Consider the following 114,013-nt stretch of genomic DNA (forward strand, 5'->3'; position numbering starts at 1 on the left):
GGCATCCACGCCCTGTTCCTCAACATCGAGAAGGGCGCGTTCAAGCACACCGCGCTGCGCCAGGCCATCAACCTGGTCATCGACCGCCAGGCCATCCACGTGCAGGGCCACGCCAGCCTCTACCCCCTCGTGGACAGCCCGACGGGCATCCCGCGGCCGGCCGGTGACGCGTTCATCTCCGACAAGTACAAGGGCCAGTCGCAGGCCGTCGACGTCGAGAAGGCCAAGACGGTCCTCGCCGAGGGCGGCTTCACCCTCGACGGTGAGACCTTGAAGGACCCCGACGGAAACCCGGTGACCTTCAAGCTCGTGGATCCAGCCGGCTGGTCGGACTACCTCGCCGACCTGCAGATCATCGCCGACAGCGTCAAGCAGCTCGGCATCGAGGCGACCGTCGAGACGATGACGGTCGACGCGTGGACAGACGCCCTGGCCGTGGGCGACTTCGACGCCAGCCTGCACTGGACCAACACCGGCAACACCCCCTACGACATCTACGACTGCATCATGAACGGCGCCCACCTGGAGCCGCTCGGCAAGAACGCGTCGTGGAACTTCGGGCGCTACCGCAACGAGGACGCCACCAAGGCCCTCAACGACTACGCCAACGCCGCCGACGACGCCACCCGCAAGGCCGCGATGGACCTCCTCCAGGACCTCATGGTCGAGCAGGTCCCCGCGATCCCGCTGGTCGCCGGCCCCATCGGCGCCGAGTACTCCACCAAGTACTGGGAGGGCTGGCCCACCGCCGAGGACCCCTACGCCATGCCGCAGCCGACGCAGGCGAGCGCGTCGATGATCGTCATGAAGCTGACCCCCGCGTCGTGACGCACGGCCCGGCCGGGCGGCGTCCTCCCACCCGGCCGGGCCACCCCTCCGGTACCCACCACACCCCTTCCGGACAGGTAGACATGGCTCAGCGAGAAGGTCCGGCGACCGAAGCCGCGACACCCCCCACCGATGACCCGATCATGCTCGAAGCCCGGGCACTGACCAAGCACTTCCCGGTCCGCGGTCTGCGCGGACGCGGACGCGCGGTTCGCGCCGTCGAGGCGGTCGACCTGACACTCCGGCGAGGCCATGTGGTCGCCCTCGTCGGCGAGTCCGGTTCGGGCAAGTCGACCGTCGCGCGACTGCTGGCGCAGCTCTACCCGGCGACGGCCGGAAAGATCCTCCTGCGGGGCGAGCCGATCAAGGTCCGCTTCGGACGCAGGTTCCGCGCCTACTGCCGCCAGGTCCAGATGATCTTCCAGGACCCCTTCGCCTCGCTCAACCCGATCCACACGGTCCGCTACGTGCTGACCCGGTCGCTGCGGATCCACCACAAGGGGCTGTCGAAGCAGGACCTCGAAGCGCGCCTGTCCGGCCTGTTGGAGCAGGTTCACCTGCGGCCGGCGGAGCGCTACCTGGAGAAGTTCCCGCACGAGCTCTCCGGCGGTCAGCGCCAGCGCGTGGCCATCGCCCGCGCCCTCGGGGCCCGCCCGGCGGTGCTGCTGGCCGACGAGCCGGTCTCCATGCTCGACGTGTCCATCCGCCTGGGCGTCCTCAACCTCCTCAAGGAACTCAAGGAGGAGCTCGACCTCGCCATCCTCTACATCACCCACGACATCGCCTCGGCGCGCTACTTCGCCGACCAGACCGTGGTCATGTACGCCGGGCAGGTCGTGGAGAGCGGCGACAGCGAGTCGGTCACCCAGAACCCCGCGCACCCGTACACGCAGCTGCTGGTCAGCTCCGCGCCCGACCCCGACAAGCTCGCCGGGGCCGACGAGCGCCCCGCCCGCGGTGAGCCGCCGAGCCTGATCAACCCGCCGTCGGGCTGCCGCTTCCACCCGCGCTGCCCCTTCGCGATGGAGCGCTGCAAGGTCGAGTCGCCGCCCGCGCTTCCCGCCGGTGACGGCCGGATCGCCGCGTGCTGGCTGTACGCCGAGGACGCCGAGAAGAGCGAGGTGGCCGCGTGACCTTCCTCCTGCGCCGCTTCGTGTTCTACATCGTGACCGCTTGGGCGGCGATCACCCTGAACTTCTTCATCCCGCGCATGCTCCCCGGCAACCCGGTCCAGTCGCTGATCAACCGCTACCAGGGCCAGCTGAGCACCGACGCCACCCAGGCCCTGTACGCCATGTTCGGTCTCGACAAGGAGACCACCGTCTGGCAGCAGTACCTCGACTACTGGGGGAACCTCTTCCAGGGCGACTTCGGGCTCTCGTTCACCTTCTTCCCGACCCCGGTCGGCGAGGTCATCGCCCAGAGCATCCCGTGGACGCTGATCCTGGTCGGGGTGTCGACCCTCATCAGCTTCGTACTCGGCACGCTCGCCGGCGTGTACATCGGCTGGCGGCGCGGTCGCTGGACCGACAGCCTCCTGCCGATCGGCAGCTTCTTCTCGGCCATCCCGTACTTCTGGCTCGGGCTGATCGCCATCGCCGTCTTCGCCGTCGCCTGGCCGGTCTTCCCCGCCTCCGGCGGCTACGACGGGGCGTTCGTACCGTCGTGGGACGCCGACTTCGTCTGGTCGGCCGTCTACCACGGGCTCCTGCCCGCCATCACCATCATCGTCAGCTCGATCGCCGGCTGGATGCTCGGCATGCGCAACATGACCGTCACCGTCTCCTCCGAGGACTACGTGACCGTCGCGCACGCCAAGGGACTCAAGGAACGGACGGTGATGTTCGGCTACGCCGCCCGCAACGCGATCCTGCCCAACATCTCCGGTTTCGCGCTGTCGCTCGGATTCATCGTCGGCGGCACGCTCGTCACGGAGATCGTGTTCTCCTACCCCGGCATCGGCTACATCCTCTACCAGGGCGTGAGCTCGAAGGACTACCCGCTCATGCAGGGCGTCTTCCTGATCATCACGATGTCGGTGCTGGTCGCCAACATGTTCGCCGACCTCGCCTACGCGCTCCTCGACCCGCGTACCCGACAGGAGGGCTGAGCCGTGACAACCACCCCAACCGTTGACCTGCCGGTCGAGACCGGCGAGCACGGGATCGTCCCCAAGAAGGGCCGCGGCGGCCGCGGCGCCTGGATGATCTTCCGCAACCGCAAGGCCACCGTCGGCCTGTGCATCCTCGGATTCTTCGTCGTACTCGCCGCCATCGGCGAGTACATCGCCCCCTACGACCCGAACAAGATCTCCAAGTCGCTGATGGAGGGGCCGACCGCCGCGCACTGGCTCGGCACGACCAACACCGGCCAGGACATCATGTCGCAGCTGATCGTCGGCACTCGCGGCGTCCTCGTGGTCGGCCTGCTGGCCGCCGCGGTCGCCACGGCCATCTCGGTCCTGATCGGCGTCACGGCGGGCTTCGTCGGCGGTATCGGCGACGAGTTCCTGTCCCTGCTGGCCAACGTGTTCCTGGTGATCCCGGCCCTGCCGCTCATCATCATCATCGCCAGCCAGCTCCCCGAGGCGGGCGGCACCACCGTCGCGCTGGTCATCGCCTTCACCGGCTGGGCCTGGGGGTCGCGGATCCTGCGGGCGCAGACACTGTCCCTGCGGCGCCGTGACTTCGTCGAGGCCGCGCGCGCCAACGGCGAGTCGCTGTGGCGGATCGTGTGCTTCGAGATCCTTCCCAACCTCACCGCGATCATCGCCTCGGGCTTCATCGGCACCGTCATCTTCGCCGTACTGTCCCAGATCACCCTCGCCTTCATCGGCGTGACGAGCGTGTCCACCTGGAACTGGGGCACGATCCTGTTCTGGGCCCAGAGCAACCAGGCCCTGGCGCAGGGCGCGTGGTGGTGGTTCGTGCCGGCCGGCCTGTGCATCGCCGCCCTCGGCACGGCGCTGACCCTCATCAACTTCGGCATCGACGAGTTCGTCAACCCGCGCCTGCGGACCACCGGCGGCACTGCCAAGGCGCTGCGCTCCAAGCGCATCCAGGCGCGTGTCGGCTTCACCCCCGTCTACCGGGCCCCCGCCGAGAAGCGAGGAGAGGAATGATGTCGCGAGCAGCCAGCAAGGTGGACACGGCGGTGACCTCCACCGGGCACCGCGCCGCCGTCGGCGAACCGGTCTTGGAGATCAAGAACCTGTCGGTCGACTACGGCTACGACGACCACGCCGTGCACGCCCTGCGCGACGTCAGCCTGACCCTCGGGGTGGGCGAGGTTCTCGGCCTCGCCGGTGAGAGCGGCTGCGGCAAGTCGACCCTCGCCTACGCCGCGACCCGGCTGCTCCCGCCACCCGGCGTGATCACCGGCGGCGACGTGATCTTCCACAGCAGCCGCGACGACCGTCGCCTCGACCTGTTCCGGATGTCCGACGACCAGCTGCGCGCCTCCCGCTGGGACGACATGGCCATCGTCTTCCAGGGCGCGATGAACTCCCTCAACCCGGTCTACCGGGTCGGCAAGCAGCTCATCGACGTGATGGTCGCCCACCGTCCCGACCGTTCCCGCGCCGCCCACCGGGCCCGCGCGAAGGAGCTGCTGGAGATGGTCGGCATCTCGCCCGACCGGATCAACTCCTACCCGCACCAGCTGTCCGGCGGCATGCGGCAGCGCGTGATGATCGCTATGGCGCTGGCCCTCGAACCGCAGGTCGTCATCATGGACGAGCCGACGACGGCCCTCGACGTGGTCATGCAGCGCCAGATCGTCGAGCAGCTGGTGAAACTGCGCACCGATCTGGGCTTCTCGGTCATCTTCATCACGCACGACGTGTCGCTGCTGATCGAGCTCGCCGACCGGATCGCCATCATGTACGCCGGGCAGATCATCGAGGACGCCACCGCCGACGACCTCTACCGCCGGCCCCGCCACCCCTACACGCACGGGCTGCTCAACTCGTTCCCGCCGCTGCACGGCCCGCGCCGGGAGCTGTCGGGCATCCCCGGCTCGCCGCCGGACCTGACGGCGCTGCCCTCGGGCTGCCCGTTCCATCCGCGCTGCCCGCACGCGTTCGACCCCTGCGACACCAAGCGGCCCCGGCTACAGGGCACCGGTCTGCCGGGGGAGGGCCACCGCCAGGTGTCCTGCTTCCTCCACGACGGCTACGACGCCGCTGTTCCAGGCCATCTGGCGGTGCCGCCGAAGGTCGAGGAGAAGAGCCTGTGAGGGACCTTACTGACCTGTCAGTAAGTTGTCGGCGGGTCAGTAGTCTGTCGGCATGACAGACGTCGGCGAATCCGTGTCGAACCCACCCCCGATCGGTAAGGTCAGCATGCGGCAGAGACGCTCGGTCCAGCGGCGCCTGGACATTCTGCGGGCCGCCATGGGGATTTTCGGCCGGCGCGGGTACCAGCGCGGATCGCTCATCGAGATCGCCGAAGTGGTCGGGATAACCCACGCGGGCATCCTGCACCACTTCGGCTCCAAGGACGAGCTGCTCATCGAGGTGCTGCGCTACCGCGACCAGGCCGACTTCGAGGAACTCGACGTCGACCACCTTCCCGAAGGACTCGACCTCTTCGCCCACCTGGTCCGCACCGCCCGCCTCAACGCCACCCGCCCCGGGATCGTGCAGTCCTACGCGGTCCTGTCGGCCGAGTCGGTCACCGACGACCACCCCGCGCAGGAGTGGTTCCGCGCCCGCTTCGCCGGGTTGCGGGTGATACTGGCCGACGCGCTGCGCGACGTCTGCGCCGAGCACGTCGTGCCCGCCGAGGAGGACATCGGCGCCGCCGCCTCGGTGATCATCGGGCTCATGGACGGCCTGCAGATCCAGTGGCTGCTCGACCAGGAGGCCGTCGACCTCGCCTACACCACCGCCCTGGGCATCAACGCGGTCCTCGCGTCGCTGACCGGGGGAGCGGTGGCGAAGGTCGAGTGAGTCCTAACCGAAGCGCTTCGGTTCGCCGACCCACCCGGCGACGAGTGCCAGGCCCGTCGGCCGGTGCACCGCCACATAGCCGAAAGGCCGCGTGAAGGCCGCCGAGACCACCTTCCGCTCGCCATTGTCGGGCGGGAGGAACGCGCCGGCCATGCGCATGCCCACGGCGGTCACGGCGGCGGCCTCGAAGCCCTTGGCACTGAACACCGCCATCGCCGACTGCGCCGCGTCGCTGATCTCCAGGCGGTCGGCGCTGACGCCGGGGAAGTGGTCGCCGCGGGTTGCGGCGGTGGCGAGGCCGAAGACCTCGGCGTGGCGCAGCAGGTCGTGCGCAGCGTTGACGGCGAAACCCACCGTCGTCACGCGCAGCAGGGGAGCCGGGTCGGCCTCATGGGAGCGTTCGATGCTCACCGTGACGCCGGGGCCCGACTCGGCGGGCAGGGCACCTGTTCGCCCGTCGGCGGCCCGCACGGCGGTGGCGAGGACCTCGGCGGGGCCGGCGTCGGGCTCGCCGAGCGCCAGGTGCACGTCCACGTCCTCGCGACCGGCGACGGTCAGCAGCGTGACGCCCTCGGCCGACCTCAGCGCGGACAGGTCCGATGAGGTCCGGTTGAGGCCCAGCCAGGGCCGGTCGGTGCGCCACGGGCCTTCCTGCGGCATCAGCGGCGCGTCTTTGAACGGCTCGGCCCAATCGGTCCGCACGGCCAGGGCGGTGGCCAGCACGAGCATCGTCTCGGGGGTGAGTTCCACCGGCATCTCGCCGATGAGGCCGAGGGTGCGCTCCTCGGCCCACGTGTCCAGCGTGCGCTTGTCGGCGGCCAGATCCCCGCTCAGCGAACCGGACCACGCGTCGGGCAGCCGATCGGTCCATGTCGGGTCGAGCGTCACCAACGGCGAGGCCCAGAACCCGGTCGAGAAGCGCAGGGCCGCCGAGGCCGAGAGCGCCCGCGCGTAGCCGCCGACGGCGTCCATCGCCTCGGCCGGCTCGATCCCCGTCGCCTCCGCCAGTTCCTCGCGCGCCTTGCCCGCCGCACCCGCGGCGAGCGCGGCCATCAGCGGCCAGGCGCCCGCGCCGGACAGCACCGGCACGGGCTCACCGACGGCGCGAAGCCAGCGGAGCGTCAGGTCGTTGGCCTCGCGGACACCGGCCACGCGGGTGACCGCGTGGCCGGGTGGAGTCGATGCGGCATCCATGGCCCGAATCTAGCGGTCGGCGGCCAGCCGGTCGAGCACCTCGGCCAAGGCGGCCGGCTCCGACAGCATCGGCCAGTGGCCCGTGGCGAGGTCTCGCCGCAGCCAGGAGTCGTCGATCAGCGAGTTCAGCCACGGGTTTCCCGCGTCGAGCATCCCGCTGAAGTCGGCGCAGGCGACGAGGACCTTCCGCGGAGCCCCGGAAGGCGCACCGGGCAGGCTGAGCCGCTGCTCGTAGGTGCCGAAGGGGTGCGGGGTCGCCAGCTCGCCGAGGAGCTTCCAGTGCTCCGGCGTCAGCCCTTCCACCGAACCGTTCTCGGCGAGAGCCTCCTGGCCCGGGAACGGCAGACCCCAGCCGTTGCCCGCCGCGACGAGAGCGCGCAGCCCTTCGACCGCCTCGGGAGGCAGCAGGTCGAACATGCCCTGCCCGTCGCCCATCGGCGCGCTGTCGACGTAGACGATGTGCGACAGGCGCTCGCCGATGCGGTGGGCGACGGCACCGACGACGATGCCGGCGTAGCTGTGCCCGACGAGGATCACGTCGTGAAGGTCGCGGTCTTCGATGAATCCCGTGACGTCGCCGATGTGGGTCTCCAGGTCGACCTCGGTGCTTCCGAGCTCCGCCCGCTCGGCGAGCCCGGTCAGCGTCAGCGCGTGCACCTCGTGGCCGCGCGCCCGCAGCGCCTCGGCGGTCTCGCGCCACGCCCACGCGCCGAGCCAGGCACCGGGGACGAGAATGTAGGTCGACATCGCTTGCTCCTTCGTTTCGGCTGTACCCAGAGCTTAAGTCGAAATGCGGGCGGTATCCGCCCGCATTAAACTGTGAAGGGTGTCATACCCCAGCACCCGGATCCTGGCGCTGCTCGAACTTCTCCAGACCTATCCGGGCCTCACCGGCGCCGAACTCGCCGACCGCCTCGGGGTGGACCCGCGGACCCTGCGCCGCTACACCGAGCGGCTGATCGAGCTGGGCATCCCGGTCACCGCCACCCGCGGCAGGCACGGCGGCTACCGCCTCATGCCCGGCTACAAGCTGCCGCCGCTGATGTTCACCGACGCCGAGGCCGTCGCGGTCACCCTCGGGCTGCTCGCCGCCCGCCACATCGGGCTGTCCACCGTCGAGAGCGCCGCCGACCTCGCCCTGGCCAAGCTCCGCAGAGTCCTGCCCGACGCCGTCCGCGACCAGGCCGGAGCGCTGGAGGCGAGCCTCGGCTTCACCCTGCGCGCGACCGGCTCGGTCTCGGCCGCGCCCAGCACACCCGTCCTGCTCACCTTGAGCGAGGCCGTCGCCGCCCGCCGGCGAGTCGCCTTGACCTACACCTCCTGGAGGGGCGAGGACAGCCGGCGTGAACTCGACCCCTACGGCATCGTGTTCCACTCGGGCCGCTGGTACGTCACCGGCCACGACCATCGCAGCGGCGAGCGCCGCACCTTCCGCCTCGACCGGATCGCCACCGCGCGCCTCGGCGAGGCCGAATTCGACGCACCGGGCGATTTCGACCCGGTCGCGCAGATCATCGGCTCCCTGGCGGCCGTGCCGTACCGGTGGGAGTGCGAGGTCGTCCTGGAGACGACCCTCGACGAGGCGCGCGCGGCCCTGCCCCGGGCAATCGGTGAATTCTCCTCGACGGGCGCGGGAGTCCTTCTGCGCGTCCGCGCCGAAGACCTGGGCGGCATGGCCCGCATGCTGGCCGGTCTCGGCTGGGCCTTCACCGTCCGCCGGCCCGCCGAGCTGCGGGCGGCCGTTCGCGAACTCGCCGACCGCTTGTCCGGTTACGCCGGAACGGATTGAACCGGGTACGCCGACAGGGTCGTGCGAGTAGCACCGACACGGTACGGTCGACGGCACGGCACGAGGAGTGACGATGACCCGCTCGACCGCACGACGGCTCTGGGGTGCTCCGGACCCCGAGTGGTACGTGGCCCGGATCTGTTTCAAGACCGGACCCCCGTCGATCTCGCGCACCCAGACCCCGTCGGCCACCTCACCCACTCTCGCCGCCGACCAGGCGGCGCCGGACCGGGCGCGTCCAATCCGCCCGCACCGAATCCCACGCCGAAACGCCGGTGGAGACAGCCGCCGTTTCCGGCGAACCCCCTGTTCGAAGACCGCGGTGTTCCGCGGCGCCGTCGCGCGCCCGGACCGACGCGGCTCCTCGTGCTGCCCGGGGGCCGTGGGCGACAGGTCCCGGTCACGCGCCGCCCCTGCCCATCGCCAACCCGGAGGTGAGTCGTGACAACGGATCTGCGCGCCCGAACCGCACTCGAACTCCTGCGCGCACGCAGGCGCAGCATCGCCCTCACCGAGGCCGTCGACGACGGCGACCTCGTACGCCAGCACTCCCCGCTGATGTCGCCGCTGGTCTGGGACCTGGCGCACATCGGCAACCAGGAGGAGCTGTGGCTCGTCCGCGACGTCGGCGGCCGCGAGCCGGTTCGCGTCGACATCGACAAGTTCTACGACGCCTTCCGCCACGCCCGCGCCGACCGGCCCGCCCTCCCGCTGCTCGGGCCGGGAGAGGCCCGCTCCTATGTCGGCACGGTCCGCGACAAGGTCCTCGACATCCTCGACACCGTCCCGCTGGAGGGGCGGCGCCTGGTCCGCCAGGGCTTCGCCTTCGGGATGATCGTCCAGCACGAGCAGCAGCACGACGAGACGATGCTCGCCACCCACCAGCTCCGCGCCGGTGAACCGGTCCTCGCCGCGCCACCGCCACCGCCCGCCGCGGTCGACGTCTACGGCGAGGTGCTGATCCCCGGCGGCCCCTTCACCATGGGCACCTCGACCGAGCGCTGGGCGCTCGACAACGAACGGCCCGCGCACATCGTCGACGTCCCCGCCTTCTTCATCGATGCCGGCCCGGTCACCAACGCCCGCTACGCCGAGTTCGTCGACGACGGCGGCTACCTCGACCGGCGCTGGTGGAGCGAACGCGGCTGGCGCCACCGTGCCGAGAGCGACCTGCGCGGCCCGATGCACTGGCACGGCGACGGGACCCGAACCCATTTCGGACACCGCGGCCCGATCGAGCCCGACGCGCCCGTCGTCCACGTCTGCTTCCACGAAGCCGAGGCCTACGCGCGCTGGGCCGGCCGCCGCCTGCCCACCGAGGCCGAATGGGAGAAGGCAGCACGGCACGACCCCGTCGCCGGACGGTCGCGCCGCTACCCCTGGGGCGACGCCGATCCGGGCGAATGGCACGCCAACCTCGGCCAGCGCCACCTGCGTCCCGCGCCGGTCGGCGCCTACCCGGACGGTGCCTCCCCACTGGGCGTGCACCAGCTCATCGGAGACGTCTGGGAGTGGACCTCGACCGACTTCCACGGTTACCCGGGCTTCGTCTCCTTCCCTTACCGGGAGTACTCCGAGGTCTTCTTCGGCGGCGACTACAAGGTCTTGCGCGGCGGATCCTTCGGCACCGACGCCGCCGCCTGCCGCGGCACCTTCCGCAACTGGGACCTGCCCGTCCGCCGGCAGATCTTCAGCGGCTTCCGGCTCGCCCGCGACCCGCGACCCGGCGAGGCCGGCTGATGTGCCGGCACCTCGCCTATCTCGGGCCGCGCGTGCCCCTGTCGGCGCTGCTCATCGAGCCCGAGTTCTCGCTGCTCACCCAGAGCTGGGCGCCGCGCGACATGCGCGGCGGAGGCACGGTCAACGCCGACGGCTTCGGGATCGGCTGGTACGCGGGCGGTCGCGCCGTCCGCTACCGGCGCGACTGCCCGATGTGGACCGACTCCTCGCTGACCGCCCTGTCCCGGGCCACCGTCGCCGGTGCGCTGCTCGCCGCCGTGCGCTCGGGCACCGTCGGGATGCCGGTCGTGGAGACCGCCTGCGCGCCTTTCGGGGACGACACCTGGCTGTTCAGCCACAACGGCGTGGTCGCAGGCTGGCCCGACAGCCTCGCGGGGCCGGCCTCGCGACTTCCGCCGGTCGACCTGTTCACCGTCGACGCCCCCACCGACTCGGCGCTCCTGTGGGTCCTGCTGCGCCACAAACTGCGCGCCGGACGCGCGCCCGACCGGGCGCTGGCCGAACTGGTCGCCGAGGTCACCGAAGCCGCGCCCGGCTCCCGGCTCAACTTCCTGCTCACCGACGGCCGCGGCGTGTGGGCGACCACCGTCGGGCACTCGCTGTCGCTCAAGCACCGCGGAGGCGTCGTACTGCTCGCCTCCGAACCGCACGACCGCTGCACCGACTGGACACCGGTGCCCGACCTGCACCTGGTGTCCGCCGACATGTCCATGTACACAGTGGAGGCTCTCGCATGACCGCCGACGTACGCATCGACGTGCACCTGACCGTCGAAGACCTGGCCGAGCAGCTGCGCTCCGACGTCCATACGGGACTCTCGCAGCGGCCGCGCCGACTCCCCCCGAAATGGTTCTACGACGCGCGCGGAAGTGAACTCTTCGACCGCATCACCCGCCTTCCTGAGTACTACCCGACCCGAACCGAGCGCCGTATCCTCGCGGCGGGAGCCCAGGACGTCGCGGCCATCAGCGACGCCAAGACGCTGGTGGAACTCGGTTCGGGCTCCTCGGAGAAGACCCGCCTGCTCCTCGACGCGATGCGCGCCCACGGCACACTCGCGCGCTTCGTGCCCCTCGACGTCTCCGAAGCCGCTCTGCGCGAGGCCAGTGCCCAGATCGGCACGGCCTATCCCGGTCTTGAGGTGCACGGCCTCGTCGCCGACTTCACCCGCCACCTCGACCGGGTGCCCAACGGCGCGGGCCGTCTCTTCGCCTTCCTCGGCGGCACGATCGGCAACCTCGAACCCGAGGAGCGCGCCCGCTTCTTCGGCGAGCTGCGAGCGGTGCTGCACCCCGGTGAACGACTCCTCATCGGCGCCGACCTGGTCAAGGACCCCGGCACCCTGGTCGCCGCCTACGACGACGCCGCGGGCGTCACCGCGGAGTTCAACCGCAACGTCCTGCGCGTGCTCAACAACCGGCTCGGCGCCGACTTCGACCCCGGCTCCTTCGACCACGTGGCCCGCTGGGATCCCGACAACTCGTGGATCGAGATGCTGCTGCGCTCGACGCGTGCCCAGACCGTCACGATCCCCGAACTGGAGATGACCGTCGAGTTCGAGGACGGGGAGGAACTGCGCACCGAGATCTCGGCGAAGTTCACCGCCGAGCGCCTCGGCGCCGAACTCGCCGAGGCCGGCTTCACCCGCGAGCACCGCTGGACCGATCCGGCCGGCGCCTTCGCGCTGCTCCTCGCGGTGGCGGACTAGCCCGGCGCGCCGGCCGGCGGGAGCCCACCGGCCGGCGTCCGTCGCGAACGCACGCGAGGTGGGCGGCCCGGCCGAAAGCGCGCGCCATCACTCCACCGTGGACGGTGCGGTAATGTACGCCGATCCCGGCCATGCCCATGAGTGCGGGACCCGCCCACGTGCCCGAGGACCCTCCCATGGCAGAAGACCGCACCGCGTTCCATTCCCCCGTCGCCGACTTCACCGTTCCCATCGCCCACGACGTCCCATCACTGGCCGACCCCGGGCAGCGCTTCATCGCCCGCCTGATCGACAACGCCGTCGGGATCGGACTCTTCCTCGTCTTCCTCGTGCCCGGCTTCCTCATCGCCGACGGCACCGAGAAAGGCAGCCCCGCCCGCACGATGACGCTGATCGCCTCGGTCCTGCTCGCCGTTCTGTCGCCGTTGGTCTACGAGATCGTCCTGACGGCCCTGTGGGGTGCCACCTTCGGCAAGAGGGCGATGAACCTGCGCGTCGTCCGCGTCTCCGACGCCCGCCGCGCCGGCTGGACCGCCTCGACCTTCCGCGCGCTGATCAACGCCGTGTTCACCGCGATCCCGTGCGTGGGCTACCTCGATCCGCTGTGGTGCCTGTGGGACAAGCCCAACCGGCAGACCCTGCACGACAAGTCCGTGCGCACCATCGTCATCCGCGTCGACAACCCGCCCTACCGGGAGCCCGCGAGCCTCGACGGTCCGGCCGTGGTCGACTGGCGGCGGCCGTGACCGGGGACGGCCCGGTGGTGGGCTGGACACCGCCCGACCGCCCCGGCGACCTGCCGCCGTACTTTCCGCAACCGGGGCGAGGCGACTACCCGGCCCAGCACACCGTGCCGCCCGGCGCCTTCCCGCACCGCTACCTCGGCCACCCGCCGCCGCGTTCAGGCCCGGCGCTCGCCGAGATCTGGCAGCGGATTCTCGCCTACGTCATCGATCAGGCCGTCTTCAGCACCGTCGGCAGTGTCGTGCTGCTCCCCGTGTGGCTGCTCGGGTTCGCGAGCATCGGACTCCCGGCTCCGCGCCCGGGCGAGCGCCCGCGTCCCGGGGAGACCGTCCGCCCCGGCGAGCTCGCGGACTTCCCGGTGGAGTTCGTGGTCCTCTACGGCGTCTCGGTGGTCGTCATCCTGCTGCTCCTGCTGACCTACCAGTCGGTGTGCGTCGCGAAGTGGGGCGCCACGATCGGCAAGAAGGCCATGAAGCTGCGCGTCGTCCGCGCCGCCGACGGCGGCCGGGTCAGTTGGGGACAGGCGATCGGGCGGGCCGCCTCGACCGCCGGGCTCGCCCTCATTCCGTGCGCGGGCTGGCTCAACCAGGCCTGGTGCCTGTGGGACAGGCCCAACCGTCAGGCCCTCCACGACAAACTCGCGAGCACCGTCGTCGTGCGCGTCGACCACGCGCCGTTCGGTCCCCGTGCGGAGTTCACCGGCTGACACCGGCAGAAACTCCTCCGCGTCCCCTTTCTCTCGCGGGACCGGACTACCTTCGAGGACAGGGAAGGTAAACGCGCGTCGTCGGGGGACAGGCACTGTGACGCGCGGCCACGACGCTGACCGCACCGCGCCCTGCTCCGCGCGGAGATCCGGAACCGTCCTGCCGGCCGACGTCGCCGCATCCGGCGTGGCCCCGGGACGTTCGAGAACCCACGACGATCCCGCCCGCTCGTCGACGTGCCCACCTGCTCGCCCAACAGGAGTCCGACGTGAACACCGTCAATCCGGGCTGGACGCCGCCCGACCACCCTCGTCCGAGCCCCGCCCCGTCCCACCACGCCACAGCCCCTTGGGGGCCGGCCGTGAAGACGCCACCGGCTGCGCCCTACTACCTCGCCCACCTTCCCCACCCCAACGCGTTCCCGCCGGTGCGAGGAGGCGTCCCGCTCGCCGACGTCGGACAGCGGATCGCGGCCTTCATCATCGACCAGCTCGTCCTCGGCCCGGTGTTCTTCGTCCTCTGGCTCCCGGTCCAGGGGATCATCGGCGCCCGCTTCGGTATGGAGTACACCCAGGCCGGGGATCCGGTCCGGGCCACCGACCCGCAGGCGCAGGCCGCCGTCCTCGGGATCTACACCGTGATGCTCCTGACCCTGATGATCCTGACCGCCGTCTACCAGACGGTGTGTGTGGCGCAGTGGGGTGCCACGGTGGGCAAGAAGGCCATGAAGCTGCGCGTGATCCGCGCCGCCGACGGCGGCGCGGTCGGCTGGTCGCAGGCCACGGGCCGGGCCTCGATGGCCTTCGCCTTCGGGATGTTCCCCTGCCTGGGTTACCTCGACGGAGGCTGGGCGATGTGGGACAGACCGAACCGGCAGGCCCTTCACGACAAGGCGGCGGGCACGATCGTGGTGCGGACCGACCACGTCTACTACGGCGCGCGAGCGGTCTTCAGGGGCTGAGCGGTCCCGCGTCGAGCTCGGCGAGGAGGCGTTTGGGCGCCACGCACCGAAACGCCTCCTTCACGATCTCGCCGACCTCCTGCCAGTCGACACCCTCGACGTCGAGGTACACGCCGAGCCAGCCGCGGTGCCCGACGTAGGGCGGCACGTAGAACCGCACCGGATCGCCCGCGACCAGGGCCGCGGCCTCACCGGGAGGCGCGGCGCACCAGAAGCCGAGCCGGTCGTCGTGGTGGTTGTCCGAGGTGGTCACGAACAGCTTCTTGTCGCGCACGAACCAGCTCGGCTCGCCGTGGCTGAGCCGCTCGGTCACCTCGGGCAGGGCCAGGCACAGCACGCGCAACCGCGCGACCGCTTCGGTTTCCATGCCGACATTGTCGCCCCGAACACCGACACGAATGCCTTGTACGCGCGATTGACGGTCAGCGGATGAGGCCCCGCCTGCGCGCCTCGGCCGCGGCCGCGGTCCGGCTGTCCACCCCGAGCTTGGTGTAGACCTGCACGAGATGCGACTTCACCGTCGCCTCGGTGATGAACAGTTCGCGTGCGATGGCCCGGTTGCCCCGGCCCTCGGCGACCATCTGGAGCACCTCGGTCTCCCGGGGCGTCAGGTTCCCGGCCGGTCTGCCGACCCGCGACACCAGCCGCGTCGCGACCGAGGGCGCCAGGACGGTCTCGCCGCGCGCGGCGGTGCGGATCGCGGCGCGCAGGTCGGCGGGTTCGGCGTCCTTGAGGAGGTACCCGGTCGCGCCGGCCTCGATGGCGCGCAGAATGTCGGCCTCGCTGTCATACGTGGTGAGGATAAGGACACGCGGCGGCCGGGGGAGCGCTCGCAGACGCCTGGTGGCCTCGGCGCCGTCGATGCCGGTCCCCAGCTGGAGGTCCATCAGCACGACGTCCGGTCCGGTCTCGGTGGCGATGTCCACCGCGGCCTCACCGGTGCCGGCGTCGCCGACGACCTCGATCCCGTCGTCGGCGTCGAAGGCCGCGCGCAGCCCGCCCCGCACGACGGGGTGGTCGTCGACGATGAGGACGGTGATCACGGGCCCTCCCACGGCACGGTGGCGTTGACGGCCGTGCCGGCGCCCGGTTCCGACTCCACGTGCAGGCGTCCGCCGACCTCGGCGAGGCGGTCGCGCATCGCGCCCAGCCCCATGCCCGTGCCGGTCGCCGGGTCCGGGGAGGGGCGGGCGGCATCGAAGCCCTTCCCGTCGTCGACTACGTCGACGGCCACCGCAGTGGGCTGGAAGGTCAGGGTCACCGCGACGCGCGTGGCATCGGCGTGTGCCCGGACATTGGCGACGGCCCCCTGCACCGTGCGCAGCAGCGCCACCGCCACGGGAGTCGGCAGCAGGCCGGGCTCACCGTCGACGACGAGACTCGCGTCGAGGCCGAGGGCGCTCGTCTCGGCGACCAGTCTTCGCAGCGCGTCGGGCAGCGAACCGCCGTCGAGTTCGGCCGGAGCGAGCGCGCGCACCAGCCGCCGGGTGTCTTCGAGCGCGTCCCCCGCAGCGGTCAGGGCCGCGTCGACCTGCCTGCGCGCGGGTTCGGGCGCGTCCCGGTAGGCATCGCGGGCCGACCGCAGCACCAGGACGATGCTCGCCAGGCTCTGCGCGACGGTGTCGTGGATCTCGCGGGCCAGGCGCTCGCGCTCGGCCAGGGTCCCGGCCCTGCGTTCGCTGACGGCGAGCCGGTCCCGGGCCGCGGTGAGCTCGGCGAGGAGCCGGTCGCGGGTCTCGTTCTGTCGCCGCAGGTCCCGGTAGACGACGGTGATGACCACCGCGACGGCCGCGCCGATCACCGGTCCGAGGGCGGCGGCGACGCCGAACCCGCCACGGCCGACGGCGACGAGCAGAATCGCCGCGGCCGTCAGCGCCACCACGCACCACAGCGCGTACCGCATCGGCAGCATCTGGAGGCACAGCAGGAACAGCGGGAAGACGACCCAGACGAAGTCGGCCGAGAGCAGTGACAGGCCGGCCCAGCCCGCAGCCAGGCCGAGCAGCCACCACGCCGCCAGCCTCCGGTCGGACGAGCGCCGCGACACCGCCGCCCCGGCGACGTACCAGGCGGCCACCGCCGCCGCGCCGAGCAGGACCGGAAGGGCCGGGCGCCCCTCGGCGACCGACCGCACCGCGCCGACCAGCAGGAGCGCGGCGAAGAGCACGTGCTGAGCCCGCCTCAGAAGCGCGAAGGCCACCGGCCGCGCCGTAGTCGCACTGGTCATGACCAGTCGACCCTAACCGCGCTTCGGGCCGCCGGCCTCCAACTTTCGACGGGTACCGGATCCAGCACCGCCACCGATGCGAGCGGGACGTTTCCGGCGAAGGCTTGGGTGGTGTTCATCGCCTGGAGAGACCTCCGCTTCGCCAAGGGCCGCTTCGCGCTGCTCGGCGGCGTCATCGCGCTCATGACGCTCATGGTCGTGCTGCTGACCGGACTGACCGCGGGGCTCGGCGCGGCGAGCGTCTCGGCGGTCACCGCCCTGCCCGCCGACCACCTCGCCTTCCAGCGCCCGGCCGAGGGGCAGGACATCGCCTTCGCCACCAGCGCGCTGCCCGCCACGGCCGTCGCCGAACTCGCCGGCCGGCCGGGCGTGGAGTCCGCGCACGGACTGGGCGTCTCCACCGGCCGGCTCGACATCGGCGGAGGCACCGCCGCCGTCACACTCATCGGCACCGACCCCTCGCTGTACCCCGAACGGGAGGACGGCACCTCGCCCGGCCCGGGCGAGGCCGCGGTCACCGCCGACCTCGCCGAGGCGCACGACCTCGCGCCCGGCGCGAGGCTCTCACTCGGCGGCCGGAACATCACCGTCACCGAGATCGTCGCCGAGACCTCCTTCAACCACCTTCCCGTCGTCTACCTGCCCCTGCCGACCTGGCAGGAGACCACCCGCACCGACGGCGTCACCGCGGTCGCCCTGACCGGCGACCCCGGCTCGACCCCGCAGACGCTCACCGTCACCCGCGAGGACGCCTACGCCGCCGTCGGCGGCTACTCCTCCGAACAGGGCTCGCTCACCCTCATGCGCGGCCTCCTCCTCGGCGTGTCGGTGCTGATCGTCGGCGCCTTCTTCACCGTGTGGACGATGCAGCGCTCGCAGGACCTCGCCGTCGTCCGCGCCATCGGCGGCAGTCGCGGCTACCTACTGCGCGACGCCCTCGGCCAGGCCCTCGCGGTCCTCGTCATCGGCTCGGCCACCGGTGGCGCTGCGGCCGCAGGACTCGGCGCGCTCGCCTCGCGAGCCGTGCCCTTCGTCCTCGACGCGCAGACCGTCGGCGTCCCGGTCGCGGCGATGGTCGCCGTCGGCCTCCTCGGCGCCGCCGCGTGCGTCCGCCGCACCACCACCGTCGATCCCCTCACCGCGCTCGGAGCAGCCCGATGACCCTGACCATGACCGGCGTCCGCCTCACCTACCCGGACGGAGACCGCCGCCTCACAGCCCTCGACGACGTCGACATGACCGTCGGGCCCGGTGAACTGGTGGCCGTCACCGGCCCCTCCGGGTCGGGCAAGTCGAGCCTCCTCGCGGTCGCCGGCACCCTCGTCACGGCAGAGGCGGGAACCGTCACCGTCGACGGCGTCGACGTGTCGTCCCTCGGCCAGAAGGGCCGTGACCGGCTCCGCCGTGAACGCGTCGGCTTCGTCTTCCAGCAGGCGAACCTGCTGGCCTCCCTCACCGCGCTCGACCAGCTGCTCCTCGTCGCGCACGTCACCGGCGCGAACCGGGAGACCGCGCGGACACGCGCGTGCGAGCTCCTCGACTATGTGGGCCTGTCGGCCAAGAGCGGCAAACGCCCGCACGAACTCTCCGGCGGAGAGCGGCAGCGGATCGCCGTCGCACGCGCCCTCATGGGCAGCCCGGCCGTCCTCCTCGTCGACGAACCGACCTCGGCCCTCGACGCCGAACGCGGCCACGCCGTCGTGGCCCTCCTGCGCGACATCACCCGCGAACGGCGCACCGCCACGGTCCTCGTCACCCACGACCTGCGCCACCTCGACCTCGCCGACCGGGCCCTGGCCATGCGCGACGGCAGGCTCGAACAGTTCGCGGCGACCACTGCCCGCTAACCCGTCGCCGCCGAGCCGACCCGGGGGATAGCCTTCGCAAGCGAACCCGGATGTAAGGCTTAGGAGGCGATCGGCTCATGACGAATCCACTCGCGGAACTGGCCCGCGACTACTTCGACGCGGACTGCGCCGCCGAACCCGTCTACGCCACCGCCAACGGGATCACCGGCTACGAGGCCGAGGTGCCCGACCCCGGCCGCGCAGCCGCCCGTGAGCACCGGGACACACTCGGACGCCTCGCCGCCCGCCTGGACGCGATCGACGCCGCCGGCCTCACCGGCGAGGACCGCATCACCCACGCCATGCTCGCCCGCACCATCCGCGACCGGCGCGACGCGCTCGACGACGGCATCACCGAGGTCGGCGTCACGGCGACCACATCCGGTGTCTTCGCCGAGATGATCGCCATCCTTCCCATCGCCAACGTCGCCGACGAGGCACGTGCGCAGGCCTACCTCACCCGCCTGTCCCGGCTCGGCGGCTTCTTCGACGGCCTCGGCCGCCGCTACCTCGACGCCAAGGCCGACGGCCGCTTCCCGACCGCCCTCGGCGTCCGCCAGACCATCGCCCAGCTGGACGGATACCTCACCAACCCGCTGGGCCGCGACCCGCTGCTCGGCATCGAAGCGGCCGGCGCCGCCGATCCCGCCGCCTGGAAGTCCCGCGCAGCGGAACTCGTCGAGAACGTCGTCCGCCCCGCCGTCGCGCGTTACCGCACCACGCTCGCCGAGGAACTCCTCCCCGTCGGGCGCTCCTCCGACAAGGTCGGCGTCGGCAACGTCCCCGGCGGTGAGACCGCCTACCGCAACGCCGCCCGCGCCCACACCACCACCGAACTCACCCCCGAGGAGATGCACGAGACCGGCCTCGCGCTCGTCGCCGGGCTGCGCGAGGAGTTCGCCGAACGCGGCGGCCGCGCCCTCGGCGTCGGCGACACCGCCGAGGTCATCCGTCGCCTGCGCGAGGACCCCGCGCTGCGCTTCGAGACCTCCGCCCAGATCGTCGACTCGGTGACCGGCGCGCTCCGTGCCGCCGAGGAAGCCCTCCCCGGCTGGTTCCGCCACTACGACATCGCCCCCTGCGTCGTCGGCGAGATGGACCCCGTCGAGGCCGCCGACTCCGTCCTCGGCTACTACCTCGCCCCCGCCGCCGACGGAAGCCGGCCCGGCGCCCACGTCGTCAACACCCACCGCCCCGACCTGCGCACCCGCTTCGAGTACGAGGTGCTCGCCTTCCACGAGTCCGTCCCCGGCCACCACCTCCAGTTCGCGCTCGCCCAAGCCCTGCGCGGCATTCCCGACTTCCGCCGCTTCGCCTACGTCACCGCCCACTCCGAGGGCTGGGGCCTCTACAGCGAGCGGCTCAGCGAGGAGATGGGCCTCTACACCAGCGAACTGTCCCGCCTGGGCATGGTGTCCTTCGACGCCTGGCGCGCCTGCCGCCTCGTCGTCGACACCGGGATGCACCACTACGGCTGGTCGCGGATGCGGGCCGTCGAGTACATGCGCGACAACACCGCCCTGTCGGAGAGCAACATCGCCAACGAGGTCGACCGCTACATCGCCTGGCCCGGACAGGCGCTCGCCTACATGGTCGGACGCCTGAGCATCGATCGCGCCAGGGCCCGGGCGCGGGCCGCCCTCGGCACGGCCTTCGACGTCCGCGAGTTCCACCACCGGGTCCTCGCGCACGGATCGATCCCGCTCGACATCCTCGACGACGTCATCGACCGCTGGACGAGCGGAGCGCGGTGACGCCGGACTCGCAGTCCCAGAAGCCGGTGAGCGCCGCGTAGGGGGCGCACGTCGCGGCCAGTTCGGCGTCCGTGCCGAAATAGGCGCAGTCCCCGTCGAGGAGCAGCACGGCCCCCGCCCGCCGCGCCGAACTGATCCGGTGGGCGATGACCACGAGGGAACCCGGCCGCTCGGCGAACGCGGCCTCGGCCCGTTCCTCGGCGGCCGGGTCGAGCAGGCAGGTCGCCTCGTCGAGCACCACGATCCCTGCGGGGGAGGCGTGCACGCGTGCCAGCGCGACCAGCTGCCGCTCCCCGCCGGACAGCTCGACCCCGCCCGAACCGACCACGGTGGACAGCCCACCGACCCGGTCGACGAGTTCGCCCAGCCCGACGGCCCGCGCCGAACGCAGCAGCGCGGCCTCGTCGGCACCCGGCGCCAGATAGCCGATGTTCTCCGCGAGCGTCCCGGTGAAGACATAGGCCTCCTGCGGGATCAGCGCGACCGTCCGGCGCAGCGCGGTGGCCGAAATCCCGGCGATGTCGGCGCCCCCGAGCAGCACCCGGCCACTTCGAGGCCTGCGCAGACCGCACAGCAGGTCGGCGAGCGTCGACTTGCCGATTCCGCTGGCGCCGACGATGGCGAGATGGCCCCCCGCCGCAAGATCCAGCTCCAGTCCCGCCACGACCGGTGCCGAGCGCTCGCCGTAGGCGAAGGTCAGATCGTGGACGGACAGGTCGAGCGGGCCGAGCGGTGACGCGGACGCCTCGGCGGCGGGCTTGGATCCGAGGGTCTCGCCGAGCCGGTTGAGGTTGACGTACAGGTCGAGGCCCCAGCCGCCCAGCAGGCCGATGACACCGCGCAGGGCGGGTTCGAGACTGACCGACAGGTAGGTGACCGCGCCGACGACCTCGCCCGGTGACAGCCGCCCGTCGCGCAGGAGCCACGGCGCGGCGGCGAGCACCGCGACCAACGGCAGCTGCCCGCCGAGGAAGACCAGCAGATGGCGGGTGGCGAAGACGCGCGCGAGTCCTCGCGTCACGCGCGCCTCCTCGTCGATCTTCACGCCGACCTCGGCGGCCGCGCGCCCGGCCGCGCCGCACGCGATCACGTCACGCGCGCCGTGCAGGACCGCGCCGGCCTCGGCGGCGACGTCCTCACCGGCGAGCAGCACGCCCCGGTGCCGCCGGGCGAGACCGGGCAGCACCAGGACGAAGAGCCCCAGCGCCAGCAGGACCGAGACCGCACTGATCGCGGCGACGAGGGGCGCGAGCAGGGCCAGCCCGGCGAGCGCGGCGAGGACCGTGAAGAGGATCTGCCGGACCGTCCGGAGCAGGGCGAAGAGCAGATTGCGGACCGACTGGACCTGTCCGGTGAGCCGCGCGACGGCCGAGGCGTCGTTTTCGCCGTCCTCGGCCGCCGAGGTCACCGCGCCCGACACCGCGGCCGAGAGCAGCGCGTCCCTCACCGGTTCGACGATCTCGGTCAGGTAGGGGAACAGCTTCCGGGTGGCCGCGACGCCGACGAGGGAGGCGGCCAGGAGCAGCGCGAGTTGGCCGAGCCCGGCCCACAGCCGGCCGGCGACGAAGGCGTCGGTCGCGGCGGCGATCAGCAGGCCGGACGCCAGCGCGGGCGTCGCCTCGACCACCGACCACGCCGCGAGCCGCAGCAGTGGTGATCGGCGCTCGCGCAAGGAGCTGAGGAGCACAGCGGTGCCGGGCTTCACGAGTCCGCCTCTCCGCCGAAGACGGCCCGGTAGCCGGGTTCTTCGGTCCACAGCCGACGGTGCGGCCCCAAGGCCCGCACGCGACCGCCGTCGAGCCACGCGACCAGGTCGGCCCGCGCGGCGGTCGAGGCCCGGTGGGCGACGACCAGCCGGGTCCGTCCCGCCAGGCGCGCCGTCAGCGCCTCGGCGACCTGCGCCTCGGTCACGGTGTCGAGGCCCGAGGTGGCGTCATCGAGGACGAGTACCTTGCCGTCCGCGGCCAGCGCGCGGGCCAGGCCGAGTCGCTGCGTCTCCCCTCCGGAGAGCGGGGCCGCCGACATCGGCGTGTCGTAGCCGTCCGGGAGGCGCTGGACGAACTCGTCGGCCGACGCCGTCCTCGCCGCGTCCCGGACCCGTTCGCCGCCTCCGCCGTAGGCGACGGCCTCGGCAACGGTCGCGCCGAGCAGGACCGGCCGGTCGAAGGCGTAGGCGAAGTCCCGGCGCAGTCGCTCGGCGGGTATGCGGGTGAGGGGGACTCCATCGAGGCGCACCTCGCCTTCGTCGGGCGTCAGGAGGCCGCCGGCGAGAAGCGCGAGGCTGCTCTTGCCCGAGCCGGAGCGCCCGACGACGGCCACACAGGAACCGGCCTCGACTTGCAGGTCGAGGCCGTCGAGCACGATCCGCTCGTCGTGCCTGAGCCCGACACCGTGGAAGGAGAGGGAACCGGGACCCGCCGGCGGCTCGCGGCCGGTGAAGGCGGCGGCCACGGGTTCGTCGAGGAGGGCGGTGACCCGTTCGGTGTTGGCGTCGGCCTCGGCGAGGGTCACGAGGTTGTCGACCTGGTCGAGGAAGCCGAGCGCGATGGACAGGTACATCGCCGCGGCGAGGAAGTCGCCGGGTGTCAGCCGTCCGGCGGCCACACCGGCACCGGCCACGGCGAGCACGCCGACCCGGAAGACGGTGATGACCGTGTCGATCTTCCACGCGATCGCGCGCTGCGTGTCCCAGGTGCGCACACCGGCCGCGCGCAGGTCCGGGAGCGGCTGGAGGACCCGGTCGATCTCGCGTCCGGCGGTCCCGCTCGCCCGGATCGTGCGCGATCCGCCGAGGGCGTCGGCGAGTCTCCCCGAGATCGCTCCGAGCAGGTCGAGGTAGCGGGCGTAGCGGTCGGTGACGTCCCTGGTGAGCCTGCGCAGCAGGTAGGTCGAGGGCAGCGCGCCGAGCAGGAAGACCGCGCCGAGGCGCCAGTCGATCAGCCACAGCGCGACCAGACCTCCGAGGGTGGTCAGCGCGGACAGGGCCATGTAGGCCAGAGCGGGCACGGCGTGCCCGGCGGCGCTGGTGTTCCCGGCGAGCCTGGCCACCAGATCGCCGGGCGGATACCGCCGCAGACCGCCGATGCCCAGGGCGAGGACGTGGCGCGTGAACCGGTGGCGCAACCGAGCGGTGACGCCGGTGCTCGCGGCGGTGTCCGCCAGGCCGCCGGCGGCCTCGCACGCCACCCGTAGCACCAGCAGTCCGGCGAGGAGCGCGAGCGCCCGGGGCGCTGTGCGGCCGTCGAGCACCCCGTCGACGACGTCGGCGAGTAGCAGGGGCATGAGCAGGGAGGCGCCCTGCGCGACGAGTTCGAAGGCGAAGGAACCCGCCGTGGCAAGCGGCGCGAGGACCGCCAGGCGCGGCAGCCGGAAGCGGTCGCGCGCCGGTGCCCCGGTCTCGTCCATCACGGGGCTCCGTTCAGCAGGAAGGCGACGAGCTCGGTGGTCAGGGCCGCTCCGCCGGGCCCGTTGAGCGGGTCGTGGCCGCCTTCGGCCGATTCGCGATAGTGGACCTCGTCCGGGCGCAGCCGCCCGGCGGTCCGCAGTCGCTCGACGAGTCGCCGGGAATGGGCGACGGGGATCACGTCGTCGCGGGCGCCGTGGATGCAGAACACCGGCGCGGCGATGTGGGCGGCGAGCCGGTCGAGGTCGCGCGGGCCGAGGTCGTCGGTCGGCTCCGCGCGCCCCCGGAGGCGGTCGATCATCGACCGGACGGCGCTGGAGGCGTCGGCGTAGAGGCGCTCCGCCGAAAGGAACGGCGCGACCGCGGCGCAGCGCGACCAACCGTCCGGCTCGGCTGCGGCGGCGAGAAGCGCGAGAAAGGCCCCGTAGCTCGTTCCGAACAGCGCCGGCGGCGCGCCGCCGCGATCGGCGGCGAGTGTCCGCCGCAGGTAGAGCACGTCGGCGAGGTCGGGACCGCCCCAGGAGCCGTCGATCGCGCGGCGGTGGGCGGTGCCGTAACCGACACTGCCGCGCTGATTCGGCGCGACGACGGCGATTCCGGCCGCCGAGCACGCGCGCAGCACGGGGTCCCAGGCGAACTCCCAGGCCGCCTCCGGGCCGCCGTGCAGGGCCAGGACCACGACTCCGGCGGAGCGACGGTCGCCGTAGCAGACTGCCTCGATCGATCCGGCCGGTCCGTCGAAGCACTCCAGCCTCGCCTCCGCAGCCGCACCGCCGGGCAGCGCAGGCGCAAGAGCGTGCCCTTGCTCGTTGATCGTGGCCAGGACCGCGGGAGAGGCCGGGGTCGTGTACACCAGGTGCAGGCCGCGCCTTCCCCATCCCGCGGCACGGATCACCCCCGGTGGCAGCTCGACGTCGGCGACCTCGTCGGAACCGACCTCGCCGACCAGCAGCCGCGATGTCGCACCCTCGGTGAGGCGAAACGCCAGCATGGTCCCGGTCGGATCGAAGGCCAGTGGCCGCAGCGAGCCCGTGCTTCCTTCCAGTGCGGGTGGACAGCGCAGCCGGGAGCCGTCCGGGTCGAGCCAGCCGACGACGGTTCCGTGCGGTCCCCGCGCGGTGCCCAGGACCTTCCCGAACGGCGAGACCGCCAGCGGCGCCACGCTCAGGTCCGTCCGCGCCGTCATTCCCGAAGCGGTGTCGACACGCAGGACCCGCCGTTCACCTCCCGCGATGACCGTGGCCGTGAGCGTCCGTCCGGAGGCGTCCCACCACACTGGGCCGGTCACCCTGCCCTCGAAGCAGGACACGGCCCGCCGGGCGAGGCTGATCGACTCGACGGCGTAAAGGGTCGTGCGCTCACCGCCGTGGCACAGCAGCAGCCAGGCCAGCACCGACGGGTCCCGGCTGACCAGTCCTCGCAGCGCCTCGCCGGGCGGCGCGCCGACGGGCTGCTCCCCATAGGAGGAGAGGACGCCGAGGCGACGGCCGGTCGGCCCACTGTGGATCCCCAGGACCCGGCCGTCGGCGCACGGCACCAACTGCGTTCCCTCCAGTGGGAGCTCATCGCTCGGCAGGATCCGCGACACCGGCCGCGGCCCGGTCAGCGACCACGCCTCGACCAGCGGACGCGGCGAGCCGTCGGCCACCAGGCAGGCGCCGCGCTCACCGTCGGCGGAGAACTGGAAGCTCAGCCGACGGGGGATCACGCCCGCGACGGGGGCTCTGGGCGCGGATCGGGCGGGCATCCCGGCCTCCTCACGGGCTCACGGGTTCATCGGGCACGGCGTAACATCCACAGATGGACCACGTGCCGACGGACTGTCTTCGGCCGTGGAGCCCTGTTCGGAGCACCTGGTTCGTGCTCCGAACAGGGCCTCGCGATCACTTGCTGGGCTTGAAGGTCACCTGGCAGGTGTGACCGCAGGTGTAGCTGCAGGGGTACAGACCGACCTCGGTCTCCTCGTCATGCAGCACCTGGAGAGCTTCCACGTCCGTCTCGGGCGTGATGTTCGTCAGGTCGAATTCCATCGTGTTCACCTCCTCCGTTTCGTGCGTAGGGTCTTTCGTTCACCTGTCTCCGGTGAACGCTTCGGGCAGCCACAAACGGCGTCCGCCGTTTCGCAGCCGCGTCAGGTAGGCCAGCACGCCGGCCAGTCCGGTGCCGAAGTCGGCGCTGACGCCGACGCCGGACTCGTCGGGCACGACCACGCGCCCGGAGCGCAGGACGGACCGCGTCGCCAGCGAGTCGGCGATCTCGCCGGCCCAGTCCCGATACCGCTCGTCGCCGGTCACGGCGGCCAGGTCGAGGAGGAACTCTCCGTCGCCGGCGAGCCCGTGGCACTGGCAGGTGCCGGCGTGCCGCCGGGCGCGCCGGACGGTTCCGGCGGCGGCCTCGGCGAGGGCGAGCGAGTGCGGATCCTCGGTGGTCAGCCACAACTGGGCCAGGAAGGTGCCGACGCCCGAGGCGCCCGCGCACCAGTTGTTCTTGATCGGGCCTCCGGCGACGTCGGGCCAGCGGGCCGCGCCGTCGTCGATCCGCGCGAGCTTGGCCAGGCCCCGCCCGGCCTCGGCGGCCAGTTCGCCGAAGTCCTCGCGGCCGGTCGCCCGGTGCGCGGCGAGGAGGAAGGCCCCGATCCCGGCGGTGCCGTGCGCGAAGCCGTAGTGAGCCGACCCCGCGAAGACCGACGGGGAGGATTTCGGCACCGGCCAGATGAGCAGTCCGCCGTCGTGCACCGCCCGCTCGGCGAGCAACTCGGCGGCCTCGACGGCCCTGCGGCCGAACTCCTCGTCGCCGGTGGCGGCGGCGAAGTGCAGCCAGGTCAGCCCGGCACCGGCCAGGCCGTGGCACACGTCGGGATTGTCGACGGCGGTGGGCAGCCGGCGGGCCAGAGCCACGGCCGACTCGACGAGCGGCGCCATGCCGAGGTCGAGCCCGGTGTCCAGCAGTGCCCAGGCGGTCCCGGCGCGTCCGAAGTGGATTCCGGGCAGCACCGGGCCTTCCGGCGCGACGCGCGCGTCGATCCAGGCGGCGATGTCGCGGATCGACTCGCGCAGCACCGCGTCGCGCGGCCGCACCAGCCGCAGGGCGGCGAGGACTCCGGCGGCGCCGTGCTGGACGTTGAGCGGGTCGGTTCGCGCGGCGAAGGCATCCTGCGGCCACAGGCGATCGGGGTTGTCGAGGTCCATCGTGGCCCAGGTGCCCGACGAGGCCGTCGACGGCGAGCTCGCCGCAGGGCACGCGGCGCCTCGGTGCCGGCGCCGGTGAGGCGTCGTCGAGGGCGGAGATCGCGGCCCGCACGGCCTCGATTCCCGGGCGGCGGGCCGGGTCGGGGTCCATCAGCGCGATGATCGTGGGCGCCAGCGAGGCGGCGGCGGTGTTGCCCTCGCCGAGCCGGGTGAGCCAGGCGGCGATCCTCCCGGGCGCCTTGCGGACCGGTGGTTCGTCGGCGGCCAGCTGCGGGTCGATGCCGGTCACCAGGTGGAAAAGGGTCGCCCCGAGGGCGAACAGGTCGGCGGTCGAGTCGGGAGCGGGTGCCAGCCAGGCGGCCTCGACCTGCTCGGGAGCGCCGTAAGCGGGCGTGTAGGCGCGTACGACCGGCTCGCCCGGTACGGCGACCAGTTCGAGGTCGATGATCCGCACCCGCATCCGGCCGTCGACCATCACGTTGCCGGGACTGAGGTCGCGCAGCACGAAGCCGGCACCGTGGACGCGTTCCACCACGTCGCACAGTCCGCGTGCGATCCGCGCGACGGAGGCCGGCGGCGGGCCCCAGTCGGACTCGTCCGCCCGCACATTGCGGGCGACCCACAGCCGCAGGTTCTGCCCCGCGATGGCCTTCTCGACCAGGAAGAGGTCGCCCTGCTGGGTGAAGGTCTCCACGAAGCCGGGAGTCAGGCCCGATCCGTTGAAGCGCAGCAGGAGGTCGGCCTCGTGGCGCAGCACGGTGCGGGCGTCGGCTCCGGAGAGGTCGGCGCCGCTGTGGCGGCGGGCCTGCTTGACGATGACGGCGACGCCGTCGCTTTGGTCGGTGGCCCGGTAGACCCCGCCGGTGAAGGAGTGCCGCACGGCGCCGGTCACCAGGTAGCGGTCGTTGAGCAGGACCGGGCCGCCGGTGCCCGCCGCGCGCGGCTCACGGGTCACCGTCAGCGGGTCGGGCGGGGCCCAGTCGGGCGCCTTGAACCACGCTTCGCGCCGGTCGAGGACCAGCGTTCCATCGGGGGCCCGCAGCATCGACTCGAAGGTGCCGTCGGCCGACAGGGCCTCGACGCCGGTGAACACACCGAAGCGGTAGTGGACGAGGCTTCCCGGCCGCACCGGCCGGTCGGAGAGGATCCCCGGGCCGGGCAGGCCCCTGGTCGCCTCGTCGAGTTCGGCGGTCAGTTCGCGCCAGGCCTCGCCTTCGTGGGGCGGGTAGGCGGTGATGAACTTCCCGCCGCCGCCGCGCGGGGCATGCGCGGCGCCGAGTTCGCGCACGGCGTCGAGGTCGGCGGCGAACTTGAACGGACAGCGACGGCGGGCGAGGATGTCGGCCGCGCGTGCCAGGACGACGGGCGCGGACAGGGGAGTCGCCGAGATGTGCAGCTTCCAGCCCTGCACGGGACCGCCGCCGGCGAAGGGCTCGGCGAGATACCAGTCCCCGTTGGGCTTGACCTGCCAGTCGACGAGTCCGTGGCGGGCGAGGGCGGAGCGTGCGCAGTCGGCGAGCAGACCGTTCCCGGGTGGTGAGACGGCACCCATGGCCCGGCCTAGCCGTCCGCGCCGGGACTCGGGTAGGCCGGCCGCGCGCCGATTCTGGCGCGGACCTCCTCGGTGCCGAAATGCTCGTCGATCTTGCGGGTCGCCTCGGCCCACTGCGGCCAGGTCCGCGCGCCCGCCAGCGCCGCGGTCACGAAGGGATCGCTCCAGCGCTCGACCGAGCGCTTCCACAGCTCCGGAGCGGGCTCGCGCAGCAGGTTGCCGACGGTGCCCTCGTAGATGGGCATCGCGCGCACCTCACCGTCGGGCTCGACCTGCATCGCGGGGAAGACCATCCCGTCGGCGATCAGGTCCGGATGCATCTGGAGCTCCCGGTTGCCGGTGGTCTGCACGTCGACCGTCGAGGGCGCCAGGCCGCTCAGCAGCGCCCGGAACGCCGTGCCGGTCAGCCGGTCCACCTGGTCCTCGGTGAGCAGCTCGTGACGGGCGAAGCCCTCCCGGCTGGCGAGCCCCGAGGGGACGACGGCGCCGAACAGGACCGTGTGCAGCATCGGGAAGCGGGGGAGCACCTCGCGGCAGAAGCGTTCGAGCCCGTCGACGTTGCCGCGCATCACGACACTGTCGATGCCGAAGCGGAAGGGCGCCTGGCCCGCGGTGTAGCGCAGGTCGGCCTCCTTGTTCAGCGCGGACAGGGCCGCCATGGCCCGCTCGAAGGAGCCGGCACGGCCGCGGATCCGGTCGTGGGTGGCGGCGTCGGCCCCGTCCACGCTGATGTGGATCTCGCTGAAACAGTCCATGAGTTCGCCCGCCGCGCGAGGCGTCAGCGACCAGCCACTGGTGTAGATCGCCGTCTCGATACCGGCCGCACGGATGCGGGAGGCGAGCGAGCACAGGTTCGGCACGCTCATCGGCTCACCGCCGGAGAAGGCGATCTGGCCGGGACGCAGAGAGATCAGCGCGTCGGCGACGGTCTCCAGTTCGGCGGCGGACAGCTGCCGGGAGGGCCTGCGGCCCGACTCCGAATAGCAGTGGACGCACCGTAACGGACAGGCGTAGGTGATGTCCCAGATGACGTAGGACGGTCCGGCGAGAACAGAAGACTCCATCGGTGGCTCCCCCAGGTTCGCTTCACCGCAAGCTTCCGGCCGTCGGCGCGCGCTGTCACTCGACTGACCCGCCATGGTGTTTCGTTGATCGGCGTCGGGAATGGCGCGTAATGGCGTACTCGGCGCCGGATCATCCGGTCCGGCACCGCCGAACCACAGGTCCCGGGCGACGGACGGACCGCGGTTTCCGGACCGTCGGCCGTCACCCGGCGGAGGGACGCCAGGCTCACTGAAGAACCCGTCGACAGGGCTCTGACCAGCCGGAACACGTCTCGGATGATCAATGGCAACAAAGCGGACACCGGACCGGCATAGTCTCATCGGGTCGGAGGCCGGGCACCGGCGGCTGCCCCTCCGATTGCCCTCGGGCACAGAGTTATAACAACCATTCACCGACCCCCCGCACAGGCATTGACGCATCTAAACTGCTCGAACCTTGACCGTAGACATATCCCCATGGAGGTCCCCGTGGTTATTGGACGCCACCGCCGGCTGGCGGCACTCGGCGGGCTCGTGCTCGCCGCGACTTTGGCGGTGACCGCGTGCGCCAAAGAGCAGACGTCGACCGAGACGCCCTCGGGTGCGTCGGTCGTCCTGGTCGAAGCGGGAGCCCTGACCGTTTGCACGAGCCTTCCCTACCCGCCCTTCCAGGAGGACGTCGACGGCAAGGTCCAGGGCTTCGACGTCGACATCGTCGACCTCGCCGCGGCCAAGCTGGGCGTGACCCAGAAGATCGTCGACATGCAGTTCGACCAGATCAAGAGCGGCGCCGCCCTTGAGGCCGGCACCTGCGACCTCGCCGCCGCCGGTATGACGATCACCGACGAGCGCAAGCAGCACCTGACCTTCTCGGACCCGTACTTCGACGAGGCCATCGCCTTCATGACCCCGACCGGCAAGAAGATCATGTCGATCGACGAGGTGAAGTCGCAGAACCTGACGCTCGGCGTGCAGACCGCCACCACCAGCCTGAGCTACGCCCAGGACAACGGTCTCGACCCGAAGCAGTTCAACGACGCCGGCAAGCAGCTCGAGGCGCTCAAGGCGGGCACCGTCGACGTGATCCTCCAGGACCTTCCGGTCATCTCCGAGTGGCTCAAGAAGTCCGAGATCGGTTCCGCCTTCGAACTGGGCGGCACGATCACGACCGGCGCCCAGTACGGCTTCGGCCTGAAGAAGGCCGCCGACCCGGTGCTCCTCAAGGCCATCAACGAGGCCCTCAGTGAGGCCCGCGCCAACGGCAAGTACGACGAGATCTACCAGAAGTGGATCGGCGCCGCGCCCGTCCCCGGCCCGAGCGGTTCATGAGTAACACGGCCAAAGCCGAACCCGGTCCGCGCTCGCGGACCGGGTTCACGCCCCGGCAGCGCCGCAAGGTCGGCATCGGCGGGCAGTACGTCGCGCTCGTCGCCGTCGCGATCCTCGCGATCACGATGGTCGACTGGGAGCGCATCCAGGTCAACTTCTTCAACGTCGACATGCTCGGCGAGGTGTGGCCCGAGCTGTTCACCGTCGGCCTGGTCAACACCGTCATCTACACGGTCTCCGGTTACACCCTGGGCTTCCTGCTCGGCCTGCTGATCGCGGTCATGCGGCTGTCGGCGCTGCGGCTCAACCGGATCCTCGCGCACGGCTACATCGAGATCTTCCGCGGCGTTCCGGCGCTGCTGGTGTTCCTCATCCTCGCCTTCGGTCTTCCGATCGCGATGCCCGGCCGTGAGCTGCCGTTCCCGCCGTTCGGCACGGTCGCGCTCGCGCTCGGCCTGGTCTCGGCCGCCTACATGGCGGAGACCTTCCGGGCGGGCATCCAGGCCGTCCCGAAGGGACAGGTCGAGGCCGCCCGCTCGCTGGGCATGTCGGCGCCCCGGGCGATGATCACGATCGTGCTGCCGCAGGCGATCCGGATCGTGATCCCGCCGCTGACCAACGAGCTGATCCTGCTGTTCAAGGACTCCTCGCTGGTGTTCGCCATCGGGATCACGGCGGGCACCGCCGACCTGTCCAAGATCGGCAACGACCTGGCCACCGAGCACAGCAACTCGACACCGTTCGTGCTGGCCGGCCTGACCTACCTGCTGATCACGATCCCGCTGGGCTATCTCGTCCGGCGGCTGGAAGCCCGACAGGCGAAGGCGAGGTGACGGGGGCGATGAGCGAGAACCAGAACCCCGAGCCGGCCACGGAGGCGGCCGCGGAGCACGAGTCCGAGGTCCCCGCCGAGCACGGCTACGAGCCCGCCGGACGGGCCATGGTCAGCATCCGGGGGCTGCACAAGTCCTTCGGGGATCTCCAGGTCCTCAAGGGCATCGACGTCGAGGTCAAGGCCGGCGAGGTCGTGTGCGTGATCGGCCCGTCGGGTTCGGGGAAGTCGACGCTGCTGCGCTGCGTGAACCTCCTCGAACAGCCCAGCGCGGGCGAGATCGAGGTCGACGGGGTCGTGCTGACCGACCGCGACTGCGATCTCGACCGGGCCCGCCGCCGCATCGGCATGGTGTTCCAGCAGTTCAACCTCTTCCCGCACCTCAACGTGCTGGAGAACGTCACGGTCGCGCTGCGCAAGGTCCTCAAGGTCGACAAGGCGACCGCGCGCAAGACCGCGCGGGAGCAGCTGGCCTCGGTCGGTGTCGGCGAGAAGGCCGAGGAGTTCCCGGCCCGCCTCTCCGGCGGCCAGCAGCAGCGTGTGGCGATCGCCCGTGCGCTGGCGATGAAGCCGCACCTGATGCTCTTCGACGAGCCCACGTCGGCGCTCGACCCCGAGCTCGTCGGCGACGTGCTCACGGTCATGCGCGACCTGGCCGAGTCGGGCATGACCATGCTCGTGGTCACCCACGAGATGGGCTTCGCCCGCGAGGTCGCCGACCGGGTGATCTTCATGGACGGTGGTGTCATCGTCGAGCAGGGCACGCCCGCGCAGGTCATCGGGGATCCGCAGCACGAGCGGACCCGCACCTTCCTGCACCGGGTGCTGCACCCCATCGACGACTGAGCAGAACGGCGAAGCCCCCGACCCGCCACGGGCCGGGGGCTTCGCCGTTTCCGCCGGCCGCCCCTAGTTGCTGACTCGCCGCACGGCCCAGGCTCCGGCGCCCACGACCAGTAGCGCGACACCGGCGAACAGCGCGGTCTCGGTGAGCTGGAAGCGCCAGAAGCGGTCGGCCGGATGGTAGGCGATGTAGAACGCGTCGATGCCCTGCGCGCGCATGCACTCCTCGGGTCCGCCGCAGTCGGGCTTGAACTGGGGCTCGACCTCGTTGCCGGCCGCGTCGAGGTAGGCGTGGTCGACCTGCCACGTGTCGCTCAGCGTCTGCTCGTCCTCGGTGGGCCCGTCCAAGCCGATCGACTCGGTCCGCCCGACCGGCTCGGCGTAGTGCTCGCGCAGGAATCCGCCGACACCGACGAGCAGCACGATGTAGAGCACGATCGTCACCACCATCGCTCCGAGCGTGTTGCGCAGCAGGAGTCCGGCCGTCGATCCGATCGCGAAGGCGAGGACGGTGTAGGCGGCCACGACCAGGCCCTGCGTCTCGAACCCGGGTGTGCGGACCGGGCTGGAGGTCAGGTAGGCGAGCGGGTCGAAAGCCCAGGTCGCCACCAGTCCGAGCAACAGCATCCCCGCCAGCGCCGGCAGGGCTCCCACGGCGAGCTTCGTCGCCCACCAGCGGGTCCGGCCGATCGCCTGCGTCAACGCGAAGACGTGGGTGCCGCGCTCGATCTCGCGGGCGAAGAGCGGGCCGCCGACGAAGGCGCCGACCACCGGCGGCAGCGCGAACAGCAGCAGGATCAGCGGCGTCTGAATGCCGCCGAAGGCCTCGTAGAACTCGTGGAGGGCGTTGGAGTCACAACCGGGCCCGGCTGTGGCGCAGCCGGCGATGCCGTGGTCGTCCATGTAGGACGTCGCGACCAGACGCAGGACCGTCATCGCCGCCGCGATGGCGGCGCCGAGGCCCAGGGTGGCGAGAACGGTGAGGCGCTGCTGGCGCCAGGCGACCCAGATCACGCCGCGCTCCTCTCACCGTTGGCGCGCAGATACGAGAGCACGAGTTCCTCCAGGTTGGGCTGGTCGCTGTCCCAGTCGGGCAGGTCGACCGGTTCGGTCGTGCGCAGGAGTACGGTCGCCTGCCGCGGGGTCGTCCTCGCCTGGACCACCGTGTGCGGGCCGAAGTCCATCCCGCCGGCCGGCTTGGCGCCGATGAGGAGCCGGTGCCCGGCGAGCAGCTCGTCGACGTCGCCGGAGATCGCCACGGACCCGTCGACGATGAGGACGAGGTGGTCGCAGACCTCTTCGAGTTCGGCGAGGACGTGCGAGGAGAGCAGCACGGTCATGCCAGTCTCGGCGACTTCGGCCATCAGCGTGCGCATGACGTCCTCGCGGGCGAGCGGATCGAGGTCGGCGAGCGGTTCGTCGAGCATCAGCAGGCGGGGTCTGCGGCCCAGCGCGAGGGCGAGCGCGACTCGCGTGCGCTGGCCGCCCGACAGGCTCCCGATCTTGGCGTTGAGCGGTACACGCGCCTCGGCGATGAGCCCTTCGGCGTATTCCTGGTCCCAGCCGGTGTTGAGTTCGCGGCCCGCGCGCAGCATCTCGGCGACCGTGAAGGTCGGGTAGAGGGGCTTGTCCTGGCCGAGGAAGGCGAGGCCGTCGGGGCTTCCCCTGCCGTCGGGGGTGTTGCCGAAGACGGTGACCTCGCCTTCGGTCGGGCGCAGGAGCCCGGCGGCCAGCGCCATCAGCGTGCTCTTGCCGGCGCCGTTGGGGCCGACGAGGGCGGACACGCGGCCGGTCGGGAGCTGGAACGTGCAGTCGCGCAATCCCCATGCGCGCCGGTACTTCTTGCCCAGGGCTCGGGCTTCGAGAGCGTGTGTGCTCACTGTGATCCTTCGTTCGAGGTGGTCAGTAGCGCTCGTCCAGCACGGACGTGACGAGCGCCTCGACGTCTTCGCGTTCGAGCCCTGCGGCCAGCGCGTCACCGACCCAGGAGTCGATGGCCGCGCGCAGCGGGCCGTCACTGGCGAGTTCGGGTTGGGCCAGCGAGCGCTTGACGAAGGTGCCGAGCCCCGGGCGGGGTTCGACGAGTCCTTCGCGTTCGAGCTCGCGGTAGGCCTTCAGGACCGTGTTCGGGTTGATCGCGGTGGCGGCCACGACCTCCCTGGCGGTCGGGAGACGATCACCCGGCGCCAGCATGCCCAGCCGGAGTGCGTGCCGCACCTGGTGGACGAGCTGGAGGTAGGTGCTGACTCCCGAGCGCCGGTCGATCCGGAACTCGATCATGCGTCACCACCCTTTCACTAGTTGAGTAGTGGAAGCATGATGCCTGAGGCTAGCCAGTGGATTCGCGGCGGGGCAATGGGGAGGGCTACACCCCCGCTACCCCCAGGAGAGCCGGAGCGCGGTGGTGGCGTCCATGGGGGAGGCGCCCCGGCGCGCGGCCAGCAGGAGCGCGCCCTCTGGGGCCCGGGTGTAGACGGCAGGGGTCTCGGCCACCCACCTGCTCCACGATCGCGCGAAGAGATCGGCTCGCCTGCGGTGGTCGGCGAGTGCCGAGGGCACCGCGTGATGGACGACGGCGTGCTCGGCCCGCCAGCGGTGCGGACGGGGCCATCCTCGCCTCATCCGTGCGAAGGGGCCGGGGCCGGGATCGTCGACGACATAGCGCGCGACGAGGTAGCGGGGGTCGCTGAGCGGCGACAGGACCTCGTCGAGGGCAGTGGCGAACAGGGCGGAGTCCTCGGTGGACACCTCGCGGAGAACCGCGCGCCAGGCACCGCCCTCGTCGGGAGCCAGGTCGACGGCCTCGGCTCCGCGTGCGATGAGTTTCGCCCGGTGCAGCGCCTCGGCCGTGGCGTAGGCCATCGCGGCGACATCCCCGCCGGAGACGGCCGCGTCGTGGAGGGCACGCCCGGCACGGCCCGCGCGTCCGGCATCGATCCCGAGCGCCATGAGCGCCATGCCGGCGAACACGGCGCCCGCCGGAATCAGGCCGAACGCGAACATCGCGATGGCGGCCAGGGCGAGCGCGGGGACGAGGATCCCGCGGCTCTTGGCGGCTTTCGACATCCCGCTGGGGGTGAGCACCGAGCGCGGTGGAAAGGCCGCGCTCAGACTCGGGCGGGTGCCGCCGACGATGCGCACCGCGTGCGCCACCCGGTCGTCGAATGGCTCGCCGACCCGCCACAGCGCGCGCGTGCGGTCCCGGTCGGCGGCGCGGGCGGCCATCTCGGCGTTGAACGCGTCGAACGCGGCCGGGGGAGGAGGCGCGTACGGCGAGAGGCGGGCATCCACATGGGACACTCCCGCCATGACGTCGCCGTTCTCGGTGACGCCGAAGTACCCGTCGTGCTTGCGGACGAAGCGTTCGTAGTCGGCGGCGCCCTTCGGGTGGTCCTCGGCGACGCACACCACCGACCACGTGTGCGCGACCTTCTCCGGCCACCGCGGATCGAGGCGCAGAGCACGGCCCCGCAGCTGGACCACCGCGGTCCCGGTCGTGGCCTCGGTCAGGTCCACCAGCGTGTTGACCCCCTTGGCGTCCCAGCCTTCGCCGAGCATCGCGCGCGTGCCGACCAGCACCCGGGCACCGCCCTCCTCGAAGAACCGCGTCACCAGGGGCATCCACCGCCGGGAGGACCAGCTTCCGGTCACGGCGGTGATCTCGCCGTCCCCGAGCGGATCGAGCCGCAGGTCCGGGGCGACCCGAGCGGCGAACTCCGAGAACGCCGCCGCGACCTCCCTCGGCGCGGCCACCGACCGCCCGGTGACCAGCATGGGCTTCGCCCACGGCAGTCCGGCGAGGACCCGCAGCGCCAGCCGCGCCGAGCCGGCGTCCTCGTCGAGCACGCCGATCAGGCGCGACGGCAGCGTCGCCCGAGCCTGCTCGTGATCGCAGACCACGACCGCGCGCAGACGGTCGCCGAGGACGTCCCATTCGGCGGTGAGGATGTCGCGCACCGCCCCCGTCTTGGCCGCGCTGCGAGCGATGACCCGGTCGACGGGCGAGCGTCCGCTCCGGATGCCCTGCGCCGTCATCTGGTAGCCGAGCCCCGGCAGTGCCCGTTTGACCGCGTCGAGGGCGTGCTTGTCGCGCAGGTCAGCGCTGCGGCCGAGGAAATGCCGCGCGTAGGGGTGCAGCAACCGCATCCAGTCGTCGGCGTCGGGCTCCCGGCGGTGCGCCTCGTGCGGCCGGGCGCCCTCGGGCAGGGCGAGCAGGCCCGCGTGATGGAAGCGAAGCGCGGCGTCGGCGATCTCCGGCCGCTCGCGCGCGAAGCGGTGCCAGGGGATCGCCGACCCCTCGGCCGCCCGGTGCGAGCGCCGCACCACATAGGAGTCGAGCCAGGGAAGGAAGCCGACCGTGGCGAAGGCGGGGTCGACGAGGTCGGCGGTGAGCTCGCCGAAACGCTCGGACTGGGCCGACAGCCACGCCCGCTCGCGATCGGTCGGCGTGGTGAACCAGGCCAGCTCCGCGTAAGGCGCCAGCCGTCCCTCGCGGACCACCGCGGGAATCGACGGGCCGGACACCACCTCCCCGAACAGCTTGGCCACCAGCGCCGACTCGGCCGGTGTCAGCGCCGTCGGAGGTGTCGCGGTCAGCCCGATGACCGCGGCGTCCGGGAGCTCGTCGAGCACCTCGGCGAGCAGTTCGCCCCACACGTCGAGCAGGTGATGGCACTCGTCGAGGATCAGCGTCACCGGGCGCGCGGCCAGCGCGGCGACCAGCTCGCGGCCCTGGGCGCGCAGGCGATCGATGTGCGAGGGCCGCTGCGCGCCGTCCGGGTCGACCTCGGCTTCCGGGTCGAAGGTGGCCAGCGACTGGTAGGTCAGGGCGGTGAACACCGATTTCAGCCCTCGGTCGGCCGAGGCCGGGGGCGGGGTGGGACCGAGCCGGCTCCACTCGGCCAGCCACTGGCCCTGGATGGCGGTGTTGGGACCGAAGGCCACGATCGGGCGCCCGAGCCGCCGGGCGGCCTCGATTCCGACGAGGGTCTTGCCCGCCCCCGGGGGCAGCACCAGCCACGCGCGCCGGGACTCGCCGCGCAGCTTGGCGGCGAGGCCGTCGAGGGCGCTGACCTGGTGCGGGTGGAGCGTGTGGCCCGGGCGGACCGCGGCGAGGAGTCCGGCCGCGTTCACCTGGACGGTCGTCGTCCGATGTGGAGGGTCCGGGCGTCGAGGCGGAACAGGTCCTCCCGCCGGCCGAGCCAGGCCTCGTCGGCGGGATCGAGAAGACGGTCCCAGGCGGCCTGGTCGACGGCGTCGAGATCGTCGTAGCTGTGGCCCACCATGCGGGTGAGTGTGCGCAGGACCCGTTCGCGCTCGGCGTCGGCGAGCGGTGCCGGCAGGTCGGTGAGCACCGTCCGGCTGGTGACCTCGACCAGTCCCGCCTCGCGCAGCGCGACCGGCCAGTCGTACCTCATGCGCACGTGGTGCGCGACGCGCCGGTAGCGCCGGTGCGTCGCGGCGTGCAGTCCGTCTTCGAGTCCGGGCTCGCCGACACCGAGGTCGTATGGCAGGAAGCGCGGCTTCAGGCCCCCTTCGGACAGCACGAGCCGTCCCCCCGGTGCCAGCAGCGCGGCCAGTGTGCCGACGGCCGCCTGGCCGTCGGAGGCGTGGTGGACGGCGTTGCGCGCCCAGATCAGGTCGGCCTCCCCGCCGACGGCCTCGCGCAGTACGGCCGGATCGTCCTCGAAGGATCCGGTCGCGAACCGCACACCGGGAAGGCGTTCGGTGACCGGCGCGTACATCGCGGCGTCCCGGTCGACACCGACGACCGTCAGCTCCGGCGACCGCGCGGCGAACGCGGCGGCCATGCCCGCACCGCCACAGGCGAAGTCGACGGCGAGCCGGTCATCCGGCCGGACCAGCAGCGCGGCGACCTCGGCGTACCAGGCGGCGTCGTCCTCGGCGGCCTGGACGAGGCGCTCGGCCTCACCGAGCCAGTCGATCTCTTCCTTGGCCTCCACCGGTTCGTGGGAGTGGCCGTCGCCGTGTCGTTGGTGGGACATCGCGCTCCTCTCGTGACCCGCGCCACGAGCCTAGCGGCCGGCGGCCCGCGCGTCGGTGAGCCGACGGTGCCGTCCCGGCGCGACGCCGAACTCCCGCTTGAACGCCGTCGCGAAGGCGAACTCCGAGCGGTAGCCGACTCTCGCGGCCACCGCGCTCAGGGGCGCGTCGCTCTCCCGCAGCAGCCGAGCGGCCGTCGTCATCCTCCACCACGTCAGGTAGGACAGCGGCGGCTGACCGGTCAAGGCGGTGAAGCGGCGGGCGAACGCAGCCCGCGACAGACCCGCGACCGCCCCCAGCGTCTCGACCGTCCACGGCCGGGCCGGTTCGCGGTGGACGGCGCTCAGCGCCGAGGTGACCGCCGGGTCGGCGAGCGCGGCGGGCCAGCCCGCCCCGGACTCGGCGCGCTCGTCGAACCAGGCCCGCAGGATGTAGAGCAGCAGCGTGTCGAGCAGGGCGGGGATGAGGGCGTCAGCGCCCGGACGCTCCCGTCCGATCTCGGCGCCGAGGAGGTCGACGGCGGCCCGCAGTTCCGGGCGGTGGCCGACCCTCGCGGGCAGGTGCACGATCTCGGGGAGGCTGTCCAGCAGCGGGTGAGTGCGGCCTCGGTCGAGTTGATAGGCCCCGCACAGGGTGACCGTGGCCGCGGGATCATCGCCTCGGTCGAGGCCGACCGCCGGCGCGGCGTGCCGCTCCTCGAAGCGGGCGCCGTCCCGGGGATCGCAGGCCGGTTCGGCCAGGACCGAACCGGGGCTGTCGGCGAGGCCGTGTCCTGATCCGTGCGGGAGGAACAGGACGTCGCCGGTGTTCAGCGGCACGGGCTCGCCCTCACGGGGGACGAGCCAGCAGGAGCCCTGCAACACGACCTGGAAGCCCGCGGAGCCCGGTACGGTCATGAAGCGCTGGCCCCATGGGGCATGCCACCGCACCCGGGCCGAGCGGGGTTCCCCGGCGCGCATCACGGTGATGACGTCGCTGAGCGGATCCATCCGCCGAGCGTATCGTCCGGCGAGCACCTCGAAGACGAACGCGTATGAAGGCGAGCGGTTTACGCATTGGCCGTCTGTCGAGGCGGTCATACGGTCGGTGCATGACAGTCGAGAGATCATCCCCGGTGCTGGTCACCGGAGCGACCGGCACTGTCGGCGGCGAATTGGCGCGGCGCCTGTCCGCCGCCGGTGCCCTCGTCCGCGCGCTGGTTCGCGACCCCCTAGCCGCGGTGCCCGGCGCCGAACTCGCCGTCGGCGACCTCGACGTCCGCTTCGAGGAGACCGGCCGAGCCCACGCGGCCGCCGGGATGCTGACGATGGGCTGGCCCGCCGAAGCCGTCGAAGCCGTCCTCGACGCGCAGCTCGCCATGGTCGCGGGCCCTCACCGCCTGACGTCGACGGTCGCCGACGTGACCGGGCGGCCCGCCGGCTTCTTCACCGACTGGGTGGCCGCCCGCGTCGGACAGTTCACCGCGCGGGAGATCCGATGAAGGCCGCCCGCATCCACGCCTACGGCTCCGCCGACGTGATCCGTTACGAGGACGCGCCGACGCCTCGCCCCGGGCCCGGCGAGGTGCTCCTCCAGGTCGCCGCCGTCGCGCACAACCCGTCCGACGTGTGGTTGCGCGCCGGAATGCTCCACGAGATGTTCCCCGCGCGCTTTCCCGCGACCCTTGGCGTCGACGTCTCCGGAACCGTCGTCGAAGCGGGCCCCGGTGCGTCTTTCACGATCGGGGACCGGGTCATGGGCCGCGCCGACACCGGTGCCACCGCCGCCGAGTACGCCGTGGTGCGGGCCGGTGATCTCACGGTCGCGCCGGGCGGTATTCCGCTGACGCACGCCGCCGCCATCCCGGTCGCGGGTCTCACCGCCTGGCAGGCTGTCGTCGACCACGCCCGCGTCGCGCAAGGCGAGCGCGTCCTGGTCAACGGCGCGGGCGGGGGAGTGGGCTCCTTCGGCGTCCAGCTCGCCAAGCGCGCCGGTGCCTTCGTCGTCGCCACCGCAGGCCCGCGCAGTGCCGAGGCGGTCGCGCGTCTCGGTGCCGACCGGGTCGTCGATTACACCGCCGGCGACCTCGCCGCCGCCGTCGGCGGACCCGTGGACGTCCTGCTGAACTTCGCCGGCATCCCGCCCGAGACCGCCGGCGCCCTCGGTTCCCTCGTGCGGCCCGGAGGCCGCGTCGTCTCGGTGGCCACACCTGTCGAGGTCCCCGACGCCGTCACCTCGACGCACTTCGTCGCCCGCAACGACATCGTGCAGCTGGCGGGTCTGGCCGGGCTCGTCGACGCCGGTGACCTCGTCGTCGAGATCTCCGAGGTCCGCCCCATGGCCGAGATCGCCGAGGTCCACCGCGCCGCCGAGGCCGGCGGGATTCGCGGCAAGGTACTCCTGATCCCGTGAACGCGGGCAAAGCCGGGGCCACGGGCCCCGGCTTTGCCCCGCCGTCCTACTCGTTGTGCAGAACCTCCGCGATCGTCAGCCGCGACGCCGAACGCGCCGGGAGGTAGGCCCCGAGTACCGCGATGGCGACGCCCGCCACCGCCAGAAGCGCCAAGGTCGGCGGTTCCCAGATGTGCAGCAGCGCGACCGGAAGCTCGATCTGGCTCGCCTCGCCCATGATCGGCACGACCTGCCGGTGCAGCAGGACCCCCAGCAGCAGCCCCGCGATGCCGCCCACGACTCCCAGCGCCCCCATCGAGGTCACCATCATGACCACGACCTGCCGGGGTGTCATCCCGATCGACTTGAGCATGCCCAGGTCGCGGCGGCGCTCCCGTGTGGTGAGCACGACCGTGTTGAACACCCCGAGCGCGGCGACGGTCCCGAGCACGAGCGTGAGCGTCGTCGAAAGACTGATGACGGTCACGGTGTACTGCCCGACACCGCTGTTCGCCTGTGGACGGATGCCGGGCTCGGCGGCGGCCGCGGCGGCGACATAGCCGCCGACGTCGGTGCCGGGTTCGAGCCGGACCTGGTAGGTGATCCAGTCGGCCTTCGGCTCGTGACCGGGCGTGATCTGCGCCAGCAGCGCCCAGTCGGCGTACCCGGTTTCGAGTTCGCCGCCCATGATCCTGCCGACGACGGTCACCTCCGTGCGGCCTCCGGCCAGTTCGAGGGTGATGCGGTCGCCGACCTTCCGGCCGAGCTGGTCGAGCGCCTTCGAGGAGAGCACGACCTCCCCGGGCGCCTCGATCCACCGTCCGCCGACCAGCTGTTCGTCATACCCCATGCCGGTCGTGTCACCGCGGATGAACTCGATGTCGAGCCCTTGGGTGTAGCCGACCACCGACAGCGGCACGTACGACTCGGTGAGGACGTTGTCGGCGCCCGGCAGCGCCGCCAGTGTCGACCGCACCTCCTCGGAGTCCATCGCCTCGGCCGCCTCCGGATTCGCCGGATGCGCGTAGACCTGCACCGACCCGGTCCGCTCGCTGATCTCCGCGTACGCGGCGACGCTGGTGACCAGGCCCGTCGCGAAGGTCACCGTCATCACCCCGAGGACCACCGCGGCCATCGTCAGGAGCGTGCGTCCCGGGCGGACCAGTGGCAGGCCGAGTCCGAGGCTCACCGAACGCGGCAGCCGAGTGCCCGACAGCCACCGCTGGGCGCTCCGGCCGCGACCGGCGCGGGGTGTGCTGCCCGCGCTGATCGCCTGAGCCGCGGGGAGACGGTGCGCCCGCAGCGCCGGCACCAGCGCGGCGAGCATCACCAGGAGCGGCATGCCGAGCACGGCAGCGCCGTCCACCCACGGATTGATCTCGACGACGCCGAGTCCGACGCCCCGAAACGCCGTCACCAGCAGAGGCCGCGACCCGAGGTGCCCGATGACCGTGCCGAGCACGGCGCCCACGACCGCCGGCAGGGACACCATCAGCAGGTAGACCCCCACCACCTGGCGGGGAGTGAAGCCGATCGCCTTGAGAACGCCGATGTGCCGAAATCCCGAGACGACCGCGCCGCTGATCACGTTGGCCACGATGAGGATCGCCACCACCAGGCCGAGCAGCCCGAAGGTCACCAGGAAGGGCATGAACTGGCCGGTCCCCGAGACCACGGCCTCCTTCACCGACAGATAGGACTGGACGGCCAGCGTCGAACCGTCGGGAAGGCCGGCGGTCACCGCGGCGACCCCGGCGTCGACCTCGGCGGCCGTCGCGGAGTCGTCGAAGCGATACAGCATCTGCGTCGCCGTGGGCCCCAGCGCCGCCATCTGCTCGGGCGACACCCACCCGTCGGCGGTCGCGCTGAGGCTGCTGGCGTAACCGACGATGGTGAGCGTCGGGCCACCGGGGATCACGATCGGCGAGGGCTCGCGCTCCGGCATCCCACCGCCTTCGTAGGGCGGCAGGACGTTCAGGACGACCTCACCGGGAGCCGTCGCCCAGCGTCCCTTCCAGAGATCGGGTTCGTCGATGGAACCCTCCGGCGAAGCGCGGCCCACGAGCGTCGCGCGGCCGCCCGTGAAGCCCGGGACCGCCAGCTCGTTGCCCGCGGGAGTCTCGACCACGACCTGCCCGAAAGGCCCGGCGGCCTCGACGCCCGGCAGCCCGCTCGTCGCGGCGAGTTGCTCATCGGAGACCAGGCCGTTGTCGAAGGCCACCACCGCGTGAGCTCCGCGCTGCTGCTCGAAAGCCCGGTCGAACGGCGCCGAGGACGCCTCCAGCAGGGCCAGCGCCATCACGATCGTCGCGGTCGTGAACATCAGCACGACCCCGATCACGCCCGTCTGGAGCCGCCTCCTGCGGATCGCCGCGCGCGCCGCCCGCCACACCGCCCTCATGCCGACCGCTCCAGGCTCCGCTCACCGGCGACCCTGCCGTCGGCGAACTCGACTACGCGACTCGCGCAGCGCGTCGCCAGATGGGGATCGTGGGTCACGATCAGCAGCGTCTGCCCGATCTGGTGGAGATCGAGCAGCAGATCCATGACCTGCTCGCCGGAGGCGCTGTCGAGCGCGCCCGTCGGCTCGTCGGCCAAGAGCAGCGCGGGCCGGTTCATCAGCGCGCGGGCCACGGCGACCCGCTGCCTCTCCCCGCCCGACAGCGCCGCCGGATAGACGTTGCGCCGGTCGGCGATACCCAGTTCCTCCAGCAGCTCCAGCGCCCGCCGGCGGGCCTGCCCGGCACGGACCCCGGTGAGCTGCGCGGCGAGCGCGACGTTGTCGAGGGCCGGCAGGTCGTCGAGGAGGTTGAAGAACTGGAAGATCATCCCGATCCGATGCCGCCGGAACAGCGCCAGCCCGGTCTCGTTCAGCTCGCCGAGGTTCTCCCCGTTGACGGTGATCGACCCCGCCGTCGGCCGGTCGAGACCGGCGACCATGTTCAGCAGCGTCGACTTCCCGCAGCCCGAGGGGCCCATCACCGCCACCGCCTCACCGGCGGTGATCTCCAGCGTCACACCGTCCAGCGCCACGGTGTCGCCGTACTCCTTGCGGACGCCGTCGAGTCTCACGACGACCTCGCTCGTGCTGTCCTCACTGGTCATGGCCCCAAAGTTAGGCGGGCGCCGGGACAACGGGCATCGGTCCGGAGAGGTAACCCCGGACACGGGTCATCCCGGGGATGTACGGCACTGGTACCCGGGGAGGATGCCGTGGCGACCCGCCGCCTGGGAAAGTGGTCGGGTGGCGGGATCTTGGACGATATGGCTCGCGGCCGCCTCGACGGCCGCCTGCGCGGTGGCCGCCTGGCTCGCCGTCGCGCTCGCCCGTGAGCGCCGCCGCCACCACGAGACCCTCGCCCACCAGCGCTGGCTGTTCGAACGCGAGCGGGAAGGCGCCGCGCGGACCGCCGTCGACGCCGAGCGAGCCCGCATCGCCCGCGAACTGCACGACGTCGTCAGTCACAACGTGAGCCTCATGGTCGTGCAGACCTCCGCCGCCCGGGAGGTCCTGGCGAGCATGCCCGACGAGGCGGCCACGGCGATGGCGGCCGTCGAAGGCGCCGGACGCGACGCCCTCACCGAACTCCGCCACCTACTCGGGGTCCTCGCACCCTCGCAGAGCGGCGAGGACGAGGACCTCGCGCCGCAGCCCGGTCTGAGTCGCCTGAGCCCGCTGATCGACCGCGTCGCCTTCGCCGGCCTGCCCGTCGAGGTCCGCATCTCCGGCGAGGCCCGCCCCATCCCGGCCGGCGTCGACCTCACCGCGTACCGCATCGTCCAGGAGGCGCTGACCAACGCCCTCAAACACGGCGACGGCACCACCGCGCAGGTCACCGTCCGCTACGCCGAAACCTCCCTGCGCGTGGAGATCCTCAACTCCGGTCCGAGCGTCCTGTCCGGAGACCGCCCCGACACCCGCCCCGAAGGCACCGGCCGGGGCCTGCTCGGACTGCGCGAACGCGTCGCCGTGTACGGCGGCGACCTCGACGCCAGACGACGGCTCGGCGGCGGATACCGCGTCCGGGCCCGCATCCCCCTGAGCCGTCCGTGACCGACACCCCGCCACGCGTCCTCATCGCCGACGACCAGGAACTCGTCCGCACCGGCTTCCGGCTCATCCTCACCGCGCGCGGCGTCGACGTCGTCGGTGAGGCCGGCGACGGCGCCGAGGCCGTCACCGCCGAGATGCGCCTGCGCCCCGACGTCGTTCTGATGGACATCCGCATGCCCAACATGGACGGGCTCGAGGCCGCCCGCCGGATCCTGGCCCGCTCGACCGCATGCCGCGTGATCATGCTGACCACCTTCGACCTCGACCGCTACGTCTACGCCGCGCTCGCGTCCGGCGCCAGCGGCTTCCTCCTCAAGGACGTCACCGCCGAACACCTCGCCGCCGCCGTCCGCCTCGTGAGCACCGGCGACGCGCTGCTCGCGCCCTCGATCACGCGCAGGCTCGTCGAACGCTTCGCGCCACACCCGCCGTCGGTGCACGGTGACCTGTCCATCCTCACCCCCAGAGAGCTCGAAGTCCTCGCCCTCATGGGACGCGGACTGTCGAACACCGAGATCGCCGCCGAACTGACCCTGAGCGAGGCGACGGTGAAGACGCACGTGGCCCGCATCTTCGCCAAGCTGGGACTGCGCGACCGGGCGCAGGCGGTGGTCTTGTCCTACGAGACCGGACTGGTGCGGCCCGGCGGCTAGAACCCGATCCCGGCCACGATCGGCAGGTGGTCGCTTCCGGTCGCGGGCAGCGTTCGCAGGTTCGCCACCGTCCCGGACCGCACGAGCACCTGATCCACGCGTGCGACGGGAGAGGAGGCCGGCCAGCTGAACGCGAAACCGGAATCGACCCGCCCGGTGAGGTCCACCAGCGTGCCGAGACCGCGATCGTCGAGGGTGCCGTTGAGGTCGCCGAGCAGGATGACCCGCTCCACCGGTTCGGCCGCGATCGCCGCACCGAGCAGGGCGGCGCTCTCGTCGCGATGGGCCGAGCCGAATCCGCTCGGGCGCAGCCGCAGCGACGGCAGGTGCGCCACGTAGACCGCGATCTCCCCGTGCGGCGTCGTCGCCGTGGCACGCAGGCCCCGGTTCCACTCGGGCGGGAAGGAGGCCGGCCTGATGCCGACGGGCCGCGCGTCGGTGAGGGGATGGCGCGACCAGAGCGCCACCGACCCCCACAGCGCGTGGTGCGGGTAAGCGGCGGCGAAGACCTCCGCGTAGACCGGGAGAGCCTGCGGGGTCAGCTCCTGGACGCCTATGAAGTCCGGCTCGGCCGCCATCAGTGTCCGCGCGGTCGCGCCGGGATCGCGATTCTCGTCGCTCACGTTGTGCTGGACGGCGATGAGCTCGCCGTCCGGGTCACCGTCCGGGAGGGCCATCACGCCGAAGAGGACGAGCCACGCGGTGACGGGGGCGACCAGTGCGATCAGCGCCGCCCCGGAGCGGCGCAGCACGGCGGCCACGAGAAGCGCGAGAACGGCCACGCCGAGCCAGGGCAGGAAGGTCTCCAGGAGGCTTCCCAGCCGCGGGCCGACGTTGGGCACGAGGGAGTGGAAGACCAGCAGCAGCGTGGTCAGCACCGCTGTCGCGGCGAGCGCCTTCCCGCGCGTCCACGCCGAGCGGCCCTTGGCGTCGCGGCCCCAGTCGAGTCGCGGACTCAAGCGCCCGCGCCGACCGTTTCGTGCCAGCGCGACCAGTCGGCGCGCAACCGTGTCACTACCTCGGGACGCTCGGCGGCGAGGTCGCGGGTCTCGCCGGGGTCGGCGGCGAGGTCGTAGAGCGCGAGGCCGTCGCCGACCGAGGTGTGCTCGACCTGGAGAATGCCCTTGGCGGTGGGGGAGTCGCCGTCGGCGTAGCGGAGCTTGAAGCGCGCGTCGCGTACCGCCCACTGGAACCCGCTGTCCCAGTACAGCGCGCGGTGGCCGCTCTCCTCTTCGCCGCGCCAGTGCGCGAGCTGGTCGACCCCGTCGCAGTGATCCCAGCGGGCCGGGTCGACACCGGCGGCGGCCAGCGCGGTCGGCATCAGGTCGAGGGTGCTGACGAGGCCGTCGCGGTCCTGTCCGGCGGGAAGCCCTCCGGCGGGCCAGCGCGCGATGAGCGGGACCCGCACCCCGCCCTCCCAGAGCGTGTACTTGGTTCCGGCGAGGGGCGTGTTGTCTCCATAGTTGCAGGTCGATCCGCCGTTGTCGGTGGTGTAGACGACGAGGGTGTCCTCGCTCAGGCCGAGCCGGTCGAGGGTGTCGAGGAGGCGGCCGACCTCGGCGTCCATGAGTTCGAGCTGGGCGAGGTAGTACTCGCGGCCGTGTTCGAGCTTTGGGGAGATGGCGCCGTCGTACCAGTCGACGTAGTCGGAGACGTTCTCGTCCCAGTCGGCGCGCTCGGGCAACCCCCGCTTGGCGAGCTCGTCGTCGGGGAGCTGCCAGCAGAAGTTGTGCACGGCGTTGAAGGCGAGTTGCAGGAAGAACGGCTCGGCGGCGTGCCGGGTGGCGAAGTCGCGGGCGCGGTCGCCGAGTTCGGTGGTGAGGAAGCCCTCGAGTTCGCTCTCCTCGCCACCGTCGAACATCGGCTGGACGCCCATCCGCCACGAGGCCTCGGGACCGTACTCGTCGACGGCGGCCCGGGAGTGGCGCAGGTAGTTGAGGCGGCCCTGCTGCATCCCGGCCAGCCCGTAGTAGGCCTCGTCGAAGCCGTGGTTGTCAGGGCAGGCCCGGTCGCCGGGGCCCTCGGGTCCGTAGTGGACCTTCCCGAAGTAACCGGTGGCGTAGCCGGAGTCCTTGAACACCTCGGCGACGGTGGGGATGTGGTCGGGAGGGAAGGCCGCGTCGTCGAACCATCGGACGCCCCAGCGCCGCTGGTGGGTACCTGAGACGATGCCCGCGCGCGACGGCGAGCAGATCGGCGCCGAGACGTAGGCCTCGGTGCAGGAGACGCCCTCCTCGGCGAGCCGGTCGAGGGCCGGTGTCCGCACGGCGGGATGGATCCCGAGGCGGGAGCGATCGGCGTAGCCGTGGTCGTCGGAGACGATCCAGACGACGTTGGGGCGGCGTGGGGGCGTCATGGGAGATCACCCTACGACCAGATGCGACCGGGCACCACGCACCGCGGGCCTATTGCTCGGCCGCTTCGGCTTCCTCGGCCTCTTCGGTGCGCTCGGCCCGCCGGAACCGGCGGGCGGTCGTCCAGGACGCGATCCCCGTGATGAGGACGCCGAGCCCGGTCAGCGCGGACAGCAGCGGCAGGATGTCGGCGTTCCACATGACCAGCTGCGAGGTGTCGACCAGGTAGGGCGCGAGCGCCAGTACCGGGCCGGCGGCCCCGACGAGGAACCCGTGCCACCAGCTGCCCGTTCTGAGGACGGCCAAGGCCGCGACGACGGCGGCGAAGACCAGCAGGGCCACAATCGTCACCTGGGAGCGGCTCGGGAAGTACCCGAAGGTCCTTCCCGACAAGGGAAGACCGATTCCCAGGTCGTCGGCGAGCCCGTCGAGGACGTAGCCGGCGAAGAAGGTCGGCGTGCCCCAGGTGAACCCGAGGACCGAGGCGAGACTGGCGAGGAACGCCAGCACCCACAGCAGGCCGGCGTGCAGGGCGACGCCGAGGCCGAGTGCGGTGAGCGCGACCGTCAGGAGCGCGGCGAACGCCCCGAGCACGGCGCCGGTGCCGACCGCGCCGGGGATCTCGGAGGCCAGCACGTCGCCGGCGTAGGACTGCGCGACCGGCAGCGCGGCCGTCGTCGCCGCCGCCGCGAACAGGGCGCTGACGACCCGCACGAGCCACTGCGAGCGGTAGGCCAGCAGCGTCGCGGTCGGAGCCGATAAAGCGCAGAACCAGGTGAGGAGCGTGACGTTGACGCTCTCGGTGCGTTCGGCGCCGGCCTGGAACTCTCCGCCCAGTTCGGACAGTCCGCACAGTTCGGCGAGCGCGACCTGCCCGGCGGCCAGCACGGCGGCGGCCACCGCGACCAGCAGGGGCGTGAGCGGGGCGGGCAGAGGGGATCGGCGTACCGCGGCGTCCATAACGGGACCGTAGCGGTCGGGGCGCGCGGCCGTTGGCCCGCGGTCAGAACTTCGCGACGACCTCGATGCGGCCGGCGATGTGGTCGTTGAACTCGTCGAGCCGCTCGGCCGGAACCCACAGCTCGTCGACGCCCTCGCCGCCCGCCCTGCGAGTGGGAAAGCGCCGCAGGTAGGCGGTGTCGACATGGAAGCGGGTCACGAAACCCGAACCGCCCTCGGGCACGTTCCACTCCCGCGCGATCCGGACCGCGTACGCCTCGTTGAGGACGGGGTAGAAGATCGGCTGCTCCGGCAGTCGCGGCGGCCACCGGCGCCAGCCGGACTCCTCGACCAGGCGCAGCTCGGCCGCACCCGCCGGACGCCAGAGCGTCGTCGTGCCGTCGGGGTTCTCGGCGCGGCCGGCCATCGCCTCGGCGACCAGCGCGGTGACGAGCGGGTCGGTCGTCTCGGGTTCGAAGGAGCCGGCGAACACCGCGGTCACCGTGTCGCCCTCGCCGAGCCCGCCGCGCAGCGAACGCCAGGTCGCCAGGTTCGGGTGGTCGAGCGCCGTGCACGCCTCGGCGGGCGCCAGCAGCGCGATCGCCCGGTCGAGCGCGGCGCCGTCCAGCGGGTACGAACCCGACCCGGCCACATGCCCGCACACCGTCGCCAGCACCACGCCGGGCAGATGCGACATCCCGGCGGCGACCCTCGCGAAGTCGAAGGAGCCCTCGGCGTACCAGCCGATCCCGTACGCCGCCGGCCGCTCCCAGCCCGGGATCGCCGATTCGAACCGGTTCAGGGCCGCGTCGATCTCCTCGACCGTCGTCCACCGCTCGCTCATCAAGAGATCGTCGCAGATGCGTCCGCGCGGCACCGCTATGGTCCGTGGATGGCAGAGACGATCATTCGCGTGGCGACCGAGGCGGACCGTCCGGCCGTCGACGCCATCCTCACCGCCTCCTGGGGCCGCCCCTTCGTCGTGCTCGGCGGCAACGGCGTCGACCTCACCGGGCAGCCGGCGCTGGTGGCCCTGATCGGCGACGAGATCGTCGGGGCCCTGGTCTACCGGGTCGACGGCGACGCCCTCGAAGTGCTCAGCGTGAACAGCCGCGCCGGGGGAGCCGGTACCGGCATGATCACCGCCGCCCGCGACCATGCCCTCGCGCTCGGCCTGCGCCGCCTGTGGCTGGTCACCACCAACAACAACTCCAGCGCCTTGCGCTTCTACCAGCGCAACGGCCTTCACCTCGTCGGCGTCCGCACCGGAGCGGTGTCGGCCGCCCGCAAGATCAAGCCGACGATCCCGCGCAACGACCACGACGGCCACGCCATTGACGACGAACTCGTCCTGGAGCTGCGGCTGGACGGCGTCGACGACCCCTACGGCGAACCGGGCAACGCCGCCGCCGTCGCCCTCAGCAGACTCCTCACCTGGCGCGGCGGCGAGACCGACCTGTGGCCGCTGCTCGCCGATCCCCGCGCGACCGTCGACGTCGTCCGCGGCCTGTCGCGACCCTTCCTCGGCGCCGTCGACCTCGTCCTCGGCCCCGACCCCGGCGGCATGCTCTTCGGCCCCCTCGCCGCCCGCGAATTGGAGGTCCCCTTCGCGCCGGTCTGCCGGGACCGAAGGTTCTTCTTCCAAGGCCCTCACGAGCGCGTCACCGTCCAAGCCGGGGCCGACGAACTGCACGCCCACCGCGCAGCACTCGCCGACGGCGCGCGGGTGCTGCTGGTCGACGACTGGTCGGAGTCGGGCTCGACCGTGCGCGGAGTCGCCGACCTGGTGGCGCAGACCGGTGCGACGCTCGCCGGCGTCTCCTACCTGGTCGACAGTCTGCGTCCGGAGGTCCGCGCCGACCTCGAAGCCCGTGGGATCGAGGTGCGCGGGCTGGTGACGCCGGCCGGGCTGAGAGATTGAGGGAGACGTGTCAGCTCGACTCCGCGAGCAGGTGCACGACTCCCGCGGGGTTCTTGATCCAGTGGGTCCGGGAGTCGTAGTTCTCGAAGGGTTCCACCTCATCACACGGATGGATGCCGACGGCGGCCAGCTCACGCGTCGCGACGTCCAGGTCGTCGGTGTGAAGCTGAAGCCACAGGTCCGGGTTGCTGTAGTTGTCGACGCAGTCCAGCCAGAGCGTGTTCGGCCCGAACCGCACCGAGTGGGTCCTCGAAACGGTCGGCGCGTAGGAGACGTCCTCCTCCGCGACGTCGAATCCCAAGGTGTCGCGGTAGAAGGCGACGGTGGCCTCGTACTGGGCCTTGGGGATCTTCATGGCGATGTTCAGGCCGGCGGTGAACGCGGACTTGCTCATGGTGCCGTGTCTCCTTCGTAGGTGGTTTCGAGTGCGTGTTCCAGTGCCGAAAGGCGGTCGTCCCAGCGGTTGGCGAGTCGTGCGAGCCATGCCTGGGCCGCGCGGACGGCGGTCGGGTCGAGCCGGTAGGGGTGGCGGCGGCCGACCGGTTCGCCCGGGCGGATCAGTCCCGCCTCGGTGAGCTGGCCCAGGTGCTTGGCGACCGCTTGGCGGCTTATCGGCAGCCGCTGTGCCAGTTCGGTGACGGTCGCGGGACCCGCGCGGGCGAGTTCGTCCAGCAGAGCCCGCCGTGTCGGGTCGGTGAGGGCCGTGAACACCGCGACGGCCCGTTCCTCCGCGTCAGACGGCCGCATCGAGGTAGCTCTCCAGGTCGGCCAGCTCCTCGTTCCAGCCCTGACTGTTCGCCGCGTGGGCGGATCGGGCGACGTCCTCGGCGGCCCGCGTGAATCCGCTCTCCACGAGGTGCAGCCTGGTGCCTTCGGGCACCGGCTCCAGCGTGAACTCCACGAGTGTTCGCGGGGCGTCCGCCTCCGGGAGGCCTTCGACGCGCCACCAGAACGAGAAGCGGTGCGGTGGCGCGACGACCTCGATCGTGGCGACGGACTCCTCGTCCAGTTCGTCCCAGCGGAAGAACGCCCGCCCGCCGGGGCGCAGGTCGATCTCGGCGACCGAGCCGAACCACCGCGAGAGTCCCTCCGCCGTGGTCAGTGCCGCCCATACGCGCTCGACGGGATGCCGCAGCACGACCACGCGTTCGATGGAATCCGAGACCATCTCCACCCTCCTTCGCAACCTTTCAGTTGCCATCTATGGCAACCTACAGGTTGCGATGTTGATCCGCAAGTGTCGCGTCCTTTCGCGGGGGCGCCGCCGGGAAGCGGCGCCCCCGTTCGCGCGTTAACGCTCCTCGCGGAACTCGGCGTGCCCGCCGAGGCGCGGGTCGAACTTGCGCAGGACGAGCCGGTCAGGGTCGTTGCGGCGATTCTTGCGTGTCACGTAGGTGTAGCCCGTCCCCGCGGTGCTGCGGAGCTTCACGATCGCGCGAATGTCACCAGAAGCCATGGTCACCCTCCTTGAAAAGCTATGCATAATGATAATCATTATCAATACCTGCTTATTCCCAGGAGGCTCGCATGACCACCACCGGACCCGCCGCCCCGCCCCGGCCGACGACCCCCACCCCCGTGACACGCACCCCCGTCACCGTCCTCGCCGGCTTCCACGCCCACGCCACCACCGCCGTCGCCGACCGCCTCCTGAACGCCGAACCCGAACTGCTCCTCGTCGGCCACGACCTCACCGCACTCGCCGACGGTGTCGTCCGCCGCCGGATCCGCGACTCCTCCGGCATCCTCGAAGAAGGGGAGACCCGCCTCACCCACGGCTGCGGCACCTGCGCCATCCGCGAGGACCTCGTGCCGGTCCTGATGCGCCTGGCCCGTGACCACCCCGGCAGGCCACTGCTCGTCGAGCTCCCGGAGACCGTCGAACCCCAATCCGTCGCCGAAGCCTGCGCCCACCTCCACGTCGACGGCACCCCGGCGGCCGAGGTCATCCGGGTCGACTCCTGCACCACTGTCCTCGACGCTCTCAGCCTCCGAGGCGACCTCAGCAGCGTCGACGACATCGCCCGCCGCCGCCGCACCCCCGTCGAGGACACACGCGGCGTCGCCGAGGTCGTCGTCCGCCAGATCGAGTACGCCGACACCGTCCTCCTTCACGGCGAAGCCGCCGGCGGCGCCTACGAAACCGCCCGCCTCGGTGTGCTGGCCCGCAGGCTCGCACCCTGGGCCGCCCACCCCGAACCCTCCGACGACCACGGCCTGGCCGCCGCGATCCTGCGCACCGGCCGCCACGACCCGCGACGCCCGCCGGGCCCGGCCCGCGCGCTCGCCGGGCTCACCCTGGGCGTGCACGCACCCTTCGAGGACTGCGGGGTCATCTCGATGCTCTTCGCCGCCCGCAGGCCCTTCCACCCCGAGCGGCTGCACGCGCGCCTGGATGAGATCGCTTACTCGGCCCTCCGTGCACGCGGACACCTCTGGCTGGCCACGCAGCCCGACACCGTCGTCGCCTTCGAAGCCGCCGGCGGCGGCATCGCCATGGCTTCTCTGGGACCGTGGCTCGACGCGGTCCCGGTGGAATCCCGGGAAGCGCACAGCGCCGTCCGCCGTGTCGCCGCCGCGCTCGACTGGGACCCCTACTACGGCGACCGGGGAAACTCGCTGGCCTTCATCGGCGAGGGTTTCGACGTCGACGAGCTGCGGGTGCGACTAGAGGACTGCCTGCTGACCGACCTGGAACTCGCGGAGGGCGAGGATGCGCGCAGGGCTTGGAGCGACCCCTTCGCCGGCTGCTTCCCGTCACATCCGTGAGCGGACGTCCCCGGCGAGTTCGAAGGTCTCCTCGTCGAACAGGACGAGCCGGGCACTCTCGACGGAGGTGGGCGTGGTGTCCATCGCGTCGAGGGCCACCCGGATCGCGTCGTCGGGCGGCCAGCCGAAGATCCCCGCCGAGATGAGCGGAAAGGCGATCGTGCGCGCGCCCAGCTCGTCGGCGACGGCGAGGCCGCGCACGTAGCAGGACCGCAGGAGGTGGGTCTGGTCCTCGTCGGGCCAGTAGTGGGGGCCGACGGTGTGGATCACCCAGCGGGCGGGTAGTCGGCCCGCCGTCGTGGCGACGGCCTCGCCGGTCGGCAGGCCCTTGCCGTACCGCGACCGCCGCAGTTTTTCGCACTCGGCGAGGATCGCGGGGCCTCCGGCGCGGTGGATGGCGCCGTCGACTCCTCCGCCGCCGAGCAGGGAGGAGTTGGCCGCATTGACGATCGCGTCGGTCTTCTCCGCGGTGATATCGCCCTGTACGAGTTCCACGCGCACGATTGCCTCCTCACCGTGATGGACGGCACCATGCTCCCACGGCCCCGCGCGACTAACCTGATCATGGCGCTGGTGCGCCGGCGACCGCCCGGTCCCGGCGCCGAGAGGGAACCCGGTGGAAGTCCGGGGCTGCCCCGCAACGGTCAACGCGCATTGCGCCGTGAGCCCGATACCTGCCCGCGCCCCGCGCGCGACCGCGTGCGCGGTGACCGCCGGTCTCGCGGGTGGGCCGAACGGGAGCGCGAACCCCTCGTGCCCTGTCCCGCCCTCGTTCGACGGTCGGCGTCCGTTCGCGAGGGAAGGAACGAGCATGACCACATTGGACCGGCCGGATGCCGCGGGGACCGCGCGTCCGCCCTCGGCCTCCCGGGTCACCATGTCGAGCATCATGGGCCCGCAGGACACCAACCTCATGGGAACCGTGCACGGCGGGGTGATCCTCAAGCTCATCGACTCCGTCGCCGGCGTCGTCGCCGCACGGCACAGCGAGGGACCCGCCGTCACCGCCTCCATGGACGAGACGGCCTTCCTGGTGGCCGTGCGGGTCGGGGACGTCGTGCACGTCGACGCCCAGATCACCTGGACCGGGCGCAGCTCCATGGAGGTGGCGGTCAAGGTCACCGCCGACCGCTGGGACGAGTCGGTGCCCGCCACCACCGTGGCCACCGCCCACCTGGTGATGGTCGCCGTCGACGACACGGGAAGCCCTCGCCCGGTCCCGCCGCTCGTGATCGGCTCGGACGCCGACGTCCGCCGCTCGCGGGAGGCCGAGATCCGTCGCACGCACCGGCTCGCCCTGCGCTCCGCCCTTCGCGACGCAGCCGAGGCTTGAGGGGACCGGTCCGCCCCGGACGGTGGGGTCGTGGCGGTTCGCCCGGGGCAACTAAGATCCCGCCATGACCGATCCCCAATGGCAGCAGCAGGGACAGCCCTATCCGCAGTACGGGCAGGAGCCCCCGCCGCAGGGACAGCCCGGGCCGCAATGGGGCCAGCAGCCTCCCGCGCAAGGCCAGCCGCAGGCCGGCGGCTGGCCCGCACAGCCGCCCCCGCCCGGATACCAGCCCCAGCCGGGCTACCCACCCGGGCCCCAGCAGGGTTTCCCCGGACAGCCGGGCTGGCCCGCAGGCCCCGGGCTGCCTCCGGCCGCACCGAAGCGGACCGGCCTGATCGTCGGGGCGGTCGTCGGAGCGGTCGTCCTGGTCGCCGCCCTCATCATCGGCGGCGTCGCACTGTGGTCGGGCGGCGCCGACGAGCGCAGCGGTGGGGGAGGCGCGCCCACAGCGGCGGTGGAAGGACACGGCGTCGTCGTCGGCGAGGGTCCCGTCAAGGTCGAGATCTGGCTGGACTTCCAGTGCCCGCCTTGCGGGGAGTTCCACGCCAACGCGGGTAAGACACTGCGAGAGTTCACCGCGGCGAACCGGATCACGGTCGTCTACCACCCGCTGAACTTCCTGGACTCCATGTCCACCGACGAGTACTCGACGAGGGCCGCGTCGGCGTCGGTGTGCGCTGCCGACCAGGGTGAGTTCGAGGCCTACGCCGACTTCCTGTTCACCAGCCGGCCCGTCGAGGGCGGCCCCGGCCTCTCCGACGAGGAACTGGTCCAGGGCGGAACCCCCATCGGCCTCGCGGACCCGTTCGCGGACTGCGTGCGCACGACGAAGTACGCCGACTGGGTCGAGACCGGCACCACCGAGTCCGGCGTCGGCGCGGTTCCCACCGCCACGATCGGCGGCTCGCCGGTCGCCGACATGACCAACTTCGTCACGGCCCTCGAAGCCGCCGCCTAGGGCTTGACCGGTGGGTCCCGTGGGAGCCGCAGCCCTCGGTGACCCACCGACTCGCCCCTAACCCAGCCGCAGGCCGCGCGGTGTCTCCCGGAAGCCCGCGGCGGCCAGGGCCGCGCCGAGCACCGTCCCCGCGACGGGTTCGCCGTCCCCGCGCTCGACCGCGAGGGATCCGAGCCCACCGCGGCGGACGGTGTCCACCAGCGCCACGGCCGCCGCGCCGAGCACGCGCTCGTCCTCCGTGTACGACAGCATTGTGCGGCCGCCGCGTTCGACATAGAGCGCGAGTTCGCCGCCGGCCAGGACCACCAGCGCTCCCGCGCGGCGACCGGGCCGGTGCCCTCCGCTGCCGTCGGCGACGGTCTCCCGCGCGTCCGGCCAGGACAGGCCCGCCCCGAAGGGGTTCGCCGGGTCGGTCGCGGCGAGCACGACGATCTCGTCCCCGCCGGGAAGCGCACACGCGCGCAGGCGGTCGACGGCGCCCGGCTCGGCGAACTGCGCCGCGCCGAGGCCCGCCACGAAGTAGCCGCGCCGGACCGCGCCCCTGTCCTCCATGGCCGAGAGCACCGGATAGAGGCCGACGGTCGTCTCCCGGACGAGGACGCCGTGCCGGTCCAGCGAGGCGGCCGCCCGTGCGTGCAGACGCCGGGTCGGGTCGGTGTCGCGTTCGGGAAGCCGTTGCCAGCGACCGGTCGCCGTCGGCGGAGACGTCCTGGGAACGCGGCCGGTCCGGCGGGCCAGTGGGAAACCCGGTCGCACGCGTCTCGAACGCGGCGGGCTCGGCCGGGACTTGTGCGCACCCGCGCCCGACAGCAGCGTGCGCAACGGTGCCAGGGAGTCGTTGGTGATCCATCCCGACCACACCAGGTCCCACAGCACCGAGACGAGGGTGGCGTCGTCCTCGGCGTCCACGGTCTCGGAGAGGTCGCGGAAGAACCTGGCCTGGCCGAGCGCGTCCAGCACGGCCTCGTGCAGATCGCTCGACACCGCCTCCGGGTTCGGTTCGGGCAGCAACAGTTCGGCGGAGTCGGCGTAGGCGAGGGTGACCCAGCCGTCATTGGCCGAGATCGAGGCGGATCCCGCCCACAGCAGTTCACCGGACGACGTCAGCTCGTCGAGGAAGACCGGCGTGTAGTCACCGACCCGGGCGGGCAGGATGAGGCGTTCCAGCGCCGAGGCGGGCACCGCGACGCCCTGCAACTGCTCGACGGCCGCCGCCACCGCGTCCACTCCCATCGCATCGGCTCCGACGCCCTGCCAGCCGGGCAGGAAACGGGCGTAGGCGTTCGGTGGGACCGGCGCGATCTCGGCCCGCAGTGCCGCGAGGCTGCGGCGCTTGAGGAGCCGCAGCACTTCCACATCGCACCACTGCGGCTCGTCCTCGGTGAAGGAGCCGTGCGCGAGGGCACCGGCCGCCGCGAGCCCGCGCAGCACCGGCTCGGCCTTCTCCTCGGGGACACCGAAACGCGTGGCGCAGGCCGCGGTCGTGAAGGGCGTGTTCGTGCGCGCGTAGCGCGAGACGAGGTCGCCCCAGGGGGCGGCGATGGGGGCCAGGAAGGCTTCGGGGACGTCGGTGAAGGCGACCTCAAGGGCCTGCGCGTACCGCCCGGCGTCCTCGGCGACGATCCAGCGCATGTCCCCGGCGACGGGCACGGCGACGACCCGCCCGGCGTCGGCGAGTTCGGCGAGCCATTCCGGATCGGCGCCTCTGGCGGCGATCTCCTCGGCGGACAGGTCGCCGACGACGCGCAGCAGTTCGACGACGTCCTCGGCGTCGCGGAGCCGTTCGGCGCCGGTCCACTGGAGCCACCCGGAGGCTTCGGCGACGACGGCCGGGTCGAGCAGTTCGGTGTGCTTGACCTCGCCGAGGAGTTCGGCGAGCAGGGTCGAGTCGACCGCGAGGGCGTTGGCGCGGCGTTCGGCGACGGGGGTGTCCTCGGAGTAGAGGTTGCCCGCGACGTAGGCGAACAGCAGGGACCGTGCGAAGGGCGACGGCCGCTTGGTCTCCACGTCCACGAGGCGGGTCGTGCGGCCGGCCAGGTCGCGCATGAGACCGGTGAGGGCGGGCAGGTCGAAGAAGTCCTCGACGCACTCGCGGGCGGCCTCGGCGGTGACCGGGAAGTCCTCGAACTCGCGGGCGACGCCGAACAGCTGCGCGGCCCGCTGCCGCTGCTGCCACAGGGGCTGGCGGCGGCGGGGGTCGCGGCGGGGCATCAACAGTGAGCGCGCGGCGCATTCGCGGAAGCGCGCGGAGAACAGCGTGGAGTTGGCCAGCTGCCCCGTGACCAGCGCGGCGATTTCGTCGGGGTCGAAGGCGACGAGCTCGGCGCGAGGCGGCTCGGGCATGTCGGGCAGCCGCAGCATGATCCCGTCGTCGGTCGGCAGCGCCTGGGCGTCGACTTTGTACAGTTCGCTGATTCGGGCGGCGATGGCCAGCGACCAGGGGCCGTTGACGGGTTTGCCGAGCAGGGAGTGCACGGCCAGGCGCCAGTCGCCCAGTTCGTCGCGGAAGCGCTCGACGATGACCGTGCGGTCGTCGGGGACGGCGCCGGTGGCCTCCCGCTGACCGGCCAGGTAGGACTCGAGGTTCGACACCGCGTACCCGTCGAGTTCCGGCCAGGACCCGTCGCCGGCCGTGGCCGCGCGCAGCCGCCGCCCGATGGCCAGACCGAGTTCGGCGGGGCGGCCGATGTCCTCGCCCTTCCAGAAAGGCATGCGGGCGGGCTGTCCCGGGGCGGGGGTGACCAGGATCCGGTCGGGGTTGATCTCCTCGATCCGCCAGGTGGACGCGCCGAGCACGAACACGTCCCCGACCCGCGACTCGTAGACCATCTCCTCGTCGAGCTCTCCGACGCGCGAGCCGGTGCCGCCCTCCAGCAACGAGACCGGGTAGAGCCCGCGGTCGGGGATGGTCCCGCCGGAGGTGACGGCCAGCCGCTGCGCGCCGGGGCGCGCGGTCAGCACGTCGGTGCGGCGGTCCCACACCAGCCTGGGGCGCAGGTCGGCGAAACCGGTCGACGGATAGCGCCCGGCGAGCATGTCGAGCACGGCCGTCAGCGCGGCGTCCGGCAGCGCCCGGTACGCCGAGGCCCGCCGGACCAGTTCGGCCAGGCGCGGCACCGGCCAGGGATCCATCGCGACCATCGCGACGATCTGCTGCGCGAGCACGTCGAGGGGATGCTTGGGGGCGTGGGCGCGTTCGAGCGCCCCGGCTCCCATCCGCTCGGCGACCACGGCGCTGACGAGCAGGTCGCCGGGATGGGTCGGGAGGACCACGCCCCGCGAGACCGCCCCGACCTGGTGCCCGGCGCGGCCGACTCGCTGGAGCCCCGAGGCCACCGAGGGCGGTGCGCCGATCTGGACGACGAGGTCCACCGCGCCCATGTCGATGCCGAGTTCGAGGCTGGAGGTCGCCACCACGGCGGGCAGCGTGCCGGCCTTGAGCGCCTCCTCGACGTACTTGCGCTCCTCGCGCGACATGGAACCGTGATGCGCCCTGGCCACCACCGGCGGAGCGCTCGCGGACTTGGGGGACTGGGCGGTCAGCTGGCCCTGGATCGCCGGTGGCGCGACCATGCCGGTGGCGAGCTCGTTGAGCCGCCCGCAGAGCCGTTCGGCGAGGCCGCGCCCGTTGACGAACACGATCGTCGAGGAGTGCGCCCGGATGAGGTCGAGGAGCCTGCGCTCGACGGCGGGCCACACCGAGGACTTGCTCCCGTCGGGTTCCGGCTCGGGCGCGGTGAGGTCGGCGAGGGGAACCTCGACGGTGACCTCGATCGTCTTGGCGGACGCGGGGCGCACGACCGTCACCGGCGCGGCTCCGCCGAGGAACTCGGCGGCGTGCTCGATGGGCCGCACCGTGGCCGACAGGCCGATGCGCTGCGCGGGGCGCTCCAGCAGCGCGTCGAGGCGTTCGAGGCTCAGCGCGAGGTGCGTTCCGCGCTTGGTCGACGAGACCGCGTGGACCTCGTCGACGATGACCGTCTCGACCGAGCGCAGCGACTCCCGTGCGGCCGAGGTGAGCAGCAGGAACAGCGATTCGGGGGTGGTGATGAGGATGTCGGGCGGCGTTCGGGTGAAGGCCCGGCGCTCGCTGGCGGGGGTGTCGCCGGTGCGCATGCCGACGGCGACCTGCGGCACGGGCGCGCCGGTCGACTCCGCCACCGCGCGGATGCCGTCGAGCGGGCGGCGGAGGTTGCGTTCGACGTCGTAGGCGAGGGCCTTGAGCGGGCTGACGTAGAGCACCCGGCAGCGTCTGGTCGCCTCGGCGGGCCGTGGCTCCGCCGACAGCCGGTCGATGGCCCACAGGAAGGCCGACAGGGTCTTTCCCGACCCTGTGGGGGCCACGACGAGGGTGTTGTCCCTGCGGGCGATGGACGCCCACGCCTCGGCCTGCGCGGGCGTGGGCGCGGCGAACGCCGAGTCGAACCACTGCCTGGTCTCGGCGGTGAAGCCCGCCAGCGGATCGTTGCCCATGACTCGATCATGCCCGCCGGGTACGACATGGTGGGCTTTCCCGGCGCGGAGAGCGCGGCTAGGCTCGGCCGCACCCGTGCCGTACGAAGGTAGGAGTGAGCCATGAGCCTGCGAGAAGACGCCGCCGTGATCTCCGGGGAGCTGGTCGCGCTGCGCCGCGCCCTGCACCGCGAACCCGAGATCGGTCTCGACCTGCCCCGCACCCAGGAGAAGGTCCTCGCCGCGCTGTCGCCGCTCGGACTGGAGATCACCAGGGGCGAGGCGCTGTCCTCGGTCACCGCGGTCCTGCGCGGCGGACGTCCGGGCCCCGTCGTGCTCCTGCGCGGCGACATGGACGCCCTCCCGGTGACCGAACTGGCGGGGGAGGAGTTCACCTCCACCGTCGACGGCGTCATGCACGCCTGCGGCCACGACCTCCACACCGCCGGTCTCGTCGGTGCCGCCCGCCTGCTGGCCGCGCGTCGCGATGAGCTCGCGGGAGACGTGGTGTTCATGTTCCAGCCGGGCGAGGAGGGCTTCGACGGCGCCGGGCACATGATCGCCGAGGGGGTCGTCGAAGCAGCCGGGCGGCCCGCCGACTACGCCTATGGCATCCACGTCACGTCGGGGATGCTGCCGCGCGGGGTGTTCACGTCGCGGCCCGGCCCGCTCATGGCCGCATCGGCGGGATTGTTCGTGCGCGTCATCGGCGAGGGCGGGCACGGCTCTCGCCCCCACGACGCGCTCGATCCGGTCCCCGCGGCCTGCGAGATGGTCACCGCGCTCCAGACCATGCTGTCGCGCCGCATCGACGTGTTCGAGCCGGTCGTGATCACCGTCGGCACCTTCCACGCCGGGACCCGCCGCAACATCATTCCCGACGAGGCCGTCTTCGAGGCCACCGTACGCACCTTCTCCGCCGAGGCGGGCAAGCAGGTCCGCGAGCACGCCGTGCGGATCTGCGAGGGCATCGCCGAGTCCCACGGGCTGCGCTCCGAGGTCCGCTTCGAGGACGAGTACCCGGCCACGATCAACGACGGCGACGAGCACCTCTTCGTCGCCGAGACGGTCCGCGACGTCTTCGGTCCCGAGCGCTTCAGCGAGCTGAAGGACCCGATGATGGGGTCGGAGGACTTCTCCCGGATCCTTGAGCGGGTCCCCGGCGCCTACGTGTTCCTCGGCGCGTGCCGGGACGAGGAGTTCGCCACGGCGCCCAGCAACCACTCGCCTCGCGCCGCCTTCGACGACGGCGTGGTCGCCGACGGCGCGGCGCTGCTGGCCGAACTCGCGATGCGCCGCCTGAATTAGCCGCGTGGACGGCCTCCCGCCGCTCGAAGGGGCGGGAGGCTCAGCCCATGCTGGAGGTCGCGAGCTTCGCCGCGAAGCCGATGAGGACCGCGCCCACGGTCGCCGATCCGGCCGAGGCGAGCTTCTTGCGGCGCCGGAAGGCGCTGGCCAGCCCCGTTCCGGCGAAGATCAGCAGGGTCAGGTAGCTCAGGCTGCAGATCTGCACGATGATGCCGAGGACCAGGAAGGTCAGGGCCGGGTAGGCGTAGTTCGGATCGACGAACTGGGCGAAGAAGGAGACGAAGAAGAGGATCGCCTTCGGATTGAGCAGACTGGCGATCAGCGCGCGCTGAAACGGCCGCTCCTGCCTGCCCTGCGCGACCTCCGGCGGGGCGTCCACCTGCGCGGCGTGGCGGGTCCGCCAGGTGCGGACGGCCTCGCGGACGAGGTTGAACCCCATCCAGATGAGGTAGGCCGCGCCGGCGTACTTGACGATCGCGAAGATCGTCGGCGACGTCTCCAGGAGGGAGGCGGCGCCCGCGGCCGAGGCCACCATCAGCACGGTGTCGCCGATGAAGACCGCCGAGGCGGCCTTGTAGCCGTCGCGCACGCCCCGGCGGGCGGCGACGCTCAGGACGTACAGCGAGTTCGGCCCGGGCAGGAGAATGATCAGGACCGTTCCGATGACGTACGCCCAGATGTTCGTGACACCCCACATGGTGCTCAAGACTGCACGGTCGCGCCCGCACGGGCAAGATGCGCGGGTGGGGCGGCCGTCACACCTTCGTCGGCCACCGGTGCGCCGGGTGTGAGGCTCAGCGGCACGACCCCCGCCCAGTAGGGGAGGTCGAGGTCCTCGGGTTCGTCCTTGGGACCGCCGGTGCGGACCTTGACGGAGACCTCCGTCAGCGGCAGCGCCAGGACCGCCGTCTGCGCCAGCTCCTTGGGAGTCGGGGGTCGAGAGGCAGCCGCGCGGCCGTCGCCGTAGGTGTCGACGATCCGCTCCAGCGCCGTCCACTTCTCCTCGGCGTCGCTCACCAACCGCGCCTTGCCGTGGGCGATGACGCAGCGGTAGTTGGCGGAGTGGTGGAACCAGGCGCGGCTGTAGATGAGGCCGTCGAGGAGGGTGACGGTGACGCAGACGTCGAGGCCGTCGCCGCGTCCTTCGAGCATGGCGCGGCTCCCGGTCGAGCCGTGTACGTAGAGGACGTCGCCCAGGCGCGCGTGGACGGTCGGCAGTACGCGGGGGAGGCCGTCGGCGGCGACGTACCCGACGTGGCATACGTGCGCCTCGTCGAGGATCGCGTTGGCGGCTTCGACGTCGTAGCCGAGCTTCTCGGGCACGCGCAGGGAGGTCGTGCGGTCCGTTCGGGGGTAGGTCACCACGGACTCCTTTGTGCTAGTACAATCTCGAAATTGTGGCAGAACAATACCAGCCGAGCGGTGCGAACGCCGCCGAGATAATCGCCGGCGTCGAGACCGCCGTTCGCGACGGCACACTCCCGCCCGGCGCGCCCCTGCCTCCAGTCCGGCGCCTCGCCGAAGACCTCGGCCTCGCCGTGGCCACCGTCGCCGCCGCCTACCGCACCCTGCGGCAGCGCGGCATGATCGAGACCGCCGGCCGCCACGGCACCCACGTCCGGCAACGGCCGCCCCTGACTCACCGCGGCCCCGCCACCCTCCCTCCCGGGGTGATCGGACTCAACAGCGGCGAACCCGACCCCGCCCTGCTTCCCGACCTCACCGCGGCACTGGCCGCCGTTCCCACCCGACCCTCCGGCTACCGTGACGCCGGCCCCTGCCCGCAACTCGCCGGCCTCGCCCGGGAACGCCTGGGCGCCGACGGCCTTCCTCCGGGTGCCGTCACCTTCACCTCCGGCGCCCTCGACGCCATCGAACGCGGCCTGTCGGTCCACCTGTCCGTCGGGGACTCCGTCGCCGTCGAAGACCCCTGCTGGGGCAACCTCCGCGACCTCATCGCCGCCCTCGGCATGCACGCCGTACCCGTACCGGTCGACGCCGAAGGCCCCACCGTCGAAGGCATGCGAGCCGCCCTGCGAAAAGGCGCCCGCGCCGTCGTCGTCACCAGTCGCGCCCACAACCCCACCGGCGCCGTCGTCACCGCACACCGCGCCGCAGGCCTCCGCCAACTCCTCGACGCCCACCCCGCCACCTTCGTCATCGAAGACGACCACTGGGCCGAACTCGCCGACGACCCGCTCCACCCCGTCGTCGGCGGCACCTCCCACTGGCTCTTCGTCCGCTCGGTCTCCAAGCCCTACGGTCCGGACCTGCGCCTGGCCGTCGCCACCGGAGACGACGCCACCGTCGCGCGCGTCGAAGGCCGCATGCGCCTGGGCGCCGGATGGGTCTCCACCGTCCTCCAGCACCTCGTCCTCGGACTCTGGCAGGACCCCGCGACCGAGGACGTCGTCGCCCAAGCCCGCGACGCCTACCGCACCAGGCGCGAAACCCTCCTGCGCGAACTCCGCGCCCGGGGGATCACTGCCACCGGACACACCGGACTCAACGTCTGGATCCCCGTCCCACACGAGACCGAAGTCGTCACCGCCCTGCGCGACCGCGGCTACGCCGTCAGCCCCGGAGCGATCAACCGCCTCCGCTCGGCGCCCGGCATCCGCATCACCATCAGCCCTCTCACCGACCCCGGCGAGATCCGTGCCCTCGCCGACGCCGTCGCCGAAGCCGCCAGCGCACCCCGTCCGGGCGCCCTCCGGCGCTGACCTTGCGCCACCCGCCCGATTCGATAAGGATCGACCCCAACCTCACCCCTTACCCAGGAGTCACCAGCGTGACCGCGACGACCCCCGCAGTCGACATTCCCCGACTGCAGCGACGCACCATCCGCCTGCTCGCCACCACCCAGATCCTCGGCGGCGTCGGTGTCGCCATGGGCGTCTCCGTGGGATCCCTCCTGCTCTACCACCTCACCGGCGGGCCCGGACTGTCCGGCTTCGGCCAGGCGCTCTCGGTCATCGGCGGGGCCATCATCGCCATCCCCGTCGTACGCGTCACCAACTCCTACGGACGGCGGCCGGGACTCGCGCTCGCCTACACGGCCGGGATCATCGGCTCGTCGATCCTGGTCGCCGCGATCGTCGCCGACTCCGCCGCGCTGGCCTTCCTCGGCATGTTCTTCTTCGGCGGAGGAACCGCCGCCAACCTCCAGGCCCGCTACGCCGCGACCGACCTCTCCGAACCCTCCCGGCGCGGCAGGCAGCTGTCGATGATCGTGTGGGCGACGACCGTGGGCGCCGTGGCGGGTCCCGGCCTCATGCCCTTCGCCGATGGCTTTGTGCGCGATAACTTCGGTCTGCCCGAGTACGCCGGCCCCTTCGTGGTCAGCGCCCTCGGCTTCGTCGTCGCCGGCCTCATCCTGTGGTTCATGCTGAGGCCCGACCCGCTCCTCGTCGCCCGTGTCGCCGCCGACGCGCCACCGATGCACAAGTCCGAACGCGGACTCGGCGCCGGACTGCGCGCCGTGCGCGGCAACCCCGGAGCACTCCTGGGCATCACCGCCGTCGCGCTCGGGCACGTGATCATGGTCGGGGTCATGGTGATGACCCCGGTCCACATCGAACACACCATGAGCGGCCACGAAGGCCACGGGATGAGCGTCGAGGGCGTCGTCGGGATCGTCATCAGCCTGCACATCGCCGGGATGTACGCGTTCTCGCCGATCGTGGGCTGGGCCGCCGACCGTTTCGGGCGCCGCCCGGTGATCCTCGCCGGCATCGTCCTGCTCCTCGCCGCCTGCGCCACGGCCGGCACCGCCGGCGACGGCACGCCGCAGCTGGCCGCCGGGCTGGTCTTGCTGGGCCTGGGCTGGTCGTGCACCATGGTCGCCGGATCGGCGTTGCTGACCGAGTCGGTGGACGTCGCGCGCCGCGCGTCGGCGCAGGGCCTGTCCGATGTCACCATGGGTGTCGCGGGCGCGGTGGCCGGCGCGCTGTCGGGCGTGGTCATGGACGCGGCCGGATACCCCATACTCGCCCTCTGCGCCGCGGTCACGACGGTTCCCGTCGCGGTGGCGGCACTGCGGGCGCGAAAGAACTGACGGAGGAGAAGCATGCGACGGACCGACTTCTGGGAGCGTATGGGCGAGACTTTCGGGCCCGCCTACGCCGCCAGTGTCGCCGCCGACCAGGTTCTGCCCCAGCTTCGGGGCAAAACCATCGAACAGGCGATCGCCGCCGGTGAGGACATCGGTTTCATCTGGCGAGCGGTGTGCGCGGCGTACGGGGAGCGGGTACCCGCTCGTATCCGCAGGTGAGGCCCTGCGAGTACGAGACGCGCCGAACCCGTCACCTCCGCGTCTCTCGAACGTCAGTTCGGGTAAAGTCACTTCGGTCGCGCCGCCGCAGAGTTGTCAGACCCGCGGTCTACCGTGACCGGCATGGCTAAACAACCACCGCTGACCAAGAAGACAAACTCATTCCCAGTCTCAGGAGGGTCGGGCATGGCTGTTTCTGTTGACAAGACGAAAGCGCTCGATTTGGCGCTGGCGCAGATCGACAAGCAGTTCGGCAAGAACTCCGTCATGCGCCTCGGCGAGCGCCCGAAGACCGACATCAGGGCGATCCCGTCCGGATCGATCGCGCTCGACGTCGCCCTCGGCATCGGTGGCTACCCACGCGGCCGGATCGTGGAGATCTACGGTCCGGAGGCCTCCGGTAAGACCTCGCTCGCCCTGCACGCGATCGCGAGCGTCCAGCGTGAAGGCGGCATCGCCGCGATCGTCGACGCCGAGCACGCCCTCGACCCCGAGTACGCCGCCGCCCTCGGCGTCGACACCGACGCCCTCCTGGTGTCCCAGCCCGACACCGGTGAGCAGGCCCTCGAGATCACCGACATGCTGATCCGCTCGGGCGCGATCGACATCATCGTCATCGACTCCGTGGCGGCCCTGGTGCCGCGCGCCGAGATCGAGGGCGAGATGGGCGACAGCCACGTCGGTCTCCAGGCGCGCCTGATGAGCCAGGCGCTGCGCAAGCTCACCGGTGCCCTCAGCAACTCCGGCACCACCGCGGTGTTCATCAACCAGCTCCGCGAGAAGGTCGGCGTGTTCTTCGGCAGCCCCGAGACCACCACCGGTGGTAAGGCGCTGAAGTTCTACGCCTCCGTGCGCCTCGACGTGCGGCGCATCGAGACCCTCAAGGACGGCGGCGACGCGGTCGGCAACCGCACCAAGGTCAAGGTCGTCAAGAACAAGGTCAGCTCGCCGTTCAAGATCGCCGAGTTCGACATCGTCTACGGCCAGGGGATCAGCCGCGAGGGCTCGATCATCGACGTCGGCGTGGAGCAGAACATCATCCGCAAGTCCGGTGCCTGGTACACCTACGAGGGCGACCAGCTCGGGCAGGGCAAGGAGAAGGTCCGCGCCTTCCTGAAGGAGAACGCCGACCTGTCCAACGAGATCGAGAAGAAGATCCTGGAGAAGCTGGGCATCAGCGGTTCCGCCCCGGCGGCCGACGAGGCCACGGTCGAGGCCGAGCCGGTCGACTTCTGAGCCGCCGGCGCGGATTACCGGTCAGCGGTGGTGGCCGGCCGGTACCGCGCCAAGGGGGAGCGGACAGTCAGCGGTCGGAGCACGGCGAGCGCAACCCGCGCCCGCCCACTCCGGCGAGGTTTGGCCGAGCACGACGAACCACGCCCGGCGCGCGCTTGCGCGCCGGGCGTGGTTCGTGCTTGGGGGAGGGCAGAGGGGTTGGTGTGGGCGCGTTGTGGGCTGTGGGTCGGGACGACTGAGGTGGGCTGAGGGCTCTGGGCGCGCGGCATTCGCCCGTGACGTGGGGGAGGGTGGGCGCGCGGCCTGGGGAGGGGCGGCGGGGAGAGAGCGGGTTGGTCTTGCGCTGCTCGCCGCTCTGTTCGCCGCCCGCGAGGGAAGCGGGGGCCGAATAGCGCCGCGCCGGACGCGAGTGCGGCCACCCACGAGGACGGGGCGGGCAGCGGGGAGGCCACGCCGCAGTGCGGATAGGGCGGGTTCGGCGCCCTGCACGTCCGGGGGAGGCAGCACTCCTTGGGATGAGGCGGATCGTCGTGCTGCCCGCCCGTTCATCGGGCCGGACAGGGGAGGGCGGGCATGCCCGTTCCCCGGGGCGCCCGCTGACGCCTTCGCGACGGTCGTTCCCCGCCATCCGTGCAGCGGGGACACCGCGTCGGGGTCGAGACCGGTCTCCGCGACGAGTCGCACCGTCCCGTCGACTTTCGGGGCCATTTCGCCCGCGCCGTCACGCCGACCATCTCCCGCGCCAGGAAGACCGAGTGGAGCGCTGACGCAACGCGTGCCCCCTGCTCCCGCCAGCCGACAATGACCGCTGGCAGTTCGGCCCGCTCGACGCCCAGTCCTCTCCCCGCCACCGACCTCCAGGCCATCCCAGGTTCGCAGAATCCAGTTTGGATCCGGCGCTCTGCCGCCGGGTGCCGCCGGGTGCCGCGCTCCCTTGCCGGGACTTGTGTCCCAACGCCAACGCCAACGATTCTGTGCCTAGCACCTCGCCACCGGCACCCAGCGGCCGACATCGCGGCATGCCACGCATGTTCGCTCGCGCTCAAATGCCCTTGAGCGGCCGCTGAGGCCCGCTGCCAGCATCGCCCTACCCGAGGTCTGCCCAGAGCTCCCGCACCGCCGCCGGCGTCCAATCTCCACCGAAAGAACAGCGCGGCTCACGGTCCAGCCGGAGCCCCGGCGGGCGGTGTTGGTCCAGTCGAGCTGGATGCCGCCCGCCCTCTTCCAGCGCTACAACAGCCCCTACTGCCGCCTATCCCGGCGGCGCCCGGCTCAGCGGCCGTAACCGGCTCTGTCTTGCCGGCATCAACTCATCGCGCCCCCTCCAACCGCGCGCCCGCCCCTCGCCTCGATCGACGTCCCAACCGTTCCTCTCCCAATGCCTTTCATAACCCCCTCCCGTACCTGCCACGCAGACGCCCTCGTCTGTTTGCGCCGGCGCCTGAAACGCTCGTGTCGCAGTGCCGCCTCGCCCCATCCGGTGCCCTCCGCCACCTGTTGCCTCCCGTTCGCGGCGCTCCTCCTACCGCCCCGCACCGGCCCCGTTGCCGTTGTTCGCGGACCACCCCGCTGCGCTCTTCCCCACCACTTCTCTTCGCTCGTCCACCCGCGACTTCACGTCTTCCCGCTGCCGCACCCATCGCGCGCGCCTCACCCCTACCGCCTCACCCGCCACCCGCCACCCGCCGTGGTCCGCCACCCTCTTCACGCCGCACTCGCCCCCCTGCGCCGCCCTCTCCGCCCCGCTCGGCCCCGCTCGGCCCCCACCCCCGCGCGTCCACCCCGCCCTGCCCAAGCCCGCCAGCTAGGCTGAACCCGACGGTTGTTCCAGACCCCGACAACGCGTCTCGCGCAGACGGCCTGGAGGACCTGTGGACGGCGTCGACGCCGGCAGCCGCAACATCCCCATCCCCCCGCACGCCCACCGCATCACCGCAGCCGTGCGCGTGCCCACGCGCCGGCGAGCGAGCGCCGGCCGGGGCGGCCGCAGGGCGATGGGTGGCGGCGGCCGTGCCTCTCGGCAGCGGTAGCGATCGGAGGGCCTGGGCCTGGACTCGCGTCGGGTTGCAGTCGCGGGGAGCGCCCTTCGGTATCCAGCACGTGTGTGCGGCGGCGGTCGACGACGTGCACGTGGACGGGGCGGCGGTCACGCTCATGTCCAGCCCCAGCGTCTGGGAGACCCTCCACGCCACCGACGAGACGTCCATGAACCTCGAAGACCGGCAGCTGGACCTCGGCGAGGGTCCCACCATCGACGCCTTCGTCCACGGTGGACCGGTTCTCGTGTCCGACGTGGACTCTCCCGAGGCGCGGGCGAGGTGGCCGATCTTCGTCGCCGACGCGTCGGCCAACGGCGTCCGCGCCATGTTCGCGCTGCCCGTGCAGGTCGGCGCCATCCGCCTCGGCGCGCTCAACCTCCACCGCTCCACCCCCGGATCGCTGAACACCGACCAGATCTCCGACGCCCTCGCCTTCGCCGACGCAGCCTGCGCCCTTCTCCTCGCCGAGGCCGAGGGCGGCACGCACACGGGCGCCGCCGACGACATCTGGCACCGCGAGGACCACTCGGCGCACCAGGGAGAAGTCCACCAGGCCACCGGTATGGTCCTCGTACAGCTCGGTGTGTCGGCGGAGATCGCCTTGTCCCGGTTGCGCGCCTTCGCCTTCCGGCACGGCCGCCCGCTCGGCGATGTGGCGCGGGACGTCGTCGAACGTCGCCTCCGCTTCAACCCGGACGATGAGGAAGCCGGGTGAGGACGTTGAGGATTTGACGCGGAAGCGAGAGGCTTGTGTCAATCGTCCGGAACCATGCGATGGCGAAGGTGAACGGAACATGCGCGATCAGATCTTGGCGGAGACCTTCGTCGAACTCGCCGACACGCTCGTCGACGACTTCGACGTGGTGGACTTCCTGCACCAGGTGAGCATGCGATGCGTCAAAGTGCTCGGAGTCGCCGCCATCGGCATCCTGCTCACCGACCAGCGAGGCCGCCTCCAGGTGATGGCCGCCTCCAGCGAGCGCAGCAGGCTGCTGGAACTCTTCCAGATCCAGACCAACCAGGGACCGTGCGCCGAGGCCTTCCACACCGGCCGCGCGATCGCGGTACCCGATCTCGCCGAGGCCGCCGACCGCTGGCCGCGCTTCACCTCGCACGCGCTCAACGAGGGCTTCGTCGCCACACACGCGCTCCCGATGCGGCTGCGCGCGACGGTCATCGGCACCCTGAACCTCTTCCACACCGAGAAGGGCCTGCTCCCCGAGGAGACGCTGCGCGTCGCGCAGGCGCTCGCCGACGTCGCCACCATCGGCCTCCTTCAGGCGCGCGCGATCCGCCACCACGAGACGCTCGCCGAGCAGCTCCAGACGGCACTGAACAGCCGCGTCATCATCGAGCAGGCCAAGGGCGTGGTCGCCGAACGCCATGGTCTCGGCATGGACGAGGCTTTCGACCGCCTGCGCGGCGCGGCTCGCAGCGGCAGCCGACGGTTGTCCGAGCTGGCCAGGGCCGTAGTCGAGGGCACCGGGCGCGTCTGATCCGCACACGCCGGAGCCTCCCGGCCGGCGTCTGTCACACCCACGTGGTGGAATCGTGATCACCGTACTTTCCTGAGACCGGAGGCCGCCGCATGAGCTTCACCCCACGCCGCCGTGGCGGCCGCAGGAACGCCGATGGCGAGAACACCGAGCACACTGAGCCCACCGAGAAGACCCGCCACAAGCCCCTCGACGGTGAGCATGCCCGCGAGGTCTGCCTGCGGCTTCTTTCGATGCGCCCCCGCACGCACGCGGAGCTGGCCGAGGCGCTCACCAAACGCGAGTTCGGCGAGGACGTCATCACCGAGGTCCTCGACCGCTACGCCGAGGTCGGCATGATCGACGACGCCGCCTTCGCCAACGCCTGGGTCACCAGCCGCCAGCGCAGCAAAGGGCTCGCCCGCCGGGCGCTGGGGGAGGAGCTTCGCCGCAAGGGCGTCGACAAGGAACTGGCCACCCTCGCCCTCGAACAGCTCGACGACGAGACCGAGCGCGCCGCCGCGCGCGAACTCGTCGCCCGCAAGCTGCGCGGGATGAGCGCGTCCGTCGCGCCCGACGCCAAGATGCGCAGGCTCGTGGGAATGCTCGCCCGCAAGGGATACCCGCCCGGCGTCGCCATGTCGGTCGTGCGGGAGATGATCGCCGAAGCTGCCGAGGAACTGGAACTGGAGCCCGAGGAATGAGCTCGGCCCGGCACATCGGCGCCGAGGAGCGCCGTGCCCGCCTCGGCGTCCGCCAGCTCCTCGCGCCCGGGCACCTCGCCGACAGTCCCGAAGCCGTCGCCGAAGCCCTCGTCGCGCTGCACGGCAGCGATCCCGCCACCGTGTACCTGTCCATCGCCGCGCGCACCGGCACCGTCGACGCCTCCGCCGTCGAACAGGCCCTGTACGAGGACCGCACGCTTGTCCGCATGCACGCCATGCGCCGCACGGTCTTCGTCTTCCCCGCCGACCTCGTCCCCACCGTCCAGGCGTCGACCACCGACACCATCGCCCAGCGCGAACGCAAGACCCTGGTCTCCCTGATCGGCACTCAGGGCTTCGACGACGCGAGACTCGCCGCCGCCGAGAAGGCCGTCCTCGCCGCCTTGGCCGAAGGACCCGCCACGGGCTCCGAACTCGGCGCGGCCGTACCCGAACTGCGCAGCCGGTTCGTCTATGGCGAAGGGAAGGCGTACGAGTCCACCCAGAGCCTCGGCACCCGCCTGCTGACCCTCATGGCGATGGAGGGCCGCATCGTCCGCGGACGTCCGCGCGGTTCCTGGATCAGCGGCCAGTTCCGGTGGAGCCTCGCGCCCGAGGCCGCCGCCGTCACCCGCGAACACGCCCAGCAAGAGCTCGTCCGACGCTGGCTCACCGCCTACGGCCCGGGCACCGAGGCCGACCTGAAATGGTGGACCGGCTGGCCGGCCGGGCAGGTCCGCAAGGCGCTCGCCGGGATCGGCGCCGAAGCCGTCACCCTCGACGAGGGACCCGGCCACGTCCTGCCCGGCGACACCGAACCCGTCGCCACGCCCGAACCCTGGGCCGCGCTCCTCCCCGCCCTCGACCCGGCGCCCATGGCGCGCCGGTTCCGTGACTGGTTCCTCGACCCCGCCCACCGCCCCGAACTGTTCGACCGCAGCGGCAACATCGGCGCCACCGTCTGGTGGAACGGCCGCGTCATCGGCGCCTGGGCCCAGCGCGCCGACGGCGAGATCGTCCTGCGCCTCTTCGGGGACCCGGGCACCGAGGCGCGCACCGCCGTCGACGCCGAAACGGCCCGCGTCGCGGCCTGGCTCGGCGACACCCGCGTCACACCGCGCTTTCGCACCCAGACCGAACGCGAACTGACCGCCTGAACGAGTCGCCGCCGGCGGCCCTGGTGCCGGCACGCCCGACTTCGGTAGCGTTGAACCGACGCCAGCGAAGGGACGACCCGTGGCCGACGCGGAGACCGCAAGGACCGTCGAGACCGAGCGCAAATACGACGTCGAGGGGGACTTCACCGTCCCCGACCTCACCGGCGCGGCCACCACCGGCCCGCCCAAATCCTTCACCCTCACGGCCGTCTACCACGACACCGACGACCTGCGCCTCGCCGCCGGCGGCCTCACCCTCCGCCGCCGCGAAGGCGGCCCCGACGAAGGCTGGCATCTCAAACTCCCCGCCGCCAAGGGCACCCGAGTCGAACTCCACGCACCCCTCGGCACCGGCGACGGGCCCCCGGCCGAACTCGCGGGCCTTCTGCTCGCCCACACCCGCGGCCGCCCACTCCAGCCCGTCGCGACCCTCACCACCCGCCGCACCGTACGGCTGCTCCTCGACGCCGACGGACGGGTCCTGGCCGAACTCGCCGACGACACCGTGCACGCCGAGCACGCCGGAAGCGAGACGACGTGGCGGGAGGTCGAGACCGAACTCGTGCACGGCCCGCCGGAGGTCCTCAAGAAGGTCGAGAAGCGCCTGCGCGAGGCCGGCGCCGAACCCGCCTCGACGGCCTCGACTCTCGCCCGTGCCCTCGGCGACAGTGTGCCGCGGCCACTGCCGTCCGCGGGCGAGGAAGGCACCGCCGGAGCCGCCGTGACCGCCTACCTCGCACGCCAGGTCGCCGCGATCCTCGCCTACGACCCCTTGGCGAGGCGATCCGAGTTCGACGCCGTCCACCGCATGCGCGTCGCGGTGCGCCGCATCCGGAGCACCCTGAAGTCGTATCGGAAGATCATCGACCGCGAGCGCGTCCCCGAACTGCGCGGCGAGCTGTCGTGGCTGGCCGCCGAGCTCGGCGCCGTGCGCGACCTCGAGGTCCTGCGCATGCGATTCACCGCCCGCCTCGCCACCCTCGACAGCAGGCTCGTGCGCCCCACCGCGTGGCTGGCCGCGCTCGACCGGCGGGAGGCCGAGGCCTATCGGGCGCTCAACGACGCCCTCAGCGGACGTCGCTACCTGACCCTTCTCAACGGCCTCGACGCGCTGGTGGTCCTCCCTCCCTTCACCGACCGCGCGCGGCAGCCGGCGGCGAAGGTGCTCACCAAGCGCATCGGCCGCGTCTGGGAGCGCTTCGCCGAGGCGTACGAGTCCGCGGAGACCGACGAGGCCCGCCACGAGGCGCGCAAACTCGCCAAGCAGGCGCGCTACGCCGCCGAGGCGGCCAGGCCCGCCCTCGGCAAGCCCGCCAAGCGCATGGCCGCGCACGCCGAGGCCATGCAGGAGGCCCTCGGTGGCTTCCAGGACGGGCAGATCGCCATGGCCGAGCTCCGAGAAGCCGTCACGGCGGCGACCGATCCGGGCGAGGCGTTCACCCTCGGGGTCCTCTACGGCACCGAGCGCCGGGACGCCCACGCCGCCGTGGACGGCATCGACGAGGTCTGGATCTCGGGTTAGGCCAGTACGACGAGGGCACGCCCGAGAGCCTCCGGGAGCCTGCCCTCGGGGAGCCTGCGGGCGGCGGCCTCGACGAGGTCGGCGGCGGTCAGCTCGGCCGACTCCTCGCCGAGCCGGACGGTGAAAACGCCGTCGGCGCCGTTGGCCTCCACGTCGGGGGACACCTCCTGGAGTGCGTCCAGGGCGAACCAGACCCGCCACGCATCCCTGTCGGACCGCTCGTCCTCGGTGACGGGCACCCCGGCGTCGTCGGCGTGGACGGCCAGCTCGCTGGCGAAGTAGAAGACCTGACGGCCCAGGGGATAGGGCCCGGCATGGGTGTCGATGGTCGCGTCGCCGCCGCGGGCGCGCAGCTCGGGGTGGATCCGGGCGACCTGCGCGCGCCACTTGGCGAGGAGTTCGCCGGTGCTGAGGGGCCGCAGCGCGGTGACGCGCGCCTCGTTGAGGTCCTCGTAGCCGAGCTCCTGCCCGTCATGGCGGGCGTGCTCGGCGACGGTCCCGTCGAGGCCGGCCTCGGCATAGTCCTCGATGCCGCACAGATGCGCCAGGAGGTCCTTGCGGTCCCATCCGGCACACCTGGTGGGCGCGTTCCAGCCGCCGGGCTCCAGGGCCGTGTAGAAGGCGTCGATGCGCGCCGCCTCGTGGTCGAAGTGGTCGAAGGCGTCGGTGGTCATGTCGTCGAGCCTAGGCCCGGGAAGCTCTCCGGGGGGCCGGGGCCGCCATCGTGGCGGTCACCACGATCACGCCATGCGCGTGCGGATCGGGCGCCCGACTATTCTTGCCGGGTGTCTGTGGAAATCGGTGTGAAGACGTACGAGGTACGCACGTACGGCTGTCAGATGAACGTGCACGACTCCGAGCGCATCGGCGGTCTCCTGGAGGACGCCGGCTACAGCCGTGCCGATACGGGGGAGTCGGCCGACGTCGTCGTGTTCAACACCTGCGCCGTGCGGGAGAACGCCGACAACCGCCTCTACGGCAACCTCGGGCATCTGCGGCCGGTCAAGGACGCCCACCCGGGCATGCAGATCGCCGTGGGCGGCTGCCTCGCCCAGAAGGACCGCGGTGAGATCGTCAAGCGCGCGCCCTGGGTCGACGTGGTCTTCGGGACCCACAACATCGGCTCGCTGCCGGTGCTGCTCGAACGAGCCCGGCACAACGCCGCCGCGGAGGTGGAGATCCTCGAATCGCTGGAGGTCTTCCCCTCGACCCTGCCGACCCGTCGCGAGTCGACGTACTCGGGCTGGGTGTCGATCTCGGTCGGCTGCAACAACACCTGCACCTTCTGCATCGTCCCGGCGCTGCGCGGCACGGAGAAGGACCGCCGGCCCGGCGACATCCTCGCCGAGGTCCGCGCGCTGGTCGAGGAGGGCGTGAGCGAGGTGACCCTGCTGGGCCAGAACGTCAACTCCTACGGCGCGGAGTTCGGCGACCGCGAGGCGTTCTCGAAGCTCCTGCGCGCCTGCGGCGAGATCGAGGGCCTCGACCGGGTCCGGTTCACCAGCCCGCACCCGCGCGACTTCACCGACGACGTCATCGCCGCCATGGCCGAGACGCCCAACGTCTGCCACCAGCTGCACATGCCGCTTCAGTCGGGTTCCGACCGGATCCTCAAGGCGATGCGGCGCTCCTACCGCTCCGAGAAGTTCCTCGGCATCCTGGACAAGGTGCGCGCGGCCATGCCCGACGCGGCCATCACCACCGACATCATCGTCGGCTTCCCCGGCGAGACCGAGGAGGACTTCCAGGCCACCCTCGACGTCGTCGCCAAGGCGCGCTTCGCCGGAGCCTTCACCTTCCAGTACTCCAAGCGCCCCGGCACACCCGCCGCCGAGATGGAGGGCCAGCTCCCCAAGGCCGTCGTCCAGGAACGCTACGAGCGGCTCGTGGAGCTCGTCAACGCGATCGCCTGGGAGGAGAACCAGAAGCTGGAGGGCCAGGAGATCGAGATCCTGGTCGCCGCCGGCGAGGGCCGCAAGGACGAGGCCACCGGGCGCATGTCCGGACGCGCCCGTGACGGCCGCCTGGTGCACTTCGACGCGACCATGCTCGTCGACGAGGACGGCGACTTCGTGGAGCCGCACGTGAGGCCCGGCGACGTCGTCCGCACGGTCGTCACGTATGCCGCCCCGCACCACCTCGTCGCCGACGGTGAACTCCTCGAACACCACGAGACCCGTGCGGGTGACGCGTGGGAGGCGGGGAACACCCCGAAGCTGCCCGGCGTGAGCCTGGGCATGCCCGGCATCGGCGCTCCCCGGCCGCTCATCCAGCTCGGCGTCGGCGGCGCGACCGGTGACGACGAGGGCGGCTGCGGCTGCGGCGGGCACTGACCCGCCGGAACTAAGATCCGGGCGCCGAGATGGCGCGCCCGGATCCGCTCATAAGCGTCGCGGGCGCGTTCGGGCTCGTCCAGGCTGACGACCAGGACCCGCCCGGACACCAGCGAGAACTCCACCGCCGGCCCGCAGCGCGCCAGGAGCGCCGTCCCGCGCGGGAGGATCCGCCGGCCCGCGCCGAACCACTCGAAGCGCCCGACGTCCACGACTCGCGTCTCATCGATCATCCGCAGCGGAAGGCGCACGACACCGGGCAGGAGTCCGTAGCGGACCCGCACGGAGTAGAGGTCCATCTCGATGCGGACCTTGCGCGGCACAGCCAGGCGAAGCAGGGCGAGGGCGCCCACCACGGCCAGCAGAAGCCGCAGCGGGACGGATCCGCTGAGCACCCCGGCAAGGAGGCACACCGCCGCGACGGCCAAGGGGACATAGGGCCGGACGCGCCCGGTGGTGACCTGGGACCAGGCCGCCTGGGCGCGTCCCACGCGGTATTTCGGAGGCTTTCGCGCCATCAGTCGAGCAGCGCGTCCTGGAGTTTGTCGACGTCGGCGAAGCCGATGATCCGGGCGTAGGACTCGACCGACCCGTACCTCGACCGCAGCTCCTCGAAGGTGCCCAGCATCGCCTCTTCGGGCGTGGACAGGCCCACGAAGGACTTGAGGCCCGCACGCTCGGCCCACTCCTGGTAGCGCCGCTGCCCGAGGGCGGTGAGCGCGAAGTCGGCGGCGATGTCGGCCTCGGACACACCGAGCAGGGCCAGGGTGACGGCTACGACCACGCCGGTGCGGTCCTTCCCGGCGATGCAGTGCACGAGGGTCGGCGACTGGTTGGCGATCAGGTCGAGCGAGTCGCGGATCGCGTCGGCGCCCGACTCCAGGAAGCCGGTGTAGCGCTGCCGGAGGAACAGGGCCTTCTCCTCGTCGGTCTCCGGCTCCTGCTCGAACAGCTCCCAGCGAAGGTGGCGCAGTTCGAGGTGCCGGTAGTCGACGCCCTCGGCCTCGAAGCGGCCGTGCTCCTCGATCTCGTCGGGACGGCGCAGGTCGATGACCGTGCGCAGCCCGAGCTCGCCGATGAGTTCGAGGTCGGTACCGGTGGCGTGCTTGAGCATGTCGGAGCGGAACAGGACTCCCTCGCGCACGACACGCCCGTCGGCGGTGGTCAGTCCACCGAGGTCGCGCATGTTGTGCACGGCCTCCAGGATGACCCTGCGGGGCTCGTCTACGGCCCGAGGCCGGGGGTTCGCCCCGGCCTCGGTCACGTTCTCAGGGGTGCGGTCGGCCATCAGGTCGACTTCTGCGCCAGTTCGAGGAACTGTCGCTTGCCGGCCAGGGACGCCTCGGCCTCCTTGATGCGCTTGCCGTCGCCGGCCTCGCGGGCCTTCTCCAGCTTGCGCTCGGCCTCCTCGACCTGCTGGCGCATCTGCGCCAGCAGCGGGTTGTCCTCGATCGAGGTGCGCCGCCAGGCGACGTCGACGGCGTCGCGGACCTTGTTCTCGACCGCGCGCAGCCGCTTCTGCAGCCCGGCGGTGTTCTCCCGCGGCACCCGGCCGACGTCGTGCCACTGACCCTGGATCTCGCGCAGTTTGATCTGCGCGGTCTTGGGGTCGGCCTCGACGTCGAGGGCCTCGGCCTCGGCGAGCAGCTCCCGCTTGCGGGTGAGGTTCTCCTTGAACTCGTTGTCACGAGCGGTGAAGACCTCGCTGCGGCGGTTGAAGAACACGTCCTGCGCGGCCCGGAAACGCTGCCAGAGCTTCTGCTCGACGTCCTTCCCGGCGCGGCCGGCGGCCTTCCAGTCGTCCATCAGCGCCTTGAGGGCCGCGGCGGTCTCGTTCCAGTCCTCGGAGCGGGCGAGCTGCTCAGCCTGCGCGATCAGCTCCTCCTTGCGGGACTGGACCGTCTTGCGCTCGGAGTCGAGGGTCGCGAAGTGCGCGCCCCGGCGACGCGTGAACGCGTCTCGCGCGGCGGCGAAACGGCGCCACAGCGCGGTGTCGGTCTTCCGCTCGACGCCGTGGATGGTCTTCCACTCGTCGACGATGGTCTTGAACCGGTCACCGGTGGCCTTCCACTGCGTGGACGACTCCGCGAGCTGCTCCGCCTCGGCGACCAGGGCCTCCTTGCGGGCGAGCGACTCGGCGCGAGCGCTGGCCTTAGCCTCGGCGGCCTCGTCGGCCTTGCTCCCGGCACGGGAGGCAAGCTCGTCGAGCCGCGTGGCGAGCCCGTCGAGGTCACCGACGACGTGCGCCTCATCGAGGCCCTCGCGGATCTTCTTGATGGCCGAGACCGTGTGCTGCGGGTCCGCTGTGCCGGAATTGAGGCGCGCTGCGAGCAGGTCGACCTCGGTGACCAGATCGGCGAAGCGCCGCGCGAAGTGCGCAAGGCCCTCCTCTGGGGATCCAGCCTGCCATGACCCAACGACACGCTCTCCAGCACTGGTCTTCACGTACACAGTGCCGTCGGTGTCGACTCGACCGAACGCCGTCCAGTCGTGCCCGTCTGCGCTCATCACGCTCATTCCTCTACCAACTCTGACTTGTCCTCGCTGCGACCCTACGGTGATTCCGTACGGTCCGCCACTGCCGATGATTGAGTTCCCTCGCATTGTCACAGGTACCGCCCCGGCCTTGACGAGCACCCGAAGCCGAACCGTGACCGTATTGCATCGCGCGCGGGTGGTTACGGTGAGGTGTGCATGCAGACGACAAGCCGCCCGGACCCGTCATCGCGATCGTCGGCCCCACCGCCGCGGGCAAGTCGGCGTTGTCGCTGGCGGTGGCGCGCACGGGGGGCGCCGGAGCGGGCGGCGAGATCGTCAACGCCGACTCGATGCAGCTGTACCGGGGCATGGACATCGGCACCGCGAAACTCACCGTCGCCGAGCGTGACGGCATCCCGCATCACATGCTCGACACCTGGGAAGTCACCCAGACGGCCGATGTGGCGTCATACCAACAGGCGACGCGTTCTGCCGTAGTCGGCATACTTTCGCGCGGCCACATGCCCGTCCTCGTGGGCGGCTCAGGACTCTACGTCGATGCCGTGCTCGACGAGTTCGAGTTCCCCGGCACCGACCCTGAACTGCGCGCACGCCTCGAAGCCGAGCTCGCCGAGCACGGTCCGGCGGCCCTCCACGAGCGCCTTGGCGCCCGCGACCCGGGTGCGGCGGCGTCGATCCTGCCCAGCAACGGGCGCCGCATCGTGCGCGCCCTGGAGGTCGTGGAACTCACCGGCGGCTTCCGCGCCGCTCTTCCCGAGCCCGTCGCGCACTTCTCGAGCCTGCGCATCGGCGTCGACCGCGACACCGCCGAACTCGACGCCCGCATCGCCGAACGCGTCGAGCAGATGTGGGCCGCCGGACTCGTCGACGAGGTGCGCGGTCTGCTGAAAGAAGGGCTCGCCGACGGGCTGACCGCCTCCCGCGCGATCGGCTACCGCCAGATTCTGCGCCTCCTCGACGGCGAGATCACCGAGGCCGAGGCACGCGACGACACCGTCCGCGCCACCCGCCGCTTCGTGCGCCGCCAGCGGTCCTGGTTCCGCCGCGACAAGCGCGTCGTGTGGCTCGATGCCGCCCGGCCCGACCTCGCCGAGGCTGCGGCGGGCATCATTGACCAGTGGGAACAGGAACGCGCCCGTTGATCGGCGCCGAGGGGATCTTCTTCGCCAAAGGCCACGGGACGGGGAACGACTTCGTCGTCATCCCCGATCTCGACGCCTCCATCGAGCTCACCGCACCGCAGGTCGCCGCGATCTGCGACCGGCGGCGGGGCGTCGGTGGCGACGGCATCATGCGGGTGGTGCACGCAGCCAAGCATCCCGACGCCCAGGAGCAGTCCGGCGAGGCCGAATGGTTCATGGACTACCGCAACGCCGACGGCAGCATCGCCGAGATGTGCGGCAACGGCGTCCGGGTCTTCGCCCGCTACCTGCTCGAATCAGGCCTCTCGTCGGGTTCGGCGGTTCCCGTGGCGACCCGCGCGGGTCTGCGCACGATCGAGGTGGTCGGCGACGACCTCGAAGCCGACATGTCCTCGGCCCGGTTCCTCGGCACCGAGCGCGTCACCCTCGCCGGAACCGAGTACGAGGGCACGCACGTCAGCATGGGCAACCCCCACCTCGTCGTCCGTGTCACCGACGACGAGCTCGACGCGCTCGACCTGACCGGTGACCCGGCCGTCGACCCGGCGGTCTTCCCGAACAAGGCCAACATCGAGTTCATCAGCCCCACCGCGACGGGCGTGCGCATGCGCGTCCACGAACGCGGGGTAGGGGAGACGCTCTCCTGCGGGACCGGCGCATGCGCGGCCGGCGCCGTCGGACTCGACGCGGGCACCGGAGTGGCCACCGTCGACGTTCCCGGCGGCCGCCTGACCGTGACGGTGGACGACGACACCCTCCGCCTGCGCGGCCCGGCCGTCATGGTCGCCGAAGGCCGCTTCCGCCTCCTCTGAACGACGCCCGGACCACGAACGCCCCCTGGACCGCGGTCCAGGGGGCGTTCGCCAGGTATCGAGGCTCAGGAGCCGTCGGGCTGCTCACGGTCGGCGAGCAGTGCCTTCTTGACCGCCTCGGCGACCGCCGGGGAGACGTGCGGGTCGAAGACGCTCGGCACGATCACGCTGGGGTTGACCTTGTCGGCGCCGACGACGTCGGCGATGGCCTGCGCGGCGGCCAGCGCGGCCGCGTCGGTCCACTCGGTCGCCTGCGCGTCGAGCATGCCCCGGAACACTCCCGGAAAGGCGAGCACGTTGTTGATCTGGTTGGGCTGGTCCGAGCGGCCCGTGGCCACGATCGCGGCGTGCTCGGCGGCCTCCATCGGGTTGATCTCGGGATCGGGGTTGGCCAGCGCGAACACGATCGGGTCGGTCGCCATCCGGGCGATGTCGGCGCCTTCGAGCAGGTTCGGCGCGCTCACCCCGATGAACACGTCCGAGCCGACCAGCGCGCCCTTCAGGTCCCCGCTGTAGTTCTCGCGGTTGGTGTTCTCGGCGAGCCACTTCCACGACTCGCGCCCGTTGAACTCCATCCCGCGATGCAGCGCCCCGACCCGGTCGCACGCGACGATGTCGCCGACACCCTGCTTCAGCAGCAGCTTCATGATCGCCGTGCCCGCCGCACCGGCACCGGAGACCACCACGCGCACGTCCTCGATGCGCTTGTCGACCACGCGAAGCGCGTTCGTCAGCGCCGCCAGGACAACGATGGCCGTGCCGTGCTGGTCGTCGTGGAACACCGGGATGTCGAGCCGCTCACGCAGCCGCTCCTCGATCTCGAAGCAGCGGGGAGCGGCGATGTCCTCCAGGTTGATCCCGCCGTACACCGGCGCGATGGCCGCCACGATGTTGACGATCTCGTCGGTGTCCTGCGTGTCAAGGCACACCGGCCAGGCGTCGACGCCACCGAAGCGCTTGAACAGGGCCGCCTTGCCCTCCATCACCGGCAGGGCCGCGGCCGGGCCGATGTTGCCGAGCCCGAGCACCGCCGAACCGTCCGTCACGACCGCCACGGTGTTCCGCTTGATCGTCAGACGCCGCGCGTCCTCCGGGTTCTCCGCGATCGCCATGCACACCCGGGCCACACCCGGCGTATAAGCCCGCGACAGCTCGTCACGGTTGCGCAGCGAGACCTTCGAGGTCACCTCGACCTTCCCGCCGAGGTGCAGCAGGAACGTCCGGTCGGAGACCTTGCGGACCGTCACCCCCGGCAGCGACCCCAGGATCTGCGCGATCTGCTCGGCGTGCCCCGAGTCCGAGGTGTCGCAGGTGATGTCGACGACCACGTTCTTGTGGTCGGAGCTCACGACGTCGAGGGCGGTCACGATTCCGCCCGCCTCGCCAACCGCGGTGGTGAGACGGCCGATGGCCCCTGCGTCCGCGGGAAGCGATACACGGACGGTGATGGAGAAACCGGCGCTGGGCAGCTGGCGAATGGACACGACGCTCCTCTTCGAGACGGCTGGGTGGATGCAACCTTCACCATTCTTACTCGCGACCCACCACGCCCCGCGCGCACGGGCCGCGCAGGGTGCCCGCCGTCGCTCCCGTACAAGCCCGCCCGAACCCCCCGAGCGGCCACAAGCCGAGGGCGCCACCGCACAGCCCCGCGCCCTCCCGAGGGAATGCGACAACTCTGCACACCGTTACCCACTCCGGCACCACGCCCAGCCGGGCACAAACCCGGGTGCACTCTCCGCACATCCATGCGACGATTTAGGCAATGACTGAGACGAACATGAACCCAGAATTCGACGATCTGTTCACCAATGACGACGGCGAGCTCGAACTCGCCGAGCGCAACGCCCTGCGCCGCGTGGCGGGTCTGTCCACCGAGCTCACCGAGATCACCGAGGTCGAGTACCGGCAGCTTCGGCTGGAGCGGGTCGTGCTCGTCGGTGTCTGGACCGAGGGATCCCTCGAAGAAGCCGAGAACTCCCTCACCGAACTCGCCGCGCTCGCCGAGACGGCCGGCTCGCAGGTCCTCGACGGCCTCGTGCAGCGCCGCTCGCGACCCGACCCCTCCACCTACATCGGCCGGGGCAAGGTCGGCGAACTCCGCGACGTCGTGGTCACCTCCGGCGCCGACACGGTGATCGCCGACGGCGAGCTCTCCCCGAGCCAGCTGCGCAGCCTTGAGCAGGAGGTCAAGGTGAAGGTCATCGACCGCACCGCCTTGATCCTCGACATCTTCGCCCAGCACGCCAAGAGCCGCGAGGGCAAGGCTCAGGTCGAGCTCGCGCAGCTCGAATACCTCGTGCCCCGCCTTCGCGGTTGGGGTGAGGCGCTGTCCCGCCAGGCCGGCGGTCGCGCCGGCGGCCAGGGCGGCGGCGTCGGCCTGCGCGGCCCGGGTGAGACCAAGCTCGAGACCGACCGGCGGCGCATCCGCACCAAGATCGCCCGGCTGCGCCGGGAGATCGCGCAGATGCGCACCGCCCGCGACACCAAACGCCACAACCGGCACCGCCACCTCGTCCCCAGCGTCGCCATCGCCGGGTACACCAACGCCGGCAAGTCGAGCCTCCTCAACCGCCTCACCGGCGCCGGGGTGCTCGTCGAGGACGCGCTGTTCGCCACGCTGGACCCGACCACCCGCCGGGCCCAGACCTCCGACGGACGGCACTACACCCTCAGCGACACCGTCGGCTTCGTCCGGCACCTGCCCCACCAGCTCGTCGAGGCCTTCCGCTCGACGCTCGAAGAGGTCACCGAGTCCGACCTCATCGTGCACGTCATCGACGGATCCAACCCCGACCCGCAGGGACAGGTCCGCGCGGTCCGCGAGGTGCTCGGCGAGATCGGCGCCGACGAGCTGCCCGAGCTGCTCGTGGTCAACAAGGCCGACGCCATCGACGCCGACACCGTGCTGGAACTGCGCGCCGAATGGCCCGACGCGGTCTTCGTGTCCGCTCACAGCGGCTCCGGCATCGACAAGCTCCGGCTCGTCATCGAGCAGGCGCTTCCGCAGCCGGCCGTCGAGATGAAGGTCTGCGTGCCCTACATCCGCGGAGACCTCGTCTCCCGGATCCGCCAGCGGGGCGAAGTGCTCAGTACCGAGCACCGCGGCGACGGCACCGTCCTGCACACCCGGGTCGACGAGGCGCTCGCCGCCGAACTGCGGCCCTTCGAACTGGCCGCTGAGACGGCCTGACGCGAGAGACCGGGGCCGGTGCCGTGGGAACACGGCACCGGCCCCGGCGTGTCCGAGTGTGGTGACCGAACGTCGTTTTACGCGGGGACGCGGTCATCGTCCGTTTCTGGACACATACCCGTTACAGAACTATGATCCGGCCAGCGCGTTGAATGTGAATGGCTCTGGCACACTGTCCCGGTGCGTCGACTGAAGCTGCGAACTGGTGGGATGGCGCTGCGCGCCGTGGCGGTAGGTGCGCTGGTCTGCGGGCTGGTGGGGACGACGGCGCCGACGGCGTCGGGCGATCCCTCCGACCCTCCGGCCGAGCCGGTCAAGGGCGAGGAGCTGTGCTCGATATCCGATCAGAGTCTCCTTGAGCTGTCCGGCCTGGTCGCCGACGGCGAGTCCTTCTGGGCCATCCCCGACGGGTCGCTCGAACAGGCGCAGCTCGACATCTACAAGATCGGCGCGGACTGCCAGATCACCGAGACTCTGACGTCCTTCACCAAGGGCACCGGCGTCCCCTCCGACGCCCGCGACCCCGAGGACCTGGCGATCGACGAGAAGGGCCGCCTGTGGGTCGCCGACTTCGGCGACAACGACATGGCGCGCGAGACGATCGCCTTGTGGCGCGTCGACCCCGAGAACCCGCAGGACTCCGAGCTCTACCGGATGGCCTATCCCGACGGTCCGCACGACGGTGAGACTCTCCTTCTCCAGCCGGACGGCACTCCCGTGGTGGTCACCAAGGACGCCAAGACGGCCCTGGTGTTCAAGCCGGCCGGGAAGCTCGAACACGAGCAGACCACCGACCTGGAGGCCGTCGGTCAGTTCACGTTCGAACCGACCGGCACCAACGGCGGTCCCGTCGGCCCGCCGAGCCAGCTCGTCGCCACCGGTGGCGCGGTCTCCGCCGACGGCACGAAGGCCGTGATCCGCTCCTACACCGACGCCTACGAGTGGGACGTGCCCGACGGCGACGTCGCCAAGGCCATCACGGGTGGGACGCCCCCTCGCCGCACCCCGCTGCCCGACGAGCCGCAGGGCGAGGCGATCACCTACGGCGACGACGGCAAGTTCGTCACCGGCACCGAGGCCGCCGGCGACGAGGGAGCGGTCCTGTACAGCTACGCGCCGGTCGTTCCGGCCGCCCCGGAGAAGACCGCCGACGACGCCGCCGACGAGGGCGGCCTGTTCAGCGACCTCACCCTCGACCAGGTGATCCTGCTGGCCGGCGGCAGCGTCGGCGCGCTCGGCCTGATCCTCGCCGGTGTCGGCGTGTTCGTGATCGTGAAGGCCCGCAAACGGCGTCGCCTCGAAGGCGACGGGGACGCCGAGAAGTCCGAGAGCGACGGCCCCGACGACGATGACGACCCGCGCTCCCGGTACGCGGCGGCTCCGGGCCAGGCGGGATACGACCGTCGCGAGGATGTCTACGATCCCCGCGAGCGTGACCGCTATGACGAAGGCCGCGGCTACGACGACCGCGCCCCCCGTGATGATCCGTACGGCCGCCGCGAAGCCTCCTACGACCGCGGCTACGAGCCCGGCGGCGGGCGAGGCTACGACGACCAGGCCTTCCGGCCCGACTACCGCGACGAGCCCCCTCGCGACGAGCGTTACGCCCCGCCACCTTCGCGGGGCGGCTACCGCGACGAGCCCCGACAGCAGCGCTACGACGGTGGGCCGGCGCCTCGCCCGGACCGGGCGGGCGGCTCCGTCTACGGCGGAGGCTCCCAGCGCCGCGACGACTACGGTCGCGAAGAGAACCACGACCCGCGTCCCGACTTCGGAATACGCGGCGACGAGCCCCGCGGGTACTAGGGCTTGTCCGGTGGATCACTGCGGGGCTGCGACGGGCTCGTTCTCCTTCTGGCGGCGCCGTTTCACGGCCCGAGTACAACACCGGTACCAGGGCCGCAAAACGTCTGGCGAGAAGAAGAACGAGCTCCGCCTCGCACCCGCAAGACCCACCGGACAAGCCCAGAACACCCACGAAAAGCCCTGGTGAGCCGATCGGCTCACCAGGGCTTTTCGTACAGGTTCAGGGCCGCTAGATGCGGCGCAGCACCGCCACGACACGGCCCAGCACACTGGCGTGGTCGGCGGGGATCGGATCGTAGATCGGGTTCTGCGGCACCAGTTCGACGGTGTTGCCCTGGCGCCGGAAGGTCTTCACCGTCGCCTCGTCATCGAGCAGCGCCGCGACGATGTCGCCGTTGGTCGCGTCGTTCTGCTGCCGGACCACGACCCAGTCGCCGTCCTGGATGGCGGCGTTGATCATCGAATCGCCCTTGACCCGCAACAGGAAGTGGGCCCCCTCGCCGACCAGCTCACGCGGCAGCGGGAAGACCTCCTCGGCGTTCTGCTCGGCCAGGATCGGCGTACCCGCGGCGATCTCGCCGAGCACCGGCACGAAGGCCGGCGTGGGGCGCCGCACGGGCTCGTTGTTCTCCACCGGGCGCACGTCGACGGCTCGCGGACGGTTCGGCGCCTTGCGCAAGAACCCCTTCCGCTGAAGGACCCCGAGCTGGTATGCCACACTCGACGCCGACGCCAGACCGACCGCCTCACCGATCTCACGCACGCTCGGGGGATACCCCCTGACGTCGACCGATTCACGGATGTAGGCGAGAATGCGGCGTTGCCGTTCGGTCAGCACGACCTTCTCCGCTGCCGTATCGCCCGAATCAACACTCTGTTCGGGCTTGGCCGGATTGATGGCCACCTGGGTCCTCCTCATGGGTGATCGCCGCTGGTGGTGACATTAGTCGGTTGTGTCGGGGAAGGCAAACACCCGTTCGATTCCGACGGCCCGTGTCGGAAGTCCCCGCGGAATGCGTCGCGCGCACATTGCGTTACGGGCGGGGCCACCGAGACGGATGAGATTGAAGCGACACGGCCGAATCGGCGGTTCGACTTGCATCACCGGGCCGAAAGGCATACCGTCGGGGCACAACATCTAGTGGTTACAGTCATGTGAGTTGTCCACAGGTTGGGGTAGGCCTCCCAGAGGGGCCATCCAGGACCCGTCCACAACACGCGCCGCCCACCGGCGCCCTCACGGACTGCAAACGGGGGCTACGAAGGAGGCGAGTGACGTGCGGTGCCCATACTGTCGGCACTCGGACTCGCGCGTGGTCGATTCGCGGGAAGCCGAAGACGGACTCATCATCCGCCGGCGCCGTTCCTGCCAAGGCTGCGGAAAACGCTTCACCACCGTCGAGGAGTCCATCCTCGCCGTAGTGAAACGCAGCGGAGTCACCGAACCATTCAGTCGCGACAAGGTGATCGGCGGCGTCCGCAAAGCGCTTCAGGGACGCCCCGTCGACGACGACGCGGTGGCCGTGCTCGCCCAGAAGGTCGAAGACGCCATTCGCGCCAGAGGCGCCGCCGAGGTGCCGAGCAACGAGGTCGGCCTCGCCATCCTCGAACCTCTCCGGGACCTCGACGTGGTCGCCTACCTGCGCTTCGCCAGCGTCTACCGTTCCTTCGAGTCGCTGGCCGACTTCGAGCGTGAGATCTCGATGCTGCGCGACGGGCTGCGTGACACCGGCCCGCCGGGGAACGGCGCGGCCGAACCCGAGGGCGCGCCGGAGAACGACCAGAACGGGACGAACACTCCCGAACACGCCTGATCCGGCGCCCACCGCGAGTGGGGAACGATCCAAACCGGTGATGCCGGAAATAACAGACTTGTCATTGATCGCTGTAGAGGGCGCGGGGGCACCGCGCGGACATCGAAGGAGAACCATGACCGAGGCAGTCAGCACCACGTCGGGCCCGGGGAAGGCCCGCCGCGGTGGCAACGCCGTCAACGGCAAGAGGAAAGGGAAGGGCCTCACCGTCGAACGCGTCTGGACGACCGAGGGCACCCACCCCTACGACGAGGTCGTCTGGGAACGCCGTGACGTCGTCATGACCAACTGGCGCGACGGCACGGTCAACTTCGAGCAGCGCGGCGTGGAGTTCCCCGAGTCCTGGAGCATCAACGCCACCAACATCGTCACCTCGAAGTACTTCCGCGGTGCGGTCGGCACCGACGTCCGCGAGTGGAGCCTGCGCCAGCTGATCGACCGCGTCGCCAAGACCTACCGCGCCGGCGGCGAGGAGCACGACTACTTCGCCACCGAGAAGGACGCCCAGATCTTCGAGGAGGAGCTGACCTGGCTGCTTCTGCACCAGTACTTCAGCTTCAACTCGCCCGTCTGGTTCAACGTCGGCACCGCTTCGCCGCAGCAGGTCAGCGCCTGCTTCATCCTTGCCGTTGACGACTCCATGGACTCCATCCTCGACTGGTACAAGGAAGAGGGCCTGATCTTCAAGGGCGGCTCCGGGGCGGGCGTCAACCTGTCGCGCATCCGCGCCTCGAAGGAGCTCCTCTCCTCCGGCGGCAATGCCTCGGGCCCCGTCAGCTTCATGCGCGGAGCCGACGCCAGCGCCGGGACCATCAAGTCCGGCGGCGCCACGCGCCGCGCCGCCAAGATGGTCGTCCTCGACGTCGACCACCCCGACATCGCGGAGTTCATCGAGACCAAGGCCCGCGAAGAGGACAAGATCCGCGCCCTCCGCGACGCCGGCTTCGACATGGACCTCGGCGGTGCCGACATCGTCAGCGTCCAGTACCAGAACGCCAACAACTCCGTCCGCGTCTCCGACGAGTTCATGGTGGCCGTCGAGAACGGCACCGACTACGCCCTGCGCGGTCGCCTCGACGGAGCCGAGATCGAGCGCGTCGACGCCAAGGACATCTTCAACAAGCTGGCCACCGCCGCCTGGGAGTGCGCCGACCCCGGCATCCAGTACGACGGCACGATCAACGACTGGCACACCAACCCCGAGACCGGTCGCATCACCGCGTCCAACCCGTGCTCGGAGTACATGTCGCTGGACAACTCCTCGTGCAACCTGGCCTCGCTGAACCTGATGAAGTTCCTCCGCGACGACGACACCTTCGACGTGGACAAGTTCGTCAAGGCCGTGGAGTTCGTCATCACCGCCATGGAGATCTCGATCTCCTTCGCCGACTTCCCCACCGAGAAGATCGGTCGCACCACGCGCGACTACCGGCAGCTCGGCATCGGCTACGCCAACCTCGGCGCCCTGCTCATGGCCTCCGGCATGGCCTACGACTCCGAGGACGGCCGCGCCTACGCCGCCGCCATCACCGCGGTCATGAACGCCGTGTCCTACCGCCGCTCGGCCGAACTCGCCGGCGTCGTCGGCCCCTACGAGGGCTACGCCCGCAACGCCGACGCCCACACCCGCGTCATGCGCAAGCACGCCGCGGCCGTCGACGAGATCCACACCCACCACAGCAGCGACAAGGCCCTGGTCAAGGAGGCCGTCGCCCAGTGGAAGTCGGCGCTGGCCACCGGCGAGAAGAACGGCTGGCGCAACGCGCAGGCCTCGCTGCTGGCGCCCACCGGAACCATCGGCTTCATGATGGACTGCGACACCACCGGCATCGAGCCGGACCTGGCGCTGGTCAAGTTCAAGAAGCTCGTCGGCGGCGGCTCCATGCAGATCGTCAACGGCACGGTGTCGCGGGCCCTGCGCAACCTGGGTTACCAGGAGGAGCAGATCGAGGCCATCGTCGAGTTCATCGCCGAGAACGGGCACGTCGTCGACGCTCCCGGGCTCAAGCCCGAGCACTACGCGGTCTTCGACTGCGCCATGGGCGACCGCTCCATCGCGCCCATGGGCCACGTCCGCATGATGGCCGCCGTGCAGCCGCACCTGTCGGGCGCGATCTCGAAGACGGTCAACGTCCCCGAGTCGGCAAGCGTCGCCGACTTCGAGCAGATCTACTTCCAGGGCTGGAAGCTCGGCCTGAAGGCGCTGGCCGTGTACCGCGAGAACAGCAAGGTCGGCCAGCCCCTCTCGGCCAAGAAGAAGGAGGCCGAGAAGGCCCCCGCCGAGGCTCCGGCGCAGGTCGAGAAGGTCGTCGAGTACCGTCCCGTGCGCAAGCGGCTCCCGAAGAAGCGTCTCGGCGAGACGGTCTCGTTCTCCGTCGGCGGTGCCGAGGGCTACCTGACCGCGTCGAGCTACCCCGACAACGGGCTGGGCGAGGTCTTCTTCAAGATGTCGAAGCAGGGCTCGACCCTGGCCGGCATCATGGACGCCTTCTCCGTGGCGATCTCCATCGCCCTGCAGTACGGCGTGCCGCTGGAGAAGTACGTGGAGAAGTTCACCAACATGCGCTTCGAGCCGGCGGGCATGACCGACGACCCGGACATCCGCATGGCCACCTCGGTGGTGGACTACCTCTTCCGTCGCCTCGCGCTGGACTTCCTGCCCTACGAGACCCGCGCCGAGCTGGGGATCCTCACCTCGGCCGAGCGGATCGCGGAGGTCAACGGCGAGGACCCCGCCTCGGTCTCGCGCCCCGAGGAGGAAGAGGTCGACTTCGCCGCCCTGGCCGCCTCGGCGCCGATCGAGAAGGTCGTGGAGAAGCTCGTCCAGGACGCCCCGCAGCGGCAGGTCGGTTCGTCCATGGAGATCCTGGAGCGTTCGCTCGGCAAGGCCGCCGACGCCCCGCTGTGCATGACCTGCGGGACGAAGATGCGCCCCGCCGGCAGCTGCTACGTGTGCGAGGGCTGCGGCTCGACCTCCGGTTGCAGCTAACGGGTCCGCGAGTGAAAGGCGGGGCGCCGACCAGCTGGTCGGCGCCCCGCCTTTTTGTCAAGCGGCGACGCCGACCCCACTCCTCCGAAATCACGCCCGGGACGCCGATCTGGTGCCGACTTGCGAAGCCGAGCATCCGGCGGCCGAGTTCCCGATCAACAGGTCGAAGTACAGCGGGCTCCAGTCCGCATGCAAGCGGTGCGTCAGTCTGCGCGCGACCAGTCAGGAAAGTCGCGCCCACCATCGTGCACGGAACAAGCGGCGATGGTTGGACCCCGAGTACCGGCGCAAGTCGGCGAAATGGCGTCGAGCCCGTTGGGATCGGCTGGGTGCAGCTGCCGTCGACGGGGTTGAGGAGGATCGGCGCAGGATCCTCGGCTAAGGACGAAACGACCGTTTCTTGACGACCATCGCGGATGGACGGTGGGGAGGTGAACACCGGGACGGACCGTGTCGAGAACACGTTCAACAACCCCGTCCTGGTCCGCGACCTGCGGTCCCGCCAGGTCGGGTTCCACTAGCTGCGCGAACGCATCGACACCACCACCCCCGGCGGGCGCCTGGTGTTCCACGTCTTCGCCGCCCTGGCCGAGTTCATCCGCGAACTCATCGTCGAGGGCACCCGCGATGGCCTGGCGGCCGCCCGAAGCCGAGGTGGCGTAGTGGACCAGCTCGTGGCCGGCGTGGAGCGCCGGGCTCCACAGCGAAGGGCCCCGCCAGCGGGGCCCTTCGTCGAGGGTCAGTCGCAGCAGTCGCAGCCGGGTTGGCAGCCACAGGTGTCGCCTTCGGGTTCGGCGGCGTCGCGGTCGACCAGGACGGCAGCGGGTGCGCAGCAGTTGTCGCCTTTCCAGGCTTGGATGCCTTCCTTGACGGCGACGCCGGCGATGACCAGGGCGGCGAGGGGATCGGCCCATGACCAGCCGAACAGGGAGTTGACCGCCAGGCCCACGAGCAGGACAGCCGACAGGTAGGTGCACAGCAGGGTCTGCTTGGAGTCGGCGACCGCGCTGGTGGAGCCGAGTTCGCGGCCGGCGCGGCGTTGCGCCCACGACAGGAACGGCATCACCATCAGCGACACCGCGGCGAGGGTGAGGCCGATGGAGGAGTGGTCGGCCTCGGCGCCTCCGATGAACGCGCGCACCGACTCGGCGGTGACGTAGGCGGCCAGGGCGAAGAAGGAGACGGCGATGATGCGCAGCGCGACCTTCTCGCGGGCCTCACGCTTGGCGTGGTCGCGGGCGGAGAACTGCCAGGCGACCGCGGCGGCCGAGGACACCTCGATGACCGAGTCGAGCCCGAAACCGATCAGGGCCGTCGAGGAGGCCATGGTCCCGGCGGTGATGGCCACGATCGCCTCGATCACGTTGTAGGTGATCGTCGCGGCGACGAACCAACGGATCCGCTTGGTCAGCACGTTCCGGCGCTCAGGTGGGGGCCCGGCCGGACGCGGGGTCAGCGAGATCGGGGTGGCCATCAGCAGCAGCCCTTCTCATCGGCGTCGACGCACTCAACATCGGTGGCCACGGCCACCACGGCAGTGCGCAGGTCGTCGAGGGCGTGGCCGAGACGTGCGTCGGCCAGCTCGTAGCGCATCCGCCGTCCCTCCGGGACGGCCACGACCAGGCCGCAGTCGCGCAGACAGGTCAGGTGGTTCGACAACCGGGTCCGGGAGATGCCGAGCAGGTCGGCCAGGTCGGAGGGGTAGGCGGGCGCCTGGCGGATCGCGACGAGGATCTGAGCGCGGATCGGGTCGGCCAAAGCTCGCCCGAAGCGGGTGAGCGCGTCGAGCTCGGAGGCGAGAGTCAACACCCGACCGACAGTACATGAAAGCCTGAATTCAGGAAACGATGTACCGGCGGGTGGGGTCGTGTTCGGCGTATGCTTCACTGCAACATATGCACGATTCACTATATGAGTGGTGGGTGGCATGACCGCCGCCACCCTGCGCCCGGCCGCGCCCGGTGTCGCCGCCCTGCCGTTCCTGCTGCCCTTCGCCGTCTACGTCCTGCACACCCTCGAGGAGCTCCAGGGCTTCGCCGAGTGGGCCACCCGCCACTTCGGGCCCGAGACCACCGGCAACTTCGCGGGCTACCACATCCCGCTGATGCTGCTGGTGCTGCTGGCATCCTGGCGCGCCACCAAGTCCAGGCCCGGCGGGGGCTGGATCGTGGCCGCCACGGCCCTCCAGTGGCAGTTCGCGGTCAACGCGCTGTTCCACCTGACCACGTGGATCGCTCTCGGTGAGTACTCACCCGGCGCGGTCACCGCCGCCGTGGTGTCCCTGCCGGCCACCGCGTTCTACCTGTCCTGGATTCGCCGCCACCGATACATCACCGGCCGCCAAACCCTCCTGGCCATCGCCGCCGGCACCCTCATCGCCGCCCTGGCCATCGGATTCCTCTTCCTGTGACCAAGCGGCGACCGCGGGCCAGGCCGGCCCGCGGTCGCCGCCCAGTCCCCTGCCGGTGACAGCGGGGTTCAGGTGTCGTCTGGGGTGTCGGGGTCGCGCGGGGTTCGCAAGTTCGCGCCGGCCGCCGGTGGGGTGAAGGCGTAGCGGCCGAGGAAGTTGATGTGGGCGTATCCCAGTGGGGACAGCCGGGCCACCTCGGGCCGAGTGCCCCGAGCTGGTCTTCTTGGCCTTCGCGGTAGGCCTGGCGCAGTTCGCCTTGCTGCCCGTGGAAGACCTTGCGGGCCTGGGAGTGGCGGGATTCGCCGATGTTGAGCTGGCGGGTGACCACGCGGCGGTAGCTGGTCTCGACGGGGTCGATGAAGGCCAGCATGTGCAGGGTCTTGGCGATGCGCCCGTACTCGGCGAAGGCCTGCCCCAGCGCCGATGCGTGGCCGTCGCGGCCGAGCATCCGCAGCAGGTCGTAGGCGCGTACCTGGTTGGTGACCAGGGAACCGGCAACCCGCAGCATGTCGGGCCAGTGCGCGCGGATCTTGCCCAAGTTGACGGTGTTGCCGGCGATGGTGTTGACCGGCCCGTAGTCGCCTTCGGGGCGCGCGGCGGGGGTGGTGCTCCAGAACCGCTGGTCACCGACGTAGGCGATCCTCGGGGAGAAGCGGTAGCCGAGGAGCCGGAACAGGCCGAAGACGATGTCGGAGCACGAGGCGGTGTCGGTGGCGACCATCTCCGGCTCGGGCCCGGCGTCGAGGTTGAGGAGGGCGTCGAGGATGTTCAAGGAGTCACGCATGGCACCCGGCACGACCACCGCACCGATCCCGGCCACCTGGTCATTGACGCATGAGCAGGGCGTTGGCCGCGGCGTGGGTGTCGGCGCGCAGGGAGTTCTGGTCCACATGCGACAGCCGTCCCCGGGTCAGCGCCGGGTTGCCCGGCGCGATGACCGGGGTCAGGCCGACCTTGCAGGCCTCGGCGATCAGCAGCGCGGCGATCGAGATGGGCAGGTCGTCGACACGCTCAGGCGTGTAGCCTGGTCAGCACGCACATCACGTACGCGTCGCGGTCGGCGGCACCCGGCGGGAGGTCGGGGTGGGCGAACACTGCCCGCCGCCAGCTCTTCGTGCCGACAAGGTCGGCGTCGACGTCGTCGGCCGACAGCGGCTTGAGGTTCACCCGCCGACGGGCCAGGTCCGGCGCCGCACCTCGTGCGGCACGTTCGCTCCGGCCGGGGTCGCCTGCAACGGCACGGCCTGGGCGAGGAGTTCCAGAAACGGGCGGACCACGCCGTAGCGGCCGGCGAGGAGCTGCCGGGTCACCGCGTCAGCGGCGTCATCGTCGGGTACGAGCTCGGCGACCACGGCCGTCGCGGCCGCCACCGCCGCACGCGGGACGGCCTCCTCGATCGCCGACCACGCCGCGGCCACGTCCAGGGCGCCGGCTTCGTCGGCCTCGGGGGCCTCCAGCACCCCGATCACCGCTCCGGCCGCCTTCGCCAACTGCCGGGAGGCCTTCTCCAGCTTCGGCAACGACGCCAGCCGCTCGGCGGCCGACGCACGGCGCGCGGCGTTGATCAGCCGGTGGGCCATGAGCGTGTCGAACAAGTCCAGCGCGTCATCGACCGCCGCGGCCTCCAAGTGCCGCACCGCCGCCAGCAGCGTCGCCGTGCGGCGAGGCTCGGCCAGCGCCGCGATCGCCGGAGCCTTCGCCGACAACCCGTACCGGGCCAGCGCCGAACCCGGTTGGCCGGCACCCCCTGGATCTGCGCCGAGCGCGCACCGACCGGCAGTGCCTTGGTCACCCGGCCCAGCGCAGCGTTCATCGCCTTCCCCGACGCCTGCTGCGGAGACTGCCGCAGCAACTCCAGGCCGCTGGCACGCTGCCCCTCCGGCACCGGCAACAGCGAGCGGAGGCGCCCGGGAAGTTCGGCGTCGGCGCTCATCGCGGCCTCGGCCAGGGTGCGGTGCATCCGGTCAGTCGCCGCCGCCCGCGCCCCGGCGACCTGCCGCGCCAGGACACTCACCCCCGGCAGCAGCACCCGGCCCCGCCGCAGCCACGCCACCGCCTGCTCGAACAACGTGCCTCCTTCATGGAGGCGGGCGCTCGAATTCCAGGATCGCGACGATGTGATCAAACCAGACCGCGGGTGCGCCGACTGCGACTGGTCTGAATGGGCGCGCGGACTGGACTGGGATCACGTGAAGCCCGGTAAGTCCAAAAACGTCTCGCAGTTGATCTCGGATGGTCGTCCGTGGACAGAGATCGAGGCCGAGACGGCACCTTGCGAGGTCGTATGCGCGAACTGTCACCTCATCCGCACTCGCGAGCGGCGTCACGCCAGCGCCCCGTCGCGCCCCTCATTCCCTACATCCCCGTCGTCACCGTGAGCGTCGTCCACAGTCCGACGTGCACGCGGTCACCGACGTTGAGCTGCTGTGGCTGGTGCCGCACGAGCGCCTGCTGCGAGTCGTTGACGAAGGTCCCGTTGGAGGAGCCGACGTCGACGATCGCCCAGGTCCCGTCGGGCTGGGCGAGGAACAGCGCGTGGGCGTGGGAGACGGCGGCGTCGGTCGGCGGCCCGGACAGGTCGATGTCGGGGTTGATGCCCTTGGACGCGCTGCGCCTGCCGAGCAGGAGCTGCGGCCCGTGCAGCCGGAAGAAGCGCTGTGGCACGTAGGCGGGGAACTGCATGGTGTTCGGGTCGAGGTCGTTCATTCGGCAGATGCGCTCGAAGTAGGCGCGGTCGGCGTCGGCGATGAGCTGCCAGGGACCGGGGCCGTGCACCTGCGGCGGGGGCTGCTGTTGCTGCTGCGGGAAGGCCGCGGCGAAGGGGTCGGCGGGTTGGGCCGACGGCGTCGCGAAGGCCGGGGGCGCTTCGGGCGGCGGCGGGAACGCCTGCACCGGGCCGCTGTCGGGCGCGGGCGGAAAACCTTGGGCGGGTCCGTTCTGCGGTGCCGGAGGCGGGTAGCCCTGGCCGCCGTCATGGGCGGGAGCCGGCGGCGGGAACGGGGCCGGGACCGGACCGGGCGGCGGCGCGCCGCCCTGCGAGAACGGGTCGAACGGCTGGTTGGGCGCCTGCTGCGGCACGGGACCCGACGGGACCGCCGGCGCCACTCCGGGACCCCAGCCGCACGCCTCGCAGAAGCGGTCGAGCAGCGGCTCGCCGCACTCGGGGCACGGCTGCGCCTCGGGCGCGAACCAGCCGGCCGGCTGCGGGGCGCCCTGGGGCTGCGGCATCACCGAGAACTGCGTGGTGGCGTTCATGGGAGCGCCACACTCGTCGCAGAAGTCGGCGGTGTTGGAGTTGTGTCCTGCGGGGCAGGTCGGCATGTGCTGTTACTCCCGGCTCGCTGCGGTCACACGTCGGGTTCGGCCGGCCGGCCGGTCTCGGTACCGTCCTCGTCCGCGGCGCGTCTCCTGAGCGCCACGGTGGTGGTGGACCGGACTCCGGCGATCTCGGCGTCGATGCTCTTGGCGTCTGATTTGAGCCGTACGGTACCCGTCGTAGCGTCGTCGATCTCGACGAGCGCGCCGAGGGCGGACAGAGCCTGGGTGTGCTCGGACTCGGTGGCGAGCGCGACGGCGCGGCCGAGCTTCTCGGTGGCGAGCTCGCGTTCGTCGTTCTTGAACGCGGCGACTCCCTGGAGGATGGCGGTGGCCAGTTCCTCCTGGCCGGTGTAGTGCGCGACGCGGGCGTTGATCTCGGTGAAGAGGGTGCTCTCCTCGGTCCACTCGACGGTGACCGTCTGCTCGGCCAGCGCGGTGTCGCCGACGAGGATCTTGACGCGGGTCGCCAGCCGGGCCGCCTCGCCGATCTCGCCGGCGGGGATCTCGAGGCAGAGGTGGAAGTCGCGGCTCTCACCGGGTCCCCAGGCGCCGATGGGGTAGTCGGCGGTGCGGGCGTTGACCGCGGCGGCGCGTTCGGTGAGGTCCTCGATCTTGGGGTTGACCTGTTTGACGAGTTTGACCGAGGAGCCGGCCGGTGACCAGACGCGCAGGGAGGCGTTGCCGACGGTCTTGCCCATGGCGGTCTCGGTCATGGCGCGGAAGTCGTCGGCCAGTCCGGTGGGGTCGACGAGTCCCTCGACGGTGCCGAGCAGGGCCGAGGAGATCTTGAGCAGGACCTCGTGCTTCCACTGCTGGCCGACGCCGCGGCAGTCGCAGGTGAAGCCGGTACCGCAGAGGACGAGGATCTCGCTGAGCTCCTGCGGTGTCTCGTGGAGGTCATCGCCGTCGGTGAGGAGAATGGCGTGCTTGACCTCGGCGTCGACGGTGGCCAGGACCTGGTTGGCCAGTCGCAGCCAGCTGCCGATGGCGGTGCCGCCGAAGGCCTCAAGGCGCCCGACTGCCGCTTTGGCCGCGGCGCGGGTCTTCTTGTCGGCGATGACGGTGGCGACTTCCTGCGGGTAGGCCATCCACGCCTTGTCGGTCCCGGCGACCACGGCGAAAGGCGTGCCGTCGCGCAGCGTGTCGATGGCGGTGTTGACCGCCCGGCGGGCCTCGATGATCTTCTGCCCGATCATGGATCCCGAGCAGTCGAGCATGATGACCTGGGCCATGCTCGCGGCCGGTCCCGGGGCCGGCGTCCCCGGAGCGCCGGGTTCGCCTTCAGGGGTTGAGACGGTCACGATCGCGTCGACGACGCGGGCACCGGCCGCCAGGAAGTGGTTGTAGTCCACTTCGAGCTGGAAGTTCGGTGCCTGGTTCATCATCGTGCTCCATCCTCGACGGGGGGATACGCCAGTACGGCGACGCTGACGTTGTCGACGCCGCCGGCGTCGATGGCGCGCTGGGTGAGCGCCTGCGCGGTGGCGGCGGGGGTGCCCATGGGCGTGGCGGCGAGGTCGGCGGGCTGCGGCAGGTAGCGCGAGAGTCCGTCGCTGCACACGATGATGAGGCCGGGGCCGGGCGGCGTGAAGGTCTCGATGTGCGGGTCGAGAGTGGGGGAGTCGGCGCCGAGCCAGTGGTCGAGCGCGTAGGCGTGCTTGGCCTGGTAGCGGACGTCGTCCGCGGACACGCCCTGCGCGGCGAGGCGCCCGGCGAGGCAGTCGTCGACGGTCAGGCAGCCGATGGACTCCGCGCCCCACCAGTAGATGCGGGAGTCGCCGACCCAGCTGATGGTCACCTCGGTTGCGGTGACGATCGCCGACACGTAGGTGCAGGCCGGCGGGTTGGACTCGTAGTTGACCCCGACCGACGCGGCGGCCGACGCCGCCTCGGTGAGGCCTGCGTGGGCGGCCGAACCCGGCGGCTTGCCGGAGGCGAGTTCGTCGAGAACTACGCGGATGCCGGTCTCGGTGGCGGCCAGGGCGGCGTCGTCGGACTGGGTGGCCGACGCGACGCCGTCGCAGATCACCGCGACGGTGGTGAGACCGAAGCGCCCGACGGCGAGGGCGTCCTCGTTGCGTTTGCGGCGGGGACCGCGGTCGGTGCAGCCGGCGACGGGGCCGAGGTCGATGGCCGAGCGGATCGAGTTGGGGGAGCGGCGCTGCCCGCAGTGGACGCAGAAGCCGTCGGCGGTGTGCTCGGGCCGACCGCACTGGAGGCAGGCCGACAGGTGGGCCGCGGTGGATCGCCACATCGGCGCGGGAGCGGCGTCGCCGGGAGACTCCATGGGAGGCATGGCTTCGAGGGCCTCACCACATCGCTCGCACCACTGCGCGGCGTCCTCCGCGGTCAGGTCGCAGGCCGGGCAGTGCATCATCGTCGCTGTCACGTCCAGGTCCTCGGTCGGATTCGGTTGGCGCGGTCGACCAGGGCGGTTCGCCGGCCCTGGTCGGCACAGGTCCGTGCCTGGTCACGGTAGGAATGTTCCAGGCCGAAGCGCAGTCCGCGTTCGTCGACGGGCCAACCTAGCAACTGCGCGCCACCGGGCGAGCGCCCGGCGGCCTTGACGTATTCGAGGGCACGGTGCAGGATCTCGGCGGCCACGACGGCGCGGCGCTCGTCGAGGTCGAGCTGTTCGAGACGGGCGGCCGCGGCGCGCAGGCGCTCGACGGTGAGGTTCGGCGCGGGCGTGGACAGCTGGATGCGGATCGCGGCCACCTGGGCGGTGGTGTGCTGCGCCGAGCTGTGCGGGACGTCGTCGAGGACGGCGACGGCCGCGTCGCGCTGGTCGCGCCGGGTCAGCAGCCTGGCCAGGCCGAAGGCGGCGCTGACGTAGGCGTGGTCGGTGGTCCAGACCTTGGTGTAGTGGCGTTCGGCGGTGCCGAGGTCGCCGGCCCACTCGGCCGCGGCGGCCAGCGCCAGCTTGGGCGACAGCTCGCCGGGCAGTTCGCTGTAGACCCGGTCGAAGGCCTCGCGGGCGGCTTGCGGGTTGCCCGCGCGCATCGCGTTCATGCCGCGGTACCAGTCGGTGCGCCAGTCGTCCTGCTCGTCGCGCGCGTAGGCGTCGAGTTCGCGGGCGGCGACCTCGACGCGGCCGGCCTCGATGAGTTCGAGGATCAGCCGCAACCGGACCTCGGGACTGCGGACCGGCGCGGCGGTGAGGGCGGCGATCCGCTCCTCGGGGGTCGTGGCGGTGAGGGTCGCCAGGAAACCGGCGCCGGGGTCGCTGGAGTCGACCTGCGGAATCGGCAGCGCGGGCACCACCTGGGTGAAGTCCACGCGCGTCGAGACGCCTTGCGCGGGCTCGATCCCGCTCGCCTCCACATTCGTCACGCGGCCGATCTCGACGCCGAAACTGCGTCGGGTGGGCGTGAACCACGTCGACAGCGACGGATGGGGCGTGCCCAGTTCCGCCGACCGGGTCTCGCGCAGCACACCGAGCAGCTGCTCGCGCATGTCCTCGGCCGAGGCGAAGCGGTGGAACGGATCTGCGGCCGTCGCGCGCAGCAGGAGCCGGTGGAACGACTCGCTCTCGGTGAACAGCCGCACCTCGGACGGGTCGGGCAGCGAGTGCCGGTAGTGCTTGGTGAAGCCGTGGAAGTCGAAGGCGAGGACCGCGAGCGACCGCGCGATCGTGTACAGGTCGCTGGCGATCGACGGACCGCGCTCGCCGATCTCGGGGGCGTGGTAGCCGGGGGTGCCGTAGATCGGGCTGAGCGTGTCGTCGATGCGGCGGACGGCGCCGAGGTCGATGAGTTTGAGCTGCTGCCCGACGTGGATGACGTTGTCGGGCTTGAAGTCGCAGTAGAGCAGGCCGTTGTCGTGCAGGTAGCCCAGCGCCGGGAGGATCTCGGCACCGTAGGCGAGGACCTGCGACAGGGGGAGAGGCACGTGCTGGCCACGGTCGTTGCGGAAGTCGCGGCGCAGGTCGCGCAGGGACTGCCCGGCGGCGTACTCCATGACGATGTAGTTGAGCGGGTCCCCGGTGACCGGGTCGGCGTGGCGGGTGAAGTCGAAGATCTCCACGATCGCGGCGTGGTCGATGCCCACCAGGAAGCGCTTCTCGGCGATGGCGACGGCCATGGCCTCGGGGTCGGTGGTGTTGATCAGGCCCTTGAGGACGACCCAGCGGTCGGAGACGTCGTCGCTGACGTGCCGGTCGCGGGCCAGGTAGATCCAGCCGAGGCCGCCGTGGGCGAGGGCGCCGAGGACTTCGTAGCGGTCGTTGACGACGTCGCCCGAGCGCAGGCTCGGCACGAAGGAGAAGGGCGTGCGGCAGTGCGGGCAGAAGCCCTCGGTACGGCCGGGCTTGTTGTCGCGGCCGCGTCCGACCTGCTTCTCGCACTTGTGGCAGAAGCGGTGGGCCTCGGGGACGACCGGGTTGTCGGGGATGACGTCGGCGGGGTTGCGCGGTGCGACCCACGGGATCTCGATCTCGCGGCTGCCCGACCGGGTGCTGCGGGTTCCCCGGGTGCGGGTGCTCATCGAGCCGGTCATGGCGGCGGTGATGGGCGCGCTGAACGGCCGGCTCGGGACGCTGGTGACCGCGGTCGGCGCGTTGGTCGCCGCCGTCGGGGCGTAGGCGTTCGCCGGTACGGGAGAGGGCGCGCCACCGCCGGGTCTGGCCCGGCCGCACTCGTTGCAGTAACCGTCGGCCTCGTAGGCACCACGGCAACCTGGGTGGACGCATGGGTTCATCCCGACTCCTCCGTCGCGAGCAGCGCCTGCTGGAAGTCCCGGACCGCCCGGGTCGCCGCGCGCAGGTCACACGGCGCCGTCCACAACAGGGCGCGGGCGTTCTCATAACGACTGGTGATCTCGGCGCTCTCGGCGGCGCCGGTCCGGCCGGCCTTCATCTGGTAGGCCTTGAGGCGACCGCGTAGTTCGGCGCGGCGCTCCATCAGCGCCGTCGCGGTCTCGGTGATCGCCGCGGCGGCCTCGCGGGCACCGGCCACGTCGCGGTCGATCTCGTCGAGCCGCTGCGCGAGCAGCCGCCAGCGTCCCGACGCCGACAGCCGGCGTAGGTCGCCGAGGCGCTGCCGCAGTGCTGCGGCCCGGGCGTTGAGGGGCGGGATGCGGACCTGGGCGATCTTGACCTCGACGACAGAGGTGATCTCGGCCGCCTCCTTCTCGGCGGCGGCGAGTTCGGCGATGGCCGTGCGGCGCGAAAGGAGACGCTCGGGAAGCCCGGTGCGCAGGGTGTCGAGTTCGGCGAGGGCCGCCAGGACGGGCGTGACGCGTTCGGCGAACTCGTCGAGCCGGCCGCCGACGCTCGGGTCGAGCGGGTCGGCCAGGGCACCGCCGCGCAGGGCGGTGAGCTCGCGTTCGAGGGCGGCGAGGCCGTCGGGGTCGCCCGGTTCGCCGTTGAGGTCGAGGAGTTCGCTGAGGCGTTCGGCGTCGTCGACGGCGGCGGTGAGCGAGGCGAGGCGGTCGGCCACCGCGGCGCAGGCGGCGTCGACGCGTGTGTAGAGGGCCTTGAGCGCGGCGACGGAGGCGTTCATGCGCTTGGTGAGATCGGGCAGCGAGATCCGCTCGGCGACCTCGCCGCCGGAGTCGCTGGGGCGCAGCCCGTCGGCGCCGAGGGAGACCACGTCCTCGCGCAGGAGCATGGTCAGTTCGCTGTGTTCGGGCTCGGCCAGGCGGGTGCGCCGGGAGCGCAGCTCCTTGCCCCGGTCGACGACCGCGCCGAGTGCGCCGAACTGCGACCACAGCGCCGCCAGCCTGGTGCCCGACTCCGTGGCGGCGTCGCGGGTGAAGCCGGTCAGCTCGACGTCGCGGAGGTAGGAGTGGGCGCCGGCGTTGTCGAGGGCGTAGAGCTCCTCGGCGAGCCTGCGGTGGGTCAGGTCGTGCTGCCGCAGTTCGGTGTCGATCTCGTCGGGCGTCATCGCCGGGCCGCCGCTCATGGCTACTGGTACTTGGCGGCCGGAGGGGACGCCGAGCCCAGGAGGCTCTGGAGGGAGTTCCCCGAACGGTCCGCGGCCTGGTAGAGCTGATCCCATCGGCCGCTGCCGCGCAGGTCCTCCAGTACGGCGTTGACGTACTCGACGAGGTCGCGGCGCTCGGAGTTGATGGCGATCCCGTAGGGCTCCTCGCTCAGCGACGTGGTGCTCAGCTTCACCTGCGCGTCCTGCGCGGCGAAGCCGGCGAGGATGGCGTTGTCGGTGGAGATCGCGTCGACGGTGCCCTGCTGGAGCATCACCAGGCAGTCGGTCCACTCCGGCACGGCGACGGGGGTGGCCGCCGAGTCGGCGATGTTGCGGATCGAGGTGCTGCCGGTCGCCGCGCAGACCCGCTCACCGGCCAGTTCGGCGAGGGTCTCGACGACCTTGTGGTCGCCGTAGACGGCGATCTGCTGGTGTGCGCGGAAGTACTCCGAGGAGAAGGCCACGTCCTGCCAGCGCGCGCAGTTCATGGTCATCGTGCGCACGACCATGTCGACCTCGCCCTCCTGTACGAAGGGGACGCGCTGGTCGGAACTGATCGCCTTGAACTGGACCTTGACGCTGCCGAAGATCGCCTTCGAGATCTCCTTGGCGATCTCGACGTCGAACCCGGACAGGTCGTTGGTGCTGGGATCGCGGTAGCCGAAGAGGTAGGTGTTCTGGTCGACGCCGACCTTGAGCACGTCGTTGGCCCTGATCTGCGCCATCGACGAGCCGGGAGCGATGTTGAGGCCGTTGGCGGGCCGGTAGCTCGCGGTGGGGTCGCCGCAGTCGGGCTGCTCGCTGACCTCGGGCAGTTCGGCCGGGTCCTGCACGCCCACCGGCATGGGCGGTGCGGCCTCGCCGAGCGGCAGCTCGGGAGCGGTGTCGGCCGCGCAGGCCGCCGTGGTGGCGAGGACGCCGCAGGCGACGGCGACGGCGAGGATCCGCCGGATCCGCTGAGGGGTCTTCATCGGTACTCCGCAATCCGTCGCTGCAATCCGTTGGCGCTGCCGGCGAGGCACACGACCGCCAGGAGGCCGACACCGATACCGGCGCCGGTGAGCGCGTTCGACGCCGCCTTGGTCTCGGCGCGGAAGTGGTCGCCGGCCGACTGGATCGCCTGGGCGAGCAGGTCGTCGAGTTGGCGCGACAGCTTGGCCGCGCCGCCCTCGTCGGTGCTCAGGGCGAGTTCGACGGCCTTGGTGTACTCGCCGCGCTGGTCGTCGCCGCGCAGGGTCGTGTGGACCTCCTGCCAGGCCTGTGCCGTGGCCAGCGCCTGGTCGAGGACGGGGGTGAGCTCGGGGTCGGTGTTGGCCTCGCGCGCCTTGGCGAGCGGTCCGGAGCCGCCGTCGAGGAGGATCCCCATCTGCGTGACGAACACCGCCTCGTAGTCGGCGGCGCTCTTGCCGCCGCGTGCGATGAGGGTGACCGACTCGGCCGAACGCGCCTGGAGGGCGGCGATGCGCGCCTCGGCGAGGCGCTCGATCTGCGCACTGCCGCTCTCGCGGCCGGAGTCGATGTGTCCCGCCGCGAGGAAGGAGGCCACACCCAGCCAGCCCAGTACGAGCACCATCGCGACGGTGGAGGCCAGCAGGCCCACGTTGAAGACGCGGTTGGTGCGCTTGGTCAGGTCGATCTGGGTGAAGGCGAGGACGCCGAGGGTCAGCAGGATGAAGGCCAGCGCGATCCACGGCAGCGTGGCCGCGGAGTCCTGCGTCTCGGCCAGCTGCGAGCCGGCGGTGTCCTGGAGCTCCTGGGCGGCCGGCAGGAGCCGGTCGCGCATCAGGCCGGAGGCCTCGCGCAGGTAGGCCGCGCCGACCGGGAGGCCCTGCTGGTTGTAGGTGCGGGCGTTCTCGATCAGGCCCGTGTAGACCGGCAGGTCGGCCGACAGGCGCGCGACGGCGTCGGCGCCGGCCTGCGTGGTGATGCTCGCCGCGGCGGTCGCCAGCTGGATCGAGGCGCGGTTGATGTCCTCGTCGTAGCGGTCGCGCAACTCGGGAGACTCCACACCGCCGGCGAGGAACGCGCTGGTGGCGGTCGCGTCGGCGTCCGACAGCGACTGGTAGACCTCCAGCGCGGCGAGACCGAGGCGGCCGCTGCCGTCCGATACACCGTCGATGAGGTCGTCGCGGCTGACCACGTCGGCGACACCGGCGACGCCGGAGGCCAGCGCGAGGAACGCCAGGACGGCCATCAGCAGCGTCAGGCGGCCGGGCGTGCTCCCGGTGCGGTTGAGCAGCCGCGAGGCCTTCGGGCGAACGGCCGACGGTGACCCACCGCGTTGCCGGGGGATGTCCACAGTGGAGTTGCCTGACTGGTGAGAACTGAGCGGAGCCATGGTGTTACCCGTTGTCCCCGTTGGCATTCCACCCTCCAAGCCGCCTTGTGATTACCAATAAGACCATGGCGTTCAAGATAATGTCCATCACCAAACGGTCTCGACAAGGAGTCGGTTGCACCTCGCCCCGGACTCTTTGACGGACAATGAACACACCCGAAGTCGATTGTCGGTACATCACATGTGAGATAACGTCAGGTTGTGACTGACGATTACCGCCGACGCATCGGCAAACTCATCCGGGACTCCCGGCAGCACCGAGGCTGGACCCAGACCCAGCTCGCCGACGCGCTCGCCACCAGCCAGAGCGCCGTCAACCGCATGGAACGCGGTCAGCAGAACCTCAGTCTGGAGATGCTCGCCCGTATCGGCGAGGCCCTCGACAGTGAGATCGTCTCCCTCGGCACGTCCGGCCCGATGCACCTGCGCGTCGTCGGCGGCAACCCCCTCTCCGGCTCCATCGACGTCAAGTCGAGCAAGAACGCCGGTGTGGCGCTGCTGTGCGCCAGCCTCCTCAACCGGGGCCGCACCGTGCTGCGCAAGGTCGCACGCATCGAGGAGGTCAACCGCATCCTCGAAGTGCTCGGCAGCATCGGCGTCAAGACCCGCTGGCTCAACGCCGACAACGACCTCGAGATCATGCGTCCCGAGCTGCTCGACCTCGACGCCATCGACGAGCACGCCGCCCGCCGCACCCGCAGCGTGCTGATGTTCCTCGGCCCGCTCATGCACTCCGAGGACAACTTCGAGCTGCCCTACGCCGGCGGCTGCGACCTCGGCGCGCGCACCGTCGAGCCGCACATGATCGCGCTGCGGCCCTTCGGCCTGTCCGTGAAGGCCACCGCCGGCAGTTATCACGCCACCGTCGACGGGCGAACCGCGCCGGCCCGCCCGATCGTGCTGACCGAACGCGGTGACACCGTCACCGAGAACGCCCTGCTGGCCGCCGCCGGAGCCGACGGGGTAACCGTCATCCGCAACGCCAGCCCCAACTACATGGTCCAGGACCTCTGCGTCTTCCTGACCCGGCTCGGCGTGCGCATCGACGGCATCGGGACCACCACCCTGACCGTCCACGGCCGCACCGCCATCTCCGCCGATGTCGACTACGCCCCCTCTGAGGACCCCATCGAGGCGATGAGCCTGCTCACCGCCGCGATCGTCACCGGGTCGGAGATCACCGTCCGGCGCGCCCCGATCGAGTTCCTGGAGATCGAACTGGCGCTCCTGGAGGAGATGGGCCTCGACTACAGCCGCACCGAGGAGTACCAGGCCGCCAACGGCCACACCCGGCTGGTCGACATCACCGTGCGGCCCTCGGTCCTGCACTCGCCGATCGACAAGATCCACCCGATGCCGTTCCCCGGCCTCAACATCGACAACCTGCCGTTCTTCGCCGCCATCGCGGCCTCCGCGCATGGCGCGACCATGATCCACGACTGGGTCTACGACAAGCGCGCCATCTACCTCACCGAACTGACCAAGCTCGGCGCCCGCGTCCAGCTCGCCGACCCCCACCGCGTCTACGTCGAGGGACCGACGCGCTGGTCGGCCGCCGAGGTCATCTGCCCGCCGGCGCTGCGCCCCGCGGTGGTCATCCTCATCGCGATGCTCGCCGCGAAGGGCACCTCGGTGCTGCGCAACGTCTACGTCATCAACCGCGGCTACGAGGACCTCGCCAACCGGCTGAACCAGCTGGGCGCGCAGATCGAGATCTTCCGCGACATCTGATCCGCTCCGCCCGCACGCCCGCCGTCACAGCGTGCGTGCGGGCGTCGCGGCTCAGTCGAAGACGATCGCCCGGAACCGGTCGCGCACGGCCTTGATCGGCGGCTTCTCGCGCCCGAATACGACCCGGTTGCTCAGCAGTACCGCCCACCGTTGCCGCTTCGGGCTCACCCACATGCCCGTCCCGGTGAACCCGAGGTGCATCCACACGTCGTCGGCGATCTCGGTGTCCGGCGCGGGGAACCAGAACAGCCCTCGCGCGGGTTCGAGCTCGCCGGTGTGCACCTGGAGCGATTCCCCGATCCACGCCGATCCGAAGCCGGCGCCGTCGTCGGGGCGCAGCAGATGGCGGAGGAAGACGCCGAGGTCGCCGAGGGTCGAGAAGACCCCGGAGATCCCGCAGGCGCCGTCGAACAGTCGCGTCGAGAAGTCGTGGACGAGGCCTTTGCGCCGGATCCCGCTGTCCTCGTCGAACTCCGTCGGCGCGCAACGCGCCCGCAGGACCTCGGGCACCGGGCCGAACCAGGTCTCCTTCATTCCCAGCGCGTCCCACACCCAGCGGCGGCTCTGCGCGCTCAGCGACTCGCCGGACAGCCGCTCGGCGAGGATCCCGAGGATGAAGGAGGCGCGGTCGGTGTACTTGACGACCGTCCCCGGCGGGCAGTGCAGGTCGGCGGCGAGCACTCCGGCGACGATGGCCGCCGGGTCGGTGCCGTAGTTGGCACGGAATCCCGCGTGGTGCGGCATCCCGGCGATGTGCCCGAGCAGCTGCCGGACGGTCACCGGGGCCAGGGGGCGGCCGGCGACTTCGGGCAGATGCGCGTCCAGGCGGTCGTCGAGGGCGAGGAGGCCGCGCTCCCACAGCCGGCCGACCGCCGTCCACACGACCAGCACCTTGGTCAGGCTGGCCATGTCGAAGATGGTGTCGGCGGCCATCGGCACGTCCGGCTCATCGGGGTCGAGAACCCCGCGCGACCCGAAGGCGGTGAGCCCGCCGGCGTCCCCGACGCCCCACACGGCACCGGGGAACACCCGGTCCTCGATGCCTTGGTCGAGTAGTCGCGTGATGAGGTCAGGGCTCATGCCGACCGAGGCTACCGGGGCCTACGCGGTGACCGCGTCGAGCCGTTCGTGGTCCCTGTCGACGGCTTCGAGGCCGCGCATGTGCCCGCGCCGGAGGTAGAGGACGCCGATGGCGACGACGCAGCAGGCGGCGCCGAGGTAGTACGGCACGCTGACGTCGATCTCCTCGCCGAGCTTGCTGGCGATGTAGGGCGCGAGGGCGGCGCCGAGCCAGCGGACGAAGTTGTACCCGGCCGAGGCGATCGCGCGCGGGGAGTCGCTGACCTCCATGGCCGCCTCGGTGAAGACGGTGTTGTTCACGCCGATGGCGAGCCCGCTGAGGATGGTGAACACGACGATCCCGTTGTGGCCGGACAGGGCGATGCCGAGCTGGCAGACGACGAGGAAGCCCAGTCCGACGTACATGGTGCCGACCGAGCCGAGCCTGCGCTGGAGCAGTGGAGCGGCGAAGACGGAACTGACGGCCACCAGGACGCCCCAGCCGAAGAAGACCGCGCCGATCCCGTAGGCGCTCATCCCGAGGATGAACGGCGTGAAGGACAGCACCGTGAAGAACGCGAAGTTGTAGAACAGCGCGGTGACGGCGGTGGTCGACAGGCCGCCGTGCGCGAGCGCGCGCAGCGGGTCGCTCAGGCGTGCCTTGACCTTCGGTCCGCTTTCGGTTCTCAGCAGCGTGGCGATGAGGATGAAGCCCACGGCCATGAGCGCGGCGGTCCCGAAGAAGGGGTAGCGCCAGTGCCAGTCGCCGAGGAGGGCGCCGAGCAGGGGGCCGGCCGAGATGCCCAGGCCGAGGGCGGCCTCGTAGAGGAGGATCGCCGACTCCGCGCCGCCGCTGGCCGCGCCGACGATGACGGCGAGTGCGGTGGCGACGAACATCGCGTTGCCCAGGCCCCAGCCGGCCCGGAAGCCCACGAGCTGGGCGACGCTGTCGGAGGTTCCCGACAGTGAGGCGAACAAGACGACCAGCGCCAGACCGGCCAGCAGCGTCTTCTTCGCCCCGATGCGGCTCGACACCCAGCCGGTCAGCAGCATGGCGACGGCGGTGACCGCGAAGTAGCTGGTGAACAGCAGCGACACCTGACTCGGCGTCGCGTCGAGGCCCTTGGCGATCGAGGGGAGGATCGGGTCGACCAGGCCGATGCCCATGAAGGCGATGACGGCGGCGAAGGCCGTCGCCCACACGGCGGCGGGCTGCTTGAGGATGGCGCGGGTGGCCGCCCCTTCGGGGGCGTGGCTACTCATCGGTCGGGGCTCCTTTGATCATGCGGGACAGTGCCGGAACGGCCGCGGCGATCGCGGCGCGGTCGTGGGGGGAGAGGCGGGCCAGGCGCTCGGCCAGGTAGTCGATGCGATGGGCGCGGCCGGCGCTCAGCGCTTCGCGGCCCTCGTCGGTGAGGGCGACGGTGACGACGCGGGCGTCCGAGCCGTCCCGGCCGCGCACCGCGAGGCCGTCGCGTTCGAGGCGGTTGACCTGGACGGTCATGGTCGGCATCCGCACACCGTGCTCCTCGGCGAGGTCGCTCATCCGCCGCGGACCGGTGAGCAGCGAGCCGAGTACCGACAGCTGAGGCGCGGTGACCGGCTGTTCGGCGCCGACGCGGCGCAGCATGAGCACCATGTCGCGCATGAGGCCGTTGACCTCGCCTGCGAGGACGGCCGGTGTTTCGTCGGTCATCGAGACTCCCGGGTGGCGGGCGGGCAGATACTTAGCCTGACTAAGTTAGCTTGGCTAAGCATATACCCGCCCGGCGGGTCCCGCGCAAGTCCGCGAACCTGTCGCACCTCGGCGCTACCCTCCGGCCATGACCGCCAGAATCGTCAACGTCACCGTGAACACCACCGACCCCCGCGCGCTCGCCGAGTGGTGGACGAAGGCCCTGGGCGGTGAGATCATCGCCGAGCACGGCGACTTCGTCTTCGCCTCCGCCGGCCCGGTCGGCCTCGGCTTCCAGCGGGTCGACGAGCGCCCGGCGAGCTCCGCGATGCACCTCGACCTGGGCTGCGAGGACCGCGCCGCCGAAGTGGCCCGCCTCACCGCGCTGGGCGCCGAGCACGTCGCCGACCACGAGGTCCCCGGTGTGACCTGGACGATCATGCGCGACCCCGACGGCAATCTCTTCTGCGTCTCCGAGGGCCACTGACCGTTCCGCCGGTCACAGTGTCGGCATCCTTGTTGCCACAAGGGACCCCGCAGGAGTAGGACAGGGGGTTGACACCTCGAACCCACGTGCCCGGAGGCGCTGGCGATGACCACCATCCTGGTGACCGGTGGGACCGGACTTCTCGGCCGGTCACTACTGGACAGGCTCAAACCGACCGGAGCGCGGTTGCGCGCCCTGAGCCGGCAGGATCGACCCGACGCCGACGGCGTCACCTGGCGCGTCTGCGACCTGCACTCCGGCGCCGGGCTCGCCGAGGCCCTCGACGGTGTCGACGTCATCGTCCACTGCGCCTCCGAACCCGAGGTGCCCGGCGCCGACGTCGAGACGACCCGCACCCTCATCGACGCCGCGGTCGAGGCCGCGACACCGCACTTCGTCTACATCTCCATCGTCGGCATCGACGACATCCCCTACCGCTACTACAAGGACAAGCGCTGCTGCGAGCGCATGATCCGCGAGTCGGGGCTGCCCTGGACGACCCTGCGGACCACCCAGTTCCACCAGTTCGTCGCCTCGCTGGTCGACCGGGTCGCCAAACTCCCGACGCCGATCATGCTCGTCCCCAAGGGCACCTGCCAGCCCGTCGACGTCGACGACGTCGCCTCCCGCCTCGCCGAGCTCGCCCAGGGCTCGCCCGCCGGCCGGGTCGACGACCTCGGCGGTCCGCAGATCTTCAGCCTCGCCCGTGTCGTGCGCGACGAGATGCGCCGACGCGGCTCCCACCGGCCGGTCGTCTCGACCTGGTTCCCGGGCAAGATGGGCGCCGCGATCGCCGCCGGGCACTTCACCACTCCGGCCCATGCCGGAGGCACCGTGACGTGGGGTCAGTACGTCGGGGACAACCGCGCCCTATGATCACCCCATGCCGAACAACCGCCCGTACGTGCTGTTGTCGGCGGCCGTCTCCTTGGACGGCCACCTCGACGACACCTCGCCCGAGCGCCTGATCCTGTCCACCCCGGCCGACCTCGACCGGGTGCGCGAGGTCCGCGCGGGAAGCGACGCGATCCTCGTCGGGGCGTCCACGATCCGGCGTGACAACCCCGCTCTCACCGCCGGCGACGCCGGGCGGTGCCCGATGAAGGTGACCGTGACCGGCACCGGCGACCTCGACCCCAGCTCGCGGTTCTTCACCGTAGGGTCAGCCCAGCGGCTCGTCTACGCCACGACCCCGGCCCTGCCCGCCACCCGCCGCCGGCTCGACGGGCTGGCCACGGTCGTCGACGGCGGGCAGCCGGTGTCGTGGCCGGGCATCCTGGCCGACCTGCGCACCCGCGGCGTCGTCCGGCTCATGGTCGAGGGCGGCGGAACGATCCACACGCAGCTGCTCACCGCCGGACTGGTCGACGAGATACAGCTGGCCATCGCGCCGTTCTTCGTCGGCGAGTCCGAGGCGCCCCGCTTCGTCGGGCCGGGCCTGTTCCCCTTCGGCAAGGACCGGCGGATGCGGCTCACCGAGGTTCGCCGGCTCGACGACCTCGCCGTCCTGCGCTACCAGCTGCGAGACGAGGACGAATGAGCGACGAGGAGCACCTGCGCGCCGCCGTCCGCCTGGCCAACCTGTGCCCGCCCTCGGCGACGGCGTTCAGCGTCGGCGCGGTCATCGCCGCGCCCGGCGGGCCCGTCCTGTCGACCGGGTACTCCCGCCAGGAGGACCCGCACGACCACGCCGAGGAGGTCGCCCTGCGCCACGCGCCCGCCGACCTCGACGGCGTCACCGTCTACACATCCCTGGAGCCGTGCGGGGAGCGCGCCTCCCGGCCCGAGACCTGCGCCCGGCTGATCATCGCGGCGGGTGTCCGCCGCGTCGTTTACGCCTGGGACGAGCCATCGCTGTTCGTGCCGGGCCGTGGCGCCGAAGTGCTGCGGGCGGCCGGGGTCGAGGTGGTCAAGCTGGGGGGTCTTGAGGCCGAGGCGCGTGCGGCCAATGTGCATCTCGTCGAGGAGTAGGAGAAACTGATCGCATGTCGAACCCGTTGATCACCGCCGCCCAGCTCACGCAGGCGCTGTCGGAGAACCCGCCCCCGGTCATCCTCGACGTGCGCTGGTCCCTCAACGGCCCCCCTGGGCGCGACGGTTACCTCCTCGGACACCTTCCCGGAGCCGTCTTCCTCGACATCGACGAGGACCTGTGCGGTCCGCCCGGGCCCGAGGGCCGCCATCCCCTTCCCGACGCCGACGCGCTGCAGAACGTCCTGCGCGCCGCCGGCGTCAACGCCGACTCCACCGTCGTCGTCTACGACGCCGGTGACAACACCGCCGCCTCCCGCGCATGGTGGACGCTGCGCTGGGCCGGGCACGCCGACGTCCTGGTCCTCGACGGGGGCATGGCCTGTTGGCTGGCCAGCGACGGCCCCGTCGACACCGCCGTCCCCGAGCCCGCTTCCGGCGACATCACCGTCCGCCCCGGCGGGATGCCCGTCCTCGACGCCGACGGCGCCGCCCGCCTCGCCTCCGAGGGCCTGCTCATCGACGTGCGAGCGCCCGAGCGCTTCCGCGGGGAGACCGAGCCGATCGACCCCGTCGCCGGCCACATCCCCGGAGCCGTCAACGTCCCCGACGCACCCAACCTCGCCGAAGGCGGCGGTTACCGCAGCCCCGCCGAACTCCACGCCCGCTACGCCCCCCTCGGCGCCGAAGACCCCGACCTCCCCATCGGCGCCTACTGCGGCTCCGGCATCACCGCCACCCACACCGCCCTGGCGATGACGGCCGCCGGGCTTCCCACTCCGGCCGTGTACATCGGGTCGTGGAGCAACTGGATCACCGACCCTTCACGACCGGTGGCGACGGGCGAGTAGCAGAGGCGTCGGCGCATCCGCCTGGCCCGCCTCTTCGTGGAGGTGCTCGCAGCCTGCGGACCGGACCATCTGGAACCTTCGCTCATCCCGCTTTCGCAGGATGAGATGGCCAGTGCGCTGGGAGTCGTCCGCGGGAGGTGACGCCGGTGCTCGACGGGGAGGCGATGAGGCGGCTCAGGGAGACTTCCGGGCACCACCCCTCCGCCGCAGCCACCACCCCACGATCACCGCGCCGCATGCCAGCACCACGGCCGTGACGCGGTAGCCCGCGGCCATCGCTCCGGCGACCGCGTCGACGACCTCGTCGCGGTCGCCGGGACCGGCGGCGGTGAGGGTGGCCGCCACGGACGAGGCGTGGTCGCGCAGCGGTGCGGGGAGTGCGGTGGTGAATCGGCTGGTCATGATGGTGCCGACGATGGCGACGCCCAGGGCGCTGCCGACTTCGCGGGTGGCGCTGTTGAGACCGGAGCCGAGACCGGCGCGTTCTGGTGGGACGGCGGCGATGATGGCCGTCGACAGGGCCGGCAGGCACAGTCCGAGGCCGATCGCCATGACCACGAGGTAGCCGGCGTAGAGGACGTAGGGCGTCGAAACGTCCACGAGGGACAGCAGGCCCAGACCGGCGGCGATGGTCAGCATCCCCGCGACGATGACGCGGGCGGGCCCGAAGCGCTCGGCGAGCCCGGCGCCGCGCCGCGAGACCACGATCATGGCCACGGCCATGGGGCCGATCGCGACTCCGGTCACGACGGGGGAGTAGCCCTTGACGTACTGGAGGAACTGGGCGTTGACGAAGAACAGCCCGAACAGCCCCAGGAATGTCACGGTCACCCCGAAGGCGCCCGCGCGCAGCGGCGGATCGCGGAAGTAGCGCGGATCCACGACCGGGTGGCGGGCGCGCAGGGCGTAGGCGGTGTAGACCGCGAGCATCACCGCCGCGACGGCGAAGCCGCCGAGAACGGTGCCCGAGGTCCAGCCTCGGCCGGGGCCCTCGATGATCCCGTAGAGGAGGCCGAGGAACGCGGTGATCAGCAGACCCGAGCCCACCAGGTCGAGCGGACTGTCGTGCCGGCCGGCCTTCGGCGCCAGCCCGGCCACCAGGAGCAGCATGACCAGCGCCGTCGGCGCGGCCGCCCAGAACAGGCCGCGCCAGGAGAAGTACTCCAGGACGAGACCGCCGCCGATGTTGCCGAGGACCCCGGCCGCGCCGGTGGCCGCGGTCCAGGTCGCGATCGCCTGGCCGCGCCGCTCGGCGGGGAAGACGTGCACGACGATCGACAGGGTCGCCGGCATGACCAGCGCGGCGCCGGCGCCGCTGAGCGCGCGTCCGGTGATGAGCAGTGGGATCGACGGCGCGACGGCGCAGAGCAGGCAACCGAGCGCGAAGACCGCGAGGCCCGTGGTCAAAGTCCCTTTACGGCCGAAGCGGTCGCCGAAGGCGCCGGCGGGGATGAGCAGGCAGGCGAAGACGATGACGTAGGCGTCGACGATCCACAGCAGG

Annotated in this window: 101 protein-coding genes, 4 pseudogenes and 1 riboswitch (2 of these 106 cut by a window edge); of the genes and pseudogenes, 52 read left to right on the top strand and 53 right to left on the bottom strand. The window is 71.5% G+C overall.

Annotated elements, in window-relative coordinates; all coding sequences use genetic code 11:
- The 6 genes from AB0I28_RS03210 to AB0I28_RS03235 form a co-directional block, all read left to right on the top strand.
- Positions 1-828 carry the end of an ABC transporter substrate-binding protein gene (locus tag AB0I28_RS03210; RefSeq protein WP_357489040.1) on the top strand. 831 nt of this gene lie to the left of the window's left edge, so 828 of the gene's 1,659 nt are visible here — the last part of the coding sequence; the start codon falls outside the window, past its left edge; its stop codon occupies positions 826-828.
- An 83-nt stretch (positions 829-911) separates the two neighbouring features.
- Positions 912-1,961 (top strand): ABC transporter ATP-binding protein, encoded by a 1,050-nt coding sequence (locus AB0I28_RS03215; RefSeq protein WP_357489041.1) that lies wholly within the window; start codon positions 912-914, stop codon positions 1,959-1,961.
- Complete coding sequence (locus AB0I28_RS03220) at positions 1,958-2,938, top strand: ABC transporter permease (protein WP_357489042.1); 981 nt, start codon at positions 1,958-1,960, stop codon at positions 2,936-2,938. The genes AB0I28_RS03215 and AB0I28_RS03220 overlap by 4 nt, the downstream gene beginning before the upstream one ends.
- Positions 2,939-2,992: 54 nt before the next feature.
- A complete protein-coding gene (locus AB0I28_RS03225; RefSeq protein ID WP_357489289.1) occupies positions 2,993-3,949 on the top strand; it encodes an ABC transporter permease in 957 nt (318 codons plus the stop codon).
- The gene (locus tag AB0I28_RS03230; RefSeq protein WP_357489043.1) at positions 3,949-5,064 is read left to right on the top strand and encodes an ABC transporter ATP-binding protein; all 1,116 of its coding nucleotides are present in this window, start codon (positions 3,949-3,951) and stop codon (positions 5,062-5,064) included. Before AB0I28_RS03225 ends, AB0I28_RS03230 begins: the two co-directional genes overlap by 1 nt.
- A 52-nt stretch (positions 5,065-5,116) precedes the next feature.
- On the top strand, positions 5,117-5,779 hold the full coding sequence (locus AB0I28_RS03235; RefSeq protein ID WP_357489044.1) for a TetR/AcrR family transcriptional regulator: 663 nt from the start codon (positions 5,117-5,119) through the stop codon (positions 5,777-5,779).
- Between the two features lie 3 nt (positions 5,780-5,782).
- Here AB0I28_RS03235 and AB0I28_RS03240 read toward each other — a convergent pair whose 3' ends face one another.
- Positions 5,783-6,973 carry a serpin family protein gene (locus AB0I28_RS03240; protein ID WP_357489045.1) on the bottom strand — a complete coding sequence of 397 codons (1,191 nt, stop codon included), beginning with the start codon at positions 6,971-6,973 and terminating at the stop codon, positions 5,783-5,785.
- Positions 6,974-6,982: 9 nt separating this feature from the next.
- Positions 6,983-7,720 (bottom strand): alpha/beta fold hydrolase, encoded by a 738-nt coding sequence (locus AB0I28_RS03245; RefSeq protein ID WP_357489046.1) that lies wholly within the window; start codon positions 7,718-7,720, stop codon positions 6,983-6,985.
- A gap of 79 nt (positions 7,721-7,799) precedes the next feature.
- Here AB0I28_RS03245 and AB0I28_RS03250 point away from each other — a divergent pair, with 79 nt between their 5' ends.
- The 7 genes from AB0I28_RS03250 to AB0I28_RS03280 all read left to right on the top strand — a co-directional run bounded on the left by AB0I28_RS03250 (position 7,800) and on the right by AB0I28_RS03280 (position 14,622).
- Entirely contained in the window at positions 7,800-8,762 is a 963-nt protein-coding gene (locus AB0I28_RS03250) for a YafY family protein (protein WP_357489047.1), read from the top strand.
- Between the two features lie 441 nt (positions 8,763-9,203).
- The gene (egtB, locus tag AB0I28_RS03255) at positions 9,204-10,502 is read left to right on the top strand and encodes an ergothioneine biosynthesis protein EgtB (protein WP_357489048.1); all 1,299 of its coding nucleotides are present in this window, start codon (positions 9,204-9,206) and stop codon (positions 10,500-10,502) included.
- Positions 10,502-11,239: an ergothioneine biosynthesis protein EgtC gene (gene egtC, locus AB0I28_RS03260; RefSeq protein WP_357489049.1), complete on the top strand. Its 738-nt coding sequence runs from the start codon at positions 10,502-10,504 to the stop codon at positions 11,237-11,239. The genes egtB and egtC overlap by 1 nt, the downstream gene beginning before the upstream one ends.
- Positions 11,236-12,210 (top strand): L-histidine N(alpha)-methyltransferase, encoded by a 975-nt coding sequence (egtD, locus tag AB0I28_RS03265; protein ID WP_357489050.1) that lies wholly within the window; start codon positions 11,236-11,238, stop codon positions 12,208-12,210. Before egtC ends, egtD begins: the two co-directional genes overlap by 4 nt.
- 176 nt (positions 12,211-12,386) lie before the next feature.
- Complete coding sequence (locus AB0I28_RS03270; RefSeq protein WP_357489051.1) at positions 12,387-12,956, top strand: RDD family protein; 570 nt, start codon at positions 12,387-12,389, stop codon at positions 12,954-12,956.
- A complete protein-coding gene (locus tag AB0I28_RS03275; RefSeq protein WP_357489052.1) occupies positions 12,953-13,660 on the top strand; it encodes an RDD family protein in 708 nt (235 codons plus the stop codon). The genes AB0I28_RS03270 and AB0I28_RS03275 overlap by 4 nt, the downstream gene beginning before the upstream one ends.
- A gap of 362 nt (positions 13,661-14,022) precedes the next feature.
- Positions 14,023-14,622, top strand: coding sequence for an RDD family protein (locus AB0I28_RS03280; RefSeq protein ID WP_357489053.1), 600 nt, complete (start codon positions 14,023-14,025; stop codon positions 14,620-14,622).
- On the opposite strand, the gene AB0I28_RS03285 is transcribed toward AB0I28_RS03280, so the two are convergent.
- The 3 genes from AB0I28_RS03285 to AB0I28_RS03295 are packed head-to-tail and all read right to left on the bottom strand — an operon-like array spanning position 14,612 to position 16,849.
- Positions 14,612-14,989 carry an MmcQ/YjbR family DNA-binding protein gene (locus tag AB0I28_RS03285; protein ID WP_357489054.1) on the bottom strand — a complete coding sequence of 126 codons (378 nt, stop codon included), beginning with the start codon at positions 14,987-14,989 and terminating at the stop codon, positions 14,612-14,614. The genes AB0I28_RS03280 and AB0I28_RS03285 overlap by 11 nt on opposite strands.
- Positions 14,990-15,044: 55 nt before the next feature.
- On the bottom strand, positions 15,045-15,665 hold the full coding sequence (locus AB0I28_RS03290; protein ID WP_357489055.1) for a response regulator transcription factor: 621 nt from the start codon (positions 15,663-15,665) through the stop codon (positions 15,045-15,047).
- Positions 15,662-16,849 carry a sensor histidine kinase gene (locus tag AB0I28_RS03295; protein ID WP_357489056.1) on the bottom strand — a complete coding sequence of 396 codons (1,188 nt, stop codon included), beginning with the start codon at positions 16,847-16,849 and terminating at the stop codon, positions 15,662-15,664. Before AB0I28_RS03295 ends, AB0I28_RS03290 begins: the two co-directional genes overlap by 4 nt.
- A gap of 111 nt (positions 16,850-16,960) precedes the next feature.
- On the opposite strand from AB0I28_RS03295, the gene AB0I28_RS03300 reads away from it, so the two are divergent.
- From AB0I28_RS03300 to AB0I28_RS03310, 3 genes are all read left to right on the top strand, one after another.
- Entirely contained in the window at positions 16,961-18,010 is a 1,050-nt protein-coding gene (locus tag AB0I28_RS03300) for an ABC transporter permease (protein WP_357489057.1), read from the top strand.
- Entirely contained in the window at positions 18,007-18,696 is a 690-nt protein-coding gene (locus tag AB0I28_RS03305; protein WP_357489058.1) for an ABC transporter ATP-binding protein, read from the top strand. Before AB0I28_RS03300 ends, AB0I28_RS03305 begins: the two co-directional genes overlap by 4 nt.
- A gap of 77 nt (positions 18,697-18,773) precedes the next feature.
- Positions 18,774-20,450: a DUF885 domain-containing protein gene (locus tag AB0I28_RS03310; RefSeq protein ID WP_357489059.1), complete on the top strand. Its 1,677-nt coding sequence runs from the start codon at positions 18,774-18,776 to the stop codon at positions 20,448-20,450.
- On the opposite strand, the gene AB0I28_RS03315 is transcribed toward AB0I28_RS03310, so the two are convergent.
- From AB0I28_RS03315 to AB0I28_RS03345, 7 genes and pseudogenes are all read right to left on the bottom strand, one after another.
- Positions 20,419-22,155: an ABC transporter ATP-binding protein gene (locus tag AB0I28_RS03315; protein WP_357489060.1), complete on the bottom strand. Its 1,737-nt coding sequence runs from the start codon at positions 22,153-22,155 to the stop codon at positions 20,419-20,421. The two genes, AB0I28_RS03310 and AB0I28_RS03315, sit on opposite strands and share 32 nt — an antisense overlap.
- On the bottom strand, positions 22,152-23,855 hold the full coding sequence (locus AB0I28_RS03320; RefSeq protein WP_357489061.1) for an ABC transporter ATP-binding protein: 1,704 nt from the start codon (positions 23,853-23,855) through the stop codon (positions 22,152-22,154). The genes AB0I28_RS03315 and AB0I28_RS03320 overlap by 4 nt, the downstream gene beginning before the upstream one ends.
- The gene (locus tag AB0I28_RS03325) at positions 23,855-25,600 is read right to left on the bottom strand and encodes an alpha/beta fold hydrolase (RefSeq protein ID WP_357489062.1); all 1,746 of its coding nucleotides are present in this window, start codon (positions 25,598-25,600) and stop codon (positions 23,855-23,857) included. The genes AB0I28_RS03320 and AB0I28_RS03325 overlap by 1 nt, the downstream gene beginning before the upstream one ends.
- 136 nt (positions 25,601-25,736) lie before the next feature.
- Positions 25,737-25,892, bottom strand: coding sequence for a hypothetical protein (locus tag AB0I28_RS03330; RefSeq protein WP_357489063.1), 156 nt, complete (start codon positions 25,890-25,892; stop codon positions 25,737-25,739).
- 30 nt (positions 25,893-25,922) lie between these two features.
- Positions 25,923-27,041: a lanthionine synthetase LanC family protein gene (locus AB0I28_RS03335; protein ID WP_357489064.1), complete on the bottom strand. Its 1,119-nt coding sequence runs from the start codon at positions 27,039-27,041 to the stop codon at positions 25,923-25,925.
- Positions 27,042-27,351: 310 nt separating this feature from the next.
- Positions 27,352-28,593, bottom strand: a pseudogene (locus tag AB0I28_RS03340) (hypothetical protein); the annotation flags it as partial.
- 8 nt (positions 28,594-28,601) lie between these two features.
- Complete coding sequence (locus AB0I28_RS03345; protein ID WP_357489065.1) at positions 28,602-29,657, bottom strand: radical SAM protein; 1,056 nt, start codon at positions 29,655-29,657, stop codon at positions 28,602-28,604.
- Between the two features lie 456 nt (positions 29,658-30,113).
- Here AB0I28_RS03345 and AB0I28_RS03350 point away from each other — a divergent pair, with 456 nt between their 5' ends.
- The 3 genes from AB0I28_RS03350 (at position 30,114) to AB0I28_RS03360 (ending at position 32,643) form a co-directional block, all read left to right on the top strand.
- Positions 30,114-30,965, top strand: coding sequence for an ABC transporter substrate-binding protein (locus AB0I28_RS03350; RefSeq protein ID WP_357489066.1), 852 nt, complete (start codon positions 30,114-30,116; stop codon positions 30,963-30,965).
- Entirely contained in the window at positions 30,962-31,798 is an 837-nt protein-coding gene (locus tag AB0I28_RS03355; RefSeq protein WP_357489067.1) for an amino acid ABC transporter permease, read from the top strand. Before AB0I28_RS03350 ends, AB0I28_RS03355 begins: the two co-directional genes overlap by 4 nt.
- Positions 31,799-31,905: 107 nt before the next feature.
- Positions 31,906-32,643, top strand: a complete 738-nt coding sequence (locus AB0I28_RS03360; protein ID WP_357489291.1) for an amino acid ABC transporter ATP-binding protein — start codon at positions 31,906-31,908, stop codon at positions 32,641-32,643.
- A gap of 63 nt (positions 32,644-32,706) precedes the next feature.
- Here the strand turns inward: AB0I28_RS03360 and AB0I28_RS03365 are convergent, their stop codons facing one another.
- The 6 genes from AB0I28_RS03365 to AB0I28_RS03390 form a co-directional block, all read right to left on the bottom strand.
- Complete coding sequence (locus AB0I28_RS03365; RefSeq protein WP_357489068.1) at positions 32,707-33,654, bottom strand: ABC transporter permease subunit; 948 nt, start codon at positions 33,652-33,654, stop codon at positions 32,707-32,709.
- Positions 33,651-34,520 (bottom strand): ABC transporter ATP-binding protein, encoded by an 870-nt coding sequence (locus tag AB0I28_RS03370; RefSeq protein ID WP_357489069.1) that lies wholly within the window; start codon positions 34,518-34,520, stop codon positions 33,651-33,653. The genes AB0I28_RS03365 and AB0I28_RS03370 overlap by 4 nt, the downstream gene beginning before the upstream one ends.
- A gap of 22 nt (positions 34,521-34,542) precedes the next feature.
- The gene (locus AB0I28_RS03375) at positions 34,543-34,920 is read right to left on the bottom strand and encodes a GntR family transcriptional regulator (RefSeq protein ID WP_357489070.1); all 378 of its coding nucleotides are present in this window, start codon (positions 34,918-34,920) and stop codon (positions 34,543-34,545) included.
- A gap of 96 nt (positions 34,921-35,016) precedes the next feature.
- Entirely contained in the window at positions 35,017-37,773 is a 2,757-nt protein-coding gene (locus AB0I28_RS03380) for a DEAD/DEAH box helicase family protein (protein ID WP_357489071.1), read from the bottom strand.
- Entirely contained in the window at positions 37,770-38,645 is an 876-nt protein-coding gene (locus AB0I28_RS03385) for a class I SAM-dependent methyltransferase (protein WP_357489072.1), read from the bottom strand. The genes AB0I28_RS03380 and AB0I28_RS03385 overlap by 4 nt, the downstream gene beginning before the upstream one ends.
- Positions 38,646-38,675: 30 nt before the next feature.
- Positions 38,676-39,632, bottom strand: coding sequence for an AraC family transcriptional regulator (locus AB0I28_RS03390; RefSeq protein WP_357489073.1), 957 nt, complete (start codon positions 39,630-39,632; stop codon positions 38,676-38,678).
- A gap of 101 nt (positions 39,633-39,733) precedes the next feature.
- On the opposite strand from AB0I28_RS03390, the pseudogene AB0I28_RS03395 reads away from it, so the two are divergent.
- Together AB0I28_RS03395 and AB0I28_RS03400 are read left to right on the top strand one after the other, a co-directional pair.
- Positions 39,734-39,862: pseudogene (locus AB0I28_RS03395) on the top strand (NmrA family NAD(P)-binding protein); the annotation flags it as partial.
- Between the two features lie 257 nt (positions 39,863-40,119).
- Positions 40,120-41,034 (top strand): NADP-dependent oxidoreductase, encoded by a 915-nt coding sequence (locus AB0I28_RS03400; protein ID WP_357489074.1) that lies wholly within the window; start codon positions 40,120-40,122, stop codon positions 41,032-41,034.
- Between the two features lie 46 nt (positions 41,035-41,080).
- Here AB0I28_RS03400 and AB0I28_RS03405 read toward each other — a convergent pair whose 3' ends face one another.
- Together AB0I28_RS03405 and AB0I28_RS03410 are read right to left on the bottom strand one after the other, a co-directional pair.
- Entirely contained in the window at positions 41,081-43,414 is a 2,334-nt protein-coding gene (locus AB0I28_RS03405) for an FtsX-like permease family protein (RefSeq protein ID WP_357489075.1), read from the bottom strand.
- Complete coding sequence (locus AB0I28_RS03410) at positions 43,411-44,118, bottom strand: ABC transporter ATP-binding protein (protein ID WP_357489076.1); 708 nt, start codon at positions 44,116-44,118, stop codon at positions 43,411-43,413. Before AB0I28_RS03410 ends, AB0I28_RS03405 begins: the two co-directional genes overlap by 4 nt.
- A 157-nt stretch (positions 44,119-44,275) precedes the next feature.
- On the opposite strand from AB0I28_RS03410, the gene AB0I28_RS03415 reads away from it, so the two are divergent.
- Both AB0I28_RS03415 and AB0I28_RS03420 read left to right on the top strand, forming a co-directional pair.
- Entirely contained in the window at positions 44,276-45,067 is a 792-nt protein-coding gene (locus AB0I28_RS03415; RefSeq protein WP_357489293.1) for a histidine kinase, read from the top strand.
- Entirely contained in the window at positions 45,064-45,720 is a 657-nt protein-coding gene (locus AB0I28_RS03420; protein ID WP_357489077.1) for a response regulator transcription factor, read from the top strand. Before AB0I28_RS03415 ends, AB0I28_RS03420 begins: the two co-directional genes overlap by 4 nt.
- Here AB0I28_RS03420 and AB0I28_RS03425 read toward each other — a convergent pair.
- From AB0I28_RS03425 to AB0I28_RS03440, 4 genes are read right to left on the bottom strand one after another with little or no spacing between them, the layout of a single operon-like run.
- Complete coding sequence (locus tag AB0I28_RS03425; protein ID WP_357489078.1) at positions 45,717-46,679, bottom strand: endonuclease/exonuclease/phosphatase family protein; 963 nt, start codon at positions 46,677-46,679, stop codon at positions 45,717-45,719. The genes AB0I28_RS03420 and AB0I28_RS03425 overlap by 4 nt on opposite strands.
- Positions 46,676-48,076: a sulfatase-like hydrolase/transferase gene (locus AB0I28_RS03430; RefSeq protein ID WP_357489079.1), complete on the bottom strand. Its 1,401-nt coding sequence runs from the start codon at positions 48,074-48,076 to the stop codon at positions 46,676-46,678. Before AB0I28_RS03430 ends, AB0I28_RS03425 begins: the two co-directional genes overlap by 4 nt.
- A gap of 49 nt (positions 48,077-48,125) precedes the next feature.
- Complete coding sequence (locus AB0I28_RS03435) at positions 48,126-49,034, bottom strand: hypothetical protein (protein ID WP_357489080.1); 909 nt, start codon at positions 49,032-49,034, stop codon at positions 48,126-48,128.
- 43 nt (positions 49,035-49,077) lie between these two features.
- On the bottom strand, positions 49,078-49,440 hold the full coding sequence (locus AB0I28_RS03440; protein ID WP_357489295.1) for a hypothetical protein: 363 nt from the start codon (positions 49,438-49,440) through the stop codon (positions 49,078-49,080).
- Positions 49,441-49,905: 465 nt separating this feature from the next.
- Between AB0I28_RS03440 and AB0I28_RS03445 the strand changes: the two genes are divergently transcribed.
- Entirely contained in the window at positions 49,906-50,934 is a 1,029-nt protein-coding gene (locus AB0I28_RS03445; protein ID WP_357489081.1) for a GNAT family N-acetyltransferase, read from the top strand.
- Positions 50,935-50,944: 10 nt separating this feature from the next.
- Here AB0I28_RS03445 and AB0I28_RS03450 read toward each other — a convergent pair whose 3' ends face one another.
- The 4 genes from AB0I28_RS03450 to rpmG all read right to left on the bottom strand — a co-directional run bounded on the left by AB0I28_RS03450 (position 50,945) and on the right by rpmG (position 52,390).
- Positions 50,945-51,328, bottom strand: a complete 384-nt coding sequence (locus AB0I28_RS03450) for a VOC family protein (protein ID WP_357489082.1) — start codon at positions 51,326-51,328, stop codon at positions 50,945-50,947.
- The gene (locus AB0I28_RS03455; RefSeq protein ID WP_357489083.1) at positions 51,325-51,681 is read right to left on the bottom strand and encodes a metalloregulator ArsR/SmtB family transcription factor; all 357 of its coding nucleotides are present in this window, start codon (positions 51,679-51,681) and stop codon (positions 51,325-51,327) included. Before AB0I28_RS03455 ends, AB0I28_RS03450 begins: the two co-directional genes overlap by 4 nt.
- Complete coding sequence (locus tag AB0I28_RS03460) at positions 51,668-52,102, bottom strand: SRPBCC domain-containing protein (RefSeq protein ID WP_357489084.1); 435 nt, start codon at positions 52,100-52,102, stop codon at positions 51,668-51,670. Before AB0I28_RS03460 ends, AB0I28_RS03455 begins: the two co-directional genes overlap by 14 nt.
- Positions 52,103-52,225: 123 nt before the next feature.
- Complete coding sequence (gene rpmG, locus AB0I28_RS03465; RefSeq protein ID WP_357489085.1) at positions 52,226-52,390, bottom strand: 50S ribosomal protein L33; 165 nt, start codon at positions 52,388-52,390, stop codon at positions 52,226-52,228.
- A gap of 71 nt (positions 52,391-52,461) precedes the next feature.
- On the opposite strand from rpmG, the gene AB0I28_RS03470 reads away from it, so the two are divergent.
- Positions 52,462-53,703, top strand: a complete 1,242-nt coding sequence (locus AB0I28_RS03470) for a GTP-binding protein (RefSeq protein ID WP_357489086.1) — start codon at positions 52,462-52,464, stop codon at positions 53,701-53,703.
- On the opposite strand, the gene AB0I28_RS03475 is transcribed toward AB0I28_RS03470, so the two are convergent.
- Positions 53,692-54,204: an O-acetyl-ADP-ribose deacetylase gene (locus tag AB0I28_RS03475; RefSeq protein WP_357489087.1), complete on the bottom strand. Its 513-nt coding sequence runs from the start codon at positions 54,202-54,204 to the stop codon at positions 53,692-53,694. The genes AB0I28_RS03470 and AB0I28_RS03475 overlap by 12 nt on opposite strands.
- Positions 54,205-54,257: 53 nt before the next feature.
- Positions 54,258-54,400, top strand: a riboswitch (cobalamin riboswitch).
- Between the two features lie 114 nt (positions 54,401-54,514).
- Here AB0I28_RS03475 and AB0I28_RS03480 point away from each other — a divergent pair.
- Complete coding sequence (locus tag AB0I28_RS03480) at positions 54,515-55,036, top strand: acyl-CoA thioesterase (RefSeq protein ID WP_357489088.1); 522 nt, start codon at positions 54,515-54,517, stop codon at positions 55,034-55,036.
- A 64-nt stretch (positions 55,037-55,100) separates the two neighbouring features.
- Positions 55,101-55,994, top strand: a complete 894-nt coding sequence (locus AB0I28_RS03485; RefSeq protein ID WP_357489089.1) for a thioredoxin domain-containing protein — start codon at positions 55,101-55,103, stop codon at positions 55,992-55,994.
- 57 nt (positions 55,995-56,051) lie between these two features.
- Here AB0I28_RS03485 and AB0I28_RS03490 read toward each other — a convergent pair whose 3' ends face one another.
- Positions 56,052-60,467 carry a DEAD/DEAH box helicase gene (locus AB0I28_RS03490; RefSeq protein WP_357489090.1) on the bottom strand — a complete coding sequence of 1,472 codons (4,416 nt, stop codon included), beginning with the start codon at positions 60,465-60,467 and terminating at the stop codon, positions 56,052-56,054.
- Between the two features lie 102 nt (positions 60,468-60,569).
- Here AB0I28_RS03490 and AB0I28_RS03495 point away from each other — a divergent pair, with 102 nt between their 5' ends.
- On the top strand, positions 60,570-61,754 hold the full coding sequence (locus AB0I28_RS03495) for a M20 family metallopeptidase (protein ID WP_357489091.1): 1,185 nt from the start codon (positions 60,570-60,572) through the stop codon (positions 61,752-61,754).
- Between the two features lie 40 nt (positions 61,755-61,794).
- Here the strand turns inward: AB0I28_RS03495 and leuE are convergent, their stop codons facing one another.
- Both leuE and AB0I28_RS03505 read right to left on the bottom strand, forming a co-directional pair.
- Positions 61,795-62,451, bottom strand: a complete 657-nt coding sequence (gene leuE, locus AB0I28_RS03500) for a leucine efflux protein LeuE (RefSeq protein ID WP_357489297.1) — start codon at positions 62,449-62,451, stop codon at positions 61,795-61,797.
- A gap of 5 nt (positions 62,452-62,456) precedes the next feature.
- A complete protein-coding gene (locus tag AB0I28_RS03505; RefSeq protein WP_357489092.1) occupies positions 62,457-63,116 on the bottom strand; it encodes a pyridoxamine 5'-phosphate oxidase family protein in 660 nt (219 codons plus the stop codon).
- Between the two features lie 35 nt (positions 63,117-63,151).
- Between AB0I28_RS03505 and AB0I28_RS03510 the strand changes: the two genes are divergently transcribed.
- From AB0I28_RS03510 to AB0I28_RS03550, 9 genes are all read left to right on the top strand, one after another.
- Entirely contained in the window at positions 63,152-64,477 is a 1,326-nt protein-coding gene (locus AB0I28_RS03510) for an aminotransferase class I/II-fold pyridoxal phosphate-dependent enzyme (RefSeq protein WP_357489093.1), read from the top strand.
- 68 nt (positions 64,478-64,545) lie between these two features.
- Positions 64,546-65,811: an MFS transporter gene (locus AB0I28_RS03515; RefSeq protein WP_357489094.1), complete on the top strand. Its 1,266-nt coding sequence runs from the start codon at positions 64,546-64,548 to the stop codon at positions 65,809-65,811.
- A 12-nt stretch (positions 65,812-65,823) separates the two neighbouring features.
- On the top strand, positions 65,824-66,027 hold the full coding sequence (locus tag AB0I28_RS03520) for a DUF3046 domain-containing protein (protein WP_357489095.1): 204 nt from the start codon (positions 65,824-65,826) through the stop codon (positions 66,025-66,027).
- Between the two features lie 186 nt (positions 66,028-66,213).
- Positions 66,214-67,263, top strand: coding sequence for a recombinase RecA (gene recA / locus AB0I28_RS03525; protein ID WP_357489096.1), 1,050 nt, complete (start codon positions 66,214-66,216; stop codon positions 67,261-67,263).
- A 2,154-nt stretch (positions 67,264-69,417) separates the two neighbouring features.
- Positions 69,418-70,017 carry a GAF and ANTAR domain-containing protein gene (locus tag AB0I28_RS03530; protein WP_357489097.1) on the top strand — a complete coding sequence of 200 codons (600 nt, stop codon included), beginning with the start codon at positions 69,418-69,420 and terminating at the stop codon, positions 70,015-70,017.
- A 79-nt stretch (positions 70,018-70,096) separates the two neighbouring features.
- Positions 70,097-70,798 (top strand): GAF and ANTAR domain-containing protein, encoded by a 702-nt coding sequence (locus tag AB0I28_RS03535; protein WP_357489098.1) that lies wholly within the window; start codon positions 70,097-70,099, stop codon positions 70,796-70,798.
- Between the two features lie 233 nt (positions 70,799-71,031).
- Entirely contained in the window at positions 71,032-71,481 is a 450-nt protein-coding gene (locus tag AB0I28_RS03540) for a regulatory protein RecX (protein ID WP_357489299.1), read from the top strand.
- Positions 71,478-72,638, top strand: a complete 1,161-nt coding sequence (locus AB0I28_RS03545; protein ID WP_357489099.1) for a winged helix DNA-binding domain-containing protein — start codon at positions 71,478-71,480, stop codon at positions 72,636-72,638. The genes AB0I28_RS03540 and AB0I28_RS03545 overlap by 4 nt, the downstream gene beginning before the upstream one ends.
- A 79-nt stretch (positions 72,639-72,717) precedes the next feature.
- A complete protein-coding gene (locus AB0I28_RS03550) occupies positions 72,718-74,160 on the top strand; it encodes a CYTH and CHAD domain-containing protein (RefSeq protein ID WP_357489100.1) in 1,443 nt (480 codons plus the stop codon).
- On the opposite strand, the gene AB0I28_RS03555 is transcribed toward AB0I28_RS03550, so the two are convergent.
- The gene (locus AB0I28_RS03555; RefSeq protein ID WP_357489101.1) at positions 74,157-74,834 is read right to left on the bottom strand and encodes a maleylpyruvate isomerase family mycothiol-dependent enzyme; all 678 of its coding nucleotides are present in this window, start codon (positions 74,832-74,834) and stop codon (positions 74,157-74,159) included. The genes AB0I28_RS03550 and AB0I28_RS03555 overlap by 4 nt on opposite strands.
- 111 nt (positions 74,835-74,945) lie before the next feature.
- Here AB0I28_RS03555 and miaB point away from each other — a divergent pair, with 111 nt between their 5' ends.
- On the top strand, positions 74,946-76,493 hold the full coding sequence (gene miaB, locus AB0I28_RS03560) for a tRNA (N6-isopentenyl adenosine(37)-C2)-methylthiotransferase MiaB (protein WP_357489102.1): 1,548 nt from the start codon (positions 74,946-74,948) through the stop codon (positions 76,491-76,493).
- Positions 76,494-77,010: 517 nt separating this feature from the next.
- Here the strand turns inward: miaB and AB0I28_RS03565 are convergent.
- Positions 77,011-77,781, bottom strand: a complete 771-nt coding sequence (locus tag AB0I28_RS03565; protein WP_357489103.1) for a tyrosine-protein phosphatase — start codon at positions 77,779-77,781, stop codon at positions 77,011-77,013.
- Entirely contained in the window at positions 77,781-79,001 is a 1,221-nt protein-coding gene (locus AB0I28_RS03570) for a DUF349 domain-containing protein (RefSeq protein ID WP_357489104.1), read from the bottom strand. Before AB0I28_RS03570 ends, AB0I28_RS03565 begins: the two co-directional genes overlap by 1 nt.
- Before the next feature lie 182 nt (positions 79,002-79,183).
- Between AB0I28_RS03570 and miaA the strand changes: the two genes are divergently transcribed.
- Both miaA and dapF read left to right on the top strand, forming a co-directional pair.
- Positions 79,184-80,134 carry a tRNA (adenosine(37)-N6)-dimethylallyltransferase MiaA gene (gene miaA, locus AB0I28_RS03575; protein ID WP_357489105.1) on the top strand — a complete coding sequence of 317 codons (951 nt, stop codon included), beginning with the start codon at positions 79,184-79,186 and terminating at the stop codon, positions 80,132-80,134.
- A 14-nt stretch (positions 80,135-80,148) separates the two neighbouring features.
- Positions 80,149-80,946, top strand: coding sequence for a diaminopimelate epimerase (gene dapF, locus AB0I28_RS03580; protein ID WP_357489301.1), 798 nt, complete (start codon positions 80,149-80,151; stop codon positions 80,944-80,946).
- A 65-nt stretch (positions 80,947-81,011) separates the two neighbouring features.
- Here dapF and AB0I28_RS03585 read toward each other — a convergent pair whose 3' ends face one another.
- Positions 81,012-82,430: an NAD-dependent malic enzyme gene (locus AB0I28_RS03585; protein ID WP_357489106.1), complete on the bottom strand. Its 1,419-nt coding sequence runs from the start codon at positions 82,428-82,430 to the stop codon at positions 81,012-81,014.
- Between the two features lie 281 nt (positions 82,431-82,711).
- Here AB0I28_RS03585 and hflX point away from each other — a divergent pair, with 281 nt between their 5' ends.
- Together hflX and AB0I28_RS03595 are read left to right on the top strand one after the other, a co-directional pair.
- Complete coding sequence (gene hflX, locus AB0I28_RS03590) at positions 82,712-84,139, top strand: GTPase HflX (protein ID WP_357489107.1); 1,428 nt, start codon at positions 82,712-82,714, stop codon at positions 84,137-84,139.
- A 180-nt stretch (positions 84,140-84,319) separates the two neighbouring features.
- Positions 84,320-85,945, top strand: a complete 1,626-nt coding sequence (locus AB0I28_RS03595) for a hypothetical protein (RefSeq protein WP_357489108.1) — start codon at positions 84,320-84,322, stop codon at positions 85,943-85,945.
- Positions 85,946-86,174: 229 nt separating this feature from the next.
- Here AB0I28_RS03595 and lexA read toward each other — a convergent pair whose 3' ends face one another.
- Positions 86,175-86,864 (bottom strand): transcriptional repressor LexA, encoded by a 690-nt coding sequence (gene lexA, locus AB0I28_RS03600; protein WP_357489109.1) that lies wholly within the window; start codon positions 86,862-86,864, stop codon positions 86,175-86,177.
- 358 nt (positions 86,865-87,222) lie between these two features.
- Here lexA and nrdR point away from each other — a divergent pair, with 358 nt between their 5' ends.
- The 3 genes and pseudogenes from nrdR to AB0I28_RS03615 form a co-directional block, all read left to right on the top strand.
- Positions 87,223-87,759 carry a transcriptional regulator NrdR gene (gene nrdR / locus AB0I28_RS03605; RefSeq protein ID WP_357489110.1) on the top strand — a complete coding sequence of 179 codons (537 nt, stop codon included), beginning with the start codon at positions 87,223-87,225 and terminating at the stop codon, positions 87,757-87,759.
- 115 nt (positions 87,760-87,874) lie between these two features.
- Positions 87,875-90,748: a vitamin B12-dependent ribonucleotide reductase gene (locus AB0I28_RS03610; RefSeq protein WP_357489111.1), complete on the top strand. Its 2,874-nt coding sequence runs from the start codon at positions 87,875-87,877 to the stop codon at positions 90,746-90,748.
- Positions 90,749-91,239: 491 nt separating this feature from the next.
- Positions 91,240-91,404, top strand: a pseudogene (locus AB0I28_RS03615) (recombinase family protein); the annotation flags it as partial.
- Positions 91,405-91,487: 83 nt separating this feature from the next.
- On the opposite strand, the gene AB0I28_RS03620 reads toward AB0I28_RS03615, so the two are convergent.
- Together AB0I28_RS03620 and AB0I28_RS03625 are read right to left on the bottom strand one after the other, a co-directional pair.
- The gene (locus tag AB0I28_RS03620) at positions 91,488-92,222 is read right to left on the bottom strand and encodes a cation transporter (protein ID WP_357489112.1); all 735 of its coding nucleotides are present in this window, start codon (positions 92,220-92,222) and stop codon (positions 91,488-91,490) included.
- Complete coding sequence (locus tag AB0I28_RS03625; RefSeq protein WP_357489113.1) at positions 92,222-92,557, bottom strand: metalloregulator ArsR/SmtB family transcription factor; 336 nt, start codon at positions 92,555-92,557, stop codon at positions 92,222-92,224. Before AB0I28_RS03625 ends, AB0I28_RS03620 begins: the two co-directional genes overlap by 1 nt.
- 118 nt (positions 92,558-92,675) lie before the next feature.
- Here AB0I28_RS03625 and AB0I28_RS03630 point away from each other — a divergent pair, with 118 nt between their 5' ends.
- The gene (locus AB0I28_RS03630) at positions 92,676-93,158 is read left to right on the top strand and encodes an HXXEE domain-containing protein (protein ID WP_357489114.1); all 483 of its coding nucleotides are present in this window, start codon (positions 92,676-92,678) and stop codon (positions 93,156-93,158) included.
- 68 nt (positions 93,159-93,226) lie between these two features.
- On the opposite strand, the pseudogene AB0I28_RS03635 reads toward AB0I28_RS03630, so the two are convergent.
- The 10 genes and pseudogenes from AB0I28_RS03635 to AB0I28_RS03680 form a co-directional block, all read right to left on the bottom strand.
- Positions 93,227-94,168: pseudogene (locus tag AB0I28_RS03635) on the bottom strand (Tn3 family transposase); the annotation flags it as partial.
- A gap of 1 nt (position 94,169) precedes the next feature.
- Positions 94,170-94,325 carry a hypothetical protein gene (locus AB0I28_RS03640; protein ID WP_357489115.1) on the bottom strand — a complete coding sequence of 52 codons (156 nt, stop codon included), beginning with the start codon at positions 94,323-94,325 and terminating at the stop codon, positions 94,170-94,172.
- The gene (locus AB0I28_RS03645; RefSeq protein WP_357489116.1) at positions 94,322-94,864 is read right to left on the bottom strand and encodes a hypothetical protein; all 543 of its coding nucleotides are present in this window, start codon (positions 94,862-94,864) and stop codon (positions 94,322-94,324) included. Before AB0I28_RS03645 ends, AB0I28_RS03640 begins: the two co-directional genes overlap by 4 nt.
- 649 nt (positions 94,865-95,513) lie before the next feature.
- Positions 95,514-96,413: an FHA domain-containing protein gene (locus tag AB0I28_RS03650; protein ID WP_357489117.1), complete on the bottom strand. Its 900-nt coding sequence runs from the start codon at positions 96,411-96,413 to the stop codon at positions 95,514-95,516.
- 92 nt (positions 96,414-96,505) lie between these two features.
- Positions 96,506-97,858 carry a VWA domain-containing protein gene (locus tag AB0I28_RS03655; protein WP_357489118.1) on the bottom strand — a complete coding sequence of 451 codons (1,353 nt, stop codon included), beginning with the start codon at positions 97,856-97,858 and terminating at the stop codon, positions 96,506-96,508.
- A complete protein-coding gene (locus AB0I28_RS03660; protein WP_357489119.1) occupies positions 97,858-98,865 on the bottom strand; it encodes a protein phosphatase 2C domain-containing protein in 1,008 nt (335 codons plus the stop codon). Before AB0I28_RS03660 ends, AB0I28_RS03655 begins: the two co-directional genes overlap by 1 nt.
- On the bottom strand, positions 98,862-101,174 hold the full coding sequence (locus AB0I28_RS03665) for a tetratricopeptide repeat protein (protein ID WP_357489120.1): 2,313 nt from the start codon (positions 101,172-101,174) through the stop codon (positions 98,862-98,864). The genes AB0I28_RS03660 and AB0I28_RS03665 overlap by 4 nt, the downstream gene beginning before the upstream one ends.
- Complete coding sequence (locus AB0I28_RS03670) at positions 101,171-102,379, bottom strand: hypothetical protein (RefSeq protein WP_357489121.1); 1,209 nt, start codon at positions 102,377-102,379, stop codon at positions 101,171-101,173. The genes AB0I28_RS03665 and AB0I28_RS03670 overlap by 4 nt, the downstream gene beginning before the upstream one ends.
- 2 nt (positions 102,380-102,381) lie before the next feature.
- On the bottom strand, positions 102,382-103,371 hold the full coding sequence (locus AB0I28_RS03675; protein WP_357489122.1) for a glutamate ABC transporter substrate-binding protein: 990 nt from the start codon (positions 103,369-103,371) through the stop codon (positions 102,382-102,384).
- Complete coding sequence (locus AB0I28_RS03680; RefSeq protein WP_357489123.1) at positions 103,368-104,765, bottom strand: hypothetical protein; 1,398 nt, start codon at positions 104,763-104,765, stop codon at positions 103,368-103,370. The genes AB0I28_RS03675 and AB0I28_RS03680 overlap by 4 nt, the downstream gene beginning before the upstream one ends.
- Positions 104,766-104,939: 174 nt before the next feature.
- Between AB0I28_RS03680 and AB0I28_RS03685 the strand changes: the two genes are divergently transcribed.
- Positions 104,940-106,469 carry a UDP-N-acetylglucosamine 1-carboxyvinyltransferase gene (locus AB0I28_RS03685; RefSeq protein ID WP_357489124.1) on the top strand — a complete coding sequence of 510 codons (1,530 nt, stop codon included), beginning with the start codon at positions 104,940-104,942 and terminating at the stop codon, positions 106,467-106,469.
- A gap of 51 nt (positions 106,470-106,520) precedes the next feature.
- On the opposite strand, the gene AB0I28_RS03690 is transcribed toward AB0I28_RS03685, so the two are convergent.
- From AB0I28_RS03690 to AB0I28_RS03700, 3 genes are read right to left on the bottom strand one after another with little or no spacing between them, the layout of a single operon-like run.
- Positions 106,521-107,549, bottom strand: coding sequence for a serine hydrolase domain-containing protein (locus AB0I28_RS03690; RefSeq protein ID WP_357489125.1), 1,029 nt, complete (start codon positions 107,547-107,549; stop codon positions 106,521-106,523).
- A gap of 21 nt (positions 107,550-107,570) precedes the next feature.
- Positions 107,571-108,791, bottom strand: coding sequence for an MFS transporter (locus AB0I28_RS03695; protein WP_357489126.1), 1,221 nt, complete (start codon positions 108,789-108,791; stop codon positions 107,571-107,573).
- The gene (locus AB0I28_RS03700) at positions 108,784-109,224 is read right to left on the bottom strand and encodes a MarR family transcriptional regulator (RefSeq protein WP_357489127.1); all 441 of its coding nucleotides are present in this window, start codon (positions 109,222-109,224) and stop codon (positions 108,784-108,786) included. Before AB0I28_RS03700 ends, AB0I28_RS03695 begins: the two co-directional genes overlap by 8 nt.
- 127 nt (positions 109,225-109,351) lie before the next feature.
- Between AB0I28_RS03700 and AB0I28_RS03705 the strand changes: the two genes are divergently transcribed.
- From AB0I28_RS03705 to AB0I28_RS03725, 5 genes are all read left to right on the top strand, one after another.
- Positions 109,352-109,690, top strand: coding sequence for a VOC family protein (locus AB0I28_RS03705; RefSeq protein WP_357489128.1), 339 nt, complete (start codon positions 109,352-109,354; stop codon positions 109,688-109,690).
- 105 nt (positions 109,691-109,795) lie between these two features.
- The gene (locus AB0I28_RS03710; RefSeq protein ID WP_357489129.1) at positions 109,796-110,566 is read left to right on the top strand and encodes an SDR family oxidoreductase; all 771 of its coding nucleotides are present in this window, start codon (positions 109,796-109,798) and stop codon (positions 110,564-110,566) included.
- A gap of 7 nt (positions 110,567-110,573) precedes the next feature.
- Positions 110,574-111,230 (top strand): dihydrofolate reductase family protein, encoded by a 657-nt coding sequence (locus tag AB0I28_RS03715; protein ID WP_357489130.1) that lies wholly within the window; start codon positions 110,574-110,576, stop codon positions 111,228-111,230.
- Entirely contained in the window at positions 111,227-111,661 is a 435-nt protein-coding gene (locus AB0I28_RS03720) for a deaminase (protein ID WP_357489131.1), read from the top strand. The genes AB0I28_RS03715 and AB0I28_RS03720 overlap by 4 nt, the downstream gene beginning before the upstream one ends.
- A 14-nt stretch (positions 111,662-111,675) precedes the next feature.
- The gene (locus tag AB0I28_RS03725) at positions 111,676-112,512 is read left to right on the top strand and encodes a sulfurtransferase (protein ID WP_357489132.1); all 837 of its coding nucleotides are present in this window, start codon (positions 111,676-111,678) and stop codon (positions 112,510-112,512) included.
- A gap of 174 nt (positions 112,513-112,686) precedes the next feature.
- On the opposite strand, the gene AB0I28_RS03730 is transcribed toward AB0I28_RS03725, so the two are convergent.
- Positions 112,687-114,013, bottom strand: the 3' portion of a protein-coding gene (locus AB0I28_RS03730; protein ID WP_357489133.1) for an MFS transporter. The gene runs 167 nt beyond the window's last position; the window shows 1,327 of its 1,494 coding nt (coding positions 168-1,494); its start codon lies off the right edge, out of view; it ends in the stop codon at positions 112,687-112,689.

It is taken from the genome of Phytomonospora sp. NPDC050363 (genome assembly GCF_040655735.1).
In the GTDB taxonomy this organism is placed as follows: domain Bacteria; phylum Actinomycetota; class Actinomycetes; order Mycobacteriales; family Micromonosporaceae; genus Phytomonospora.

Bases quoted from the DNA above. Each gene is read 5' to 3' on its own strand.
- AB0I28_RS03385 (WP_357489072.1), bottom strand. From the start codon at position 38,645: ATGTCCCACCAACGACACGGCGACGGCCACTCCCACGAACCGGTGGAG.
- AB0I28_RS03655 (WP_357489118.1), bottom strand. From the start codon at position 97,858: ATGAACCAGGCACCGAACTTCCAGCTCGAAGTGGACTACAACCACTTC.
- AB0I28_RS03455 (WP_357489083.1), bottom strand. From the start codon at position 51,681: ATGCGGCCGTCTGACGCGGAGGAACGGGCCGTCGCGGTGTTCACGGCC.
- AB0I28_RS03620 (WP_357489112.1), bottom strand. From the start codon at position 92,222: ATGGCCACCCCGATCTCGCTGACCCCGCGTCCGGCCGGGCCCCCACCT.
- AB0I28_RS03650 (WP_357489117.1), bottom strand. From the start codon at position 96,413: ATGAACGCCACCACGCAGTTCTCGGTGATGCCGCAGCCCCAGGGCGCC.
- AB0I28_RS03460 (WP_357489084.1), bottom strand. From the start codon at position 52,102: ATGGTCTCGGATTCCATCGAACGCGTGGTCGTGCTGCGGCATCCCGTC.
- AB0I28_RS03375 (WP_357489070.1), bottom strand. From the start codon at position 34,920: ATGATCGAGTTCCGGATCGACCGGCGCTCGGGAGTCAGCACCTACCTC.
- AB0I28_RS03400 (WP_357489074.1), top strand. From the start codon at position 40,120: ATGAAGGCCGCCCGCATCCACGCCTACGGCTCCGCCGACGTGATCCGT.
- AB0I28_RS03675 (WP_357489122.1), bottom strand. From the start codon at position 103,371: ATGAAGACCCCTCAGCGGATCCGGCGGATCCTCGCCGTCGCCGTCGCC.
- AB0I28_RS03715 (WP_357489130.1), top strand. From the start codon at position 110,574: ATGCCGAACAACCGCCCGTACGTGCTGTTGTCGGCGGCCGTCTCCTTG.
- AB0I28_RS03445 (WP_357489081.1), top strand. From the start codon at position 49,906: ATGGCAGAGACGATCATTCGCGTGGCGACCGAGGCGGACCGTCCGGCC.
- AB0I28_RS03435 (WP_357489080.1), bottom strand. From the start codon at position 49,034: ATGGACGCCGCGGTACGCCGATCCCCTCTGCCCGCCCCGCTCACGCCC.
- AB0I28_RS03295 (WP_357489056.1), bottom strand. From the start codon at position 16,849: ATGACCAGTGCGACTACGGCGCGGCCGGTGGCCTTCGCGCTTCTGAGG.
- AB0I28_RS03235 (WP_357489044.1), top strand. From the start codon at position 5,117: ATGACAGACGTCGGCGAATCCGTGTCGAACCCACCCCCGATCGGTAAG.
- AB0I28_RS03530 (WP_357489097.1), top strand. From the start codon at position 69,418: ATGTCCAGCCCCAGCGTCTGGGAGACCCTCCACGCCACCGACGAGACG.
- AB0I28_RS03285 (WP_357489054.1), bottom strand. From the start codon at position 14,989: ATGGAAACCGAAGCGGTCGCGCGGTTGCGCGTGCTGTGCCTGGCCCTG.
- AB0I28_RS03720 (WP_357489131.1), top strand. From the start codon at position 111,227: ATGAGCGACGAGGAGCACCTGCGCGCCGCCGTCCGCCTGGCCAACCTG.
- AB0I28_RS03540 (WP_357489299.1), top strand. From the start codon at position 71,032: ATGCGCCCCCGCACGCACGCGGAGCTGGCCGAGGCGCTCACCAAACGC.
- AB0I28_RS03345 (WP_357489065.1), bottom strand. From the start codon at position 29,657: ATGGAGTCTTCTGTTCTCGCCGGACCGTCCTACGTCATCTGGGACATC.
- AB0I28_RS03705 (WP_357489128.1), top strand. From the start codon at position 109,352: ATGACCGCCAGAATCGTCAACGTCACCGTGAACACCACCGACCCCCGC.
- lexA (WP_357489109.1), bottom strand. From the start codon at position 86,864: ATGAGGAGGACCCAGGTGGCCATCAATCCGGCCAAGCCCGAACAGAGT.
- AB0I28_RS03665 (WP_357489120.1), bottom strand. From the start codon at position 101,174: ATGAACCCATGCGTCCACCCAGGTTGCCGTGGTGCCTACGAGGCCGAC.
- AB0I28_RS03350 (WP_357489066.1), top strand. From the start codon at position 30,114: ATGGAGGTCCCCGTGGTTATTGGACGCCACCGCCGGCTGGCGGCACTC.
- AB0I28_RS03245 (WP_357489046.1), bottom strand. From the start codon at position 7,720: ATGTCGACCTACATTCTCGTCCCCGGTGCCTGGCTCGGCGCGTGGGCG.
- AB0I28_RS03270 (WP_357489051.1), top strand. From the start codon at position 12,387: ATGGCAGAAGACCGCACCGCGTTCCATTCCCCCGTCGCCGACTTCACC.
- AB0I28_RS03565 (WP_357489103.1), bottom strand. From the start codon at position 77,781: ATGGCCGACCGCACCCCTGAGAACGTGACCGAGGCCGGGGCGAACCCC.
- AB0I28_RS03485 (WP_357489089.1), top strand. From the start codon at position 55,101: ATGACCGATCCCCAATGGCAGCAGCAGGGACAGCCCTATCCGCAGTAC.
- AB0I28_RS03230 (WP_357489043.1), top strand. From the start codon at position 3,949: ATGTCGCGAGCAGCCAGCAAGGTGGACACGGCGGTGACCTCCACCGGG.
- AB0I28_RS03520 (WP_357489095.1), top strand. From the start codon at position 65,824: ATGCGACGGACCGACTTCTGGGAGCGTATGGGCGAGACTTTCGGGCCC.
- hflX (WP_357489107.1), top strand. From the start codon at position 82,712: ATGACTGAGACGAACATGAACCCAGAATTCGACGATCTGTTCACCAAT.
- AB0I28_RS03670 (WP_357489121.1), bottom strand. From the start codon at position 102,379: ATGAGCGGCGGCCCGGCGATGACGCCCGACGAGATCGACACCGAACTG.
- AB0I28_RS03405 (WP_357489075.1), bottom strand. From the start codon at position 43,414: ATGAGGGCGGTGTGGCGGGCGGCGCGCGCGGCGATCCGCAGGAGGCGG.
- AB0I28_RS03450 (WP_357489082.1), bottom strand. From the start codon at position 51,328: ATGAGCAAGTCCGCGTTCACCGCCGGCCTGAACATCGCCATGAAGATC.
- AB0I28_RS03680 (WP_357489123.1), bottom strand. From the start codon at position 104,765: ATGCCAACGGGGACAACGGGTAACACCATGGCTCCGCTCAGTTCTCAC.
- rpmG (WP_357489085.1), bottom strand. From the start codon at position 52,390: ATGGCTTCTGGTGACATTCGCGCGATCGTGAAGCTCCGCAGCACCGCG.
- AB0I28_RS03710 (WP_357489129.1), top strand. From the start codon at position 109,796: ATGACCACCATCCTGGTGACCGGTGGGACCGGACTTCTCGGCCGGTCA.
- AB0I28_RS03495 (WP_357489091.1), top strand. From the start codon at position 60,570: ATGAGCCTGCGAGAAGACGCCGCCGTGATCTCCGGGGAGCTGGTCGCG.
- AB0I28_RS03430 (WP_357489079.1), bottom strand. From the start codon at position 48,076: ATGACGCCCCCACGCCGCCCCAACGTCGTCTGGATCGTCTCCGACGAC.
- AB0I28_RS03215 (WP_357489041.1), top strand. From the start codon at position 912: ATGGCTCAGCGAGAAGGTCCGGCGACCGAAGCCGCGACACCCCCCACC.
- AB0I28_RS03545 (WP_357489099.1), top strand. From the start codon at position 71,478: ATGAGCTCGGCCCGGCACATCGGCGCCGAGGAGCGCCGTGCCCGCCTC.
- AB0I28_RS03630 (WP_357489114.1), top strand. From the start codon at position 92,676: ATGACCGCCGCCACCCTGCGCCCGGCCGCGCCCGGTGTCGCCGCCCTG.
- egtD (WP_357489050.1), top strand. From the start codon at position 11,236: ATGACCGCCGACGTACGCATCGACGTGCACCTGACCGTCGAAGACCTG.
- AB0I28_RS03240 (WP_357489045.1), bottom strand. From the start codon at position 6,973: ATGGATGCCGCATCGACTCCACCCGGCCACGCGGTCACCCGCGTGGCC.
- AB0I28_RS03555 (WP_357489101.1), bottom strand. From the start codon at position 74,834: ATGACCACCGACGCCTTCGACCACTTCGACCACGAGGCGGCGCGCATC.
- AB0I28_RS03725 (WP_357489132.1), top strand. From the start codon at position 111,676: ATGTCGAACCCGTTGATCACCGCCGCCCAGCTCACGCAGGCGCTGTCG.
- AB0I28_RS03490 (WP_357489090.1), bottom strand. From the start codon at position 60,467: ATGGGCAACGATCCGCTGGCGGGCTTCACCGCCGAGACCAGGCAGTGG.
- AB0I28_RS03480 (WP_357489088.1), top strand. From the start codon at position 54,515: ATGACCACATTGGACCGGCCGGATGCCGCGGGGACCGCGCGTCCGCCC.
- recA (WP_357489096.1), top strand. From the start codon at position 66,214: ATGGCTGTTTCTGTTGACAAGACGAAAGCGCTCGATTTGGCGCTGGCG.
- leuE (WP_357489297.1), bottom strand. From the start codon at position 62,451: ATGTGGGGTGTCACGAACATCTGGGCGTACGTCATCGGAACGGTCCTG.
- AB0I28_RS03535 (WP_357489098.1), top strand. From the start codon at position 70,097: ATGCGCGATCAGATCTTGGCGGAGACCTTCGTCGAACTCGCCGACACG.
- AB0I28_RS03335 (WP_357489064.1), bottom strand. From the start codon at position 27,041: ATGGACCTCGACAACCCCGATCGCCTGTGGCCGCAGGATGCCTTCGCC.
- AB0I28_RS03325 (WP_357489062.1), bottom strand. From the start codon at position 25,600: ATGCCCGCCCGATCCGCGCCCAGAGCCCCCGTCGCGGGCGTGATCCCC.
- AB0I28_RS03440 (WP_357489295.1), bottom strand. From the start codon at position 49,440: ATGGCCGGCCGCGCCGAGAACCCCGACGGCACGACGACGCTCTGGCGT.
- AB0I28_RS03390 (WP_357489073.1), bottom strand. From the start codon at position 39,632: ATGGATCCGCTCAGCGACGTCATCACCGTGATGCGCGCCGGGGAACCC.
- AB0I28_RS03700 (WP_357489127.1), bottom strand. From the start codon at position 109,224: ATGACCGACGAAACACCGGCCGTCCTCGCAGGCGAGGTCAACGGCCTC.
- AB0I28_RS03695 (WP_357489126.1), bottom strand. From the start codon at position 108,791: ATGAGTAGCCACGCCCCCGAAGGGGCGGCCACCCGCGCCATCCTCAAG.
- AB0I28_RS03310 (WP_357489059.1), top strand. From the start codon at position 18,774: ATGACGAATCCACTCGCGGAACTGGCCCGCGACTACTTCGACGCGGAC.
- AB0I28_RS03355 (WP_357489067.1), top strand. From the start codon at position 30,962: ATGAGTAACACGGCCAAAGCCGAACCCGGTCCGCGCTCGCGGACCGGG.
- AB0I28_RS03305 (WP_357489058.1), top strand. From the start codon at position 18,007: ATGACCCTGACCATGACCGGCGTCCGCCTCACCTACCCGGACGGAGAC.
- AB0I28_RS03610 (WP_357489111.1), top strand. From the start codon at position 87,875: ATGACCGAGGCAGTCAGCACCACGTCGGGCCCGGGGAAGGCCCGCCGC.
- AB0I28_RS03360 (WP_357489291.1), top strand. From the start codon at position 31,906: ATGGTCAGCATCCGGGGGCTGCACAAGTCCTTCGGGGATCTCCAGGTC.
- AB0I28_RS03470 (WP_357489086.1), top strand. From the start codon at position 52,462: ATGACCACCACCGGACCCGCCGCCCCGCCCCGGCCGACGACCCCCACC.
- AB0I28_RS03410 (WP_357489076.1), bottom strand. From the start codon at position 44,118: ATGACCAGTGAGGACAGCACGAGCGAGGTCGTCGTGAGACTCGACGGC.
- AB0I28_RS03570 (WP_357489104.1), bottom strand. From the start codon at position 79,001: ATGAGCGCAGACGGGCACGACTGGACGGCGTTCGGTCGAGTCGACACC.
- AB0I28_RS03320 (WP_357489061.1), bottom strand. From the start codon at position 23,855: ATGGACGAGACCGGGGCACCGGCGCGCGACCGCTTCCGGCTGCCGCGC.
- AB0I28_RS03690 (WP_357489125.1), bottom strand. From the start codon at position 107,549: ATGAGCCCTGACCTCATCACGCGACTACTCGACCAAGGCATCGAGGAC.
- egtC (WP_357489049.1), top strand. From the start codon at position 10,502: ATGTGCCGGCACCTCGCCTATCTCGGGCCGCGCGTGCCCCTGTCGGCG.